The following is a 115,343-nucleotide window of genomic DNA, read 5'->3' as shown; positions in this document are numbered from 1 at the left end:
ATTTGCGTGAAAAAACACCTTTAAACCTGATATATGCCTATTTATCAGATATAAACTGAATTACCTAAAAAATTGATTATTTATCCTGTGAAACCTGACAGCGTGACTAATTGAGTAATACAATCGGTAACGAAATAATTAGTTTTTTAATAAGATACTTTATTTATTATAATTTTTGTATTAATTACTACAATTTTCTGATTGTAGAAAAGGGTTGAAAGATGTTTCAAAAAAGCAATTGTCTAACTAATATAGGATGATGTCGGTACAGAATTACGAATTCTGGTCATTATCCACTACCACTTTGTTTGTCTATGTTTCCTGGTTCTTTAGCTTTTTTTAAGGGGCGGAACCAGGCTTTTTACACTCTGCACCAGCATTATTTTATATTTAATATACAAAAACATAAACCATAATCATTTCAGTGCTTCATCGCCGCATGACCTTCATCACGTAATTGCAATATTTTCTTGCCTTCTGTCTTAGCCTGTGCCAATTTTCCAGCGTTAACTAGCTTACTGGTTTTATCGATTTCAGCAATTAATTTATCTATTTCCAACTGATACATCTTCAATTTAGGGTTATTTGACGCAACATTTGCCAGCGCGTTTGGTTTTTGTGCCCGAGCCGCTACTGCCGCAGTACGCATACTGGCTAAGGCCTTACGGGCATCGACTATCGTTTGCGCCGCATTAAAGCGCGCATAACTCATCGTAATCGCACCCATATACATATTTACCTCATTCGCCTGTACAGGCACACTGGAAAATGTCAGAGATATTAACAATATCCCTGTAGATAAAAAGCGTTTTGTTGTCATTTGATTTTCCTGTTATTGAACTAATCCTTACCAGTCGGTAATCAGACCAATTACATTTAGTAGTGCGAAACCAAGCTTTATTACAAGTGTTACAAACTTTGTGCTTCAATCAATCTGTGCAAAAAATGGTCACAGCGATTTAGCTGCTCCAGTTCGATATATTCATTGGCTTTGTGTGCCACAGTAATACTACCGGGACCACATACCACCGTGCTGATGCCACTATTCTGAAACAGACCTCCTTCAGTAGCATAGGCTACTTTAGCGCGCTGTTCAATATCCACCAGTTGGGCAATCAAAGCATGCAGCTGTTGATTATTCTTATCATTCAGGGCGGGTACTTGCACATTATGCGTCAGTTTAATTACTGCTTCTGGTGCAACAGCCTGCATGGCAGGTAAAAGCTCTGTTGTAATATAGTGTTGAATAGGCTTAATCAGTTCTTCCACTGTCATATGTGGCAGATTGCGATAATCAAACTCAAAGGCACAGTAATCAGGCACAATATTGATGGCTGTACCACCCCTAATCAGGCCGGTAGATACTGTAGTAAATGGTATATCAAAGGCATGATCCAAATCTGCCCGTTGCTGTAACTGTTGCGCCAACTGATTGATGAATACAATCAAGCGGGCAGCATATTCAATCGCATTTACACCATTGGGCGTAAGCGAAGAATGGGCATTCTTACCGTGTACCTCACAACAGAACGTATGGATACCTTTATGAGCCACTACCATCTGCATGGATGTAGGTTCACCCACAATACAGAATTGTGGCTGCAAACCTCGTTTCTCCAGTTCCGCCAGCATAACCGGCGCACCAAGACAGCCGATTTCTTCATCAAAAGATAAAGCGATATGTAATGGCATTTTCAGTTTGGCAGCCTGCATGGCAGGAACGGCGGCGAGCACACTGGCAATAAAACCCTTCATATCACTACTGCCTCGACCATATACACAACCATCACGCACATCGGCTACAAACGGATCAGACAACCAGTCTTGTCCATCTACCGGCACCACATCTGTATGACCAGAAAACACCACCCCACCTGTTGTACTGCCATCAGCCGCAGCAATCGTTACAAACAGGTTAGCTTTGTCTCCACTTACATTATGTATCAGCCATGGCGACAATTGCCGGCTTTCCAGATAATTAGCCACATGGTTAATCAGAGCCAGATTACTCTGGCGGCTAGTGGTATCAAAAGCAATAAGCTGGCGTAACCAATTAAGGGTGTCCACAACAATTCTCCGGTAAATTCTGCTTCAACCATAACATATTTTATGCTCCTAACGTAGCCACCGCAGCATACAATATTCTGCTTGACACAGATAATCGCTACAATAGCCATTTATTTAAGGGCACAACAGATGAAGCAGCAATTCGATTTAGCCGGACATCCTCATATTGCGTTATGTGATTTACTCAAATTGGCCGGACTGGCAGAAAGTGGGGGGCGTGCCAAGCAACTGATTGCCGAAGGCAAAGTACTGCGTAACCACCAGCCGGAAACCCGTAAAACAGCAAAAATTGTTGCTGGTGATCGTATCCAGCTGGCAGACTGTGAAATCTGCGTAATTAACAGTCAGGTATGAACATACCAGAATTATCAACTCGGCCAGTCCCTCCAGAAGACTGGGAGTGCTGCAACAGCGATTGTGGCGATGCCTGCGTCTGGCAGATTTATTACCGCGAACAAGCTGCATATGAAGCCCGACAAGCGCAACCGGCCACATCATCGCCGACAAATGAAATTAACTTATGAGTATTGACTTACACTGCCATTCTACTGTTTCCGATGGTGCCCTGACACCGGCAGAAATTGTACAACGTGCGCAAGCCAATGGCTGCACTCTGCTGGCACTGACAGACCACGACCACACAGGCGGTGTGGCTACGGCACGTTTGCAGGCAACACAAGCCGGAATAACTTTAATTAATGGTGTCGAAATCTCAGTAAGCTGGCGTGGACGCACCATACATATAGTTGGCTTGAATATTGCTCTGGACGACGAAGTATTACAAACCCTGCTCCAGCGCCTGCGCAGTGGTCGCCTGCTGCGCTTACAGGCCATTGCTGACAAATTGGCCAAAAAGGGCATAAGTGGAGCCTATGAAGGTACACTGGCACTGGCTACCAATATAGATATGGTGACACGGACACATATTGCTGATTTTCTGGTCAGTGCCGGTCATGTAAACAAAAAAGCAGATGCATTTCGTAAATATCTGGGCGATGGAAAACCCTGTAGCGTCAAACACCAGTGGGCTGAACTGGCTGAAGTTGTCGCGGCCATCCGGCATGCTGGTGGCATTGCGGTTATTGCGCATCCAATGCGTTATGAACTGTCGGCCACTGCACGCCGCAATCTGTTTAGTGATTTTAAGACCTGTGGTGGTACTGCCATAGAAGTACACAGCGGACGTTCTAGTCTGAACGACCGTCTGAATTATGCCTTGTTGGCACAACAATTCGGATTTCTGGCCAGTTGTGGCAGTGATTTTCATCGCGATGGTGATTTTGGAGGTGGGTTGCTTGGCTGCTGTCCGCCATTACCGCCCGTATGCCAGCCAGTGTGGTCTCATTTTACCTAATTATCACCGTGAATCAGAACATCTAAACTGATGACAAAAAAAAATTATCACTGCTTTTATTTTAAGCAAAAGGATTACCATATTGATTACAGTACTGATAAAAGTCCAAGCTATGCGAGCACACACATTGCTGTAACTCAGATTCATTGTTGAAGTTAATCATTTTCAATATTTAAACAGCAAATTCCAGTGCAGCCACCCAATTAGTCACGACTACATTACCTACCTGTTTGGTAACATAGTGATCTCTATTTTGACAATTTTGAAAATCACCGTATATGTACTGGTTGCTGTTTTCTTCTTTTTTCCTGAATCCACAAATTAACGTTATGCGCCTTCCCAATCGAAATATTCTTTAAAAATACAAAAACTGCCTAATTTATAATTTAGAATCTTTTTTACACAAAAAAAAATGAATGGGTATTACATATACAAATAAGGCTATATTGCCAAAATCACCATTCTCACCACCTTAAACCTGCACTATCTTCGCGCAATAGCAAATATAAGCAATAGCACGCTGCTGGTTATTTTCATTTATCCTTTCTCAATAGCACCCGATCATCAGCGTTTTCTACGACAACGCATTACTCTGTGCACAATAATCAGCAAATTACTGAAAGAATCAGAAAGCACTTAACGACTTTGGTCAAAAAATCATATTAAAACTGCATCAGCACTCTATTACATTAAATTCTGTAGAGCTGTTACAGGATGTACGATAATTGTCTACCTGCTATCATTTCACCTAAACCAATTATTTGCCAATAGGATAGAACATGAAATCTCGTGCTGCAGTTGCTTTCGCTCTGGGTGAAGCCTTGAAAGTTGTCGAAATAGATGTCGCACCACCCAGAGCAGGTGAAGTACTGGTGAAAATCACCCATACTGGTGTATGTCATACCGATGCATTCACTCTGTCTGGTGCTGACCCGGAAGGCGTATTTCCTGTCATCCTTGGTCATGAAGGTGCTGGTATTGTCGTAGAAGTCGGGGAGGGAGTCACTTCAGTCAAACCGGGTGATCACGTTATTCCCCTGTACACCGCCGAATGTGGCCAGTGCCTGTTCTGCTGTTCGGGCAAAACTAATCTGTGTACCGCAGTCCGTGCCACACAGGGCAAAGGACTGATGCCAGACGGTACCACACGCTTTTCCTACCAAGGACAACCAATTTATCACTACATGGGCTGCTCCACTTTCAGCGAATATACCGTAGTGGCAGAAGTATCTCTGGCCAAAATCAATCCTGAAGCCATGCATGAACAGGTATGTCTGCTTGGCTGCGGAGTAACAACCGGTATCGGTGCAGTACACAATACAGCCAAAGTGCAGGCTGGAGATACAGTCGCCGTATTCGGATTAGGCGGTATCGGACTAGCTGTGGTACAAGGAGCACGGCAGGCCGGTGCCAGTCGAATTATTGCGATTGATACCAATCCGGCCAAGTTTGCGCTGGCCAGACATTTTGGTGCTACGGAGTGCATCAATCCGCATGATCATCAGGAACCTATACAGCAGGTCATTATCCGCATGACAGAATGGGGCGTAGACCACAGCTTTGAATGTATCGGCAACGTCGACGTGATGCGTGCAGCACTGGAATGTGCGCACCGAGGCTGGGGACAAAGCATTATTATCGGAGTAGCTGGCGCCGGTCAGGAAATAGCCACACGACCTTTTCAACTGGTTACCGGACGGGTATGGAAAGGGTCTGCATTTGGTGGGGTTAAAGGCCGCTCGCAACTCCCAGATATAGTAGAAGAAGCAATGCAGGGCAAAATTGAGCTATCACCCTTTATCACCCATACTTTACCACTATCAGATATCAATCAGGCATTTGAGCTGATGCATGCAGGCGAATCAATCCGCACCGTTATTTATTACTAAGATCATATTTTTACATAATATTTCATCAACCCAATACGGATAAACCCATATGGCTGATATCACACAACTTGCCACCCACAAACTGTTTAACGGCGAACAACGGCGCTATCAGCATTACAGTCGCTACAACCAGTGCAACATGACTTTTTCCGTATACTTGCCATCACGCGCCTTACAGGGTTATCGATTACCCGTACTGTACTGTCTGAGTGGCTTAACCTGTACCGATGAAAATTTTTCCGCTAAAAGTGGCGCACAGCGTTTTGCGGCAGAATGGGGCATAGTACTGGTTATGCCAGACACCAGCCCACGTGGTACGGATGTAGCCGATGCAAATATCTACAGTCTGGGGCAAGGTGCCGGATTTTATGTTAATGCCACGCAACAACCATGGGCACAACATTATCAGATGTATGATTATGTGGTGACAGAACTGCCCGAACTTATCGAAAAGTATTTTCCAGTCAATGAGCAGCGCAGCCTATGCGGACACAGCATGGGTGGTCATGGTGCTTTGATGATTGCTTTAAAAAACCCTCATCGTTATCTTGCAGCATCAGCATTCGCCCCCATTGCCCATCCGAGTGCCGGAGTCTGGGGACAAGAAGCATTCACCGCCTATCTAGGAAGTAATCAGGCAGATTGGGCAGCATACGATAGTACCAAGCTGATCACTCAACATCCGCCTTTATTACCCATTCTTATTGATCAGGGCAGTGCAGATGAATATTATCCGGCACAATTACATCCACAAGATTTCATTCAAGCAGCCAAAATCAAAGGAGTCAATATCCGTTATCACCTCCGCGAAAACTACGATCACAGTTACTATTTTGTTCACACCTTTATCGAAAGCCACATTAACTTTCATGCCGAAGCATTTGGATTATAAACAAACAATTCAGCAGATTAACAACTAGGCTTCAACCACCGATTCGCGCGCAAACGTTTTTTCGCAATAATGACAGCGTAAACGTGTTTCTCCATGGCTGATCCGCACAGAAAAGCGACTCTGTACCGGTTCACCATGACTAGCACAATTGCTGTTAGGACAACGAAATACTTCTGTGATGTTTTCTGGCAAAATAAGTGTACGTTTGCGCACCACACGAAAATTTTCAATATCATTAACTGTAGCCTGTGGCGCAAACAGAGCCAGACGGTTGGCAGCCGCATCATCAAGAAACTGGCCGGATATTTTAATAATATCCTTGCTGCCGCCGGACTGACTGCTCAGATTAAAACCCACAGTGACCGCATTACCAGAATGCAGTAACCTGAACTGGCGCAAAATAGTCAGCCCCTGCCCTACCGGAATGTGATCAATCACTGTGCCGTCTTTTATGGCCTCAACACTCAGCTTGGTCTGATTCATCATTTATTTATCCTTTTGCACTGACTGCTTCAATATGTTCATTCAGAATTGCTGCCAGAATAGCCTGACGCGCATACATACCATTATTGGCCTGCTGAAAGTAATAGGCATGAGGACTATTATCGACATCTGCATGAATCTCATCCACTCGCGGCAAAGGATGCAGAATACGCATATTCGGTTTAGCCTGTTTCAGCATAGCAGCACACAGACTAAAGTGGCCACTGATTCTGGCAAATTCCTGCTCATCAAAACGTTCACGCTGAATACGGGTCATATACAGAACATCTGCCCATGCCAGCGCCTCTTCTAGACTATCGCAAGGTTGATAGACCACACCGTTATCATCCAGTTGTTCACAGATATAGGCAGGCATAGCCAACGTTGGCGGAGAAACAAAAGTAAATTCACAGCCCCAACGGCTGAGTGCCTGTGCCAGTGAATGTACCGTACGACCATATTTCAAATCGCCCACCAAAGCAATTTTTAAATTCTGCAAACACCCCTGAGTTTCACATATCGTAACCAAATCAAGCAACGTTTGCGAAGGATGCTGATTGGTTCCATCGCCCGCATTAATCACCGGTACATGAGCAAATTCACTCACCACACGTGCCGCACCATCCTTCGGATGGCGCATCACAATTGCATCTGCATAATTACTGATAATTCGTGCCGTATCAGCCAGCGTTTCCCCTTTTTTAGCACTGGTATTGGCGCCATCGGCAAAACCGATAACCTTACCACCTAACCGCTGGATAGCCGTTTCAAACGATAATCGGGTACGGGTTGATGGTTCGAAAAAGCACGACCCAATCAAACGCCCATTCAATAAATCAGCCTGTGGCTGCTGTTTTAACTGCAAAGCAAGCGCCAGCAAAAATTCCAGCTGTGCAGTAGATAAATCATTAATAGAAATAAAATGTTGGCGATACAGCGGATTAGCCATAATTTAACCTTCAGCATTTATCAATAGGCATAAAAAAACCCGTTCAGAAACGGGCATATATACGGTAATTAACTACTTTCATGCAACATCTTTCCTAGACAGTATATAAAGCCTGCTGCAAGCATCCACATCACATATTAATCCCGTATAAACTGGTACAAATTATCGCATAAACAGCGCAATGATAAAAGCCAGCCACTTTGAGTTACAATAAACAGTTCATAGTATTTTTATTTCAACATACATTGATTTATCATCAACTGGCACTAAACGTGCCCCTATACTCATTGCTTACCTACGCCCACCCTACAGCCTTGCCGGCAGGTACACGCGTGGCGGTGCGTTTTCGCAAGCGGCTGATGGCAGCAGTTGTATGGGAAAGCAATGTACAGCCAGAAATTGATATCAGTAAAATACTGCCAATTGAAACCGTATTCTCCGACGGCTGGCAATTACCCGCAGGCTGGCGTGCCTTACTCAGTTTTACTGCCCGCTATTATCATTATCCGCTTGGACAGGCAGTCATGGCAGCCCTACCCAAAGGTCTGCGCCAGCCGGCAGCGGTACCATTACCACGTCAGGAGATGATGTATACGCTCAGTACCAGTGGCCGCCTCCAACCACCACCACCGGCACGTTTTCACAAACAGCATGCTGTATGGCAATGTCTGCAATCAGCACCAGTCACACTGCAACAGCTCAAGACCAAACATACTCAGGCCGCGCATTACCTCAACCAGTGGCAGCAACAGGGCTGGATAGAGGCCAAACCTGTTCCGGCATGCGGTAGCATTCCAGCTAGTCAGCATCATCTTAATCAGCAACAACAGCACGCCAGCACATCAATACAGGCCAAATACAACCAGTTTGCACCATTCTTGCTATTTGGCATTACCGGCAGTGGTAAAACCGAAGTCTATTTCGACATCATGGCCAAAGTATTGCAGCAAGACAAACAAGTTCTGTTCCTGCTGCCGGAAATCAACCTCACACCGCAATTAATGCAACGCGTACGTCAGCGCTTTCCGCATACCGTCACTGCCGTATTACATAGCCAAACTGCTGCTGGTCAGCGTACCAGCAATTATCTTCAGGCTGCACTGGGACAGGCTGCGTTAGTGATTGGCACACGACTGGCCGTGTTTACCCCCATGCACAATCTCGGATTAATCGTTGTCGATGAAGAACATGACTACTCATTCAAGCAAGAAAGTGAGCTCCGCTATCAGGCACGTGATCTGGCTGTATGGCGCGCCCGGCAAACAAGTTGTCCGATTGTACTGGGCAGTGCCACCCCATCACTGGAAAGCTGGTACAAAACCCAACAGGGAGATTACCAATTACTCCAACTGAGTGAGCGTGCCCATGCCAGCGCCCAATTGCCACAGATTCATCTACTGGATATTCGCCGGCTACCACTGGATAACGGATTTAGCGATATCATCAAACAAAAGCTACAAACCAATTTTATTCATGGCGGCTTAAGCATGGTATACCTGAACCGGCGCGGCTTCGCTCCAGCATTATTTTGTGCAGCCTGTGGACATACATTTGGTTGTCCAAACTGTTCGGCTAAAATGGTTTTACATCAGCATGCCGGTCAGTTACGCTGCCATCACTGTGATTTCCACCAACGCATCCCCTACTGTTGTCCAGAATGTGGTAATCAGGATTTAAATGCTGTTGGCCAAGGAACACAACGGATTGAAGAAACTCTGCAACATTTACTGCCCGATGCTCGCATTTTGCGCGTAGATCGCGACAGTACCACACACCGGCAGGATTGGGCAGAAATCTATAGCAAAATCATGCAACGGCAAGTTGATGTATTGGTTGGTACCCAGATGCTGGCCAAAGGCCATGACTTTCCCCATCTGAATTTGGTAGTGGTATTAAATGCTGATAATAGCCTCTATAGTGCAGATTTCCGTGCACCTGAACGTTTATTTGCCGAGCTAATGCAAGTGAGTGGCCGTGCCGGCCGTGCGGATTGCAGTGGTGAAGTATGGGTACAAACGCGACAACCTGAACACAAAGTTTATCAGGCTCTGGCGGCACAAAATTATGTGACTTTCGCCACAGCCGAGCTAGCGGAAAGACAGGAAATGGGCATGCCACCGTTCAGCTATATGGCAGCCATTCGTGCCGATGCCAAAACCATGCGCGAGGCACAGGAACTATTGCGTCAGGCATTACAGGGCATTGAGCAGCAACAACCATTACCGGCTAGCGTTAGTGCTTTCGGGCCAGTACCGATGCTAATGGCACGACTGGCCGGTTACGAACGGGCACAGGTATTTCTGGAAAGTAAAAACCGGCGTGATCTGCACCACAGCATCTCCATCTGGCAAAGCTGGCTACAGCATCTGGAAAAAATCTATCCACGCACACGCTGGCTGATTGATGTTGATCCGCTAGAAATGTAGTCTTATTCTTCTGTATATATAAGAACTTTCTTCCAGCATTATTTATGCGTCTATACATTGTGACACCGGTTTATCCAACCAATGACATGTACACAACAATTATCATATCTCGGACAAAATAAAAATCTGGTCATCAACCATATCAGCCGACAACCAGATTTAATATTTAATTCAAAATTTATTTGCGACCACTCAGACCATGCCAGATACGCGAGAGCAAAGATTTTGGTTTTTTCTGGCGCGTAACCTCATTACCATCATAACCAACCTGCGATTCTTTAGGAAAAGTACCAAAAGGTTTAACAGCATAATTTTCCAGCTTATAGCCAGCATCCAAAGCTTCCTGATAATACTGGTCAAACAGCTCAACCAAATCCTTGCGCGGATGTGGCAGAATATCACTGTCAAACCAGTGTTTCTGTCCAGTGGCAGTCAAACGCGGAATTGAGTATTTATGACTGAACTGCGTACCCATATCTGAATAGTGCAGAATTTTCATCTGCTCAATCGGCATACCTTCGCCATCAACACAATTCCAAGCCGCAGTATAAGCCTGCACCCATTCCGGATGCTGCTTAAATTTAGCCATCATTTTCTTGTGTGAATCAGGGTCAGCACGCAAAGTAGCCTGTTCAGGCAATTTAGCTTGTGCCTTAGCACAATCCCAGACACAGGTACATAAACGGGTAAAACGTTTACCCTTAGCATGATCATGCACTTCCTTAGCCGCAACGATTGCTTCACCCTCAATAGGATGCTCCCATAACTCAGCCAAGTCAGCCAGAACAATCATATCTGCATCCATATAAATGGCACGTCCCTGATAATCACAGGCAGCAGGAATACCCCAGCGGAAGCCAGAAAACGGCGTCGCCCACTTTTCAGTATGCCAGCCTGCGCCAGATTTTGGATCTGAGTACCAAGGACTATCTGGATCATGACTCAATTGCATCCAGACAATTTCTACCGGCCGCGACGTATGCTTATGGATACTGTAATCCACCACCATCATCTGTTCCAGATCACAGTTATTGGGGTCACAGCCCACAAAAACCTTAATAACATCGTTGCTCATGCATAAACTCCCGATTTTGCTTACAAAATAAATATCATTGTAATACTAACGCAAAAGATACCGAGTTAAATGATAACATTAATCAAATATCACTTGATAAAAAACAAGTAATACATTTAACTTTATAAAAATCAGCCAAACTTAATTCATATATATATCAGTTATTTCTCCACATCATTCTGCTACATTACCCTTACCAACCATATCAGTCATAGCCTCAAAAATATGATAACTCTTGATTAATCTGTCTATATCTTAATATAGTTAACAATCATCATCCTATCTGGTTGTACACATACAGCATTCCTTCATAATTTATGATGCCCCACAGCCCACAAATTATGCCTATCAGTTATTGCACACCAGCTCCAATACCAATTACACTTGAATGATCGCATCTAACATGTTTTATCACCTATTACTACAGTTACCATATTTAAATAAAACATATACAATGATTTGGCTAACTATTCAGCCATCAGTATCTGAAACAGTATATCCTGTATAACCATAGCATTACCGATGTCTCGCTGTGATACCAGATTTAGTATGAAACAGGTATAACTAAAAATTCTCTGTATTAAAATACACAACAAAGCCGAACCAATCCGTTTTACACCTAAAAACAAATAAATTCCATTCCGATACAAAAGAACCGCTGTCAGAGTACACAACGGTTTCACAAATAGTCCTGATACAGATTTATTCGGGCAACAACTCAATTTTACTCGGATCCCTGCCTTGCTGCTTCAACGACACTACTGAAGTAAACAACATATCACTGGAAGAGTTCAAAACCGTCTCGGCAGAATCCTGAATTTCGCTGATTACAAACCCGATTGCCACCACCTGAGCAGCTATAGCTGGATCAATACCAAACATACTACATGCAACAGGAATTAACAGCAGCGAACCACCCGGTACACCAGAAGCACCAAGAGCACAAACTGTAGCCAGAATACTCAGCAATAATGTTTGAATAAAGCTGACATCCATACCTAAAGTATGCACAGTAGCCATTGTTAACGTCGTAATAGTGATTGCCGCCCCATTCATACTCATCGTCACTCCCAGCGGGATAGACAGCGAATAAATTTCTTCCGGCAATTGCATACGCTGAGCTAGACGGATATTTACTGGAATATTGGCTGCCGAACTACGGGTAAAGAACGCCGTAATCCCACTATAGCGCAAGCAGGTAAATACCAGCGGATAAGGATTTTTGCGAAAATTCAGGAACACAATCAGCGGATTGATCACCAGCGCCACAAATACCATCAAACCCAGTAATACTCCGATCAGCTCCAAATAATTTTTTAATTTGGCCAGACCATCACTGGTAAAGTGCGAAGCAACCAACCCCAACACACCATAAGGAGCAATAGCCACCACCAGACGAACTACCCAGATAGTCGCATCCGACCAGTTTTTGATAACTGATTTAGTTGCCTCACTACTCTGGCGTAAAGCAATACCCAGTGCTGTAGACCATGCCAGAATACTTAGGAAATTACCATTTGCCAACGCATCAACCGGATTATCCACAAACTTAAGGATAATATTCATAAGAATCTCTGCCACACCTTCCGGTGGTTTCTCTGATATTGGCGGTACATCCATTACCAGATGCAACGGATACAAATAACTTACAGTTGAAGCCAATACCGCAGAGATCAGAACAGTAACCGCATATAACCAAGCTACCGATTTAATACTGGAAACATTATCAAACTTATTATTAACAATAGAAGATATCACCAACACAAAAACCAGAATAGGTGCAGCCGCACGCAAAGCCTGAATAAATACCCTACCCAGAAACTCCAGTTTCACTCCATACTGCGGTAAAAAGGCTGCAATAAATGCACCAATAATCATACATACCAGCATGCGTACAATCAGATTACTCTTAAACAATACCCATAAAAGCTTCTTCATTCACAATCCTTGGTTATAACCGGATACAAACATATTCAAAAACAGATTTTAAAAATCACCCGGCCAAACACACAAATTCACCAGTAGTAAATCATGCCCCATAAAACCCGTTTCAATCCAACCTCACAGCGCCACTAAACCTTAACAGAAAACCATTTCAGCTTACCGGCAAGATAACAAGTTTAGCATTAAACCGGCCTAAAACAACGAATAATCAGCAAAACAGCTAGAAACAGTTAAAAAATATCAGATATTTATTAATATAAATTAAACAGCTCAAACAGCACAAAAATTTAAAATGCTATACTTCACCATCCAGAACCGCCCAGATACAATAAATAATGGACAAACCTGTACAAAATTACATCCTATGTATGAAATGGGGACAGAAATATGGCGCCGAATACGTTAATCGCCTCTATAGCATGGTAAAACGCCATCTGACGCTCCCATTTACCATGATTTGCCTGACCGATGATAGCAAAGGCATTGACCCAGCCATTCAGTGTTATCCACTGATACCTTTAGACTTGCCCAATGACCTACCTGAACGTGGCTGGAATAAACTCACCACATTCAGCGCCAACCTATATGGATTGCAGGGCACAGCTCTGTTTCTTGATATTGACATTGTTATTATTGATAACATTGACTGCTTCTTCACACATCCTGCCAATCAAGATGACGAAGTATGGATTATCCGTGACTGGAAAAAGCCATGGCGAAAGGTTGGCAACAGCTCAGTATATCGGTTTCAGATTGGTGCATTACCAGATTTAATGGATTATTTCCGTAAACATTTTCAACACATCCGGCAGCAATTTCGCCATGAGCAGGCATTCTTATCTTGGTATGTGCGTGAAAACCATCAACTTCGTTACTGGCCGAATAACTGGTGTCTGAGCTATAAATATAATGTATTAAAAAAAATGCCTTATGCCCTATGGAAACCACCAGAAAAACCGAATTACGGCAAAATAATCGTCTTTCATGGCGAAGTTAACCCACCAGATGCCATCAAAGGAGGCGGCGGAAAATGGTACCGTAAAATCCTACCGGCTCCATGGCTAAAAAGTTATTGGCAATAAAAAACACCTCCACCATGAAAACAGTACAACAACACAGTAAGTTCTTCATCATCGGTAATGCCGACGAACAGAACTCCATTGCACATCTGATTAATGAAGACGACATCGTAGTCCGCTTTAATAACCCCAATCCAAACTGCACACTCATGGCGGACTGGGTATTTATAGCCAATGGCTACACACAAATCCGGCATCTCACTATTAAACATCAATTCTTTAAGCCAGATACACATATATTCTTCCGCTATTCCAAAGAAGATATCTGGTCCAGCAGGTATCAGAATATTCCCCTACACAAGCGGATAAAATATCTCTGGCGGTTTCCCAAATGGGTAAAACATTCTCATCTGGATCAATATCAAATCAACACCATACCCACAGACACCTATCGGCACTGTGCTGATATATTAGGCTTTCGTCAGCCTAGCACAGGCCTGCTAGCCATTGATTATATCTGCCAGCATTACCCCAGAAATAAGATTTATATTCATAACTTTACCAGTGAGGGCTGGGTCGGACATAACTGGGATGACGAAAAGCAACTAATACATAAATGGATTACCACAGGTAATATAAGCGCGGTCTGAACAAAAACTGTTTTATTTATCAGAAAATCTGGCTAAACCTGATTTCAACATCAGTTTAGCCGCTTTGCTCCACATACCTGTACGTACCAATAACGAGACCGTAGCACAAGTCGACAAACTTTTTCGCGCATATAACTGCTTAGCCAAAAGCAAAATAGCCGCTCTTTCCTCGTCAGACAGATCCATTTTTGTCAGTTTACGGCACAACCGCAAATAATACAGGTGAGCCTTATATAATAAATAGGCACAACATTTTTTATCGCCCACCACAGAATCAGCATAGTTTGCCTGTGTCAAATAAGCCTCAATGCCATAAGCCTGTTTCAGGCTCATTTTTTGTACAATAGAATCCGGCCAGATACGATAATGCACCAAAATCTGCGGATAATAAAAATAGGTTTGACACTGATTCAGCACTGTCGGTGTATTCGCAATATCCTCATAGGCAGGAATAGTAAAATGACACATATCTGTCACCAGAGTACGCCGGAAAACCTTATTCCAGAAATAATGCTTACCATCCATAATAGCAAGGCGGTACAACTCCCCGTTTTTCTGATGCAGTAAAGTATTTGCAGGCGAAATAGACAAATGCTCTTGATATTTAACTTTTCCACTGCCATCAAAAAACACATCATAATCAAATAGCACCACATCAGGGTGATATTGATTCAGAATAGCTTGTATCTGTTGAACAGCCCGACGTTCAACCCTATCATCCGAATCAATAAACCAGATATATTCAGCATCGCTGGCCTGTAACAGACACTGGCGAACTCTGGTAATGCCTAGATTTTCCTGCCCACACAACACACGAATATTTACTTCTGGATAACTGCACTGATATTTTCGAATTACAGCAAGTGAATTATCCGGAGAAAAATCATCATAAAATATAACTTCAATCAAAGGAGGCAAATCTGGCAATAAGGTATCCAGTAATTCAGAAAGATAAGATTCAACATTAAATACAGGAATCAGAATACTTAAATCCATCCTACCTGCACCCGCACAACTATCCTTAATTCCCTCCACAAACCTATTCCTCAAAGTCACTTTTTATTATAGGTACCATCATACGTTGTGCACATCCCGACACTGACAGTTGTCGCCATCCCATACGAATTTGTGCAGCTAAACGGCGACATTTAAAGCGTACACTGCTATAAACATTATTCGCCCGTGGTTTCAAATTGTCCTGTGGTGTTATCGTCGAAACAAAAGAAACCGGTGGTCTCAAGCCATAATTAATACACTGATCTAACTGAATCGCAGCAGCCGGATAAACCTGCCAAGCATTTAACTCATATGAACGACACAAAAATGCATCTGCCAATGCTGGCGCTGAATGTTGGGCTCTGTTTAACAATTTCTGTGCACCAGAGGGAAATAGAATATATGCAGCCGCACCGGTACGATCCTGATATAACTGACGCAATTCATAGCCAGCAATAAGAGTATCGGCTTCTTTACTCAACCATTTACGCCGATGGCGTGTTTCCAGATTCACATAATCCACTTCAATTGTTCGGGAAAATAACGCCGCCAGAACATCAAAAGTGTTATGAGAAAGTAACGCATCATCCTCAAGAATCAGCCAAGGCTTGGCAGTATCCAACACATATTGCCATGCTACCTTATGACTCAAAAAACAAGCTACCTCAGCTGGGCGCATTTTACGTTCCCAGCCATTTGCCAGTTGTTCATATCTGTCAGACAGAATATCTGAACTGTTAACAGCAGCCAGACGCTGCATCGGTATCTGTAAATGAGCCAGCTGCTTACACTGAAACTCCAACCGCTCAGCAGAATGATCCAGATTAATTACCAAAGCAGAAATCATCTGTTTCCTTCACCACAGATATTACAAAGAAACATCAGAACTGTGCCGAAATAGAATATCCTCAATCTCGCGTATCCGATCCATGCGACGTTGTACTTTGCTTTTACGAATTGAAAATAACTTTCCCCTTGTTCTCAGATTTTCATGAACCATTCGTGCAGCCTGTAATTGTTCAATGTAAACTTGCTGTTTTGGCGCCCGTAAATTGTCTTCACGATCAAAAATCCAGCAAAAGCCAACCGGCAAGTGAACAACTTTATAACGAGGCTGAGCCGAAGCCTGATCAGCAGCGATGACAGACTGCAATACCTCCTGATCCCATATTTCAGGATGGGCTATACACTGCCGATTCCATTCAGCCAATAAATGCCTTACAGCATCCGTATCCTGCAAAAACAGAGTTGCAGAAACTAAATGACCATCACCCAAATCATAATAAACCGCCATATCACAATCTAGCCCAGCCAAATACTTTAACGGAGAAACATGGAAAACCGCATCAACATCTACATAAAGCATAGGACCATTGACCAAATCCCGTTCACGCAGCAAATAAGCCGACTTAAATGATGTATTGGCTTCCCAGCCCCCCTGATTCGGGATCGTTGTTGTTTTAACCCTGATATCCAAGCGCTCAGCTGAGGCACACATACGTTTAGCTTCATGAGTATAAAACTCATCATCAGTATGATACGCTACAACCGTTACACCATCATCTGCTGAAGCTTTCATGTCATCACTAACCACCTCAGCCAGTGGAACCACAACACGGCGATTCCTGGCGCGCCATGCATATTCCCTACTAAGTTTAACCATTATTACTATTCTCTCACATTACCAATGTATTCATTATAATCGCGTCCAGCCATACATACGTACAACATCGAATCGGCGCTGCCAATGTCGCCCCTTAACAAAAAATCTCTTGAATTTCTGCCATAAAGTCAATCTAAAACGCACACGGTGGGGAATATCTGAATCCAGTGACTGAGAGGCTAGTGGTTCAACCATAAATGCCTCTTTTAACCGGCCACCACTATAATGCCAAATCTTATCAATAGGATAAAAAAGATTTTTACTTGCCAAAAGCATACTTCTAGCCCCATGCAAAGATACAATATAACAACAGGCTAATGACGGCGCAATATCACATTCACAAGCAATCATCCCATTACTCAAAGTATGCAAACGAAAAATCTTCCACCTGACAATCGCTTTACTTTCCATGAAGCGCCACGACCTGCGCTTAAACAATTGCCAGAATTGAGGACGAATAAATTGCTGCTGGGTAACACAAAGATTAATATCTGTAGCATCAATATCATAAAAAGGTTTTTTTAAAGTCAGATTCAAAAAATCAAATGACTCATAATTCTTTTTATCAGCCAGCAAAGAAGCCAGCTCAGGTTTAAGCTGGACATCATCTTCCAAAATCAAAGCATAAGGTATATTTTCAGCTACAATTCGCTGCCATACTGCCAGATGAGATAAAGCACAGCCAATCTCTCCTTTTACTACCTTGCGCTTACATTCCAGTGCGAATCTTTTCTGATTAAAAAATGCTTTCTGCTCATCAGTTAAGCTACTACCATCAATTGCATTTACTCTTTCAAAGGCAATATCCAGATTTTCCAACTGTTGTTTAACAAACGTTAATCTATCTGGACGGCGATCCAGATTAATTAAAAAAGTTTTGAGCATTTATTCAGCACCATACACTTTAACCATATATCATTCATAAATTATAACTAAAAACAGCTTTACCATTAACTGATAAATCTTGCATTCAGACACAATTTAGTAACATATCCTGCTAAAATATCAGTATTCACACAATACGGCACCCTATTCTATTTTAATCACATAATTTTTTAAAACACTGAATCCCACGAAGTTAATTTAACAATGTCGCAACCTACTATTATTCTGGCTATGTCTAGCTACAGCGACTTTGCCAGCGCCATTAAAAGCCATTTAGAATATCACAATTTCAACGTTACTTTTATTGACAGCACCTCAGAAAAACTGAAAAAACAGATTGATGCCAATTTTCACTATCCCAGTCTGAAAACCCACCTGATCCACTCTGCTCGGAAAATTTTTCTGTCAGACTATTCCTACAAATCCCATCTGAAAGAACAGATATATAACCAGAAATTGCAGGAAAATATTCAGAGTACTCTTGGTAATAATCTTTATGACTATACTCTGGTTATTCGCCCCGATCTGTTTTCCCTACCGACTTTACAGTTACTGAAAAATCATACAAAATTAAAATTTGTGGGTTATCAATGGAATGGAATCAAAAGATTTCCTAAAACTCTTCCTACTGTAGATTTATTTGACCGTTTTTTTGTATTCGACCCTACAGATCTGAACAATCCAGAATATAGCCAGTACCATCTCAGTGGGATCAGTAATTTTTATTTTGACATGTACCAGCCGCAAGCAGTACCACATACCGGCCTCATTGCCTATTTTGTTGGATTACATGTAGACAGCCGTATTGCTGCTATCGAAACTTGTGCCAATGCACTTATACAAAATGGCGTTAATTTAAATTTCAATATCAAATTTCGCCCATCTGAAGCCAATAAAGCTGCTTTGTATTCATGCAGACAGATCCAATTTATTCCAGAAAATATTACTTTTGAAAACAACTTACAACATGTTAATACGGCAGATATACTCATTGATATCGTCAATCCCATACATAATGGTTTATCCTTCCGTATATTTGAAGCCTTATATTATCAAAAGAAATTAATCACTAATAATCCACAAATAAAACATTATGATTTTTACCATCCAAACAACATCTTTATCTGGAAGCAAGCAGAAGACTTAGAGCAAATCGCAAACTTTCTGAAAAAACCACTGGTAAACATAAAATCAGACATTGTGCAAAAATACAGTTTTGCAAGCTGGATTAAACATATACTGGATTAACCTACATTCCGATAGATATCCAGTCTAGATTCAGAATATTGCTTTCAAGCACAATTTTCTACGCTGATCATAACAATCATACAATACAGAGTGCTAATTTACAGTAGCAGTATATCTACTCATACAGAATCCTGCTACTGTAAATCCAACAGACTGATCAGAAAAATAAATTATTTTTTGAAAAAATAATTTAAAAAAATATATACAGTTATTCAACTACGATCTTACTACATAGTAATAACCTTAACAGTTTTTCCATTTAGATATGCTTCCAAACCATTAAAACATATATCCTTAACTCATCAAACGTTAGCTCAAAATTTTACATACCCCAAAATATCACAACTAATCTGATATGATTACTTCTATAAAGTATCTTCGGTTGAATTTCGGTTTTCGCCAAACTGCATACGATGTAAAAAAGCATAACGACCATTTTTTGCAAGCAAAGCCTCATGTTTGCCTTGCTCTACAATCCTACCCTGATGCATCACCACAATATTATCAGCATTTTCAATCGTCGAAAGCCGATGTGCAATCACAATCGTCGTCCGATTTTTCATCAAAGTTTCCAGTGCTGATTGTACTAATCGTTCAGATTCAGTATCTAGCGCACTAGTAGCCTCATCCAGAATCAGAATAGGTGCATCTTTTAACAAAGCTCGTGCAATAGCCAAACGCTGCCGCTGACCACCTGAAAGCTTCATTCCCTGATCACCCACTTCAGTCTTCAAACCTTGTGGCATACTGCAAATAAACGACCAGGCATTAGCTGCTTTAGCTGCCTGAATAATATCGGCTTCTGTTGCCTGCGGGGAACCATAAGCAATATTATTGGCAATCGTATCATTAAACAAAACCACATCCTGACTAACCAATGCCATCTGAGAGCGAAGGTTTTTCAGTTCAAAATCCTCTACATCAATTCCACCTATGCTCAGCCGTCCACTAGTTACATCATAAAACCGCGGAATCAAATTTACCGTAGAAGTTTTGCCACAACCCGATTCCCCTACCAGTGCTACGACACTGCCCTGTTTAATCGTTAGATTTAAATGATCAACTGCATTCTTATCTGACTGCTGATAACGCAAGCTCACATCCTGAAAAACAATGTCACCAATAGGTGAAGCCAATTGTTTTGTACCTTGATTTTTTTCTTCAGGTACATCCAGAAAACGGAATACACTGTCAGCAGCCATCAATCCAGTCTGTAAAACACTAGACATATTGGTAATCCGTTTTAACGGATCGAACATCATTAACATTGCCGATAGAAAAGACATAAAATCACCAGCAGTAAAACCTGCATGACTGGCTCTTTTAGCAGCAGCATATAGAATAATCGATAATGACGTAGCAATTAGCAACTGGGTTACCGCACTACCAATTGAAGTATACGACTGCCGTCGCACGGCCAGACTGCGTAATGCCCGATTTGTCTTTTCCAAGCGACTCTGTTCATAGTGTTGTCCGCCATAAATACGCACAACCCGTGTACCATCAATAGACTCAGACAAAATCTGCATAACCTGACCAAGATCATTCTGACTTCTTGCCACCAAACGCCGGATACGTTTATTAATAACCCTGACACACCAGGCAATCAACGGAATCGTAACAAAAGTAACCAGAGTTAATTGCCAGTCAAGATAAAACAACCAAATGAGAAGTCCCAGAACCGTAACACCATCTTTAGCAAAAACAGTAATCACATCAAAACCAGCCGCCGTTATACCTTTAGCATCATTGGTAATGCGCGACATCATACGACCACGGCTATTTTCCTGATAGTAATTAACCGGTAGCATCATCATCTTGGCAAACAAATCACGCTGAATTACCTGAACCATCTGATTAGAAATATAAGCACTGGTATATTCATTAATATAGTTGGCGATACCACGAAAGATAAATAAACCTACAATTTCAAATGGCACCCATTTCATAGCCTCAATATTTTTATCAACAAAACCATTATCAATAATCGGTTTCAGCAGATAAGCAAAAAGAGGGCCAGTTACGCCTACAACCACCATTGCCAATACGGAAATAAAGAAAAACTTTACCAGTCCGCGCATGTATGGAAACAGTCTTTTATACAGATTCTGCGGTGAATAAGCATTGGTTTCTTTACTTTTTTTCATTCGTTACCCAGAACAATCAAATATCTAAAAAAGTTCATATTAATTAAAATACGAAACATGATAAAAAAGCGTGCTTATCAAATTACTTAGCTATTTGCTCACATAAGCACAGTGCAAATCTATTGCATTAAGCAAATACCTAGACTAAAACCACATCTTGAATATAAAACCCTCAAGACTATACACTAGCCGTATTCTATCAAATCGAAAACAACCTGCATGAAATACTTAAAAGAAAATGATAACCTCGTGTAGCCATAACCAATATAAAGATAGCACGTCTGCATGCCGATTGACTACGGTTTAATATTTATTAAACACGTGTTTAAACTTTATATTCCCACAGCCAATGAGCTATAAACTGGGTTCAGTCTGAAAATTAATCTAAACAAACCAATATAAATTAACATATAAAATAGTCAATCAATATTGATTAAAACTTGCCTAAACATTTAGAATAAGTTGCTTTAATTTGTTGTTAATCTCTAATTTGTTTCATTGCATGACCCGTAAAACCATAATATTAGCCATGCCGCCAAGCAACGGCATAGTAGAATTAATTGAAAAAAATCTTCAATTTCATGGATATGAAGTAACTCGTATAGACAGTATCTTAAAATTCAAATACAACAACCTTTGGGAACGTATATACCAATTTTTTCATAAACATATTTCCAGAAATAACACATATAAAGCGAAACTGAAAGCAAAACAAAGTTTACATAAAGCACAAAAACTTCTTGCAAATAACTACTATGAATATACATTAGTCATTCGTCCAGATATTTATCCACAGAAAGTACTAGCATTATTAAAACGACACACCACAAACAAATTTATTGGCTATCAATGGGATGGATTAAATCGCTTTCCAGTAAAAGATATCATTCATCTATTTGATCAGTTTTTTATTTTCGATCATACCGATTTAACTAATCCTGACTACCAAAATTATCAACTGCGTAGCATTACCAATTTTTATTTTGATATGGTACAGCCATATCACGTTAAAAATAACAAACCTCTGGCTTACTACGTCGGAGACCATCAGGTCTGCCGCGTTGCCGCAATAGAATATTGCGCCCAAAAACTAGCTGAAAATGGAGTAGATATCAGATTTATTATACCTACAAGCAAGCCTAAGGATATTAAATGTTACAAATCAAAATACATTACCTTTGGGAAGCAAAACCGACTCTCCTACTATGATAATTTAAAGTATGTCAATTCAGCAGATATCCTGGTTGACTTTGTTATTGACGGGCACAACGGCTTGTCATTTCGACATTTTGAGGCACTCTATTATCAGAAAAAACTGATTACTACTAACACACACGTTCAATATTATGATTTCTACCACCCAAATAACATACTTATTTGGGATGAAAGAAATCTAGATGAAATACAGGAATTCCTTGCAAAACCATTTATCCAAATAGATACTCATATTATAGAAAAATATAGCTTCAAAAACTGGATAAAGAAAGTTTTATAATAACCTGTCTAAAATAATACAACTCTAAAGCAGACTATTCTCTCAATTAGCTCGCAAAGGATTCAAATATGAACAAAACGACTGAATACTAAGTCGTATCAATACTATGACAAGCCAAAGCTAGGGGTTTTGGTTCTAGTGGCTGTACCTAAATAGTGCATGGACAATTTAATTTTTATAGATGGCGAAAAGAATATTGTAATATAAAAAACTCAACTAAAAAACATTTGGATGGGTTAGAGATTAAAAATCTTAAGTTTAAACGGATGCTTGCCTAGTTAAGTGTAAAATTTCTTATTTATGTTAAAATTATAAAAAGGCTTAATAGTGCCGATGATGATACGTAAAGCTTCGGTATCGAACTACAAGCAAAGTGTAACTACTCCCTAAAATAGTACAGCCTCAACGTAGAAAATTCTCTTTATTAACCCACAGGGGATTTAAACATGAAAAAAATGTCTGAACATTAGATCATAGCTATTTTAAAAGAAGCTGAAGCCAATATCCCCGTCAAAGAACTTTGCCGTAAATATGGCATCGGCAATTCAACTTTCTATAAATGGCGTGATAAATACGATGGTATGGAAACCTCAGATATTAAACGCTTAAAAGAACTGGAAGCTGAAAATCGTAGGCTTAAGCAGATGTTTGCTGAACTGAGTTTAAAATCTCAGCTTCAGGAGGAAATCATAAAAAAGCTATAGAACCAACTCAAGCACGTAAAGTCTGGGCTGTGCAATTGCAAGAAAATCATTCTGTTACTATTGCCATGAGCTGCGCTATTGTTCGCTGTGCTTACTATTATCAACCTAAATTACCGGATGATTCGGTGATTGTATCGGTACTCAGTGTTATCACAGATAAGCATTTACGCTGGGGCTTTCCTAAGTGTTTTAATCGTATTAAAAAGCTAGGCTATAACTGGAATCATAAACGTATTTATCGAATATATTGCCAGTTAAAGCTTAATCTCAGGGTAAAGGTAAACAACGTATTCCTCCGCGAAGCCCAGAAAAACTATCAATACCGAATAAGCTAGATGAATGTTGATCAATGGATTTTATGAGTGACAGCAGTCGTAATCAACACAAGTTTAGAACTTCAATGTCATTGATGACTTTAATCGTGAGGCATTAGGTATTGATATTGCGGTCAGTTTACCGGCTGGCAGGGTTACCTGTTATCTGGATAAACTGGCCGAATATCATGGCTATCCACTCAAAATACGAGTAGATAACGGACCGGAATTTACCGGAAAATATTCATCGACTAGGCAAAATCATATGGTATAACCATAGATTATATTCAAGCAGGCAGCACATATCGAAACGGCTATATTGAACGATTTAATCGCACCTATCGCACAGAGGTACTGGATTTATATCTATTTAATAATCTGGAACAGGCAAGAAAGGTAACCGAAGAATGGCTAACCATTTATAACACAGAAAGACCTCATGAAGCATTAAATGATATCACGCAGAGTGAATATAAAACCCGAAAACAAGTAGCGTAATTTTCTAAGTAAATTAAGTACTAAATAAAGGGCATTTTTTACTAGCTCGAACTTAATCTGACATAAATTACCTACTCATCGGCCTTCGTTCTAACACAATCACTGTCTGATGAGTAAAATAAATTCTCTAACTGCTTTTCTTTAGCCAAGTTTGCCAAAGTAGCTTACCATAACAGCATTTCCCTGAATGTGCTCTTTCCCGATTGAAAAACTCTAGCCAAAGCTCAATATCTTGTTGTATCTCTGTCTGTTCTGTATATATTTTACGTCTAAACATAATTTCATAACATTCGGTCTTCATCGTCTTCTTATGGAACCTCTCACATATACCATTCGTTTGCGGACTGTAGGCTTTTGTTTTCTTATGCTCTATATCCTCCAAATTCAGATATAGATCGTAGACATGACGCTCTTTATGACCGTTATATTCACTTCCTCTATCCGTCAGAATTCGTAAAAGCACTACCTGCTCATTATCAAAAAATAGTATCACTTTATCATTGAGCATTTCCGCAGCAACTAAACTATTTTTCTCTGTATATACTTTAGCTAGCGCCAGTCTTGAATATGTATCAATAAACGTTTGTTGGTATATTTTCCCAATCCCTTTGATATGACCAACATAATATGTATCTTGTGCACATAAGTAACCAGGATGCCGGAGTTCAATTTCACCCTGTGCCTCTCGCGCTGTTTTCGCTTTCTCTAATGCCTGTAGCTGGCTTTCGGTTAACACCAGCCCTTCCTGAGCTACTTTTGCTTCCAGAGCGATCAGCCTTTTTTGAAGCTTTCTAAATCATGGCGTAACCAGATTGAACGTACACTATTACCAGAGACCATTATTCCTTGCAGACGTAGCTGATTAGCTACCCAATGTTACCCATAAACTGGAAATTCATAAGCCATATCAACTACAACCTGCTCAATATGAAGCTCTACGTGATTTTTCTCTATAGATTTTTGCAACTTATTTCCTGAAGAGCTAATTCTCCGCTCTGTTCATAGAGTTTTTTGAAGCGATAATAGCTATCGCGACTAATATCCCAGGACTTTACAGGCTTGCTGAACGTTACCTAACTGTTTAGTGAGTTCTAAAAGACCTAATTTTGGTTTGATTATTTTTGCAGATTGATTCATTACTGACACTCCATTGTTGGTTTAAAATATACTAAATGTCAGATTAAATAAAGATTACTACAGATTCGGTAATACCTTATTTATTCATTAAATTCAGTCAGAACAATCATAAAATTAAACTTAAAGAGGCAATTTTATTTTTTCGTATGGAGATAAGTCTAGAATATTCTTTATCCAGTTACCAAATCCATACTTTTTTACAATCTGATTATCTATTGGTTGATAGGGTTTAACTAAAAAACTCTGAATTTTTTGAGAAAGATCTTCTTTACGCCAAATAAGGATATTATCAGGATGATAAAAATCATACTGACAGATCGCCTCATTATTAGTAATTAATTTTTTCTGATAATACAAGGATTCAAAAACTCTAAAAGATAAACCATGGTGCATAGGATTAACAAAATCTACAATAATATCTATTTCATTCAATATTTTAATATTTTCCGAAAAATTAATTGAATTTTCCTCTCCAAAAGTAATTAAATGAGGATGCTGATATTGATTGATTTTTTTTCTATTACTTGTCGGAATAATAAATTTTAACTGAATACCATTTTTTACTAGTTCACCAGCACAATATTCAATATCAGCAACACGCTCAGGAACATGTGTACCAACGAAATAAGCTATTGTCCCAGTGTGCTTTACTGGCTCTGGCTGATACATATCAAAATAGAAATTAGTTATTCCTGTCAACTCATAATCCTGATAGTTCTTGTCAACTAAATCATAAGCATCAAAAATATAAAATTTATCAAATAAATTTATTGTCTCCTTAGTACATGGCATACGTCCTAAACCATCCCACTGATAAGCAATAAATCTTTTTCTGGTAAACTCTTTCAGCAACTGCAATAGTTTCACCGGATATAGATCAGGACGAATAATAATAGCATAATCGTATTTTTTTTCAGCTAGCAATGCTCGTGAGTTAGACAATAATAATTTTTCTTTTAACTCTTCTTTATATGAAAAATTTCCAAAAAATAACTTTTGCATCACAGTATATAAACGCTCTTTCAAATTTTGATATTTAAAATACTTGATATATTCCGGATAATTATCAATATATATTACCTCAAATCCATAGAATTCAAGATTTTTTTGAATCTGCTGGTAAATATTACGACTCTTAGGCATACCCAAAATAATTGTTTTTTTCATCAAATATACCTTGTCTGCCTAAATGAATTCATAAAGCGATTATATAATATAAATCTACATTTAAACTAGGCTAGATAACCAACACATTTATATAAAAGACGACCAATCAAGAATTGTAAATAATCAATTATTAACATAAAATAGAATAAAAATATAATTATTTTAACATTAATTTGCATATAAAAACAGACTATACTTTCTTATATTTCGTTTAAAAATTTTTATAAAAAAACAAATTTTATAATATAAAATACTATGTTTTCCAATTTCTGAATGCAATTTTATGAATATCCTTATTACTGGAGGAGCAGGATTTATTGGTTCTGCCGTTATCAGATATCTAATCAATGAAACTAAGCATAATATTCTAAATGTTGACAAATTAACCTATGCCGGTAATCTTGAGTCCTTAGCAGCTGTAGCAAATAATCCACGTTATCACTTTTGCCAAGCTGACATCTGCGATAAAAATCATTTAATACAGTTGTTTAATAACTTTCAGCCAGATGCAGTAATGCATCTGGCTGCGGAATCGCATGTTGATCGTTCAATTTCCAGCTCTGCCGAGTTTATCCAGACCAATATTGTGGGAACTTTTCAATTGCTGGAAGCTAGCCGTCATTACTGGAATAGCTTATCAAAAGAAAAACAGAGTTTATTTCGCTTCCATCATATTTCAACCGATGAAGTGTATGGCGACTTAAATAACTCAGCAACAGAATTATTTACTGAGGTCACACCATACGCACCAAGCTCTCCTTACTCAGCCAGTAAAGCAAGCTCTGATCATTTAGTTCGAGCTTGGTACCGAACTTATGGGCTACCTGTTATCATCACTAATTGTTCGAATAATTATGGACCTTATCATTTTCCAGAAAAATTAATCCCATTAACAATTCTTAATGCTATGCAAGGAAAAAAACTTCCGGTATACGGGAATGGAGAGCAAATCCGTGACTGGTTATACGTTGAAGATCATGCACGTGCTTTATATGTAGTAGTGACAAAAGCAAAAGCAGGAGAAACTTATAATATCGGGGGACACAATGAACAAAAAAACATTGATGTTGTGAAAGATATATGTAGCCTTTTAGATGAGCTAGTTCCCAATAAAACATTTGGGATAACGTCTTACAAAGAGTTAATCACATTTATTCCAGACCGGCCGGGACATGATGTCCGTTATGCTATTGATGCCACAAAAATCAAACGGGATTTAAACTGGGTACCACAAGAAAGTTTTCAATCAGGCTTACGCAAAACCGTTCTTTGGTATTTAAACAATCAGGAATGGGTAAATCGCATTTTGACTGGGGAATATCAGAAATGGATTCAAAAGCAATATCAATCATGATGAAAGATCATCATAGCAAACAGCAAAACAATCTAAAAGCTAATCTGAATAAAATTTATTGTAAGGAACAAATAGAATGACTAAACGAAAAGGCATTATTCTAGCAGGAGGTTCTGGAACTCGGCTTTATCCAATCACGATGGGAGTGTCTAAACAGCTTTTACCGATATATGATAAACCAATGATTTACTATCCTCTTTCTGTGCTTATGCTAGCAGGAATTAGAGAAATCATGATTATTTCTACACCGGAGGATTTACCTAATTTCAAAAAACTATTAGGTGATGGTAGCCATCTTGGGATTGAATTAGTCTACAAAATACAACCATCCCCAGATGGGTTGGCACAAGCTTTTATATTGGGAGAAGAATTTATTGGTCAGGATAATGTGACGCTTATTCTAGGTGATAATATTTTTTATGGGCAAAGTTTCGGCATACAATTACAACATGCAGCAAAACAAGAAAAAGGTGCTACAGTATTCGGATATTATGTTAACGATCCAGAACGTTTTGGCGTTGTTGAATTTGATACAACTGGAAAGGCATTATCTATAGAAGAAAAACCAGTTAAAGCAAAATCAAACTATGCTGTAACAGGACTCTACTTTTATGATAATGATGTCATTGAGATAGCAAAAAATATTTCTCCATCTGCAAGAGGAGAACTAGAAATTACTGATGTTAATAATGTCTACTTGAAAGAAAAACTGCTGGATGTTGAAATACTAGGACGTGGCTTTGCATGGCTGGATACTGGTACCCATGACTCCCTGATTGAAGCCAGCTCTTTTGTCCAAACAATTGAAAAAAGACAGGGGCTAAAAATAGCTTCACTTGAGGAAATTGCTTTTAATAATCGCTGGATCAACTTAGATCAATTATTTACACGAGGCAAACTTTTTCAAAAAACAAATTATGGCCAATACTTATTAAAAATATACAATGAGTTTTCCAAGAAAGCATAAATATGAATGTTATTGAGACGAAGATAAAAGACCTGCTTATTTTAGAACCGAAAATTTTTGCAGATAATCGTGGCTGGTTTATGGAAAGCTTTAACCAAAGAACATTTAATTCCATTCTTACCGCACATAATCAACCTGTTGTAAATTTTGTACAGGATAATCACTCAATTTCGCATCGTGGTGTAATCCGAGGATTACATTATCAGCTTAATCCATTTGCACAAGGTAAACTGGTACGTGTAGTTAGTGGTAGAGCCTGGGATGTTGCTGTAGATATACGAGCAGCTTCACCAACATTTGGTCAGTGGGTAGGAGTCGAATTGTCAGAAAAGAATCATCGACAGTTTTGGATTCCTGCAGGATTCGCACATGGGTTTATTGCTTTGGAAGATAATACTCAGTTTCTATATAAAACAACAAACTACTACTCCAAAGAATGTGAACGTAGTTTATTATGGAATGATCCAGATTTACTCATAGACTGGCCATTAGATGATAGTATAATTGTACATCAGACAGAAAAAGATAATCAGGCACCAAATTTTAAAGAATTCCAAAAAAACATTAATATTATTAACCATATATGCTAATTGCGTAATTAAGTTTCTAAATAATTAAATTATAACTTTTATTTGGGAATTTAGTTTTGCACACCCACATATTTCATAAAATGTACTAGCTCAAACTTAATCTGACATAAACTATCTACTCATCAGCATTCGTTCTAACACAATGACTGTCTGATGAGTAAAATAAATTCTCTAGCTACTTTTTCTTTAGCTAGCCCTTTTGTCTCTACTCAAGTTTGCCAAGGTGGCTTACCATAACAGCATTTCCCTGAATGTGCTCTTTCTCGATTGTAAAACTCTAGCCAAAACTCAATATCTTGTCGTATCTCTGTCTGTTCTGTATGTATTTTACGTCTAAACATAATTTCATAACATTCGGCCTTCATCGTCTTCTTATGGAACCGCTCATACCATTCGTTTGCGGACTGTAGGCTTTTGTTTTCTTATGCTCTATATCCTCCAAATTCAGATATAGATTGTAGACATGACGCTCTTTATGACCGTTATATTCACTTCCTCTATCCGTCAGAATTCGTAAAAACACTACCTGCTCATTATCAAAAAATAGTATCACTTTATCATTGAACATTTCCGCAGCAACTAAACTATTTTTCTCTGTATATACTTTAGTTAACGCCAGTCTTGAATATGTATCAATAAACGTTTGTTGGTATATTTTCCCAATCCCTTTGATATGACCAACATAATATGTATCTTGTGCACACTAGTAACCAGGATGCCGAGGCTCAATTTCACCTTGTGCCTCCTGCGCTGCTTTCGCTTTCTCTAAAGCCTAGAGCTAGCCATCTGTTAACACCAGCCCTTCCTGAACTACTTTTATTTCCAGAGCGATCAGCCTTTTTTGAAGCATTCTAAATCGTGGCGTAACCAGATTGAACGTATACCACTGTCAGAGACTATTATTCCTTGCAAGCGTAGCTGATTAGTTACCCGATGTTGCTCATAAGCAGGAAATTCATAAGCCATATTCACTACAGCCTACTCAATATGAGGCTCTACGCGATTTTTCTCTATAGATTTTTGCGACTTATTTTCTGAAGAGTTAATTCTCCACCCTGTTCCTAGAGTTTTTTAAAGCGATAATAGCTGTCGCGACTATACCCCAAGACTTTACAGGCTTGCTGAACATTACCTAACTGTTTAGCGAGTTGTAACAGCCCTAATTTTGGTTTAATTATTTTTGCAGATTGATTCATTACTGACACTACACTATTGGTTTAAAATACACTAAATGTCAGATTAAATAAAGACTACTACAAATAAAAGGATTAAAAATTTTAATCCTTTTATTAATCTAATGATTTTCCATAATTAAATCAGCTGACAAGACCTCTGCCACAATAATCATCATCCAGAATTAAATCTTCCAAAACTTTATTTTTTTTGGTTTGCAACGTTAAACTAAAATACTTATATAAAGAATCAGCAATCACCAAAGATGGGTTAAAATCAAAATACATATTTTTACGTATGCCAATTGCATCTTGCACAAACTCTATTGCTCCTTTTTGCAATAAATTACGTGTTGATTGAGATGCAAGTTCTCTGTCTGATAAACTCTTAAATATCTTATTTAATTTATTATTCTCATCAATTACATATTTAATAATTTGAGAGTCATTTGCACTTAATAATTTTTCTAACTCAAAACTATGAGAATAAATTTTCGAATCACAAAATAAATCATTGCCATTATTGACATAACAGCCTTTTATTTTCACATTGTTTGCTAAGCCTTCTATACTTGACACTATCGTTGCAAAATAATATCCATGAATTGGCTTTTTTAATAGTTTATTTAATGCTCTTTGTATAGTTCCTGAATATCCTATATCAACTACAGCACAGCTATTATTTGAAAGCAGACCAACTTCTTCCAAATATATCATTAATGCTTGTTTCTCTGTTTTGGCTTCACGCATTATGTCTGCTTGAAGAAATTCTAATAAAGGTAGTATTTTTTCAATATTTTTGTTTTTTATGGTTAATTTTTCATCCTTAACCCATAAATTTTTACGATAAATTTCTGCCCATTTTTCAGAATCTAAATTTAAGCCAAATCGCTCCGTAAAATAATTTTGAATATCATTTCCAAAGTAATTTTTTTCAGCAATAGCTCTAATATCTTCCGTTAAAGTGATATCTGGGACTGTTACACACCGACGAGACAGTTGCAAATAATTACTTTCAGGACTATCTGTTTGTATGGAACTCCATAAATCATATACTTGCTTGATAAATTTACCTTCTCTAGCTAAAAAATACAATTTATCTATTTTATCTACTTTAGCTTGTTCAATTAACCATTGGCAAAAAGCACTTACTACAGGGCCTACAAGATTGTAGCCTAACTTATAGGGATCTGAACTAAACAATTTCAATATTTCAGATTTATTTTTAAATGAAAAGACACTATTTAGATTTTTTCTTATTAAAAGTCCAGCTGTTAATTCGTTATTAATATCACTTTTTATCAGTTCATGGTCTAAAATCTTTGAATATTCAGGTAAATTATAAGCCAAATCACAAGCTCGAAGTAAATGAAGACATTTTATGCCAAAGTTATCTGCGGGCAATTGCAAATCTGAACGCTCGTTATCACCTACCATGATTACTTCTGTACCATTTGCATTTTCTTTATCCAGCATGTACTCATAAAGCTTTCCATTATCTTTACGTAGCCCGATTTCCGAAGACAAATATAGCTCATCCCATTTATTAATATCATTCTGGAAAAGCATTTTTTCAATAATAGGTCTTGATAAAAACATATCGCTAATTAAAATAACCTTTTTTCCAAGGTATTTAGCAAATTCCATCATTTCAACAACGTCATTTCTAGCAATTACTGAAGAGAATTCAGTTTTTTCTTCTATCTTTTGAATTTTTTTAATTTTATCTTCAGATAAAGATGATAAAATTCCAAATTGTTTATATATTTCATTTATTGATACATCTTTTCCCTTTTTATTTCTGGCCTGAACTTCTGCAATTGATCGATATTTTTTAAAAGCATGCTTACTCTCATCATCAAGAGACATAGTGACTATTTTTTTAGTATGCTCAGGATTCAATAAAGGTCTGACTAGTAATGTATCAAAAATATCAAAAGCGATAATTTTAATTTCTTTATTATCAAACATAGGTTTATAAAAATCTACTGTCCGATTAAGATATTGCTCATCAAAACGATATGTTGACCAAGATAAATGCTCTAAATCTTTAATAATAATTGATTTGTATCCAATTTGTAATGGTACTATCCCAAGTAATCTTTCAAGAGCGTGGGCTAAAGTTCCATCAGTTTGCCCTTGTTCTTCTGGAAAATCTTCATGTTTAAGATTCAAATCAAATAAAGGTTGTATGGCAGCAGTTTTTGCCCAAAACATTGAACCAGCTGGAAAATTAAAATATCCATCGATCATCGGCAATTTCATTCTGTCTAATAATTGTTGACCTTGTGATCTATTAGCTAACCATGTAAAAGCAGCAGATGGTAAACGATAAAACATTTGTGGGTAAATTATTCCTAATTTTTTATCTTCTGCAAATAAAGTAAATATTCGTTTAATATTTAATGATGATCCTAATAAAGTATTGAATAAATATTCTCTCCAACCATTTGTAGCCCCATTATTATACTTAGATTTTTTACTTTGAAAATGTGCAATGTAATCATATTTCCTTAGCTCATGTCCAAATTCTACAAACATAGGCGCAATATCACGCCCTCGATTTGACACAATCTTAATTACAGTCTGTTTAATATTTTTTATTTTTTTAAATTTTTGCTGACATTTTTTTAGTGTGTCTTCATTTGGTACTGATATAAATAAATCAAATTTAAAAGGTATTTTTGATAACTGAATAACAAATTCATTAATCAAATCACTATAAAATATGTGGCAATGTATTCCAATAGATCCAGGCTGTGATTTTAAATTACCACTCTGCTGGGTTATATCTAATAACAGGCAATTATTTTCATATGTCAAATAATTTTTATCTTGTTTATTCAATAAAACTCTTGGATGATTTTTAAACCAACTTGGGTGGACTTTAATTGCCCAATCCAGCAAAGCTGGTTGCCATCGTTTAGGAAATTGATAATAAAGCATCCTTAGTATGCCACGTATAGCCTTCTTAAATGGTTTTATTGCTTCTTTTTTGCGTCCTTTTAGCATTAAAGAAAAAAACCGTAATGGTTGAATATCCCATATTGAAGGACGTTCAACAAATTGCTTTAAAATTTGTTGTTGCATTTTTAGAAGATTTGAATGAATGATATCATTTTTTTCATCATTGTAATCAATACGTTCTGTTATTGTTTTAATCAGTTGTTTCTGTATATCTAGTTTTGACTCTATGATCTCATTTTTTTCAATAGCATAAGAAAGACGATCTGTTATCATTTTCACAAATTGATTATTATGATCAATGATTTCATTCTGCTTATTTTCAATAAATTTTTTAATACAATCAAATTCTTGATCAATATTTACATTTAATTTATTTTGTGAAAGATTATCATTACAATTTAATTCTGTTTTTAAGTATACTAATTCACCCAGACGAGCAAATAACCTTGCGACTAAAGCATCAGAATTTGCATTTTCAGTTTTTAATTTTTCAGTTAAAATTACCTTACTTGCATTACCAACAAATAATACACCTAATCCATGTGAATGTTTAAATTCATAATTTGGATATTGTGTACATAGTTCTTCCCATAATTTCCACACTCCAAAATTTCTTTCTCGAACATTAATATCATGAAATAATATAATGCCATTTTCAGACATTTTGGATAACCAGTTTTTAAAATCATGCTCGACAACATCGTAAGTATGAAAGCCATCAATATGTAATAAATCGATACTTTTCTCGCTAAAATATGTATTAGCCTCATCAAATGTCATGCGCATTAGATTAGAGAATCCTGCATAATGTTCATTATGATATTTAGCTAATTGATTAAATACTTCCTCATCATAATTACCTGCATGTTCATCTCCTTTCCATGTATCAACCGCATAGCATTTAGTACCAATACCATTTTCTGCAACAGCTTGACACATAGCCAAATATGAGTTTCCAGAGTGAGTTCCTAGTTCTACAATTACATTAGGTTGTTGTTCTTCAACAAGCCAACTCACAAATGGTATATGTCCACACCATCCATAAGGCCATGTTAGCTTACGTGGCTCAGTTAGCATAGAATTATTAATTTGAAACATTTTATATTACCTATTAACAATAAAGATTAAAATCTTACTAATTTTAGACTAGATCAAATTTTGATTATTATAATAAATATTTATCTTTTATTGTATAAAACAATACTTTTTTAATCAATTTAATTAGTTGAAACAAATTTATTTGGCGTCTAATTTTTAATAGTAAAATTATAAGTGTTAATTCAAATTTTAATTGAGTCATAAAATTATTTTTTGTTATTAATTCAAAGCTTTTACTTAGAGTGATTGCTTTGCAAAATTCATGCTATTATTGAGACTAGTTTCTTGTTTAAGATTTAAAACATTCATGACGACTATTTTTTGGTTAACCTTGATAATTTTAGTTATTGCTCTTGTTTGCATTTCTCATTTAATTTCACGTCAAAATTTATTACAGGAACGTCAGGCTGGGCACGTTCGTCTGTCGGAAGCAACAAATGAACTGGTTCGTATTCAAACAGAAGCAAATAATTTACAACAAATTAATCAAAATAATGAAGCTGAACTGAGCCACTGCCGTCAGGAATTACAGCTTGTTCACAAGCGTTTGAGTACTGCTGAGGCTGTTAATACTCAATTAGTCAATGTTCAGGAAACGTTACAACAGGAGCGGCAGCAATATCGTTTAGCTTCAGAACGATATCAAGTTATTTCTACTAAACTGGCTACGGCAGAACAACAGTTACAAAACTGGCAGTTGCGTGGTGAGGAATGGCGCTTGCGTGAAGAAGAATATACGCAGGTTCAGGAAGAATTAAATCATGCACGTGTGGAAAATAGTCGTCTGGCTACTCAGCTTCAGCATGAACGCGAGGCATATGAAGAAAAACTGGCGCTTTTAAATGAGGCTCGTACTAGTCTCAGTGATCAGTTTAAGTCACTCGCTAATGACATTTTGGAAGAGAAGAGTAAACGCTTTAGTGAGCAGAATCAGGCCAGTCTTAGCCAATTGCTGAATCCTTTGCACGAGCGCATGCAAGGTTTCAGTCAACTGGTGCAAAATACCTATGAAAAAGAGGCAAAAGAGCGTACTACTCTGGAAACTGAGCTAAAGCACTTACAGCAATTAAACGCTCAATTGCATAGTGATGCTAAAGCACTTACTGATGCTCTGTCTGGTACCCAGAATAAGAGTCAGGGCAACTGGGGTGAAATGATTCTGGAAAAGGTATTGGAAAATTCTGGTTTGCATAAGGGGCGAGAGTATGTTTTACAAGCTTCTTCTACTATTATTGATGAATTTGGCCACAAGCGCCGGTTACAACCAGATGTACTGATAAATCTACCAGAAAATAAGCAGATCGTTATTGATGCCAAAACATCGCTTACGGCTTATATTCGCTATACTCAGGCAACTGATGCTAGTAGTGCTGATAAGGCACTGGCGGCGCATATTCAGTCGGTACGTCAGCATATTAAAGAACTTTCAACCAAATGTTATGATGAAATTGATGGACTAAACACGCTGGACTTTGTGTTTATGTTTATTCCGGTTGAACCAGCGTATTTACTTGCTCTGCAACAGGATAATCACCTGTTTGATGATTGTTTTCAGAAGCGGATTATGCTGGTAGGCCCCAGTACTTTGCTGGCTACGCTGCGTACGATTGCTCATATCTGGCGTAGTGAACAACAAAATCAGAATGCTTTGACCATCGCAAAAGAAGGTGGCAAGTTGTATGACAAATTTGTCGGCTTTGTAAGTACTCTGGAAGGTGTGGGTAAAAATCTGGATCAGGCACAGGGACAATTTCAGAAAGCTATGGGGCAATTGGTAAATGGCCGTGGGAATCTGGTGAGTAAGGCAAATAAATTACGTAAATTAGGTGTGCAGAGCGGCAAAAGTTTACCAGAACACTATCAATGCTCAGAAGAGGACGAAGAAGAATTGCCGCTAGTTACTACGGATTCTCTCTAAAAGCGATGTAGATTCACGATTTATTTATCTTTTTTGTATTAATAATTTACATATTACCTGATATAAGCCAGGATATCAGGAGCTTTATGCTATTTCAAACTGGCGTACAATAGTAGTTTATTACCATTGCGTTGTCTTTTTTAATAAATTGCGCCAATTGCATAAATAATTTAGGTTTATTTAAAATTTTCAAGCATATGCAATTTGCTGTAGGATGATATTTGTATGGTTCAGAATAAGACTCAATTAACTACATCTTTATGGCATAGAATTTTTAGCCGTCATATGCTGATTTGTGTGTTTACGGGTTTTAGTTCTGGTTTACCGTTATATTTTCTGATTAACCTGATTCCGGCATGGCTGCGTAATGAAGGTGTAGATTTAGCTACTATTGGTCTGTTTTCAATCGTTGGTTTACCTTTTACCTGGAAATTCTTATGGTCGCCACTGATGGATGCGGTTCATTTTCCATGGTTGGGGAGACGACGAGGCTGGATGTTTGTCACACAGATTGCCCTATTATTGGCATTACTGGGTTATACAGGGCTTAATCCGCAACAAAATATGACTGCAATTAAGACTCTATCTCTGTTTGTGGCTTTTTTTGCTGCCAGTCAGGATATTGTACTGGATGCTTACCGGCGTGAAATACTACAGGATAATGAGCTAGGGCTAGGCAATGCGATCCATGTGAATGCTTATCGTATTGCGGCACTTGTGCCCGGTTCTTTGGCGCTCATACTAACTGGTTTATATTCGTGGCCAACGGTATTTGCCATTACAGCATTATTTATGTTGCCAGGCCTGTTTATGACGCTCTTTCTGGCACATGAACCACAGTTGCCAGCAACAACGCCAAAATCTTTTAAACAGACAGTTATTGAACCTTTTAAAGAGTTTTTTGTACGCAAGGGAGTTAAAAATGCCTTGCTGGTACTGTTTTTTATTTTCCTGTATAAACTTGGTGATAGTATGGCCACTGCGCTAGCTACACCCTTTTATTTGGATATGGGCTTTAGTAACGAAAATATTGGTCTGATTGCCAAAAATGCTGGTTTATGGCCAACAATTATTGCGGGTATTCTGGGCGGTATCTGGATGATTAAACTGGGTATTAACCGTGCTTTATGGTTATTCGGATTGGTGCAATTGTTTTCTATTCTGGGTTTCACTTGGCTGGCTAGTCAGGGGCCTTTTACAGTTATCGGTGCAAAACAGCTGGTGATACTGGCTGTTGTTATTGGATTTGAAGCTATTGGTGTAGGTTTGGGCACAGCTGCTTTTGTGGCTTATATGGCGCGGGAAACCACTCCTGCCTTTACAGCGACACAACTGGCACTTTTTACCAGTCTTGCTGCAATACCAAGAACCTTGATTAACGCGACAACAGGATATTTGATTAATTGGTTGGGCTATGTGAATTTTTTCTGGCTATGTTTTTTTCTGGCCTTGCCGGGTATGCTGTTGTTAGTAAAGGTTGCACCGTGGAATAAAAAGGTAACTAATGCCTAAATATTTATTACTCATGATTCAACACGCAAAAACGTTACCAGACATTTATCTAAAGCTGATTAATATATCAAGTTATTTAAATAGCAATTAAAATATTATTTTTAACAATGACAATTTTTAATTGCTATTTAAATTTGGATATCATGAGAATATGGTATGGTCTGATCAACGCAAAAATGGATTGTGTGCTTTTTCATGACCAATAGTAGTCATAAATCCATGCCCAGATAAAACACGTGTATCATCGGGGAGTGTAAACAATTTACTCTGGATTCCTTGAATTAAATCATGATGATTTCCACCCGGAAAATCAGTACGGCCAATAGATTCGCGAAATAAAACATCACCAGCAATCAATAGGCTATTTGCCTGACTGTAAAACACGACATGTCCAGGGGTATGCCCGGGTACGTGATAGACAATAAATGTATGTTCACCAACAGTTAACTCATCACCATCCTGTAACCAACGAGTAGGCGTTAATGCCTGACAAACAGGAAAACCATAATTAGCAGTCACTTCTGGTAATGCCTGCAACCAGTAATCATCTGCCTGATTAGGCCCCAATACTGGGACAGCTTGCCTAGCAATTAAATCTGCCACACCGCTAACATGGTCAAGATGGCCGTGTGTTAACCAGATGGCCTGTAGTTTAAGCTGATGCTTAGCTACTGCTCCCAACAAACGGTCAGCTTCACCACCGACATCAGTTAATACAGCGTCCTTATTAACATCATCCCATAGTAGTGCCGCATTCTGTTGAAATGGTGTCACGGGTATAATCTGCATTTGTAAAGCCATTTTTTTCCTTTACTCCACTATTTATTCATAGTGGCAGGGCTTTGCTTAAAAAATACATGCTCATGCATAAGAGCAAACATGCAAAGCTTTTTTTCAACATTACTGGTGAAAGCCAATGTGCTACTTTTGCTCCCTGCCTAGCTGTAATAAAGCTCATTACACTAATGCCAACAAAAGCATAAATATGGATATAACCAATAGTATGGGCTATATGAGTTTGTTCATGTGCACCAAAAAACATAAAGCCTAAAGCACCTGTAATTGCAACTGGTAAACCACAAGCAGCAGAGGAACCTACTGCTTGTGGCATTGCTAGCCCGCAACGGTTCAGATAGGGTACGGTTAAGCTGCCTCCGCCAATGCCAAATAGGGCAGATGCTATGCCGATAATAGCTCCGGCAAACCAATGCCAGTGTGAATTAATAGATTGTCTGTGCTGCACGCTGATTTTCGTCCGAGAGCTGCGGAACATGCTGATACCAACGAATAAGGTAAAAATACTAATAACCAGTTGTAGTTTCTGACCAGATAAAGCATCAGCAATAGCTGTGCCCCCGAATGAACCCAATATGAGTCCGGGAGTTAAACGTCCTACTACCGGCCAGAGCACTGCATGGTTTTTATTATGAGCCAGCATAGAGCTAATGGAGGTAATGATGATGGTGGCCAGTGATGTACCCAGAGCCAGATGCATGGTTACTGCTTCATCATAACCGGCGCGCATGAAGACAACATACAGAACAGGCACGACAATCAATCCACCGCCAACCCCAAACAGGCCGGCGGCAAAGCCTGCTACAGCACCTATCAATAAGTAAGTAAGCAGTTCCATAGACAGATTGATTAAACATTAATGCTGTTATGCGCTAATGGTTAAGCTAAAATTGCATTATTTCTGAAAGATAATAGCTTAATATTAATGGCGGAAATGACGCACGCCGGTTACTACCATTGCAATACCATGCTCATTGGCCGCAGCAATTACTTCCTCATCACGTACTGAACCACCAGGCTGAATAATGGCCTTAATACCTTGAGCAGCAATTACATCCACCCCATCTCTAAATGGGAAAAATGCATCTGAAGCAGCACAGGCACCAGCAAGTTCAAAGCCTGCATCCTCTGCTTTACGCGCGGCAATCCGAGTTGAATCAACCCGACTCATTTGTCCGGCCCCTATACCGTAGGTTTGCCCCCCCTTACCAAACACAATTGCATTTGATTTCACGCACTTAGCCACTTTCCACACAAATAGCAAATCTTGCATTTCTTGCTCAGTAGGTGCTCGCGTTGTGACTATCTGTAGTTCGTCCGTTTCTATCTGATGATTGTCTGGGGTCTGTACCAGTAATCCGCCGCCTACACGTTTTAGTTCAAACTGATTTGCTCCGGCAGATAAAGGAATTTCGAGTACACGCACATTCTTCTTAGCTGCTATGATGGCTTTTGCTTCGGCAGTAAATCCGGGAGCCATTAATACTTCAAGAAACTGTCCGGTAACGGCTTCTACTGTCGCTGCATCTACTTCGCGGTTAAAAGCAATAATGCCGCCAAAAGCACTGGTTTTATCGGTAGCAAATGCCAACCGGTATGCGTTTAGGGTATCAGTAGCCACTGCTACCCCACAAGGATTAGCATGTTTGACGATAACACAGGCAGGCTGGGTGAAAGATTTAACTGCTTCCCAAGCTGCGTCGGCGTCAGCAATATTGTTATATGATAGTTCTTTCCCCTGCAATTGCTGATAATTGGCCAGACTACCGGCTGCCGGGTGTAAATCACAATAAAAGGCAGCTTGCTGGTGCGGATTTTCGCCATAGCGTAAATCCTGTACTTTCAGCCAGCTTTGATTATATTGCTGGGGGAAAGTATGTAAATCTGGTTTTCCAGACAATTTTTCATCATCAACACGAGTCAAATAATTGGCAATCATGCCATCATATTGCGCTGTATGCGCAAAAGCTTTACGTGACAGATTAAAACGGGTCTGCTCTGACAGACAGCCCTGCTGCTGTATTTCTGCAATAATTGCCGCATAATCATTACTGTCTGTAACAATGGCTACGTTACGCCAGTTTTTAGCAGCGGAACGCACCATTGTCGGACCACCAATATCAATATTTTCGATGGCATCTTCCAGCGTACAATCTGGTTTCGCCACTGTTGCAGCAAACGGATACAAATTCACACATACTAGATCTATAGTGCCAATATCATGCGCTGCCATTTGTGCCATGTGTTCAGGACAATCACGCCGTCCCAAAATACCACCATGAATTTTGGGATGTAATGTCTTTACCCGCCCATCCAGCATTTCTGGAAAACCGGTATAGTCCGCTACCTCAGTCACCGCAATGCCCGCATTGGCCAATAAACTGGCTGTTCCCCCAGTTGAGAGCAATTCAACTCCTAGTTGCGTTAGCTGGTGTGCAAAATCTATCACACCGTTTTTGTCTGATACACTCAACAATGCCCGTTTGATTACAGCCATGACTTCTTCCTTAATATACAAATATTACTGATTCAATCCAGCAAATGATACTGCGTTAATTTTTTTCGTAGTGTATTACGATTTAAACCAAGAATCTGTGCGGCGCGAGTCTGATTGTGCTCACAAACCTCCATTACACAACGTAATAGCGGTAATTCCATCTGCTGCAACACCATATCATAAACAGCGCAAGGGGTTTCACCATCCAAATCTGCAAAATATTGCCGTACATTTGCCTCTATACATTGAGCGATACTAACTTTAGATGCTTCACTCATTTACATTTTCCTCATATGACAGGGCAAACTGCTTACTGGTTCCGATAGGCACACGGCCATGTAGCTAATTGTGCTACCTGCCTGTCTAAAAAGTTATTAACCAAATGCAACTGCATTTGCGCATCATCTACTGTATTAATTTGCCTGCGAAAATGCTCACCTCCCGGCAATGCAGCCACATACCAGCCAATATGCTTACGAGCAATACGTACACCCATAACTATGCCATAAAAATCATGCATAGCAGCGATATGACGAACTATAACCTGAGCATGCTCTGCTACGGTCAGAGAAGGTGGCAAACAACCACACTTATGGTAATGTATCAAGTCACGAAACAGCCACGGTTGTCCTTGAGCTGCGCGTCCAATCATTACACCGTCTGCACCAGTCTTGCACCAAACTCTTAATGCTTTTTGCGGGCTGGTAATATCACCATTAACCCACAATGGCAAGCTAACCTGCTGTCGTACCTGTGTAATCAACTCATAACTGGCTTCTCCACGATACATTTGTGTACGTGTACGGCCATGTATAGCAAGAGCAGCAATTCCTGCCCTTTCTGCCATATGCGCAATAGTCACAACATTACGATGCTCATCATCCCAGCCCAGACGGGTCTTCAGAGTTACTGGCACATCAACAGCACCAACAACTGCCTGCAAAATTGCCTCAACCAGCGATTCATTTTGTAATAAGGCACTACCTGCCAGCACATTACATACTTTTTTCGCCGGACAACCCATATTGATATCAATTACCGCTGCACCACGGGCTACATTATAGCGTGCAGCTTCTGCCAATTGCTGCGGGTTACTGCCAGCAATCTGTACTACTCTGATACCATCCTCACCCTCATAATTAGCGCGCTGTAAAGTCTTGCGTGTTTGCTGCAAATCTGGGTCACTGGTAATCATTTCACTCACTGCCCAGCCTGCACCAAATTCACGACATAACTGACGAAAAGGCTTATCAGTTATGCCTGCCATTGGTGCCAGCGCAAAAGGAGCAGTAAGCTGATAACGACCAATTTGCATAATCAGTAAATCAAATATGGGGAAATAGTATTCAGATATGGATTATTGTACAATTTTTAAGCAGCCGTTCCAAACACAAATACAATTATTTAATTAAAATATTGATTAAAATAATAAATAATTTTAGAAAATTGAAATGGTATCAGCCTACAATTGCGCCGCGTGACAACAATATTGCGGCGGTTAAGTAATTCGTATCAGAACAAGAACAATAAGGCTGAATAAACACACATTGAATAATCGATAAACCGCTAACAATTAACTGTAGATCACACTTACTTGTGAAATCTGCCAACTACCTGCTGGTATATAATTTAATATGTTGAAACAAATGGATTTATAATAAAAAATTAGCGGCAGATACAACGACAAAAGCATTGTGTGCAAGATAACAATTTATACAGTTCTCAATATTTATTAATTAATTGAACAAAGAGAAAAACTATACTTAAAGGCATATTAAAACTTCCGCTAAACCCAAAACTGTTCAGTTCTTTACCATTAGTAGGAGCTCTTTGAATAAAGCTGGATACAGTTACATAAATAAAATAAACAATATCATTAACATACAACAATTCAGCTAACAGCTACGCTATCCATTGAAGAATATGTTGTTGAATTTTTTCAGGACTTAATCCGATTTGATCAAGTAGTCGTGTTGTGTCACCATGTTCAGTAACTATATCAGGTATCCCCAATGTCAATACCGGTTTGTTCTGGTTATGCTGTGCCAGTACTTCAAGGACAGCACTTCCTGCACCACCAATCTTGCTGTTTTCTTCAAGCGTAACTAAATAGTCATGTTCTGCAGCTAGCTGTAGTAATAATTCTGTATCCAGTGGCTTGACAAAGCGCATGTCTGCTACAGTAGCATCAATTGCATTAGCTACAGTAAGGGCTGGTTGCACCATACTGCCAAATGCTATCAAAGCAATTTTACCTCCCTGACGACGCAGTACTCCCTTGCCAATTTTTACAGTGGCCAAATCAGTTCCCGCATCTACACCTGTACCTATACCACGAGGATAACGCACTGCCGCAGGTTGATTAAGCTGATAGCAGCTTGATAACAACAAACGGCACTCTCGCTCATCACTGGGCACTGCAATTACCAGATTAGGTACACAGCGCAGATAACTCAAATCATAAACACCTGCATGTGTTGGGCCATCTGCACCAACAATTCCGCCGCGGTCGATTGCAAACAAAACCGGCAAATTTTGTAAAGCCACATCATGAATCAACTGATCATAAGCTCGTTGCAGGAAAGTGGAGTAAATAGCTACCACCGGTTTCATCTGCTCACAAGCCAATCCAGCAGCAAAAGTTACTGCATGTTGCTCTGCAATGCCGACATCAAAATAACGTGTCGGATATCGCTGGGCAAATTCTACCAGACCACTACCCTCACGCATGGCGGGCGTAATCGCCAATAAATTTTGATCTACTGCTGCCTGATCTATTATCCATTGACCAAAGATCTGTGTGTAAGTAGGTTTAGTCGTTGTCGCAGGCGAACACAAACCCTGCTGCGGATCAAAAGCACTAACGGCATGAAAGGTAACCGGGTCATTTTCTGCCAGTTTATAACCATGACCTTTTTTAGTAATGATGTGCAACAATTGCGGCCCTTTACGGTTACGCATTTCCTGAAGCACGTCTACTAGTTGAATGACATCATGCCCATCAATCGGCCCTGAATAAGTAAAACCGAAATTATCGAATAATGACAGCGTTTCAGAACTGGTACTTTCTTCAATCAAACCTTTGATTTTATTTTCCACTCGCTGCGCCACATCTAGAGCACCCGGCACCAGACCTAATACCTTTTCTGATTTATGCTTAATTGATTTCACCAGCCCTTTAACATCATGCAAAGGGTTTTTTGCCAGATACTTAGGTAAAGCACCGACATTCGGAGAAATAGACATCTCATTGTCATTAAGAATAACCAGCAAATCAATATCCATATCACCGGCATTATTTAATGCTTCAAATGCCTGTCCCGCTGTCATTGCACCATCACCAATAATAGCAACATTACGGTTGGTTTTATGCTGTAATTTATCGGCCACTGCCATGCCTAGTGCAGCACCAATCGATGTAGAAGAATGACCAACACCAAACACATCATATTCCGACTCGCTACGTTTGGGAAAACCGGCCAGCCCACCACATTGCCGCATAGTGGCCATACGTCTTTTACGTCCGGTCAGGATTTTATGCGGATAACTCTGATGCCCTACGTCCCAGATCAGATGATCTTGCGGAGTGTGATATACATAGTGCAAGGCAACTGTTAACTCAACCGCACCCAGATTACTGGCAAAGTGCCCTCCCGTTTTGCTCACTGATTCCAGTAAATAAGCGCGTAACTCATTTACCAGCTGAGGTAACTGGTTCTTTTGCAAACGGCGCACATCCTGTGGTAAATCAATAGCATCAAGTAGAGGGGTAGGATTCATAATCAGACTTTACTTATTATTAATGTAGATAACAGGTCATATGCCTGCCAAACGAAGTGCAAAGTAATTATATACTAGCATACCCCTATACAGGGGTATTCTTTCTATGTCAAGAAATTATTTATATCCTGAACAATTAAAATAATTTGGATACATCATGGTTGTTAAGACATGCATTCAAATTATCTGTTTCTCATCAGGATTACTCACGATGATACGGATGATTATGTAAAATCGACTGAGCACGATAAAGCTGTTCAGTTAACAGTACACGTACCATCCCATGTGGTAAAGTCAGACTGGAAAGGCGTACTAACAGATTTGCCCGCTGTTTTAAACTCGCAGTCATCCCATCAGCACCACCAATAACAAAACACAGATTATCCCCCTGCTGCTGCCATTTTTTTAACCAGTCCGCCAGCTCCATGGACGTTGGTGCTTTCCCACGTTCATCCAGTACAATTAGATAACTATGTGGTGGAATTGCTGCAACAATACGTTCCTCTTCAGCTGCCATTGCCTGTGCCGCATTAACACCCGCACCGCGTTTTTCCGGTTTGATTTCCCTGAGCTGAAACTGAATCTCACGGCCAAACCTTTTACTATAATCGGCCACCGCATAATCCACCCATTGCGGCATTTTCGTTCCCACCGCCAGTACTGTAATATTCATTCAATTCCAATAAATGTAGCATCCAGCAAACATCAATCTGCTGCTTGCCATGGTTTAGCCGCACCTGCATGAAAAGAAGGCTTTTCTCCGCCCCATAAAGCTTCAATATCATAATAGTCACGCACCGCAGGCTGCATCACATGTACAACCAGATCACCAGCATCAACCAGTGCCCATTCACCACTATCAAGGCCTTCCGTGCTAATAATTTCGTAACCAGCCTCTTTTAAATCTACAGCAACATTATTTGCCAGCGCCTTTACCTGACGCGTACTGTCACCACTGGCAATAATCATCCGGGAGAACAGCGAAGTTTGTGCCGATGTATCCAATACAATAATGTCCTTACCTTTAACATCTTCAAGTGCATTAACGCTAATGGCTACCATATTGTCCCATTGAGCGATAAGATTTTCATCCATACAGTAAATATCCTATTGAGTTGAAAGCATTTCCTGCTCAGAAACACCTTATAATATGCAAATTATGCCTGATAAAGGTGTTCGCGGTCGATATATTCCGCCACACCAGCCGGCACGTCATCATGATTGCCCTTCGACCATTGCACACGAATATCAGTCGAACTTACCGGTAAAAAAGACGCCTGCAATAACACCGCGCGTCCGCCATCATTACCGTCCGGTGTAGTCAGATTTTTGGCTAATGCATCAGGCAACCATTGCTGTAATGCCACCGGCAAAGCAGCTAAGCCCTGCCCGCCACGTTGAGCAATAGCCAGATTAACACTTTGCAATAAAGCCCGATAACGATGCCAGTCTGGTAGTTGTAACAATGAATCCATTCCCAGTAACCACCATAACTGTGCCTGCGCAAATACCTGACGAAACAGAGATACAGTATCAATCGTATAAGTGGGTCCATTGCGAGCCACATCACAATCAGACACACTAAAGCGTTCATCTACGACTATCGTCTGCTCCACCATAGCCAGACGTTGTGCAGCTGTAGTACGGGTAGCAACCTGTTTATGGTATGGATCACCTGCTGGAATAAAAATAACACTATCCAGCTTTAATTCATCAGCAAAAGCCTGCGCGATATGAATATGGCCATTGTGTGGCGGATCAAAAGTACCACCAAACAAACCAATACGTTTCATATTTTATTTCCATTAACCACAATATTCAGCTTACCGGTAATAGGGTGAATGACCAGACCATGTACTTTAATCTCACCAGGCATCAGTGGGTGTTTTCGTATCATATTAACCGAATGCATAATCGCATCTTCCACACTATCAAAATCGGTGAGCCACTTATGAAAATCTACACCAGCATTTTCCAGAATTTCAAGACGCTCATCACTGACACCCCGGGCACGCATTCGATCAAGCATATCAGGAACATGTAACTCCTGCATACCACAATCATAATGCCCGATCACCATAATTTCATGTACATGCATCTCATATACAGCCACCAACAATGAGCGCATCACTGAACCCCACGGATGAGTAACCAAAGCACCCGCATTACGAATCACCTTGGCATCTCCATTTTTCAGCCCCAGAGCACGCGGTAACAAATCCAGAATTCGTGCATCCATACAGGAAACAATGGCCAGATTCTTTTCTGGATACTTGTCCGTAAAAAACTGCTCATACTCTTCAGCATCAACAAATTTCTGATTAAAGTCCATAATCTCATCAATTAAAGACATAATTTCTCCCTTTTCATTTATATAATAGTTGCATTCGGCTCAATATATTGGCACATCAGCCCACAATATATAGCTCCAAAGTATTCAGGCAGCCGCAACGGCTGCCTGTTACAAACCGGATTATCTTACGCCCCTAGCCAGAGCAATTTAAATGCCCACAATATAGCAATAATCCACACCATGTAAGATACTTCTTTAACCTTACCACAGAACAATTTGATCAGTGCGTAACTGATAAAGCCCATCGCAATACCATCTGCAATAGAATAGGCAAAAGGCATAAAAATCAGAGTAAAGAATGCCGGCGCAGCCTCAGTAACATCTTTCCAGTCAATTTCCGTCATACTGCGCATCATCAGCACCCCCACATATAACAATGCAGGAGCAGTAGCATACTCTGGAACACTAGCCGCCAGCTTAGAAAACCATAGACTTGCCAGCATCAAAATGCCAACTACTACTGCGGTCAAACCTGTGCGGCCACCGACAGCAGCTCCAGCTGCTGATTCCACATAGGCAGTTGTAGAAGAAGTACCGAGGCCGGCACCGACCACAATTGCCGTCGAATCAGCCAGCAACGCTTTTTTTACTCGTGGTAGCTTACCATCTACCAGTAAACCTGCACGACCAGAAACACCAATCAGAACACCGGTGCTGTCAAACAAATCCACAAAGAAAAATACAAAAATAACACTAACCAGACTCATGGTAAATAAATCATGAAAGTCTAGCTGTAAAAAAGTCGGAGCTAACGAAGGAACTGGAGCGAATACACCTTGAAACTGATTGATTCCCAGTACCGAAGCAATAGCAGTAATTACCAAAATCCCAATAATGATCCCGCCACGCACCCGAAAATGTTCCAGAGCAACAATCAGACAGAAACCAACAATTGCCAAAAGCACCTTAGGAGAATGGATATCGCCCAAACTAACCAGCGTAGCTGGATTAGATACCACGACACCAGCACTTTTTAGAGCCACCAAGGCAAGAAACAAACCAATGCCGCCGCCAATAGAATATTTGAGAGAATTCGGTAGCGAATTAACTATCGCCTCGCGCACTTTAAACAAACTTAGAATAATAAAAATGATACCGGAAACACAAACCGCTCCCAATGCTACCTGCCACGGAATACCCATCCCTTTTACCACAGCATAAGTGAAATAAGCATTCAATCCCATTCCGGGTGCCAGAGCAATCGGATAGTTTGCTATCAGCCCCATCATCATGCAAGCAAACGCAGCAGAAATACAGGTAGCCACAAAAACCGCACCGAAATCCATACCCGCTTCTTGGAGAATAGTGGGATTAACTACCAAAATATAACTCATTGCCAAAAAAGTGGTCAGGCCGGCTAACACCTCCGTGCGCACACTGCTGCCACTTTCTTTAATTTTAAAAAAACGATCCAAAAAAGAAGTACCCGCTGGGTTCATGCCAATTCCTTTTAATACCGAAAAAAGGCCAGATAAAACCGGTTATTGCAAAAAATCTTTACCAATAACCGGACAATAAAAATTCAAATAAATATTGCATCAAAATCCGACAACATGCACAGCCTTTATACCTGTATTAATATGTACATATTTCTGTATCCAGACAAATGGATTAATGCAGCGTTTTTCCTCTATTTTGCAGATTGGTAACTTACTCAGCTAAAACTATTTTTCCGCGCAACGAAAACGTATGCGCTTCAGTAATTTCCAGCTCTACCATTTGATTAATCAAACGTGGATGCCCTGTAAAGTTAACTACACGATTATTCGCAGTACGTGCTTGTAGTTGATCTGGATCCTTTTTTGATACACCCTCTACCAGACAACGCTGCACACTACCAAGCATAGATTGATTAATGCGTGCTGTTTCAGCCTCAATCACCGTATTCAAGGCTTCCAAACGACGTACTTTTTCAGCATGTGGCGTATCATCTGGTAAATTTGCTGCTGGCGTACCCGGACGCGGACTATAAATAAATACAAAGCTCAAATCAAAAGCCAAGTCCTGCACCAGCTTCAAAGTCTGCTCAAACTCACGTTCCGTTTCTCCAGGAAATCCTACAATGAAGTCAGAGCTTAAACACAAATCCGGCCGGATAGCACGCAATTTACGAATAATATGCTTATACTCTAATGCAGTATAACCCCGCTTCATCGCTGTTAAAACACGGTCAGAACCAGATTGAACCGGCAGGTGCAAATGCGATACCAATTTCGGCAAATCGCGATAGCATTCGATAATGGCATCAGAAAATTCACGTGGATGACTAGTGGTAAAGCGTAAGCGCTCAATGCCGGGGATCTCGTGAACTATGCGTAACAAAGTAGCAAAATCGCAGATTTCCCCATCACCCATATCCCCGCGATAGGCATTCACATTTTGCCCAAGAAGATTAATTTCCTTAACCCCTTGTTGCGCTAAACCAGCTATTTCAGTTAATACATCTTCCAGCGGACGTGAAAACTCTTCACCACGGGTATAAGGTACAACACAAAAACTGCAATACTTGGAGCAGCCTTCCATAATCGATACAAACGCTGCACCGCCTTCAACCCGTGCCGGCGGTAAATGATCAAATTTCTCAATTTCTGGAAAAGAGATGTCTACCTGTGACAGACCACTGGTTTCCTTATCCAGAATCATCTGAGGCAACCGGTGTAAAGTCTGTGGACCAAACACCACATCGACATAAGGTGCGCGCTGAATAATTGCCTCGCCTTCCTGTGAAGCAACACAGCCACCAACCCCGATAATCAGATCCGGATTTTTGGCTTTTAATGGCCTGATACGTCCTAAATCTGAGAATACTTTTTCCTGAGCTTTTTCCCGAACTGAGCAAGTATTGAATAGAATTATATCTGCATCTTCAGCTCGATCAGTGCGTTCAAGTGATTGTCCTTCAGCCAGTACAGACAGCATTTTTTCACTGTCATATTCATTCATCTGACAACCAAAGGTTCGTATAAATACTTTTTTCATAACACCTAACAATATTAATCAACCTGAGGATTATTCGGACGAATTAATGCATCCTGTTCCTCATCTGTCAATATCCAAATTTCTTGAATCTTATTAGTTCTATCAAACCGTACAGCTACTGGCACATTTCTAAATCGGTACAAATTGTTATAAGTAACAAAACGATTATAAGTATCATGCACCCGTACAGCCTTACTTAGCTGGAATGTTTTATTACCATTAACCAAGCCCAGACTCAAAGTACGTAACCAAGCTTTTTTGGCTGTTCCTAAAACTACCTGCTGGCCTTTAGCATTCTTCAATACAACAATATGAACATCGTTAGGCAAAATACGACCAGCCCATGCAAATGAAGAAGTCAAAAAAATCAGACTATATATAGCCAAACGCAAATATTTCATGCTTTCTCCTTTAATAACAATGGTCAACTTAACGACAACAATTATACGCAGAAGACAAACTACAAACAGCTTTCAAAACAAAAAATAGCCTTCTAAAAAGCTAAGAACTTGGATAAAAACACAATTTTGTTAATTCAAACAAAAATATCTTACAGAAAATCAAGAAAAAAATTCAATTCACGTCAAAAATCAGCTAATTTCCAACATCTGCAATTAATAACAACTAAATATGTGTTTTAAAAGTTACTGTAAAAGAGCATAAATATCAAAGACCAGCAGCCATACTATATAAATTACAAGCTTTGACTATCAAATGAAAATGTAATGCCTTAAATTCAATATAGAAAGCGTATACTACATATCAGTATGTAACAGAGTTAGTAAATTAACCTTATCAAATTAATCTTCAAATATATAAATTAAGAAAAAAATTATCAAAGCTATTAAGTAAACTGAAGGCAAAACATCAAAATGAAACAAGCCAGCCTAAAAGGCTGGCTTGTTCGTGAAGTCTGATTACTCAGCTACAACTTCTGTTTCAGGAGCTTTCTCAACTAACTCAACTAAGGCTAGTGGAGCATTATCACCTTTACGAAAACCATATTTCAAGATGCGCAGATAGCCACCATTACGATTAGCAAAGCGCGGGCCTAACTCATTAAATAATTTTACAACAACATCACGATCACGTGTACGATCAAAAGCTAAACGGTGATTAGCCAATGAAGGTTTTTTACCCAAAGTAATCAATGGTTCAGCTACGCGGCGTAACTCTTTTGCTTTAGGCAAAGTAGTTACGATTGCTTCGTGAGTCAACAAAGAATTGGCCATATTACGCAACATAGCAGCACGATGACTACTTGTGCGATTTAATTTGCGGTTACCATTACGATGACGCATGTCATTATCCTTTAATCATCAAACTTGTGGCTTTTCAAGGCTGGCCGGTGGCCAAGCTTCAAGCTTTGAACCCAACGTTAAACCCTTAGAAGCTAAAACTTCTTTGATTTCATTCAGAGATTTTCTACCCAGATTAGGGGTTTTCAATAATTCAGTCTCTGTGCGTTGAATCAAATCGCCAATATAGTAAATATCTTCAGCTTTCAAGCAGTTTGCTGAACGAACGGTCAACTCCAGATCATCAACTGGACGAAGCAAAATCGGATCAATTGGTGGTTCTTTTTCTTCCACCACCGCAACCGGCGTGCCCTGTAAATCTGCAAAAATTGACATCTGGTCAATTAAAATACAGGCCGCACTGCGAACCGCTTCCTCTGGATCGATAGCACCATTAGTTTCAATATCCAGAACCAGACGATCTAAATCAGTGCGTTGTTCCACGCGCGCAGGTTCTACTTCAAAGCTGACACGACTGATAGGCGAAAAGCTTGCATCTAGTTGAATAGCGCCGATACGTTTGTGGTCGTCTTTATTCCGACGTCCAGACACAGATTCATAACCTCGACCTTGTTCAACCTTAATTTCCATATTGATACTACCACCTTCAGAAAGATGGCAGATAACGTAATCAGGGTTAACAATTTCGACATCATGTGGTAACTCAATATCAGCAGCAGTAACAACACCAGCTCCTGATTTTTTCAGACTTAAAGTTACTTCTGTGCGACCATGCACCTTAAATACTACGCCTTTCAGATTAAGCAGGATATCAACCACATCCTCCTGCACACTGTCAAGCGTAGAGTACTCATGCAATACGCCTTCAATCGTTACTTCTGTCGACGCATAACCATTCATTGATGACAGTAAGATACGACGCAAAGCATTTCCCAACGTATGGCCGAAACCACGTTCAAAAGGCTCCATAGACACTTTGGCACGGGTAGCAGACAAGGTGTCCACGTCAATTTGACGCGGCTTCAAGAATTCGGATGTGTTTTGCATTTAACTGTCCTCACTTAACCAGCTTTATTTAGAGTAAAACTCTACCACCAGCTGTTCATTAATATCGCCACTCAATTCAGTGCGATCTGGCATGTTTTTGAAAACACCTTCCAGCTTGCCTTCTTCAACAGAAACCCAGCTTGGCAAGCCAATCTGACTAGCAAGACTGAATGCTTCCTGAATACGCACCTGTTTTTTGGCTTTTTCGCGAACAGCAACAACATCACCAGCTTTTACCTGAAAAGAAGGAATGTTCACAACTTGGCCGTTCACAGTAATGGCTTTGTGGGATACCAACTGACGAGCCTCGGCGCGTGTAGAACCGAAACCCATACGATATACCACATTATCTAAACGAGATTCCAACAACTGAAGCAACAATTCACCAGTCGAACCTTTACGACGGGCTGCTTCAGCAAAATAACGGCGAAACTGACGTTCTAAAACACCGTAGATACGGCGGATTTTCTGTTTTTCACGCAATTGCAAACCATAGCCAGATAACCGAGGCTTTTTCGCGCCATGCTGACCAGGAGCAGAGTCCAGTTTACATTTAGAATCCAGAGAGCGACGTGCACTCTTCAGAAACAGATCAGTGCCCTCACGACGGGCTAATTTACATTTCGGGCCGGTATAACGTGCCATACTCAAATACTCCTGTTAGATACGACGTTTTTTAGGTGGCCGACAACCATTGTGTGGCAATGGAGTAACGTCTGTAATACTGGTAATCTTAAAACCAAGAGCGTTAAGCGCACGTACAGAAGATTCGCGACCAGGACCCGGCCCCTTAATGCGAACTTCCAAATTTTTTACGCCATACTCTTGGGCAACTTTACCAGCTGCTTCTGCCGCAACCTGAGCGGCAAATGGTGTGCTCTTACGTGATCCTTTAAAACCAGCTCCGCCAGAGGTAGCCCAAGATAATGCATTGCCCTGACGATCAGTGATAGTAATGATGGTATTATTGAAAGATGCATGCACATGCACAATACCTTCACTTACGGATTTACGTACTTTCTTGCGCACACGAGCTGTGTTTGCTTTAGCCATTATTGTTCCTTATCAATTATTTCTTGCCTGCAATCGCCTTACGCGGACCTTTACGTGTACGCGCATTGGTACGAGTACGTTGACCACGACATGGTAAACCACGACGATGACGCAGACCACGATAACAGCCCATGTCCATCAAACGTTTGATGTTCATGGTCACTTCACGACGCAAATCACCTTCTACATGGTATTTGGTAATTTGTTCACGTAAAGCATCAAGTTGAGCCTCGTCCAAATCTTTAACTTTAGTGCTCGGCACAACGCCGGCAGCTTCGCAAACCAGTTTAGCGCGAGACGAACCAATACCATAAATAGCCTGAAGGCCAATTACGATATGGGCATTGTTAGGGATATTCACCCCTGCAATACGAGCCATATTTTTTCCTTAGGGCAAAAATTCTGTCACTATAACACAAAGACTTAAGGTTATCCAATTAGCCTTGGCGTTGTTTATGACGAGGGTCAGTACAAATCACTCGCACAACGCGGTTGCGACGAATGATTTTACAATTGCGGCAAATTTTCTTTACCGACGGCTGAACGCGCATATTATTTCCTTTCTACTCTTAGCGGGCGCGGAAAACGATGCGTGCACGAGTCAAATCGTACGGAGTCAATTCCACAGTCACTTTATCTCCTGGAGAAATGCGGATGTAATGCATACGCATTTTTCCAGAGATATGACCCAAAACGACGTGATCGTTTTCTAGTTTAACTTTAAAAGTTGCGTTGGGCAGGGTTTCAAGGATTTCACCCTGCATCTGTATGGTATCTTCTTTAGCCATAATACTTAACGACGTGATGATAATGATTTCATCGCAGAACGCTTCATCAGATGTTCGTACTGACTACTCATAACATATGAAGCAATTTGCGTTTTAAAATCCATGGTCACCACCACCAGAATAAGTAGTGAGGTGCCACCTAGGTAGAAAGGTACATTCATCGCAGAAGTCAGTACTTCTGGAATCAGGCACACGATAGCTATATAAATTGCGCCCCAAAAGGTCAAACGCAATACAACTTTCTCCAGATAACGGCTGGTCTGTTCACCAGGGCGAATACCCGGCACGAAAGCACCACTTTTCTTCAGATTTTCTGCCATTTCTCTTGGACTAAACACCAGAGCTGTATAGAAATAACAAAAGAAGATAATAGTAGCTGCAAATAGCAAAATATAAACAGGCTGACCATGTTGCAATAATGTGGCCAGTTTCTGTAGCCATCCATCCTGATTCGCTGAACCAAACCAGCTTAACAAGGTAGAGGGAAACAGAATAATGCTAGATGCAAAGATTGGCGGAATAACGCCGGCCATGTTCAGTTTAAAGGGTAAATGAGAATTTTGCGCCTGCATAATACGATTACCAACCTGCCGCTTAGCATATTGCACAGGTACTTTACGTTGTGCGCTTTCGATATAGACAACTGCATATATCAATGCTAATGCACCAATAATCAGCGCAACAGCCATTAGATAACTGATGGAACCCTGACTAGTTAATGTCAACAAGCGACCAATACCAGCAGGCAGACTAGCTGCAATACCGGCAGTAATAATCAGCGAAATACCATTACCAATACCACGTTCAGTAATTTGTTCACCCAACCACATTAAAAACATGGTTCCGGTAACCAAACACACCATGGTTGAAAGGTAAAACTCAAACTGACCGGAAACTACTACATTTTGTTGATAAACAAATGCAGCAGCACCAAAGCTTTGCAATGTAGCCAGCAAAACGGTGCCATAACGCGTATATTTAGTCAAAGTACGACGACCAGCTTCTCCCTCCTTTTTAAGAGCTTTCAAGGAGGGAATAATTTCGGAAGCCAGCTGTACAATAATTGACGCTGAAATATAAGGCATCACACCTATTGCAAAGATACTAAACCGTTGCAGTGAACCGCCGGAAAACATATTAAGCATGCTTAATATGCCTCCGCCGGCACTTTCATACAGTTTGGTCAAAGCAGCACCATCCACACCGGGCACTGGAATATGCGAACCGATGCGGAATACAACCAACGCACCAAGTAAAAACAACAGACGATTTTTTAAATCACCGAACTTTGAAAGTCCTGTTGCGGATTGCGGATTAGCCACTTGATTCCTTGCCTTATTCTGCTACTTTACCACCGGCAGCTTCAATGGCTTGCTGCGCACCTTTGGTGGCTTTAATACCATTTAAAGTTACCGCTTTATCGATACTGCCTGATGCAATGATTTTAACATTTAAGGCAGTAGCAGGCACGAGTCCGGCCTGTTTCAGTACTAAAACATCAATTTCGTTAACTGCAACTTTAGCCAGATCATCCAAACGCACTTCTGCATTAAAACCAGCAGTTAGAGATTTAAAGCCACGTTTCGGGAGACGACGCTGTAAAGGCATCTGACCACCTTCGAAACCAACTTTATGATAACCACCTTTACGGCTTTTCTGACCCTTGTGACCACGGCCACAAGTTTTGCCTAAACCGCTGCCAATGCCGCGACCCACGCGGCGAGCCGCATGTTTAGCACCTTCAGCTGGTTGAATGGTATTCAAAAGCATGTTACTTCTCCACTTTCAAAAGGTAGCTGATTTTGTTGATCATGCCACGATTTTCGGGGGTATCAAGCACTTCAACGGTATGTTCACGATGACGCAAACCTAAACCGCGAGCACAGGCGCGATGAGCGGCAATAGTACCAATCAAGCTTTTAACCAGTGTAATGCGTACGGTTTTTTGCTCACTCATGATCTGCTCCTAAAATTTCTTCTACGGTCAGGCCACGTTTAGCAGCAATTTCAGCCGGAGTATACAGTTTAGATAAACCATCCAATGTTGCACGAACAATATTGTACGGATTGGTTGAACCATGTACTTTAGCAGAGATATTATGAATACCCATTGCATCAAATACCAAACGCATTGGACCACCAGCTTTTACACCATTACCTTCTTTAGCTGGCTGCATGAATACGCGAGTAGCACCATGACGTCCAATTACTTCATGATGAATGGTACGGCCATTTAAAGGTACTTTAATCATGTTACGACGAGCATGATCCATAGCTTTCTGTACAGCTACAGGTACCTCTTTAGATTTACCTTTACCCATGCCGATGCGACCATCGCCATCACCAACTACGGTTAAAGCCGAGAAAGCCATAATGCGGCCACCTTTAACCACTTTGGTCACACGGTTTACGGCAACCATTTTTTCGATCAGGCCGTCACCGCGTTCTTCAGTTTCGTGTTTTGCCATATTTCTGGTCTCCAGTTTATTAGAAGCTCAAGCCGTTTTCACGAGCTGCCTCAGCCAAGGCTTTAACGCGACCATGGTATTGAAAACCTGAACGGTCAAATGCCACTGCATCGATGCCAGCTGCTTTAGCTTTTTCAGCAATGCGTTTACCAACCACTACAGCAGCATCAACATTGCTGCCATATTTGATGCTGGCTCGCACATCAGCTTCCAGAGTAGAAGCCTGAGCCAATACTCGATCACCTTCAGCGCTAATAACCTGGGCATAAATGTGATTATTGGTGCGGAAAACGCACAATCTCACTTTGTTCAGGGCTGCAATTTTGGCACGGGTTTTACGTGCGCGACGCAGTCTTGCTACATTTTTATCCATCAGTGAGCCTCAATTATTTTTTCTTGGTTTCTTTAATAACGACACGCTCATCAGCATAACGTACGCCTTTACCTTTATAAGGCTCTGGCGGACGGAATCCACGAATTTCAGCGGCCACTTGCCCTACTACCTGTTTATCAGCACCGGCAATGATTACTTCGGTAGCTGAAGGAGTAGTAGCAGTAATGCCTTCTGGTAGTTCGTAGTTAATCGGATGAGAGTAACCCAAAGAAAGATTCAATACTTTACCTTGAGCCTGAGCGCGATAACCTACACCAATCAATTGCAGTTTTTTCTCAAAACCATTGCTTACGCCTACGACCATGTTGTGCAATAACGCACGTACAGTACCAGACAAAGCATTTGCTTTTGTGCTGTTGTCATTGGCGGTAACAAGTAATTGTCCGTCATTCAGTGCTACATTAACTTCAGCATGCTGATGCAGGGATAATTCGCCGTTTTTACCTTTAACAATAATAGCCTCTGGAGAAAACTTAACGTCAACGCCAGCCGGAACCACTACCGGATGTTTTGCAATTCGAGACATGTTTTCCCCTTAGGCAACTACGCACAATAACTCACCACCAATACCATTGGCACGGGCTTTACGGTCAGTCATTACGCCTTTAGAAGTGCTTACAATCACAACGCCCAAACCGTTCATTACAGAAGGGATGTCGTTGAAACCCTTATATACACGCAGACCAGGGCGTGATACGCGTTGAATGCGTTCAATCACAGGCTGACCAGCATAGTATTTCAATTGTATTTCCAATGTCGCCTTGGTTTCAGAAGATACGACGAAATCTTCTACGTAACCCTCTTCTTTCAAAACTTTGGCAATAGCCACTTTCAGTTTAGAAGAAGGCATGCTTACAGAAGCTTTATTCGCACGCTGTGCATTGCGAATACGGGTCAACATATCGGAAATAGGATCATGCATACTCATATTTTATACTCCTATTACCAGCTGGCTTTGATTACGCCCGGAATTTCACCACGCATGGCGATTTCACGGATTTTGGTACGGGCCAAGCCGAATTTACGGAAATTACCACGCGGACGACCAGTCAAAGCGCAGCGACGACGTTGACGAATCGGAGCAGCATTTCGCGGAATTGCCTGCAATTTCAGACGTGCCTGAAAATGCTCTTCATCAGTCGCATTGGCATCGTTAATGATAGCGAAAATGGCTTCGCGTTTGGCAGCATATTTTTTTGCCAAAGCTGCACGCTTCAGCTCACGATTAATAAGTGCTTTCTTAGCCATAATTAACCCTTAAACGGAAATTTGAACAGAGACAGCAGTGCTTTGGCTTCTGCATCAGTTTTTGCAGTTGTGGTAATGGTGATATTCAAACCACGCAAAGCATCGATTTTATCGTATTCAATTTCCGGGAAAATAATTTGTTCACGCACACCCATGTTGTAGTTACCACGGCCATCAAATGATTTACCATTCACGCCACGAAAATCACGCACACGAGGCAGGGCAATAGCAATCAGACGATCCAGAAACTCATACATACGGTCACGGCGTAAAGTTACCTTACAACCGATCGGATAGTTATCACGGATTTTAAAGCCTGCAATTGATTTGCGTGCTACGGTTACAACTGGTTTCTGACCAGCAATTTTTTCCAGATCACCAACTGCATGTTCCATTACTTTTTTATCGGCAACCGCTTCACCAACCCCCATATTCAGGGTGATTTTTTCAATACGCGGTACTTCCATGATAGATTTGTAACCGAACTGTTTGGTCAATTCAGGAACAACAGTGGTGTTATAAAAGTCTTTTAAACGAGCCATTGATTACTCCTTAAGCTCCCACGGCGGCACCGGTAGATTTGTATACACGGGTACGTACTACTTTACCGTCTACTGTTTCTACCTTGATACCTACGCGGTCGGCTTTTTGGGTTTCCGGATTGAAAATCGCCACATTAGAAATAGCCAATGGCGCATCTTTAGTGATTACACCACCTTCAATCCCACGCATGGGGTTAGGTTTCTGGTGACGCTTTACACGGTTTATACCGTCAACAATCACTTTTTCACCTAAAACACGCACCACTTTACCCTGTTTGCCCTTATCTTTACCGGCAATGATGATCACCTGATCACCAGTTTTAATCTTTTTCATTGCAACCTCACTTACAGTACTTCAGGAGCCAATGAAACGATTTTCATGAATCGCTCAGTACGTAGCTCTCGGGTTACCGGGCCAAAAATACGGGTACCAATTGGTTCCAGTTTAGTATTCAACAGCACGGCTGCATTGTTATCAAATTTGATCAGTGCACCGTCATTACGACGTACACCTTTAGCTGTACGTACTACCACAGCATTATATACATCGCCCTTTTTAACGCGACCACGAGGAGCTGCGTCTTTAACGGCCACTTTGATAATGTCGCCCACAGATGCGTAGCGACGCTTAGATCCACCTAATACTTTGATACACATTACACGGCGTGCACCAGAGTTGTCAGCCACATCTAAGATGGTCTGCATTTGAATCATGTTTTTACCTTTTAAAATCCAACTTAATTTACCGCTTTCATTCAGCCAGTTACTTCTTTATGGCTGTTTGAAACCATTATCGGTTCTAGTAAACCAGTCTTGGGTCCCGAAGGGAGAGTTCCGGCGAACGCCGGAAACTTTCAAGAAACTGAAAGTTAAGGAACGAAGTTTACAGACAATATCTGATTGTCGCAAGACTTCGTTCCCTAATTGCAGCACATTGTTGTGTTAATTACACATTGCGTGCTTTTTCAATCAGCTCTGTTACAACCCAGCTTTTGGTTTTTGATAATGGGCGACTTTCAGAAATGACAACAACGTCACCAATACCAAATTGGTTCTGCTCATCGTGTGCATGGATTTTAGTAGAACGGCGAATCACTTTACCATATAGCGGATGTTTTACTTTACGCTCCACCAGTACGGTTACAGTTTTATCCATTTTGTCGCTCACGACTTTGCCCTGCAAAGTACGTACGTTTTTAGCTTCAGTCATCATTCACCATCCTTCTGGTGCAAAATGGTTTTTACACGAGCAATATTACGACGCACTTTTTTCAGCTCACTGTTTTTACCCAGCTGGCCGGTGGCATGCTGCATACGCAATCCAAATTGCGCTTTCAACAGACCAACCAGTTCTTCGTTTAACTGCTCAACAGATTTGTCTTTCAATTCACTGGTTTTCATTATTGACCTACCTGGCGTTTAACAAATACGGTCTGAATCGGCAATTTGGCCGCGGCGAGTTCGAAAGCCTGACGTGCCAAAGTTTCATCTACACCGTCCATTTCGTAGAGCATTTTGCCCGGTTGGATTTCGGCAATATAATATTCTACATTACCTTTACCACCACCCATACGTACTTGAATTGGTTTTTCAGTAATGGGTTTATCCGGGAAAACGCGAATCCAGATACGACCACCACGTTTAATGTGACGGGTCATTGCACGACGTGCGGCCTCAATCTGGCGAGCAGTTAAGCGACCACGACCTACAGCTTTCAGACCAAAATCACCAAAGCTAACCTTGTTGCCGCGAGTAGCAATACCGGTATTACGACCTTTTTGCTGCTTGCGGTATTTCATTCTAGTTGGCTGCAGCATTTCGACCACCTGCCTTTCTGCTGTGTTTCTTTTCCTGTTCCGGCTTAGCCTGGATTTCACCAGGGGTTAATTCACCCTTGTAAACCCAAACTTTGATACCGATAATGCCATATGTCGTCTTGGCTTCGCTAGTGGCATAATCTACGTTGGCACGCAGAGTATGCAAAGGAACTCGGCCTTCTCGATACCATTCAGTACGCGCAATTTCAATACCGTTTAAACGACCGGAAGACATGATTTTGATGCCTTTTGCGCCAACGCGCATAGCATTTTGCATTGCACGTTTCATGGCACGACGGAACATCACGCGTTTTTCCAGTTGTCCAGCGATATTGTCCGCAATGATTTGCGCATCAATTTCCGGCTTACGAATTTCTTCAATATTGACGTGTACTGGTACACCCATGATTTTTTGCAAATCACGTTTCAATACTTCAATATCTTCGCCTTTTTTACCAATTACAATACCTGGACGAGCACTGTAAATGGTGATGCGTGCAGATTTAGCCGGACGCTCAATTACAACGCGACCAACAGAAGCATTAGCCAGACGTTTACGCAAGAAATTACGTACGTCAATATCTTCTTTCAGCACTTTGGAAAAGTCGCCGCTTTTGGCAAACCATTTGGAAGACCAATCTTTATTCACTGCCAGGCGAAAGCCTGTAGGGTTAATTTTTTGTCCCATCGCTTTTCCTTAGTTGCCCACAATCACGTTGATGTGACAAGTTTGTTTTTCGATGCGATTACCACGACCTTTTGCACGTGCCTGAAAACGTTTCAGGCTTGGGCCTTTGTCGACATAAATAGTAACCACTTTCAGTTCGTCAATATCAGCACCTTCATTGTGCTCGGCATTTGCCACAGCAGATTCCAGTACTTTTTTGATCAGCTCAGCACCTTTTTTCGGGCTGAATGTCAGGATATTCAACGCTTGGGCAATATCTTTGCCACGCACCAGATCAGCAACCAGACGGGCTTTTTGCGCAGAAATGCGGGCATTTTTGTGTTGTGCACTAACTCTCATGTTTTATCCCTTATTTTTTAGCCTTCTTATCGGCCAAGTGGCCTTTGAAGGTACGGGTCAATGAGAACTCACCTAATTTATGACCTACCATATTATCGCTGATGAAAACCGGCACGTGAGTGCGGCCGTTGTGAACAGCAATGGTCAGACCGATAAAATCAGGCAAAATAGTAGAACGACGTGACCAGGTTTTAATCGGGCGCTTGTCATTAGTAGCACGAGCCGCATCGACTTTTTTCAGTAAATGCAGGTCGACATATGGGCCTTTTTTTAATGAACGAGCCATATCAGTTAACCTTTATTTGAGTAACGGCGGCGAACAATCATGTTGTTCGTGCGTTTATTACGACGAGTACGATAGCCTTTGGTCGGTGTACCCCATGGACTAACCGGTTCACGGGCTTCACCAGTACGGCCTTCACCACCACCATGTGGGTGATCTACCGGGTTCATTACCACACCGCGTACGGTTGGACGAATACCGCGCCAGCGTTTGGCACCGGCTTTACCCAGTTTTTGCAGGCTTTGTTCTTCGTTGCCTACTTCACCAATGGTGGCACGGCAGTCAACGTGGATTTTACGTACTTCACCAGAACGCAGACGCAACTGTGCGTATACACCTTCTTTAGCCAGCAGTACGGCAGATGCGCCAGCTGAGCGAGCAATCTGAGCGCCTTTACCCGGTTTCATTTCGATACAGTGAAGAGTTGTACCAACCGGGATATTGCGAATTGGCAGATTATTACCAGCCTTAATTGCAGCTTCAGAACCAGAAACCAGTGTAGCACCCACCTGTACATTGCGCGGAGCAATAATGTAACGGCGTTCTCCATCAGCGAAACACAATAAAGCAATATGTGCAGTACGGTTTGGATCGTACTCAATGCGTTCTACTTTTGCGGCAATACCGTCTTTATCGTTACGTTTGAAGTCTACAATACGATAGTGGTGTTTATGACCACCACCTTTATGACGAGTGGTAATACGGCCACCGTGGTTACGACCAGCAGTTGAAGACTGTTTTTCCAATAATGGTGCATAGGGAGCACCTTTGTGCAAGCCTTCTGTTACCACGCGTACCATGCCGCGACGGCCAGCAGAAGTCGGCTTCATTTTAACAATAGCCATAGTGCTTATTCCTTATCTGCAGAAGCGGTAGCAGATTCAATGTCTAGCTCCTGACCAGCCGCCAGGCTGACATAAGCTTTTTTCACATCGCTGCGCTTACCGATGGTACGGCCAAAACGTTTACTTTTGCCTTTAATGATTGTAGTGGCCACAGAGTCCACTTTCACACTAAATAATAATTCCACAGCAGCTTTGATTTCCTGCTTAGTGGCATTTGGCAATACCTTAAACGTCATTTGGTTGCGTTTTTCAGCCAGCATGTTGCTTTTTTCAGAAACAACAGGAGCCAAGAGCACTTGCATTAAACGTTGTTGATTCATACCCATTGCTCCTCAAGTTGTGCAACTGCTGCTTTGGTAAGCACTACTTTCTTAAAGCGTAACAGATTGTACGGATCAGTTTGCTGTGCTTCCAGAACCAATACATTTGGCAGATTGCGGCTAGACAAGTAAACGTTTTCATCCAGCTGTTTGGTAATGAACAATACTTGCTCCATACCCAGATTTTTCACCTGTTCGGCAAATGCTTTGGTTTTAGGTGTAGCTGCAGATAATTCATCAATAACAAACAATCGTTCGTCACGAACCAGTTGTGACAAGATAGCCGCCATACCTGCACGGTACATCTTGCGATTTACTTTCTGAGTAAAATTCTCATCAGGCTTATTCGGAAACGCACGACCACCACTACGCCACAGCGGAGAAGATGTCATACCGGAACGGGCACGGCCTGTTCCTTTTTGACGCCATGGTTTTTTAGTGGAGTGTTTCACTTCAGCACGAGTCAATTGTGAACGGTTACCAGAGCGCGCATTAGCCAAGAAGGCAGTAACCAACTGGTGAACCAAGTCTTCATTGTATTCACGTGCAAACAATGCATCAGAAGCAGCAACAGCACCTGCAACCTGACCTTGAGCATCAATTAATTTCAGTTCCATTACGCACCTACTTTCACGCTCGGACGCACGACAACGTCGCTGTTAACCGCACCGGGCACTGCACCTTTCACCAGCAACAGCTGACGTTCAGTATCTACACGTACGATTTCCAGGTTTTGAATGGTGGATTTAACGTTACCGTACTGACCAGCCATACGTTTACCCGGGAATACTCGGCCCGGATCCTGTGCCATACCGGTTGAACCAGGCACACGATGGGAACGGGAATTACCGTGAGAAGCACGCTGAGAACCAAAATTGTGACGTTTGATGGTGCCAGAAAAACCTTTACCCTTGCTGGTACCAGTGACATCAATTAGCTGGCCTGCTGCAAAAATGCCAACATTGATTTCAGCACCAACAGACAATTCAGCCAGTTTTTCTTCAGAAACAGCAAATTCAACCAAACCACGACCAGCTTCAACACCAGCTTTGGCAAAGTGACCTGCCTGCGCCTTGCTTACGCGATTGGCTTTTTTCTGACCGAAAGTTACCTGTACAGCAGTGTAGCCGTCGGTAGCTTCGGATTTGAGTTGAGTGACGCGGTTAGCAGACATATCCAGTACAGTTACCGGAACTGAAGCGCCGTTCTCATCGAACACGCGCGTCATGCCTACTTTGCGCCCAACCAGACCTAAAGTCATAGTTATTTCCTTTTATAAAGGGACCAATTACGATTGATTGGCCTCGCACAAATAAAGAATCTTGCCGACGTAAAATCGGCAAGATGGCGATATTATCATGTTTATTCCGCACGAATCAATTTTTATGCAAGTAAAGCACGGATTTTTAGATAAAAAAACAACGCTTATACTTTATATATGACTAATTGTGTGGTTTTTTTATTTTTTCCGCCATTACATGCAATCCCGAAATAATTCTGTTTTTTACTTCTAAAAAATTTTATTTGCTTAGTTCATCAGTGATATTTTGCAGAAACTGGAGCCGCTCAGGTTTTAATTTTCCATCAGCCACAGCTTGCTTGAGGGCACAGTCTGGTTCCTGACGATGGGTACAGTTATGAAAACGGCACTGTCCGATGTACTGGCGCATATCGGGAAAATAATGCACTAAGGCGCTTACCTGCAAATGATGCAGACCAAATGCCTGCAAACCAGGAGAATCAATAAGCTGACTGTCTGCATCCAGATCATATAGCTGCGCGTGGGTTGTGGTATGACGACCGGAATCCAGTGCTACAGAAATGGTACCGACCCGTGCCTGATCATTACCCAGCAATGCATTGGTTAATGTAGATTTACCCATACCAGACTGACCTAACAGGATTGCACATTCTCCCTGCAAATACTTACGCAGCACGATCACATCCCGCAAAGCACTAATATTTATAACCTTATAACCCAAGCTCTGATAAAACTCGAGTTTTTCCAGCCATTGCGCACTCTGAGGCAAATCTGCCTTGTTTAATACAATCAGCGGCGGTATGTTTGCTGCTTCTGCGGCCAGCAATGCACGCTGTAACAATAACTCACTCGGAGTAGGTACAGCAGCCAGTACGATCAGCATTAACGTAACATTAGCTGCAATGAGCTTGCTGCGCGTGGCATCCTGACGATAAAGCAGGCTGCGCCGCGGCAAGTAATCTTCAATGACAGCCTGCTGCTGATTGATGTGTTCTATATGAACTTGATCACCACAGGCAAAATCAATTCTTTTTCTGCGGGTAGTGGCTTCATAGATTTTTCCAGCGGGCGTGCGCACCATAAATCGGCGTCCAAAACTGGTAATAATCTGTGCTGTTAATAACTCATTTATTTGCTGCACCATACTTAATCTGCCTTTGTGGCTATCTGTAACGCAGCAATACGTTCACGCGCACCCGGGTGTGAGTCATAAAACCGCGAATACCAGATATCACTAACTAGACTGGCGGCATTGGTACGATAAAGTTTAGTTAAGGCGTGAATGAGATCACTGGCATCAGCATATTTTGCCGCAAACTGATCCGCTTCAAACTCATTCTTGCGTGATAATACACTCGCCAATGGTGAAAATGGGAAAGTAAAAACCGGCAACACCAGCATAAATAATAATAAAGCCATGGCATGACTGGATTCATGTACACCCAGACCAAGATAAAAGCCTGACTGTGGCAATAACCAGCCTAAAACAGCAAATATGACTAACGCCAGTATAAAAGTGACAATCATTTGTTTGAATACATGTTTATGTGCAAAATGTCCCAATTCATGTGCTAAAACTGCTTCAACTTCGCCAGCCTGCATATCTTTCAGCAAAGTATCAAAAAATACAATACGTTTATGATTTCCAAGACCCGTAAAATAAGCATTGCCATGTCCACTTCGTCTGGATCCATCCATGACGAAAATACCATCACTGTGAAAACCAGTGCGGTGCAACAGGTTTTCGATTCGGGCACGCAGAATATCGTCTTTCAATGGTTCAAATTTATTGAAAAGCGGAGCAATCCATTTCGGAAAGGCCCACATCAGCAACAAAGAAAAAATTACCCACACCAGCCATACAACCAACCACCAGGCACCACCAAACCAGTGTGTCGCGATCAAGATTCGCATCAGCAACAAAACAACATACAATAAGGGTAAACCAATAATTATGGCTAACAGACAGCCTTTACATTGATCAGCCATAAATGTAGCCAGTGTCATTTTATTGAAGCCAAATTTGGTTTCCAGACGAAAATTACGATACCATGCTATTGGCCAGCCCAGAATCATGTTCACCAGCGCAAACAGACCAATAAGTACGATTCCCTGAGCAATATCATGCTGTACCCATTTCTGATTTAAACGTGCCAGTAAATCCAGCCCTCCACCCAGAGTAAACAGCAATAATAATAGTGCCTGAAACAGAATTTCATAACGTGCCAGACGTTGTTTAGCTAAAGTATAATCTGCCGCTTTCTGATGTTCCGCCAGTGATACATTCTGCGTAAAGGCCGCAGGTACATGGTTACGATGCGCTAACACTGCCTTGCTCTGACGTACAGACAGATATAGCTGACCACATGTACTACATACAAAAAAGAGTAAAAACAGTATATAAACTGTTTGTGCAGAAAGTTCAAACGCCATAAAAACACACTATGCTTGAAAATAGTTATTGTATCGGAGTTTATCCACTACTGGTTAATTAAGCACCTAATAGTTGGTGGTCAGCCAAATATTACTGCGATTATCAGTATTAAAATGAGATGTATTCTGCTGGAACAGAATCCTGTGACTGTAGCAAACTAGTGGTTACATCAGGCTAATTAAATACTCAGTCTAGGATAATACACATCCGGTTTTGTCTATTGCAGTGTATCTTCTTTTAAAACAATTACAGCCACTCAACTGATGACACATTTGCAAGTAAAAAAATCAGGTTAAACTATCAGCCATAATAAAAAAAAGCTAAAATGATGTTTTATTATTAATCAAGATTAAGATATGCAAAACGCTAAAAATCTTGCTTGGCTCGATATGGAAATGACCGGATTAAATCCGGATACTGATCGGATTATAGAAGTAGCCATGATAATCACCGATAGTGATCTGAATATCTTGGCACAGTCTGAAGTGCTGGTTATTCATCAGCCTGACAGTATTATTGACCATATGGATAAATGGAATACTGCCACCCATACCCGTACTGGTCTGGTGGATAAGGTAAAAGCATCCTCACTGACCGAAGCCGAGGCCGAAGAAAAACTGCTTTCCTTCATTAGTGAATGGATACCGGAAAAAGTTTCGCCAATGTGTGGTAACACCATTCATCAGGATCGCCGCTTCATGGTGCGCTACATGCCACGCCTAGAAGCTTACTTCCACTATCGCAACCTAGATGTATCGACATTAAAAGAGTTGGCTAAACGCTGGAATCCTACGGTTGCTAAGGGTGTCAGCAAAAAAGGGGCACATCAGGCTCTGGATGATATTAAAGAAAGCATTGAAGAAATGGCCTATTATCGGCAACATTTCTTAACTATATCTGCCTGATTTTGTATACTGCGCCATTAATCTTTGCTGAAATCAACTCTAGTCATGATGAATCCATCCTGCCCTATTAATCAGACAGCCATTTGGGCGCAACTGCATCAACACCAGCGTAGTACCCGTTTTTTGCACATGCGCGATTTATTCCAGCAACAACCAGACCGTTTTGAGCAAATGCATGAACAATTAAATGGTCTGTTACTGGATTACAGTAAAAATCGTATTACTGAAGACACTCTGGCATTATTAATTGAGCTGGCAAACATTGCCGATGTGCGTGGCTGGACTGATAAAATGCGCCATGGCGACAAAATTAATGTTAGTGAGAATCGCGCAGTACTGCATACAGCCCTTAGACTACCACCATTTGCTGAAGTATATGTTGACGATCATAATATCGTACCCGATATTCATCGTGAACTTGAACACGCCTACAGTTTTGCCGAATCAGTGCGCAATGGTGAATATACAGGAGCTCATGGCGAGCGCATTACCGATATTATCAATATTGGCATTGGTGGTTCCCATCTTGGTCCAGAAATGGTCACTCTGGCATTACGTCCGTTTCAGCAGGCAGGATTAAATATCCATTATGTTGCCAATGTTGATGGTGCCAATTTAATGCAGGTACTGGATAATGTTAAGCCCGCCACTACCATTTTCATTATTGCCAGTAAATCTTTCACCACACCTGAAACTTTGCTTAATGCGCAAACCGCGCGCAACTGGTTTTTACAGCAAGGGATGAGCGAAGCGGATATCAGCCATCATTTTATTGCTATTACCAGTGCAGTTGACAAAGCACAGGCCTTTGGCATTACTTTGGAACATATATTTGCTATGTTCGACTGGGTAGGAGGCCGCTATTCCGTCTGGTCTACTATTGGTCTATCGGTAATTTGTGCTATTGGTAAAGAAAATTTCCAGAATTTTCTTGCTGGTGGACGGGCGATGGATGAACATTTTTTTCATGCGCCTCTACGACATAATATCCCGGTATTACTTGGCCTGATTGGTTTGTGGTATCACACTTTTTATACCACTACCAGCCATGCCATTATTCCTTATGATCATGGGCTACGCCGTCTGGCTGCACATTTGCAACAGCTGGATATGGAAAGCAATGGCAAACAGGTAAGCCGTTATGGGGAAAGACTGGATTTTGATACCGGCCCCATTATTTGGGGTGAAGAAGGCGTTAATTGCCAGCATGCTTTCTTCCAGCTACTTCATCAGGGACCACGATTGATTTCTGCTGATTTTATTGTTCCGGTTAACAGCTATTACCACGTCAGTACTCAACATAAAGTACTGGCAGCCAATGCTTTTGCTCAGACTGAAGCGTTAATGCGCGGTAAAACATTGGCAGAAGCATATGCAGAACTTATGCACCTAGACAATAAATGCCGCGATATTATGGCACCACAGAAAGTATTTCCCGGAAATCAGCCTTCCAATACACTACTATTGGATGAAATCAATCCATTTAATCTGGGTATGCTACTGGCAATGTATGAACATAAAGTATTTGTACAGGGAGTAATCTGGGGGATTAATTCGTTTGATCAGTGGGGTGTAGAATATGGCAAAGTTTTGGCCAAAAATATTGAACCTGAGTTGAGCACAGACGATCCGCTACGCCATGATGCTTCTACTAACGGCCTCATTGACTATTTTAGAAAACATCACCATGACACAAACCTTGCTTGACATCACTTCCAAATTGGATGCACTGGGACATACCGTAACCTGTGCTGAATCGTGCACCGGTGGCCTGCTGGCTGCAGAACTGACTCGCCTGCCGGGCAGTTCCAGCTGGTTTAATATGGGTTACGTAACTTACAGCAATCAGGCTAAGCAGCAACTGCTTAACGTTAATGATACAACTTTGCGCCATTATGGCGCTGTTAGTGAAGAATGTGTACGCGAAATGGCTTTGGGTGCACTGATTGATGCCAAAGCAGATTATGCCCTTTCTGTTTCCGGTATTGCAGGACCAACTGGCGGCAGCGCTGAAAAACCTGTTGGTACTGTATGGTTTGGACTGGCAACCAAACAACGCATCTGGGCAAAGCATCACCAGTTTAATGGTGACCGCGATATGATTCGAGCACAGGCAGTAAAATACGCATTGCGTTTTTTACATCAGTATCTACACCGCTAAGCTGAGGATATACTCAGGCAGATAAAATAAAAACTGGCCGGTTATGCAAAACCGGCCAGTTTTTATTTCAATTCAGCCGGCAAAATTAGCTATCTTTATTCAATACGCTCACCATGAATACTCACATCCATACCTTCGCGCTCAGCATCGTGATCAATACGCAAACCACGACAAGCAATTGCTACAATCTTAAGAATCAAATAAGTCATCACCACACTATACACGATTGTAATGGCTACATCCTTTATTTGTGCTAGCAACTGACTACCAACCGTAGCATCTCCCCCGAAGATAGTATTACTGAACAGCAGTCCGGTTAAAATTGAACCAACAATACCACCAAAGCCATGAATACCAAAAGCATCAAGCGAATCATCATAACCAAATCTGCGTTTTAAAAATACTGCTGCAAAATAAGCAGCAACGGCTGTTACCAGCCCAATCACCAGCGCAGCCTGTGGATCAACAAAACCAGCAGCGGGAGTAATTCCCACCAAACCGGATACGGCACCAGAAGCCATACCTAAAGCTGATGGCTTATGTCCGGCCAGTTTTTCACACAACATCCATGTCAATGCAGCAGCAGCGGCCGCAACCTGAGTAACGGCCATAGCCATCCCAGCAGATGCATCAGCAGCACCGGCAGAACCGGCATTAAAGCCAAACCAGCCCACCCATAACATAGCAGCACCGATTAAAGTTAACACCATATTATGTGGTGCCATCACATCTTTACCATAACCCAGACGTTTACCAATCACCAATGCTGCTACTAATCCGGCAACACCAGCATTTATATGCACAACTGTTCCTCCGGCAAAGTCCAAAACCGGCGTATGCGCATCAGCCATGAAGCCACCACCCCACACCCAATGACATACAGGAGCATAAACAAATGTTACCCAGAGACCAGAAAATAATAATAAAGCTGAAAATTTCAAACGTTCAGCAAAAGCACCGGTCACAATCGCAGTGGATATAATTGCAAAGGTCATTTGAAAAAACATAAATACCGACTCGGGAACAGTACCGTCTCCATTCACAATGGTAGTCATTTGTCTGGTTTGATCCAATCCCATACCACCAAGCATAAAACGGTCAAAACCACCAATAAATGCGTTACCCGGCGTAAAAGCAAACGAATAGCCTATTATCATCCACAGTACACTTACCAACGCAGCAACCACAAAACTGTGCATCATGGTGCCCAGCACATTTTTTTTACGTACCATACCGCCATAAAATAAGGCTAATCCAGGTACTGTCATTAATAATACCAGTACCGCAGAAGTCATTACCCATGCCGTGTTACCTGCGTTTATCTCCGACAGTGGCCGCCACCAACCAGACAAATCAGCAGCTAATAGTGGTAATGGCAATAACAGTACTGTGGCTATAACACAGTTTTTAATCCGATTCATTTTCCCTCCCTTATTGATTATCTGCTACTGTCTATACAGCTGCCGAGCCCGACTCACCGGTGCGGATTCGCACCACCTCATCTACAGGTGAAACAAAAATCTTGCCATCACCTACCTTACCCGTTCTGGCACTAGTAATAATGGCTTCAACAGCACGCTCTACCAGTTCATCCACCAACACAATTTCAATTTTAATCTTAGGTAAAAAATCCACTTCATATTCAGCGCCGCGATAGATTTCAGTATGGCCTTTTTGCCGACCAAAACCTTTTACTTCGGTTACTGTCATCCCCTGCACCCCTATTTCGGCCAAAGCTTCACGCACATCATCCAGTTTGAAAGGTTTAATCATCGCTGTGATTTTTTTCATATAACACCTCTTAATCGAAACCCACTACCTACAACCGAGCATTTCCAAACAACTTCATCTGGCTAAGTAGCTCTGTTTACGAGTAGCAAACACTAATTAATCAAACCATACATCTTTCCTTTAAATTTGCAAAGATGTATCAAAATTACTGGAGTATTGATTTTTATTTACCATTAATTTATTCATTAGTTTTTACTGTCACAACCCCAGTACAAACCATAGAACATAGTAAATACAACAAAGAATACAAAAAATTTAGAATATCTATTATGGATATTAATTTACAACAACGAATGATTATCCATACATTATTTCTTCTAATACCATATTTGGAACAAATTACATCTGCGGAAAAAAGTCGTAGAGATGTTATAAAACTACATTCTCAGAAATATATAATCTTCCTGACAAATGACACGCAAGTGGCATACATCAATCAGTTACTATCAGGTATAATTGCACACTAACAGTAAAATAAACACATACACATTATTCAGACTTTTGTTTCTATCAAGAGGCCAACATGCTAATTTGCAATCCATATGAAATTGTTATTCAGGGCATGACAAATAATAATAAACCTTTTCGCCCCAGTGACTGGGCTGAAAGACTATGCGGTGTTTTGTCTTCTTTTGATCAGGGGCACCGTCTGTCTTATCACCAATGGGTACGGCCGATTCTAGTAGACAATATCCGCTGTGTCGCCGTTGATCGCAAACTGGAGCAAATCAGTGCTACTGCTTTTAATTTCCTGATGGATTTTGCCCGTGATAATGATTTACGTATTCTGGATTGCAAGGCATTACTAGAAGAACAGGAACATAAACAGATTAGCTTAACAGACGCTGTAGCTCATGGAAATACCGATAAGAAACAAAAACAAGGAACGAATCCACATGCAGAAGCAGCAACAAAACCACACGCTCTGGTTAATCAATTACGCGAACTGACACCTGTAGAAACCACTTCTGCTTTTGCTGCATTACACCTATTACACTCTAATATTCGCGATATCACCCAATTTCAGGAATTAATACTGATTCAGCAAGCAGAAGGTTACCGATTGTTGGGAATATTTGAGGAGGGCAAGCAGAATGCCGTAACCGTTTGCGGTTTCCGTATTGTGACCAATTTTGTGGCCGGACGTCATTTACACATTGACGATCTGGCTAGCCATCATTCACCAATTGCTGATGAGCAGGTTAGTCAGATTTTTGAAGCGCTGAAATCAATTGCAGATAAAGAAAACTGTAATAGCATCCATGCTGATTCGAGTATTTCCTCAGACAACAATAATATGCATCATTTGTATTTGAAACATGGCTTTACTTTATGCAGCCATAAATTTAGCCTGAAACTTTCTTAAGCAAGCATATCAGAAGCATATGTATAAAAAGACAGAATATTCAATATTCTGTCTCTTCATTAACGAATATTAATCACCAAAACAGATTAATATGACATAATCTATAATTTCCGGCTATGCAATCTCAAATAAATAAAAATATTACAGATAGATTACATCAATCTTTTAATTCTCTAAAACCAATAAAAACCGGATTAAAGAACACTTTCAATCCGGTTAAATCTCAATAGACAATTCTTACTCTGCTTCTGACAGATAGCCACGTAACTTCTGCATTGCTTTCGCTTCAATCTGACGGATACGTTCAGCAGATACTCCATACTCACCAGCCAGATCATGCAGGGTTAACCCGCCATCATCTGCCAGCCAGCGACTTTCAACAATATGGCGACTGCGATCATCCAGTTTAGCCAGTGCTGTCTGCAAACCTTCTGTCTGCAATGTATAATTTGCCTGCTGCGCCAGCACTTGCGTTGGTTCGGTAGTGTTATCAGTTAACCAGTCTATCGGAGCAAAGTTATCTTCATCATCATTTTCTGCCAGTAACGACATGTCCTTACCGGTCATGCGTTGTTCCATTTCCAGAACTTCAGAAAGTTTTACGCCCAAATCATCCGCAATCGACTGCGCTTCTTTATTACTCAATGCGGCCATGGATTTACGCATACTACGTAAATTGAAAAACAGCTTACGCTGTGGTTTAGTGGTAGCCACACGCACTAAACGCCAGTTACGTAAAATAAATTCGTGAATCTCAGCCTTAATCCAGTGTACGGCAAATGAAAACAGACGGACGCCACGGCTTGGCTGAAAGCGTTTTACCGCCTTCATCAAACCAATATTGCCTTCCTGAATTAAATCTGCCTGATTCAAACCATAACCATCATAACCCCGTGCAATAGAAACCACTACACGCAAGTGAGACAAAATTAATTTTTTAGCGGCCTCTAAATCCCCTTCGGTCTGGCGTACCGCCAAATCCTGCTCTTCTTCAGGAGTGAGCATCGGAATATTGTTTACGGTATGAATGTATTGCTCCAAACTACCATGCCCGGTCGGCACGGGTAATGCAAAAGCGGTATTCATGCCTGTCCTTTCTATGTGTGCCCAATTATTTTAATTACTCCAGCCGCAACACGATAACACGTTGTTTGTTACAGCAAAACCAATCAATCAATAACTAAGCTGGTAATTTATCATTGTAATTAAAATAAGAATGTACTTCAATTACTATTTATGATTTGTTCATTATTGGTAAAGTAATGTATATCGAAAATTTCGATTGTATAAATTAATCATTATACACATCAAACTGGTTTACTCAATGGCGGCAGCGTCCATAAACATAGATAATGAATAGCAAAAACAAGCTGATAAAAGCCAAAGGCCAGCTACTACCTAGCCACATATATGGCGTACTACCTTGATAACCAGCTATCTCACCTTCCAATACAGCCGCTGTATCAGGCTTAAGGTATGCCACGACTTGCCCTTTGGGATTAATAATGGCTGTCATACCTGTATTGGTTGCACGTACCATATAGCGCCCAGTTTCTAATGCTCTTGCCTGTGATTGCTGCAAATGCTGCTCCATGGCATGTGAATGTCCATACCAAGCCATATTGCTTACATTTGCCAGCAGACTGGCCTGACTGGCCGCCGCGATTAATTCATCGCCAAAACCATCTTCATAGCAGATATTAAAAGCAACACGTTGATTAGCCAGTTCTAATGGTGCCTGAACAGAACCGCCTCTAGAGAAACCAGCCAGTGGCATATCCATCCAACGATACAGCCAGCCCAGAAATAGTGGCAATGGTATATATTCACCAAATGGAACCAGATGGTTTTTAGCATAGTAAGGTAACCTAGCTCCAGACGGAGAGGCAGTAAAATTAACTACTGCATTCAGGTAACCGGTTCCATCTTCAGTATATTGGGGTATACCTGCTGCCAATGCTGAACCATGTTTACGTGCAAGACGAGTAAATAGATCCAGTTGTTCTGGTGGCATATCCTGTCGCATTACCGGAATGGCTGTTTCAGGCAGAATCACAATACTTGCATGCGTACTGGCTATCTGATCAAGATAACGCTGTAGTGTCGGCTGTAACGAACGATCATCCCATTTAAGTGATTGTGGAATATTGCCTTGCGCCAGCGCGACTGTTGCATGAGTACCATCCGCCTGTGTAAAGTTGCACTGTGATAAAATTATTCCTAGCAGCCACACGCTTATCAAGCTGACGCCACAGCCAATCCTTATTTTGTTTCTTTTTGCCAGTAACAATTCAGCCAACCATGCTCCACTAGCAACAGTAGCCAGTGTCACCAGAAAAATGCCACCTACTGGCGCAAAGCCAGCTAGAGCTGAATCTGCTATCTGACTGTATCCCCAGATACCCCAGCCAAAACCGGTTAGTGCGCGTTCTCGCGCGAATTCAGCCAGTGTCCATAAGAGCGGTAATACTACAGTATGGCGGATTGTATTGGAACAACTGAATTTCCCCAGTAACCAGAATACCAGAGCAGGATAAATAGCCAGATAGGCTGGTAACAGCATGGTTAGTGGCCACGCTAAAAACTGTGGTAATCCGGCAATATCATGTAAGGCAATGTCTATCCAGTGCAGTAGTACTGTATATGCTGTTAACGCCCATAGATAGACAGAACGAACCCGCCATTGTGGTCGTGCAGTCTGTAAAATCAATAAGACTGCCAGCAAAACAGGTAATAGCCAGTAATGATAGTAGGGAGCAAAGGCAAATGGCACCAGAGTTGCTGACAATAATAACAGTGGCCAGTACACCCATGCTCTTGCTAGAACTGCATGATATTTCATACCAAAAGAGTGCTGCTCAGGCATATCCACTTGATTAGTCACATAAATCTCCAAAACATTTAGCCTGACAAATTAAATCTGCTTAAATTATTAAGCTAGTGTTAGCAAAGACTCGTATTTATCAGCCTGAGCAAATGAGCTTTTAAATGTATCTGCTATGGACTGCGCAGCTACTATTCAGCGATAGTATTATTTTGCTACCACTCTTAAAGCAGAATATTTCAGAAGCAGTTCCAAACCAATGGTATTTCAATACACAACTATATAAATCACATTAAATATTAATGAGTATTATTTTTTACAGTTACCATTAAGGTCTGTAAACGTCGTGCATCGGCTCTGGCTACAGTGAAATTCAATTTACCGATAATAATTTTTTCACCTCGTACTGGCATGTGACCTAATTGCTGAATCACTAAACCACCGATAGTATCTACTTCATCATCAGAATAATCTGTACCAAAAAATGCGTTGATGTCTTCTATTTCGGTAACAGCATTCACACGAAAACGCTCAGCGGATACTGCAAAGATATTATCGGCACTATCATCTTCATCAAATTCGTCCTCAATATCGCCGATAATAGGCTCAATTACATCTTCAAATGTCACCAGGCCTGATGTACCACCATATTCGTCGACAACAATAGCCATGTGATTACGTTGCTCACGAAATTCTTTTAGCAGTGTATTCAGAGATTTGCCTTCAGGCACAAACACGGCTGGACGCAGTACCTGTTCTAGCTGGAAATGTTCACCTCTACCCCAGTATTTAAGTAAATCTTTGGCGTGCAGGATACCTAGAATCTCATCTTTATCCTCACCAATCACTGGAAAGCGTGAATGGGCTGTATCAATAATATAAGCAATAATTTTATCTAACGGATCTTCTATTTTAATCACATCCATCTGGCTGCGCGTTATCATCGCATCACGCACTTCCAGATCAGCAAAATCCAGTACATTTTCCAGATATTGTAAGGTATCCGCATCAAAAACCTGCCGCTCATGTGCTTCCCGCAGTGTCTGTAATACTTCTTCTTCAGTATCTGGAGCCTCTCCAGATATACGATTTACCAGTCGTTCAAAAAATCCGGGTTTCGACGAACTTTCGTCCATAATTAATATTCATCCTGTGCATATGGATTCGTATATCCTAACTGATGCAGGATACGGATTTCAAGCGCTTCCATGATTTCGGCTTCATCATCATCAATATGATCATAACCCATCAGATGCAAAACCCCGTGAACAGTCAGATGGGCATAATGTGCTATTAATGGTTTATGTTGCGCCATCGCTTCTTTTTCTACTACCTGAGGACAAAAAACTAAATCGCCATTAAGTCCTTCGCTATCCGGTAAATACATGTCTTCACCTTCATTGAGGGCAAAGCTTAACACATTGGTTGCATAATCTTTGTGGCGGAAATCGTGATTGAATTGGCGGGCTTCTTCTTCATCACATAATAATATAGCAATGTTGGCACGCTTATAACTGTTTTTACATGTTTGCCATATCCATTGCCGCCACTGGCTAAGAACCGGAACTTGATCAATACTACTGCGATTATCAACATTTAGATTGAATATTTGATTCAAATGCTGTAAAACTGGCTTTTTCTTAGCTACTTTCATTTAAATTAGTTGTAATCCTGATGCTTATATTTTAGCAAGCGCAGCTGATAAATGCACTATTCTCGCCAACTCTGACCCTAAACACTGTCAAACTGTTTTAATCAAGTATGGTATTTAGTTCAAATTACAATCAATCTTTATGGAAAAACTATTGAAGCAAATCTATGCGCTTATAACAAAGTTTATTATAATTAATATATAAATAAATTTTTTACTGCTTAATCTATATTTCTCATTGGCATTTGTTTGGCTTGGATGCTTTATGCAACAACCAAATTTATTTTTATCTTACGATTAGGATATTTATTACATCAAATAATATGGTTGAATACATCAATACAAAAAATACATGTAGGAATATTACTGGCAAACAAACCTAATTAGCCTAATAATTGTGTAATTGTGAAAACAAATTCGCTAACAAAATAAAATCCATAAGTAAACTCAGTTTTTTATTTTAAAAACATAAATCTACTTATGGCAAAAGACATCTGGTAAATTGATTTTCCTTTAAAAGATTATGAGTTGCATTGCTGCTTTCTAGCAGCTATCAATTTACTTCTGAATATAACAAACTACTAACCCTGCCCAATTGCTAAAAACAGGGTTTTCATCATAAATAATCAGTTAGCGTAAGATATCTACGATGCTGCGTGCTGCGCGACGAGCATCCAGTAAAATCAGACCCAGCTTAGCACCTTCATTGGCAGTTACCGCCAATACGTTGGTATCCCCTGCCTGGATCAGCAGAATATAGCCATGCTTACCTTTAACCATAACCTGTTCCAGCTCATCACACTGTAATTCACGGGAAGTTCGGTTACCCAAAGCAAGCAGAGCTGCAGCCATTGCACCAACGCGGTCTGGATCAACACCATTCGGTAACAAGGTTGCTACCGGTAGACCATCGGAGGAAATTACAGCAGATGCGGTAATGTCAGCCGAAGAGCTGTTTAAGTCGCTTAATACCGAAACCAGTAATTGTTCTTGCATCTTGATGTCTTTCTATTGATGTTATTCATTTACCACATGAATGTCTTCACCAGCCAATACATACAGGCCGCGTACCATAGTGACGAAAGCTTCACTGTTAAGTAATGGCAATCCGGCTGTTACCAAAATATTTTTGGTATTCCCAATATATAGAGGGAAGAATGTTAATTCACTCTGACCGGCAGGATCACAGATCCCGATAGCGTTGTTGTAGATATTGAGGTTATTTTTAATCAGCAGACTGTGTTTTTCAGTCAGTCGTGTTGCCTCACTGGCCAGATTAGCCACTTCTTCGGCAGTTTCATGATTAAAACCGACATTAGCAAAGTAGAAGCCATCCTGATCAACCAGCAGTGCCTTATGGCTGTCAGACAGTTGACCCAGAATATCGTCAAATCCATCAGAAGTTACCTTAACCAACTGTGAGCTGGGTTTGGCTTCTCCATATAGGAATTCCAAGCGTTGCAAACGGTATAACAAATTCAATGCAGTATGAACATCATCTGTTTCAGCCCATTGCTTCAAACGCTCCTCTGTTAATTTAGCGTTAATATCTGCCTGCAGAATATTGGCCAGTAACATACGGCTGGCACTGTGACTTGGGCTGGAGACAGCATAAAATGCCCCCGCCGGCATCACTTTCGGATATAAATCATGATGTAACTGTAATGTAGAATCCATACTGACTACCCTTCCAAACCTGGATCAATAGAATACAGCATAGCAGTAACCAGTTGTTTCACATCGTCTTCATTACGGGCATCAACCTCAAATACAGGTACATTGAGATTGTGCTGTGCCAGATACTGCTGATAAACATCCACACCTGGCTGTGGATTTAAATCCATTTTAGTAACCCCAACGACAACCGGAGCATCCTCCAGTAAATCGTGAAAAGAAGTAAGAAAAAATTTCAGGTCTTTTAGTGGATTCTGACGAGTGTTATCTAGTAACAGAATCAAACCCATGCTACCTTTACTTAGAATGCTCCACATAAAATCGAAGCGTTCCTGACCAGGTGTGCCATATAAATGAACTTTAGTATTTTCATCCAACCGAATGACACCATAATCCATAGCGACAGTAGTATAACCTTTCCTGTCTTGTGTCATATCCGATGCACTGGCATCAGTCTGTACCGGAGGATCATCCGATAATGCAGCGATAGCAGTTGTTTTTCCCACCCCAACTGGGCCGGTAAAGATAATTTTATTTTCAACCATAATTACTCCCTGCTTAGGTATTAATTGCCACGCAAGCGACCCATCAAACGTGCCAGTAAACCTTTCGGCTTGTCTTCATCGCTTTCATTATGATCTGCCGTTTGTTCGCCACTAGCAGTTGGTTTTGCAACAGCCTGTGGTGCATTCCGGGTCAGAATCATTTCTTTTTCCTGTTGCGCAGGAGAATGTGTCAACGGCTGCTCAATACTCAGGGAACCGATTGAATAAGTAGCAGCTATATAGTTTAAGACATCTTCCAATGAAACTGGCAACAGCTTATATAAAGTGTTAAGTGCTACAGGTGTACGCACCAGAAAAGCTGACAGGCGCATAGATTCAGGCAGATAAGCCAAGCGGGTCATATTTGGCCAAGCTTTCAGCTTGATAATTGTATCAGGTGTAATAGGATCAATCAGGCGACCACGAGCCGTCCAAATTGACAACTGCCATATACAGGACTGTAAAGTCAGTTTAGCTTTATCATGCAACTGTGCGGTTGGCGCAGATGCAGGAACAGCCTTTGTTTGCCATTCAACATCTGATTGCATGCATAATTGTTGTAAGGCATCACTTTCTACGGCCAGTAATACTTTTTCAACACTTGGAAAAACAATCAATACAGGTTTGTTCTCAAACAAGATTGCAGTATCTTCAGTTTGCTGCGCCAGCTTTTGCACCATGCCCAGCAATGTTCCCTGTGTATGGAAGCGTACTACACTTACTGATTGCTGCGTATGATCCGCAGTATTTTGCTGCTGTTGTGCAGTATGTGCTACGGTTTGTTCACTTTGTTCACTGGCAGCTTCCTTCTGTGCCGCTGCTTTATCAGCTAGCCAGACACCATTGCCCTGCTGTAAATTACGCAAATGCTGAAACAGGGTATCAAATCTGATTGGTTTCATCAGATAAGGTGCTGTGAATGAAGGCGAATTGCGACCAAAAAAGACTACTACAGCATCAGGAAATTTCTTTTTTACTTTTTGCCATACCGCTTCACCATCGGCTGCATCACCATCTACCAGAATCAGTTCGGGCTGTACATTATCTTCAGGCTGAACCAGCTGGTAGTTCACGCTATTGTACATTTTGAATGCCATGCGCAACATGGCTGTCTGGCGATCATCCACATTGACGAGCAAAACATAGGCAGTTTTTACTTTGGGTATTGAATTGTTCATCATTGATTTTGCACACCACCGTGGTTAATACGTTTCAATAATTGACTCATAGCAAGTACAACTTCTTCAGGTGGCGTCTGAATTTCAGCACGGATTACCTGTAACATTTTTTCCAGACGTGTCCATTCTTCTGCACGTTCATATAAGTCAAATAAAGTAATGTAGAGCTGTGACTCCTGTGGATAAAGCAAGACTGATTTTTCCAGTAAATCCATTGCTTCATCAAACTGACCAAAGGTAAGCAGCGATTCTACATCACGCAATACACGCTCTGCCGGTGTTTCGGCTACATCACTATCCGAAGACGCCTTGTCAACCAGAGGCAGGCGTTTAGCCTTGAGTGCACTGCTGTTCATGGGCAGATAGCCCTGCGTTACACCAATATCACGCAGTACGGTTTCGTTTGGCTTGGTCTCAAGCTGCTCCAGCATCGGATGCTGCCCCAGACTATAGCCCCAGCCCAACATACGTTCTTTTACGACATTACCATACTGTCCCAAGGTATAATACAATCGCCACAGATGTTGGGCGAATACATTGATATTATTATGCCGGTAATCCAGCACCAATGCATCAATAATCAGCCCAGCAGGTTTTCTGGATGTTTTAATGGCTTTGTTCAAGCAACGGATAGCAGCATCATAAGGCAATTGCTCTTTCAGTAATGCATAACTATTTTCCGGTTTAGAGAAGCTCAATAAGACATCACGCTCGTCGCCACGAATTTTGAAGTTACCTAGATTACCTTCAACCAATAATTCATGTGGCTGTTCAGTAATATTTTGGGCATTACTGGCAGACTCAACTTCTGGTCTGGGATCTTCCGGTTTTTTGTCCTGATTGATACCAACTTCTTTTTCAGTTTCCTTAACATCCCATTGCAGCAGTTCTTCAGCCAGCACACGCAAACCCAGATGATTTTCATCCAGCGCAAGACCTTGACGTATTAAATTTTCCAGTTCAGGCCGTTGCAGATAATTTCGATACTGGTCAATTACTTCGGCAAGCTTGTCTGTATTTTTGGCATCTAGACACAGTCCAGCCAGCTCATTGACCAGAGTATTGGCCATTGCCGGACTCTGCTGGTCAGCATTCTGATCCAGATATGAAGCAAGTGAATCAGCTGCTTTCTGAAAGTAACCAAACTGTTTATAAACCTTATACTCTGTAAGGTGATCTACTGTAGCAACAGAAACTGTAGCTTTATCTGCTCCTGGCGCCTGCCAATCCCAGTCTTCATCTGCCAGAGGTTCTGCGGCTTCTTCGCCGGCAGACGCCGACTGAGCATCTGTAGCCTTGCCTCCAGTACTTTTATTACGTTTGGATGCAGATTGTTTTTTGCGGGCAGCACTTTTGCCTTTGGAACGTCCTCCCGCTTTCTGCCGTTTTTTGAGCACAATCAATACAACCAGCAAGATGACTAAAAGGGCAATTGGTAAATATAATTCCATAATTTACATCCCTTTTATTGTAGTTAACTGCCAGATGCATGAGCGCATGGTTAAATGCATGTTTTTCATTTAGGGTAACGCTTCACATACAATTGTCAATACTCAAAGTATTTTACCTTAACTTGCATTTATCCGCCAGATTTTTATTTAACTTGTGGCAGGATTCCATTAGGTAACAGTTGCCAAACGTAACCCGGATATTTCATTTTACCGGCCAGAATACCGGCTTCATCGCCATATCCCCAAAAATAATCCACTCTTACTGCACCGTTGATGGCACTGCCTGTATCCTGTGCCATTAATAGCCGGTTTAATCCATAGCCACTGGCCGGATGAGTTGTTGCCACAAATAATGGTGCGCCAAGGTTAACAAAATGGCTGTCCACAGCAGCAGAATAACCTTTAGTAAGCGGTACGCCTAATGCGCCTGTTGGTCCGCTGGCAGGTTCTGCTGATGTGCGAAAGAAGATGTAGCTTGGATTTTGTCCTAATACTTCAGCCAGTTGCTGCGGATGTTGCTGTAACCATGCTTTGATGCCCTGCATTGAGGTCTGTGCTAGAGGTAAGTAACCTTTGCTAGCCATGTATTTACCAATCGATGCATAAGGATAGTCATTTTTATCGGCAAAACTAAGACGCAACATCCGTCCATCTGGTGTCTTTAATTGCCCTGATCCCTGTACATGCAGAAAAAATAGCTCTACCGGATCATTGGCATAACCCAGAATGGGAGCTTTGCCGTTGAGTGCGCCGGCGTTGATTTGTGCGCGGGTGTGATACGGAACAAACTGATTACCGTTTATCCGACCTTTCAGTGCCCGTGTTTTTTCATTCAAGGGAAAGGAAGCCAGATTGGCTGTGTAATTCCCACTGGGCGTAATGACGCCACTGTTTGTTCCAGTCAGGCGGATATGTACGGTTCCATGACGTTGCCCTGAATTGAGCGGCACAACAATAAAATCGTTGGGAATACCATAAATAGGAAAGCGTGCTTGAGCTGTCTGTCTGGTATCGCCTAGCAACATAGGTTCGTAATAGCCGGTGACTGTGCCAGCCAATTGTCCGTTCTGACTGATTTGCCAGGGTGTGAAGTAAGTTTCAAAAAATGCTCTGGCCTGATGATTGTGTCTGGTTGTGCGTGCGGCCTGCTGGCACACAGTTTGCCAGGCTGGCTGCATCTGTAGCTTGCTGCAACTGGTTTTAAATGCTTCTAAGCTATCAATAAATGACTGGGCAGACCACTGTGGCAGTTCCTGATAAGAGACAACCCGATAGCTGACTCCGGCTTTACCCGGAGTATAAACATAATTTGGTGGGAGGGGCTCGCCAGCTGGCAGTGCACTACCACCACCAGAAAGAATACTGTTCACTGGTTTATGACTGAGGGTACAGGCTGCAAGAAATAACACATTGAACCACAGCACCCAACGGCGAATTGAGCAGAATTTCATTGATGGCATGATTTTGACATATTCTTAAATAGAAAGCGATACGGATACAAATTGTATTTTTTGTATCATTATGACAGCCATCCGCACTATTAAACAAGAATCACTGGTGGTCATATTTTTCATCAGGATATCCGCTTGTAAACAAACGGAAGCTGAACACTCTGTTACAATAGCTTTTTTAGTCAAATCTAATATCTTGCTACGCCATGAGTAAACCCACCCTGACACCGATGATGACGCAATATCTGTCTATTAAGGCTGACCATCAAGACAAACTGCTGTTTTACCGGATGGGTGATTTCTATGAGCTGTTTCTAGATGACGCTGTTGAAGCTGCCCGTTTGCTAGATATTACTCTGACTACTCGCGGACAAATTAATGGAGAGCCCATTAAGATGGCTGGTGTGCCCTACCATGCGGTGGAACAGTATCTGGCCAAGCTGGTAAAGCTGGGCAAAAGTGTGGCCATCTGTGAGCAGACAGGTGAAGTGGGAGCAAATAAAGGACCGGTTGAGAGGCAGGTAGTGCGTATTGTTACACCAGGCACGCTGACTGATACGGCCTTGCTGGAAGATAAGGAAACCAACCGTATTGTGGCCGTTTCTTTGTTGAAAAAGCAGCTTGGCGTAGCTTGGTTATCGTTACAGAATGGAGAATTCTGTTGCAAAATTATTTCGCCGGAAGCTCTGCCCCATGAACTTGCTCGCTTGCAGGCTGCGGAAATCCTGTTATCTGATCAGACACAGGACAAGCTGAATCTAGCCAGCCATGACCGGCAACTAACCCGTTTACATGCATGGCAATTTGCGGCTGATACAGGTGCCCGTATGATTCAGCGCTATTTTGGCAGCCAGGATTTACGTGCTTTCGGTTTGCGGTCAGGAGAACATGATGCAGCTATTGGGGCAGCAGGAGCTTTGCTGAATTATGTGCAACAGACACAAATGCAGCTACCCAAACACTTGGATAGCCTGACACTGGAGCAGGAATCCGCTTATATCGGCATGGATGCGGCCACACGGCGTAATCTGGAATTAACTCAGACGCTAAGCGGCCAGAAAGCGCCGACACTATTTTCGGTTCTAGATCAGTGTGCAACGCATATGGGTAGCCGTCTGCTGGCGCAGTGGCTGCACCAGCCGTTACGCCGGCATGAGCAAATTGTAGCTCGCCAGCAGGCGGTGGCTGCACTGGCACCACAGTGTGTGCAAGTCACTGCAATGTTAAATCAGGTGGCAGATATTGAGCGTATTGCTGCACGTATTGCTATTGGTAGTGCACGACCAAGGGATTTATCGGCTTTGCGTGATAGTCTGGCTGTTTTGTCAGCTTTTCGTTTGGAGGAGTCTGATCAAAGTAGTCTGGTACAGACTCTGCTGGAGCAATTTCCGCCGGCAGCACCTGTCGCCCAGCAATTAACTATGGCTATTATGCCTGAACCGGCAATATGGTTGCGTGATGGCGGGGTGATTAATGACGGCTTTGATGCTGAGCTGGATGAGCTGCGCCGCTTGCAAAATCATGCGGATGAATTTTTGCAGCAATTGGAAAGCCGGGAGCGTGAGCGCACGGGCTTATCTAGTCTGAAAGTTGAATTTAATCGTGTGCATGGTTTTTATATTGAGTTAAGCAAGGTACAGTCTGAACAGGCACCGGCAGACTATCAGCGACGCCAAACTCTGAAAAATGCTGAACGTTATATCACGCCTGAATTAAAGGCTTTTGAAGAGAAAGTATTGAGTGCGCAGCAAAATGCACTGGCCCGGGAAAAGCAGTTATATGATGCTCTGTTATTGCAATTACAGGCCGAGCTGTCGCTATTACAACGTTGTGCCCGCGCTGCCGCTACTCTGGATGTATTAACCACGTTAGCCAGTTATGCTGATACTGAACATTACTGTTTTCCAAAGCTGGTGAATTATCCATGTCTACAGATTAGTAATGGCCGCCATCCTGTTGTAGCGGCACAGGTTAAGCAGTTTACCGCTAATGATACCCAACTTGACGATAAACGCCGGCTGATGCTGTTAACTGGTCCAAATATGGGTGGTAAATCCACATATATGCGACAGGTGGCTTTAATTGTCTTATTGGCGCATATTGGTGCACCTGTGCCGGCAGACAGTTGTACTCTGGGAGAGTTTGATCAGATATTTACCCGCATTGGGGCTTCGGATGATCTGGCGGGCAATCGCTCTACCTTTATGGTGGAGATGTCGGAAACAGCCTATATTCTGCATCATGCTACTGACCGGTCGCTGGTATTAATGGATGAAGTTGGCCGTGGTACCTCTACTTTTGATGGTCTGGCTTTGGCTCAGGCCATTGCTGAACATCTGTTGCAAAAAAATCATAGCTATACTCTTTTTGCCACTCATTATTTTGAGTTAACACAATTACCGCAACAGTATGCCCATGCATTCAATATGCATCTGGCTGCACTGGAGCAGGGACAGGATATTGTTTTTCTACACCATATTGAATCTGGACCAGCCAGTAAAAGTTATGGGATAGCGGTGGCGAAACTGGCCGGCTTGCCTGCACGGGCATTAAATGCTGCTTATCGGTATTTACAGGCACTGGAACAGCATGCGGCCAATGAGCAACCTCAACTGGATATGTTTCAGGTTCAGTCTGAATCAGAAGATATGGCAGAGACTGAGCAGCCAAATACTGATGCTGATAATTCTTCTGTAAGTATGATTCCGGCGGATTTATGCGCGCAGCTAAATGCTCTGAATCCTGATGAGTTGACACCCAAAGCGGCACTGGCAGCAGTATATGATTTGGTACATTTCTGGCAAAATTATCAGAAAAATCAAAAATCATAGTAAAAATCCGCATGAAAAATCGGCTTTATGATTGACATTGCGCCGGTTATCCGTATAATGACTTTCTTACCAGACGCGGGGTGGAGCAGCATGGTAGCTCGTCGGGCTCATAACCCGAAGGTCGTAGGTTCGAATCCTGCCCCCGCAACCAGATTTTAAAATGCCCTGTTACAACAGGGCATTTTATTTTGCCTGTTTAATTTGAAGAATGACTTACTCAATTGCAATTATGGTGTAGGTAGGCAGATATTCATCCGGCTATATTATTTTGTTGCATGCCGTTTTATACGGTTTTATAACTAATGACTTTACAAAAATCTGCCAGGTACAAAACAGACCAGTAAAGTTTATGTAATGTTGCTAAATATTATTCTGAACAGAATTTAGTCCATTTTTCTGCCAATAATTACTAATATAATATCTCTATGATGTTTCTGGTTGTAATCAGGATTTCTGGTTAACCTGTAAATTAAAGATTCTTATCTAGAATGCAGCTAATTCATTTTTATGTCTGTTCTGCAATTAAGGTGATAATGAAATCTCATGTATTTATCAAGGTATTTTTCTGAGCATTGCTTCAAGCAAGTTATAAATCTAAAAATTGATTAGCAGTTATTTTTATTTATAACAAATCATTTTTGTGTTTGTTTCTCCATTGACTAATATGTCTAGAACGGGAATCAAAAGTTTTCCCATTCAAGCAATCCATATTCTCATTGTATGGATGTGATGCTTTAGCTTATTAAATCGCATGGCTGGTTTCCAGTGACCAGTAAAGAATGATTATTCTTCTGATTATAGCCAAGACCATTATCGATTAGTTTATCAGTATTGCGATGTTCGCTTTTATACTTTCCTTTTAAATAGTATATAACCTGCATTGGTATGGTTTAAGTTAAGAGCCATTTATATTAATGATGTTTTTACTTATGGATAGGCTAAAGTTAATTTAGCGATTTCTGCTGGTGTATTACAAGCAAATTACACTAAATCTAGCCACTACAAGGCTACGCTGACGGATATTTTAAAACCGTTTAAATTAACTATGAATATGTGCATGCCAATTATCAACCTGTATCTGTAGTGTCTGGGACAAATAATACACCTGAAGCAGATTAGACGATGGCATTGGATGAAATTAATGAGAGTGCCTAGAACTTTATTTGCTGGATTAGAAGATTACACATATTGATGTCATTCTGTTGCGGGATAAGTTGATCTGTTTGCTTAATCAAATAGCGGTAAACATATAAATATAAATTGTAGATATTAGCGATATAGACAGGAAGCATTAAGGATCGCGTTCATTTGCTCTGAATGAATTAACCTGTCTGGTCAAATTGTTGTTTATTCATCACTGGATTAATTTCATTGTTTGCTTTTTTCGTTCATGTATTTGTAACAATGCTGTTTACTGTTCGAGTTGGGATTAAGAATGCTGCATGTTATTTCAGCTGACTTTTTTGACATCTGGATAAACCCAGAGTTTCTGTTCATGCACTTCGGCCAGAAAGACTTCTTCCAGTTTCTGCCCCTGACGGTTGAGTTCTTTTTTCAGCCATTCTTCGTCATGTCCTAATGCTTCCAGACTGGGATAATTAATTACACCATTTTCTATCACTACTACGGCCATGGCTGGGTCACCTTTTTTGACGACTGTCATCTGTCCATTATATTCAAACCAAACATCACTGAGTACTTCCAGACTGGGATAGCCACGTTGATGCAATAACATGATGAAATCGCGGATAGACAGTTTGGCTTTGCGAAAGTTCTGTGATAGTACGATGCCATTTTCCATTAAGCGTACTGAGGTGCCATCGACAAAGTCTTTGGCGATATTGCGCTTGAATGTGACATAACGTACGAGTAATAACAGCCCTGCCCAGAAAATGGATGCACTCATCAGTAATGTTATGCTGATGGATGGGTTATATAAAGGGCCACCGATAATCGCTCCCAAAACCACATTACCTACTTGATCAATGGCAGAAATCGGTGCCAGAGACCCTTTACCGGATAAATTGATGTACACCAGCAATATGCAGAATGCAACTAACATTTTGAAGATGATATTGATATAGATGGGGTTCATTATGGCTTCCTTTGTCTGCATAACAGGCGTTTTATCTAGGCATGATTTGCATGGATTGTCTTTTACAACCGTAGCGTTTTGCCAGATATTGTGCTGATACTGTATCTGTTATGCCTGAAGCAGGCTATGGTAGCCAACTGTTTTTTATGATTTATTTACATTATTTTCCTCATGTATTTTGTTTTTTTCATAAAGGCAATTATTGTAATTGCGTGTTTAAGTGTAGCTGTTATGGCAATTTGCGGGCTGTGTCTGGCAGGCAACCATGAATATATCTGGTTGCCTGTAGACGACTATAAAGGTTTGAAATCAAGTTGGGTAAATATTCGCACCGGATTACCGCGTGCTATCTGATGATGGTGCTTGTGCTGCGCGGCTTTATGTTTTGCCTGTAACTGCTGCGCCTGTTGTGCCAGTTTATGCTGAAGCAGCAACACAGCGAGTTTTTTGTTGGCATGCTGGCTACGCTCAGTTTGCACTTTAACGCTGATACCACTGGCTACATGGGTGGCTCTGACTGCCGATTCGGTTTTGTTAATATGCTGACCACCGGCTCCAGATGCGCGCATGGTTTCAAAGACAATTTCATCTGGCTGCTGCTGAACAATCGGGTCAAAACAGCTTGCTCCGATAAACCAGTTTTTGCGTTTGTGCTTTGGGCGATAAGGGCTGGGGCAAATCCATTGAATGGTGCCCTGCCACCTATCAGACAATGCCTTGACCTGAGCACCTTCCAAGGTAACCAGTACTGAATGCAGCCCGTGTTTAGCTGGTTCCTGTTCCACAATTTCTACTTTAACCTGCATTTGTTTGGCTTCATATTGTAAGCGTGCCAACGCTTTTACCACTGCCAGACAGCATTCTGCCGGTCCGTAAGCGGCAGATAATTGCAAGAGTTGCATTATTTTTTCTCCGTTTGAACTTTATAGGTGATTACCGGTTTGAAGCGTGCTATTGGCCGGATTAAATCGGCCTGAACCATGGCAGCAATGACACTGTCGATTGATTTATAGGCTTGTGGTGCTTCTTCATACAGGAGCTCACGGTCGCAGCAGATTACTCGGCTGCCATGTACGGTACGGGTGAGCTGGTCAGCTGTATAGCGCCCGTCCAGTCTGCCTTTGCAGGCTGAGCGCTGCCATTTGCGTCCGGCACCGTGTGCCAGTGAATACAGTGCGGATGCTGTGTCCAGTGGCTGTACCAGATAGCTGAAGTCACCGCGTGAGCCCGGAATAATCACCAGTCCTTTCGTGGCTGTTGCGGCACCTTTGCGATGCAGCCAGCCGCATTCACTGTTAATGGTGACTGGCTCAATAAAGTTGTGGCTAATATCTACCAGCTTTTGTCCCTGTGCGCGCAGGTTGACCAGTATGCGCCGGCCAATCAGCTCCCGGTTTTGTTGTGCATAATCCAGAGCCTGATTGTGCTGCATCAGGTAAGTGCTGCCAGCAACGCTATCGGCAACTAAACCCTGATGGCCATACTGGCGGATGTGCTTATCCAGAATCACACCGCCCAGACCACGTGAACCGCTATGCACCATCAGTTGCAGATGTTGCCGGTTTAAGCCAATTTGCCGGACAGTTTCCGGCGCATAAATGGTTTCCAGCATTTGCAGTTCGGCAAAGTGATTGCCGCCGCCAATGGTACCGGAAGCATACGTGTGTTCTGCAAGTGGCCGGATATCTGGCCACAGGCTGATGCATTCTGCTTCAGACAGGGGCTGGTCGATATTGCCCAGACGTTTAATCAGTTTGGCCTGATTCATGGCATGGATTTTTACTGTGGTTTGCCATAATGACATACCGCAGCCGATATCACCGCCAATGAGTGCCGGATAAAGATATTGTGTAGTAAAAAAAGCAGCACCTACCGGATAACCGCGGCCGGGGTGTAAATCCGGCATACCGGCTACGTATTTAATGTTAGGAAGTGTTGCTGTTGTTTGCAGTTGCTGGATGGCTTCGCCCTCTAACCAGAGTTCTGGTGTTGCTATCAGGGTGATGTTGTCCGCCAGCGGCTGAATAGAATTGCCCATTCTGATCCGTTCCAAATTATTTTATTTTGGTAATAAGCAAGCAATAGTCAGCCATGTTCATTAGAAATGAACAGGATTAGCGTGCTGAAGAATAAATTGGCAGGCCGCAGCCAAGGATCAGGAGATGATTAACCCCGGATTGACCTGCAAGGGATAGGTAGTACAAACATAATTATTCCTTTCCATTGCAATGTTGATGATTTGATAGAGTGGCGTACTGTAAATTATGTTTTACAGGTAGTCAAAAATAATCAGCCGTTTTTATTCTGATAGGCTGATTATGATTAATGATGTGTGGCTATTTCACTACTGTTTGGCTATTTTGGGCACTTTTGTTATGAGTTTATTTTAAGCTTAAAAAAATAATAAACAAATTGATCAGCAATTTGATATCCCACCTGTATATATAGGGCTCTTGCCTTGTGATTGTCACTGGCGGTGCATAATGAAATGCCACTGTAGCCACCATCACGGGCAAATTTTTTGCGTATTGCATGAGATGAGCGGCGATGCCTTTTTGCCGGCAGCTTGCAGGGATATATAAGTCGTTGAATATTATAGTTGGCGATATTGGTAAGGAAGAAAAGGAAAAATATGGCTGTGCAAATTCGCAGGCTTGTTGCTGATAATAAGCACTGAAAATGGCTGAACTCTGCGTTTCTAGTCTATTCTGAATAGATTTTTATGCTTTCTATTTGGTTGTCTATCATGCTGTAAGCTGGCGATAGCAGGCAAACAGTAAAGCAGCATTATCAATGCTACCCTAATGCAAAAAATAATCACAAATGCATCAACAATTTATCGTACAAATATTGATTATGCGGATACATATTTTACGATGATAACCCGTGCTTTGGTTTCGACTGATATCAGTGTTTCCTGCATGATTTGCAGTGCCTGCTCCGAACTGAAGCCACCTGAACCGGCGCCAATCAATGGAAAAGCAACAGAAGCATAGTTCTGAGTATTAACAATATTCATGGCGGAAATAACTGATGTGCGAATTGAATAAGCACTGGCGCGCCAGAACATGTTGATGCCGGCTACATGAATAATGGCTCGATAGGGCAATTTACCGGCACTGGTAACGACTGCGGAACCTAATTTGAGCGCTCCTGCTCTGCCCAACTGGCGAAAGGGAGCGTAACCGGCTTTTCGCTTGATGGCACCGGATACACCCTGTGGCAACAGTAACCACCATGGAATGATGTTCCGGTTCCATGCGTTGACGATAACATCAACAGGTTGTTCCAATAAATTTCCATAGACGATTTCAGGCTGCATGGTGAATTTTTCCGCAAAATTTCTGTTTATACTAATGCCCACATCTAAGCATTTGTTGTATCTGTTACTGCCTGTAGCACTTCTTGATGGCTAGTCGGGCATATTATTGTCTGTCAGTGTGGCATGCTTATGTTTACAATAACTGATTGCAATTACAAATACAAGATAAGGAAATCATTTATGGCACAGTTTTTTGCTATCCATCCTACTGATCCGCAGGAACGACTGATTGCTCAGGCAGCGGATATTGTTCGTCATGGCGGTGTGATTGTTTATCCAACTGATTCCTGTTATGCACTGGGTTGCCAACTGGGTAATAAAGAGGCAATGGAACGGATTCTGCGTTTGCGTGGTATTGATCAGAAACACCATCTTACGCTGATGTGCCATGATCTGAGCCAACTGGGTGTTTATGCCAAAGTAGATAATAGTCAGTTTCGCTTGCTCAAAGCCACGACGCCCGGCAGTTATACTTTTATTTTACAGGCGACTAAAGAAGTACCTGCCCGTACGCTGCATCCAAAACGTAAAACCATTGGTTTACGTGTACCGGATAATCGGATTGCACTGGCGTTATTACAGAATCTGGGTGAGCCGATGTTATCGTGTACGCTGATGCTGCCACATGAAAGTGAACCTTTAACTGATCCGTATGAGATACGCGACCAGCTGGAACATACAGTTGATTTGGTGATAGATGGTGGCTGGTGCGGTACGGAACCGACAACGGTAATCGATATGACCGAGGGTATTTCGCTGATACGCGCAGGCAAAGGTGATACGGCCGTATTTGGTTTGTAAAGAACAAACTGGTACTATGTTGTGCTCAGAGTGGTAGTTTTTATTTATGTTTTAAGGATTTTACCTTGGAGAAAGTTGATCTAGCTTTTTTATTGCTGGCCATTTTGCCGATTTTACTGGCCATTACTCTTTCGGAAGCGGCCTGTGGCTATATGGCACGTTATTGTGGAGACCGTACGGCTGAGACGATGGGGCGGCTAAGCCTGAACCCGGCCAAATACATTGATATTATTGGAACGATTATTGTACCGATCTTTACACTAATTGTTTTACATGGTTTTTTTATGGTTGGCTGGGCAAAGCCGGTACCGATTGACCCGCGTAATTTCAAGGACCCGCGTAAAGGTGAACGTCTGGTAGCTATTGCCGGCCCTCTAGCCAATCTACTGATGTGTGTATGCTGGACAATTGTGGTGATTATCAGCAACTGGGTACCAGAATACTTTCAGGAACCGATGGCACTGATGGGGGAACTGGGTGTTCTGTTTAATGCAGTATTCTGCTTTTTCAGTTTACTGCCGATCCCACCGCAACCCGGTGCCCGTTTCGTTAACAGCTTTCTGTCGCCACGTGCTTCGATGCAGTACCTCAAGCTGGAACCTTATGGCTCATGGATTCTTATATTTATGATTATCAGCGGTTTAATGTCGCCTATTCTACGACCGTTTATCAATCTAATTATTTCGATGATGTCATTTTTAATTAATCTATTCTGAGTATTTCAAGTAATGACAAATAGTATCGGGCCGCAGACTGTATTTCTGCGGCCTGATGTTTTTATTTTGGATGAAAAAGTTAAGCTACGCGGCAAATCAGGGATGGATATTGCTTTGTCCCAGTGTCACTCTGTCCAGACCGGCCAAATCAGGCAGGGTGTGAATCTGGCTGAAACCATGTTGCGCCAGCATATCACGCACCGCTTTTCCCTGATCGAACCCATGCTCCAGTAACAGCCAGCCAGCCGGACGCAGAAAGGCTGCGGCACCGGCAATAATTGTTACCAATGCACTCAAACCATTATGATTATCTGTTAGTGCATGCTGCGGCTCAAAGCGTAAATCCCCTTGCTGCAAATGCTGGTCGTGTGCGGGGATATACGGTGGATTGGATACAATCACATCTACACTATGCAACGCTGGCTGTGGCTGCGCCTGATACCATGAACCCTGCCCGAAATGTACATTTGCCTGCAAGGCCGTGGCATTGCTACTTGCGACGGCCAGTGCTTCTGCACTGATGTCTGCTGCCCATACCTGCGCATCAGGACGTTCACAAGCAACGGTAACAGCGATAACGCCACTGCCTGTACCCAAATCCCACAGAGTGCCCTGTTCAGGCAAATGTGCCAGCGCAGCTTCTACCAGATGTTCGGTTTCCGGGCGGGGAATCAGTACTGCTGAGGAAACCTGAAAACGCCGGCTGTAAAATTCGCGCCAGCCAAGCAGATAGGCTAATGGTTCACCTGCCAGCCGTCGCTGTGCCAATTGATTCAGGCTGGCCTGTTCGCTAATGCTCAATGGCTGCTGGCCATGAGCAATGATGTAGGTATGGTTGATATCCAGCACCTGCTGGAGCAACATGCGCGCTTCCAGTCGTGGTAAGCCACTGTTGCGTAACCAGCCCTCAAGGGTAATGGGTAAATCCGTATTCATTATTTACTTAGCAAAGCCGGTTTATAACAGAAACAGTGTGGCCAGACCGAGAAAGATAAAAAAGCCGCCGGAATCTGTGACAGCGGTAATCAGCACACTGCTGCCCAGTGCCGGATCGCGGCCGGCTTTCTGCATGCACACAGGAATGAGCACGCCTACGGTAGCGGCCAGTAACAGATTCAGTGTCATGGCAGCCACCATCACCAAACCAATACCAACACTGTGATATAGGAAATAGGAAACTATGCCCATCACTGAGCCCCAGATAATGCCATTGACGAGAGCAACGCCCTCTTCCTTGCGCAGTAGACGCCACGCCTGACTATTGCTAATCTGGCCAGAAGTCATGGCACGTACAATCATGGTAATAGTCTGGTTACCGGAGTTACCACCAATACCGGCTACAATCGGCATCAGGGTAGCCAGTGCCACAATCTTTTCAATTGAGTTTTCAAACATGCCAATCACGCGACTGGCCACAAAAGCCGTACACAGATTGACAGCCAGCCAAATCCAGCGGTTTTTTACCGAATCCACTACCGGTGCAAACAAGTCTTCCTCTTCGCGCAAACCTGCCATGTTCAGCATATCGGTTTCAGATTCTTCACGAATCACGTCCACCATTTCATCTACAGTGATACGGCCGATTAATTTGCGGTTACTGTCTACTACCGGCGCCGTTACCAAGTCATAGCGTTCAAATGCTGCGGCCGCTTCTTCGGCATCGTCTTCAGGACGGAAAGTAACCACATCATCGGCCATGACGGCAGAAACCAGCAAATCAGGGTCGGCTACCAGCAGACTGCGGATAGGCAATACACCTTGCAATACATCGTAATTATCGACAACAAAGATTTTATCCGTATGGTCGGGCAGGCGTTCAAACCGACGCAGATAACGCAATACAACCTCACAGGTTACATCAGCACGGATACTGACCAGTTCAAAATCCATCAGCGCTCCGACCTGATTGTCTTCGAACGACATCGCTGCGGTAATTTGCGCCCGTTCTTCTTCATCACGGCTGCTTATTGCTTCATAGACAACTTCTTTGGGCAAATCCGGTGCCAGCTGGGCAAGCTCATCGGCATCCAGATTATCCACCGCGGCCAGCAGCTCCTGCTGTGCCATATTCTCAATCAGGGTTTCTCGTACTGGATCAGAAACTTCCAATAACACTTCACCATCTTCAGTGGGTGTAGCCAGCTTCCACACCAGCATACGTTCCTGCAATGGCAATGATTCCAGCAGGGTAGCCATATCGGCAGGATGCAGTTCATGCAGAGCGGTAATCAGTTCAGCCAGTGCCTGCTGCTGTTCTGATGTCTGTAAATAAGACTGAGTAGGCGAATGAATATGTTCGGCAACCGGTAAAATGGTAGCAACCAGCTTACAAATGTGATCGGTGTCCAAATGCAGACGTTCCTGCTCGCCGAAATTGCTATGGCTATCCATTATATCCTTGTCCTAATTGTTACACCGTAAAATCTGGGATATTACCGCCGTGAGTGCAGATGGCATATCCTGACGCAACAGTACTTGCCTGATATGATAAATTAAAGCCTGCTTCGGCAGGCTGTAGATATTATATTGTACACGGATTTTAGCGAAGTACTGTTACTTTATACTGTATAACCGCTTACTACGGATGTATTAATATATACATAGTGCAGACTGTGTGAGGGTTTGAAAACAAATACCAATGGCAAAAGGGTAATATAGGTTGAAACACGTACCATATTACCGGTCTGAATACACATTGACGGCAGTAATAACCCGACTACCTATCTGTACAAAGACAGTATTAAAGCTATCAGGCATGCAAACAGCCAACAGGACAATTGCCATGCTCAAAGAAAATTTTAATGAATTACAATGTTTTTTTGCAGTTGCCAAAGAGAAAAGTTTTACTAAAGCCGCAGGTAAGCTCGGCGTAACCCAGTCGGCCCTAAGCCACGCAGTCAAAACGCTGGAACAAAAGCTGCATACCCGCCTGCTGACCCGTACTACTCGTAGTGTTGCTGCTACAGAAATCGGTGAACAGATTATTGCCTGTTTGGAACCGCGTCTGGCAGAACTAAATCAGGATTTACAAACCCTGATCGACCATCATGGCCAGACTTGTGGCACTATCCGGCTATCAGTTGGCGAGCATGCTGCACGCTGTGTGCTGTGGCCGAAATTGCAATCTTTTCTTAAGACTTATCCACAGGTTAATTTGGAAGTGGTTATCGACAATCATTTTGTCGACATTGTCGAAAATGGTTTTGATGCTGGAGTACGTTTAGGTGAAAGTGTTGAAAAGGATATGGTAGCCATTAGAATTAGTGCTGATATGCGCATGGCTATTGTAGCCACATCAGCTTATTTTACTGCTCACGGTATACCAGCTTCACCGGCTGATTTACAGCAGCATCAATGTATCAATATGCGTTTACCCAGTACCGGCGGCCTGTATCAGTGGGAATTTGAGCAGGCAGGCAAACCCATCCGCGTTAAAGTTACCGGACAGCTAACTTTAAATCATTTAGGCGTACGCATGGATGCAGTTCTGGCCGGGCTTGGTATAGGCTGCATACCTGAGGACACGGTAAGTACACTGGTGGCTTCCGGCCAACTGATTCGGGTATTAGAAGAATGGTGTCCGGTTTTTCCCGGCTATTATCTGTATTATCCAAGCAGAAAGCAGCATACGCACGCTTTTGCGTTGCTGCTTGATGCATTACGTTTCCGGGCTTAACTGGTTTCAACGATAAAACACAGTTACTCTGCCTAGCGCCCTACTCGAGCCTGTAAGGCAGCAGGATAGCGCTCTCCCATAACCTGCACTTTATCCAGTGCCTGATTGATTTCAGCTATATCTGTTGCACTCAGCCGGATGGTGGCAGCAGCCAAATTTTCATGCAGGCGTTGTAGTTTGGTTGTACCCGGAATTGGTACAATCCACGGCTGTTGTGCCAGCAACCACGCCAATGCAATCTGCGCTGATGTAGCCTGATGTTTGCCCGCCAGTTGCTTCAGCAGCTCGGTCAGGCTCTGATTGGCCGCCAGTGCTTCGGGTGCAAAGCGTGGCACCTGCCGGCGAAAATCATTATCACTAAAGACAGTAGCAGTATTGATACTACCGGTAAGAAAGCCTTTGCCCAACGGACTGAATGCAACCAGTCCGATGCCCAGCTCCTGCAACACTGGCATAATTTTCTCTTCAGGTTCACGCCACCACATTGAATACTCACTTTGCAAAGCAGCCAGTGGCTGAACAGCATGTGCACGCCGGATGGTTTCTGCTCCTGCTTCCGACAGGCCAAAATAGCGCACTTTACCCGCTGTAATTAAATCCTTGACTGTACCGGCTACTTCTTCAATCGGCACTTCCGGGTCAACGCGATGCTGATATAATAAATCAATCACATCTGTTTGCAGACGGCGTAAGGAACCCTCTACTGCCAGCCGAATCTGTTCCGGTCGGCTATTTAAAATCAGCTGTTTCTTTTCATTGATGGCAATCCCGAATTTGGTGGCAATCACCACTTGCTGACGATAAGGCTTTAAGGCTTGCCCTACTACTTCCTCGTTCAGATAAGGACCATAAACTTCGGCAGTATCAAACAGAGTCACACCCTGAGCCACCGCAGCACGAATCAGTTCGATAGCCTGTGTAGTATCCGTAGCAGGACCATATCCGTAACTTAACCCCATACAACCCAGACCCAAAGCAGATACCGTCAGCCCACTTTTACCTAAATAACGCTGTTGCATATTTCTATTTCCTTTCAATCCATTACGCCAGATGACGTAATCAGATACACAGCATACTATTTGTACAGAACAGGATTAAGTCCCAATATTTTTCAGGGTTTATGAGTAGGATTCATCAATATGACTGCATAGCACAGCCGCCATTGCCTGTGGATAAAATAAAACCATCAGACATTGGAAGCTGATGGTTTCGGTATCTAAAGACTGTCTGCTTAAGCCCAGTATTTCTTCTTTGAGGTTTTGCCAATACCGGGATTAAAGCTATTGGTCGGGTCAAGCTGATGATAGAATTTTTTCAGTTCTGGCTTGGCATGGTACAAATGGCCGACATTATGTTCAGCAGGATACTGTGCACCCCGTTGATCCAGTAATACCAGCATTTCATCTTCAACCTTATTGCAGTCGGTACCTTTTTTGGCAATATAGTCCTGATGGAAAACATGGCAAAAGAAGTGACCATAATACATTTTATGGATAAAGTGTTGGTTGATGCTTTCCGGCAAGGTTTCAAACCATTCACTATCATTGCGCCGCAAAGCTACATCCAGCGCAACAATATTTTCTACCGTGTCACTATGCACATTGCGGTAGGTAGTAGCCGCGCCGGCTGCGGCAAAGCGATGCAGCATTGCGGCTTCGGCTTCTTTTTCATTACAGCGGAAATAACTACCGGTTTTTTGCTCAAAGAAAGTTTTCAGAAATTCCTCTGCTTCGGCAATACCATCATCAGCCATTTTCAAAATAAGATGATGCTCGTAACGGTCACGGTAATCACGGATTGACTGGGGTAAATGCTGAGGCAGGAATTTACACATGAATACCGCAAAATGGTCAGAAAAATTCTTCGGAAAAAACGGAATTTTCGCCAAGATACGGTCGACAAAATTCTTGAAGGCAAACAGGCGCGGCATGGCATCAGTACCGAACTTCTGAATGGCAACAAAAATATCCTTGCCATATACCGCAGCAATGTCAAAAGCTTCACGGTGCATGTATTCACCCGACACCGGTAAATTTTTAAATGTACTGAGAATATGACGGCGAATATCATCCAGCTCATGCGTATCATTGCTGCCGATATAGAAAACGGCAGAATTTTTTTCCAACGGGAAAGTATCCAGACGCACAGCAAATACCATCAGACGTCCGGCACTACCGGAAGCTTCATAGTGACGTACCGGATCGGCATTAAAACGTGCCGGCGTATCTGCATCAATTTCGCGCACATGGTTGCGGTACTCGTGGTCATGTCCCATGCCGGCATCACGCTTGATATCTTTGTCACTGTAATTACCATTTTGCAGATTCTGCAAAATGGTTTCCGGATCATCTCCCAGCTCAATACCAAGGTGATTAACCAGATGCAGCTTGCTATTTTCATCCAACTGAGCAAAAACGGCCATCTGGGTATAGGCTGGGCCGCGCTGAATAAGCGCGCCACCGGAGTTGTTACACACACCACCCATAACTGATGCACCGATACAGGATGAACCAATCACAGAATGCGGGCCACGCTGGTATTTTTTTAATTCTTTTTCCAGACGATACAAAGTGCTGCCCGGCAGGCAAACTACCTGTTCACCATTTTCAATTACCTGAATGCCATCCAGCCGGCGCGTGCTGACAATCACAATCGGCCGGTCATAATCATTACCATCCGGTGTAGAACCACCCGTCAGTCCAGTATTGGCAGACTGGGTGATAATAATCACATCCGCTTCCACACAGGCTTTTAATACACGCCACTGCTCTACCAGTGTACCCGGAAGCACAACAGCCAGAGCATCACCAACACCAAAACGGATACCCTGCCGGTAAGGCAGAGTATGTGTCGGGTCGGTGAGAATATGCTCTTGTCCGACAATCGCTTGTAACGTGTGAATAAGCTCTGTATTTGCCTTGATATCCATATTGATTCTCCTTTTAATATAATCACTTATTCCCAATCAATACAGATCATTTTAGAACAGTTATATGTTAACGAGAAGAACTTTAACATATAACTGTAACACATTATGCTTCAGGCAAAAAACCACCACTCTGCCGCTGCCACAGCATGGCATAAACCCCATTTTTGGCCAGCAGCTCACTGTGTGTGCCCTGCTCGACGATCTGCCCCTTATCCATCACAATCAGCCGATCCATGGCCGCAATCGTAGACAGACGGTGTGCAATAGCCACCACGGTTTTACCCTGCATTAAACGGGTAAGATTTTCCTGAATGGCCGCTTCCACTTCTGAATCCAGTGCACTGGTGGCTTCATCCAGCAGCAAAATGGGTGCATCTTTCAGAATCACCCGCGCAATAGCAATACGCTGACGCTGCCCGCCAGACAGTTTTACCCCGCGTTCACCGACATGGGCATCATAACCATGCCGAGCCTTGGCATCGCTCAATGCCGGAATAAAGCCATCAGCAGCAGCCTGATGTGCTGCCTCTATCATTGCCTCTTCCGATGCATCCGGGCGTCCATAGACAATATTGTCGCGCACAGAACGATGCAGCAGTGAGGTATCCTGCGTTACCAGTCCCAGTGCTGCACGCAGACTATCCTGCGTGACATCGCGAATATCCTGACCATCAATCAGAATGCGTCCGCCTTTTACATCATAAAAACGCAATAGCAGATTGGTCAGCGTGGTTTTACCGGCACCACTGCGCCCTACCAGACCCACCTTTTCACCGGCACGGATATGCAGATTAAAATCGCGCAACAGCGGCTTATCGTCACTATAGGCAAAATTCACATGCTCAAAATCAATTGCGCCCTGATTAACCTTTAACGGCAGAGCTTCAGGCTTATCCACAATAGTATGAGGGCGGGACAGGATTTTCATGCCATCTTCCACCGTGCCGATATTCTCAAACAGGCGCGCACTTTCCCACATCACCCAGTGTGACAAACCATTAATCCTTGATGCCATTGCCGTAGCGGTGGCAATCGCACCGACACCAACCTGTCCATTTATCCATAACCAGATACCCAGACCGGCAGAGCTGACCACCAGCATAATATTAATCGCGGTACTCAGACTATCAAGCAAAGTAGCCAGCCGCATCTGCGCATTGACCGTCACCAGAAATTCCTGCATGGATGCCTTGGCGTAGGCAGCTTCACGTGCACTATGGGAAAACAGCTTCACCGTAGCAATATTGGTATAGGCATCAGTAATGCGGCCAGTCATCAGGCTGCGTGCATCCGCCTGCTGCTGGGCAGTTTTGGATAACTTCGGAATCAGGAAGCGCAATACCAGCACAAACAGCACAATCCACAGAATAAATGGCAGCAATAACCAGCTATCCATGCCGGCCAGAATAATGCCGCTGGTAACAAAATACACCAGTACATACACCAGCATATTAGCGACTGACATCACTGTATCGCGTACCGCCAGCGCCGTTTGCATTACCTTAGCAGAAACCCGTCCGGCAAATTCGTCCTGATAAAAACCCATACTCTGCCCGAGCATCAGGCGGTGGAAATTCCAGCGCAAACGCATCGGAAAAGCGCCCTGTAGCGTTTGAAACTGCACATTAGAAGCCAGAAACGACCAGAAAATACTGAATATCATTACTGCCGCAATCAGAATCAGCTCATGTCCTTTTTCCGGCCACAATCTGTCTGGTGTATAAGCACCAAGCCAATCAATTACATTACCGAGAAACCGGAAAACCAAAGCTTCCAGAATGCCGGTACCAATGGTCATAATTACCATCACGAGCAGCCAGAGGCGTACACCCTCCAAACAGCTCCAGATAAACGGCAGCACACCTTTTTTCGACGGCTGCGGCAAAGTGTCAGGATAAGCATCAATGCGGTTTTCAAACCAGCTTAGTAATCGGTTCAATAACATACTGCGTGGGCTTTCTACATAATTGAGCCATGATGGCCGCACAAACTATTATTGCAGTCAGAAAATGATAAAAGAAATCATTATACATAATCTGAAATATAAATCAGCTTTCATTGGTTTGTGTTAAAATCTTGCTGGCACATCAGCATGCCAGACAGTCGCTGTGCACAATATACGTGCATAGAGGAAAGTCCGGGCTCCACAGAGCGGAATGCCGGCTAACAGCCGGGCGCCGTGAGGCGACGGAAAGTGGAACAGAAAGCATAACCGCCGATGGCTATGGTAAACCATAGCACAGGTAAGGGTGAAATGGTGCGGTAAGAGCGCACCGTGCCGTTGGTAACAACGTGTAGCAGGCCAAACCCCATTCGGAGCAAGACCAAACAGAATGCGCTGACGCTGCTCGCCGAGCATTCGGGTAGGTTGCTTGAGCGGCACAGTAATGTGTCGCCCAGATGAATGACTGTCCCAGACAGAACCCGGCTTATCGGTTGTCTGATGTGCCCCCTCAGCATTGCTGTTTATCCATCTGGCTACTTAAAATTCTGCCAGACTGTGCACAGCCAGTTTATTGCACAATCAGGTACAACAGATTACTCGGTGTATTCAGGCAATATGTGGGCTAGTGAATAATACCGGCACATCCGATGACAGCTACCCAGTATCAACCTTAAATCCCCTGTATATTATCTGCCCGGCATACCTGTCTGGCCGGTACAATGTTATGGGCTGCTGCAAAGTATGTTGAGATTTTACCGGCAGGATTAACTCGACAGCGTCATTAGTCTACACAAAATAAATTGTTTTTACTTATAAATTGACATCTTACAGCCTCTCTTCCTTTACATTGACAGCTGTTTTATGTCAGGCTTTGCTATTCTTATTTTATCGGTATCCGCATGCACACGCGCCAGTTTTTGTCCTTATATGGTTCCATTTTTTTTCTGTTTTCCGGTTATGGGCTGTTTCTGAATTCAGCTGGGGTTAAACTGTCCCAGATGGGGGTCAGCAATATCACCATCGGTATTCTGAATGCAGCCTTTTTTATTGGTGGCACCATTTCTGCCATTGTGTCACACCGCATTATTTCGCGCGTAGGACATATCCGCAGCTTCAGCGTGTTTGGAGCTCTGTTTGCCATTGCCGCCCTTGCCCATCTGATGGTGGAGCAATTATGGATGTGGGGCGTATTGCGTGCGGTACTGGGATTTTGTCATTACAGCTTATTAATGGTCGTGGAAAGCTGGTTTACTGCACGCAGTGTCCCACAGACCCGCGCCAAGATTCTGGCACTGTATGAAGTAGTGTATTACGTATCATCAGCAACCAGTGTATTGCTGCTGAGCCTGAATATGTCCAGTAACAATATCTTCACTCTGGCAGCTATTCTGGTTATCGCTGCTACATTACCGGTAGGACTAACGCGGATACAGCAGCCGGAGATTCCCAAACGCGAGCGCATCAGCCTGCCGCATGTCCTTTCCATTGTGCCTCTGGCATGGATAGCCTGTTTCATGGCTGGGATTTTTATTAATGGCTTTTTTACCATGGGCTCCGTATTTATACTGAAGCTGGGTTACAGCCTGCGTAATGTATCCATGTTTCTTGGTTCAGCAATGATTGGTGGTTTCACCATTCAACTATTTATCGCTTGGTTGTCGAATAAATTCGGCCGCCCACGCACCATTTTCGGCTGTGCCTGTGTGGCCGCTGTAGCCGCAATCAGTGGTATGCTGCTGTTATTAATTTTGCCGGGTAATATCTGGGCACAATGTGTGATTGCACTGGCTATCGGCTGTAGCGGCTTTCCGCTGTATGCGCTGGGGCTGGCGCGAGCCAACGATGTTTTACCAGCCAATATGAACACAGTGGAAGTAAATCGCAGCTTGCTGTTTGTGTATGGACTGGGTTCACTGGTAGCACCATTAATTCTCGGTACAGTGATGCAGTTGTTTAATCACTATGGCTTTTACAGTGTGTATGCCATTATTGCAACTGCGCTGGCGATATATGCCTTCATGCAGCCGGCTGTACCCATTTCGGAGCGCAGTGTTTATGTCCCCGTATCTGGCAATGTTGGACCGATGACAGCAGAGCTTGACCCGCGCAACGACACCGCCACGGACACCCCGTATGATGCTGACAGTGCTGAACAGCATGTTCAGGCTACTTTGCAGAATACCGAAAAGCAACAGCAAGCAGACAATTAACGATATTGAAAATACTGACAAATAGCGCATAAAGAAACTGCCCGGAATAATTGAACTATTCCGGGCAGATATCATTTGTAGTAGCCAAATTACTTGCGAAAACAGAACACTGCTATTTTCCGCAGAACTAAATCGCTGCCCACTGAAACACGACCAAATCAGCACAAAAACTTATTCTTTAAGCCACGGAGACTTGCGCCGACCTAAGGCTATAAAAGGCTTTTCTATATATTGATAAGTTAAGGTACAGATAACCAGTAAAACAAACATTACTGCGGTAGATACTAATGTGTACTGCGTACGGTTCAAAACCAGATTGTGCACCGCAATATATTTATTCATACCATACCAAGCAAGGCCATGCAGCAGATAAATACTATAACTGGCATCACCAAGCCGTACAAAGGCTTTCAGCCGGAGCAGTCCAAATATATCGCCGCCCAGCGCAATCAGGATAAACAGCAGGGCAAACAGGGGCAGGAAATTGATGTTGTAGCGGCCAGTGGTGATGCTGAAAATCAGCACCAATAACAGCACAATCACACTGTCACACAATATTTTTGGCAACTGAACTGAATCAGACAGCACTCTGGCCAGTGCACCCACAGCAAAACAGGCGATAAAGTAGGCTTTTTGCTGATTAAATGGTGCAACAAAATAAACTGCAATAAATATTACAGTAATCGCCAGTGGTAGCAGGCCGGTTTTCTGGCGCAGAAAGCACAATAAGGGCAGAGAAAAATACAAGGCCCATTCCCAGAATAATGTCCACGGTACACCTGCATTAATCAGCCGTGCATCCTGCATACCGAATAACGGCGGTTTGATACCGGTAATGCCGGCATCAAACCAATAATACAGGTTAAGCAGCATATCCTTGTATACCAGTGTATGCCGTTGCAGATACAGCGCCAGCAATACGCAACAACATGAAGACAAATAAAATACCGGCGCAATGCGCAAGAAGCGCTTTTGATAGAAATGTAGCCACGATACCGGATTGGAATAAGCAAACAGATAGCCTGAGAGCATGAAAAACAAAGTTACACCAAAAACACCCATGCGCAGATTGAGCAGATTATGGGCAAATACAGCTGGTGTCCATGACTGGCCATGCAGATAATAATAGCTGTAAACATAATGATGCATGACCACACTGAAGGCCAGCAGAAAACGCAAACCATCCAACCGCTCTACCCGCCGGCTACTGGAATTATCCATAAATGCAAACAGTCGCGAACCGAATACAGCCACACACAGCAATAACAATCCCAGCATCCAGCCAAACATCTTATATGAATAAAGCATAATCCCAGCAAACGGGTAAAAGTTGGTCACAACCTGATATTAATTGGTTGGTTCAGAGTTTGTGAATCGCATTTCCAAATTAATACATGGCAGTTAATATACATCACGCTGATAACGCTGCTGCTGCCGTAGTTCACTCAGGTATTCATCTGCATCTTCAAGGCTGAGCTGTCCTTGCGTGGCAACAATTTCTAGCAAGGCCTGTTCTACATCACGTGCCATTGTGCCGGCATCACCGCAAACATAAATATGTGCTCCGCGCTGTAGCCATGCCCAGATGTCGGCGGCCTGTTCACGCAACTTATGCTGCACATAGATTTTTTCATTGCTCTGCCGGCTCCATGCAAAGTCATAACGAGTCAATAACCTGCTTTTGCGGTATTGCAGCCATTCAGTCTGATAAAGAAAATCATCAGTAAATTTCTGATTACCGAAAACCAGCCAGTTTTCGCCCGCGTCACCATTGGCATCCCGCTGCTGCATAAATGCGCGAAAAGGAGCAATGCCCGTGCCGGCGCCAATCATAATAATGGGCGTATTGCCATCTTCGGGTAAACGGAAACGATGATTTTCTTCCACAAATACCCGTACTGCCCCACCCTCCTGCAAATGTTCACCAAGAAAACCAGAAGCACCGCCGGTATACTGCCGGCCACGATGGGTAAAGCGCACAACGCCCACGGTTAAATGCACTTCTTCTCCAACCTCGTCCTGACTGGAGGCTATGGAATACAGGCGCGGTGTCAGTGGGCGAAATAGGTCATGCAGTGTCTGGGCACTGAGTAACTGCGGATAGGTGGCCAGTATGCTTACTGGTGGTGTGGTGGCAATAAACTGTTTTAGGGCAGCAGTATCTGCAATGATGCCATCCAGTTCGGCAATATGTGCCTGCTGCGCATAGGCCTGTACCAGCGCGGGTGTAGTCTGGGTAATATCCAGCTCGTTTTGCAATGCCTGTTCGATAGTCACTTCGCGGCCATCGGCCAGACGCACTGCTGCATTCTTATCTACCTGCGTATGTTGCAGAATTTCGCTTACCAGCGCGGTGGCATTCTGATAGAACACCCCCAATGCATCACCGGGCTGATAGCGGATACCAGAACCGGTAAGATCGATTTCAATATGTTCAACGTCTTTGCTGGCGTTAGGCGTGGTAATTCGCTGTCGCACACTCAGGCTGGCCGTAAAAGGAACTTCTTTGGTAAATATCGCAGTTTGTGCAGCAACCACACTTTGCTGCACCTCATTACTCACGCCGGCATGACTGTTATTCAGCTGACTGATAAGCGCAACGATTTTATCCTGCCATGCTGCTGCCCTACTTTGATAATCAACATCACAATCTACCCGTTCAGTAAGGCGCTGTGCACCTAATAGTGCCAACTGGCTGTCAAAATCTTTACCACACTGACAAAATTGCGGATAACTGCTGTCGCCCAGCCCGAGTACGGCAAAGTGAAGCCGATTAAGAGCCGGCGCTTTTTTACCAAACAGATATTTATACAGTGGTAAGGCCTCTTCCGGAGGTTCACCTTCACCCTGAGTGGAAGTTACCAGCAGGAGAATATCTTCATTGGGAAGTTGTTTGCTTTTATAGTCGCCACTGGCACAAAGGCTAACATCTATGCCGGCTGCTTCAAATTTCAGTTGCAGGCTTTCTGCCACACGCCGAGCATTGCCGGTTTGCGAAGCTGATAAAATCAATACTTTACGTGCCGCAACTGATTCAACAGTACTGGCTACAGGAACGGCTACCGCAGCAGCAGCACTTCCCTGCTGGCTGTTTGCCCATGCATAACCGGATAGCCATGCCAACTGAGTGGGAGATAGCTGGGCGAGCGATTGCAGCAGTTCGGGGGATACAGGTGTGGTCATGGTTTGTGCTCGATAAAATTATGATTAATTTCATTTACAGGCTGCTAAAAACAATCCAGCCATACTAGCAAGCACAAAGATTTTTGAGAAAGAAATGGCGCTTATTTAGTTAGAAGCGGCGAGCATATGTAACAAAAGCAGCCTGCTGGCTGCTCTGAAACAGATAATCCGGCTTGCCTCCAGACTGTTGTGCTTAACGTTGTATACCGATTTCTGCAAAGGCATTGCGCATCACCTCATCCAGCTGGCTGGCTGAGGCATGCATTAGACCCTGCTCTTTTTCATTCAGCGGAATTTCAATTACCTGACGGACACCATGCCGGTTGAGCACAGCCGGAGTACCAATATACATATCCTGAACACCATACTGGCCGTTCAGATAGACGGAAACAGGCAAAATAGTATTTTCATCATCCAGCAGCGCACGACAGATACGCGCCAGAGCCGCACCAACACCATAATAAGTTGCGCCCTTGAGGCGGATAATATCGTAAGCAGCATTAACTACCCGTTTGGCAATAATATCCAGATCGGCTTCAGTATAGCGCGGGTCACCTTTAATCCACTCTTCCATAGTCAAGCCGCCTACACTCAGGTGTGACCAAGCCGGAAATTCAGTATCGCCATGTTCACCAAGAATATAACCACTGACAGTACGCGGGTCGACATTAAGCAGGTAGCCTACATATTTACATAAGCGGGCGGAATCCAGTGAAGTGCCGGAACCGATTACCCGCTCTGCCGGAAAGCCAGACAGTTTCCATGTGGCATAGGTAAGAATATCCACCGGATTGGATGCTACTAAGAAAATACCATTAAAGCCGGATTCAGTTACATGTGATACGATACTGTTAATGATTGATAAATTGCGGTTTACCAAATCCAGACGCGATTCGCCCGGTTTTTGTGCAGAACCGGCGGTAATGACCACGATATCGGCGTCGGCAGCATCGCTGTAATCGCCGGCATAAATGTTTTTCGGATAAGTAAACAGCAATGCATCAGCAATATCTTTAGCATCACCATGAGCCTTGTCACGGTCAACATCAACAATGACCAGCTCCTGACCGATACCTTGCAGAGTAGCAACATAAGCAAAAGTAGAACCAACAGTACCGGCACCTACCAGAACAATTTTCTGATGGTTTTTGGCATTAGTGGGCTGCAACATAATTCAACCTCGTTTCCATGGATAAATGCAAATCTATGCGAATTTATGCAGAAATTGTAGCAGACCTGAACATGACAATTGCTTAATTTATTAATATTCATCATTAATTACATATCTTGGTAATAAATACCTATCCATATAATTTTGTACAAATATTTTACTAATTTCTTTGTTTTGTATTGAATGCTGAATGCTTTTGCTGTACAAAAAACAGTGCCACAATCGGATTCATTTTTCTGGCTGTATCAAGCGCTGAAGCAGAGAATCAAAATAAATCACTCAGGAGTGCTGTTTACCAGCTAATTGAGCCATTAAAAACAGCAGGTAAATAAGCGCTATATCGTTTTCTAAACCTATGTTTTGCCAGATAGTAATTACGATAAAAAATAGTTTACGTTACCAGCAGTTTAAGTATGATGGTGAGTGGGAACATGTTACGCTACCAAACTGGGTTGTCTTTGTAAGAGAAATTCACGTTTATTCAGTTTACGCTGTATTTGGGTACAGATGTATTTTGAGGGTTTAATTCATGTGTGGCAACCAATGCATTTGCCACTGACGCGAAACCAAGAGCTAGCATGGTAGGTGAACAGCTAATCTGTAAAATTTATGCAAAAAAAAGCTCCTAAAAGAGGAGCTGTTATCTGATATAGGGTGTTTTAAGACTATAGTTTATAGCTTTTTTTTATAGATTAAATCAAATTCTGACTCATCAATATAATCATCAGCATTTTGTTCTTTTCCATACTTCTCATTTATTATTTCGTTTATTATTTCTGGAATTAGCAAATATAACTCGCGTAGTGCATTTTCGTTCCCAGTGATCTTTGTATAAAAACTTTGTCCATCTATTTGTCTAATATAGGGATCTGATTCTCTGTTTGTACGAGTTCGGTTATCCGAAGGTGTAAACTCTTGGTCATATGATTTACCATTCTTAGGTAAAATTTCAACATAGTAAGCAATTGTTCCTTTTTCTCTCTTAACAAGTTCACTCTTAAGATCATCATAAACAGCTACTTTATGATTACCTTTTGTTGTATTGTGCTTATTTTTTATTTCAGCAATAAATCCATCACCTTCTAAGTCAATAACTGAACCTGTTTCTAAATTAGTAACACCATCTAATGTACCTAATATCCGTTGATGAATCTCACCAATTTGATTTTGCAAAGTTTTTTGCATTTGACGCTGTTTTTCTTGTTCTTTCCATTCTTCAAGCGGTATTCCTCTTATTGCACTATCAATGGATGCAGAAAAAATATCCAATGTATTTTTTTTGCTAATATCAGACTCTGTTAGCTGTGCTTCATACGTTTTACTAACAATGGGTTCTAAAATTTTTTTAATTTTTTCTTTGTCAAAAGTTGACATACCTAATCCTTAAAAATAAATATGGACCTTTACTCTACGATACTGTAAACTATCGTCTTTAACTGAATAAAACACAGCATCATTATGAAAGGCATTGATAGAAAAGAATTTTTTTCTGCATCAGATGTAGCGGATATTCTATCCATATCTAAAAGAACTGTTTCTAACTGGGCCAAGAATGGCACACTCATACCAGAGCTAGAACCGGATATATATTCCCACCCTTACACAAAAAAACAATTATCAATTTTTCCTGAATTTTTATCAATGTTTGAAAGTGAATGGGAAGAACAGTTAGCAATAAAGCCAAACAAAAAATATACGCTGGTCGAGCTTTTTGCTGGGGCAGGAGGATTAGCTTTAGGTTTAGAACAAGCAGGATTTACATCTTTACTTCTTAATGAAATTAATAAACATGCATGCAATACACTGAGAAAAAACAGACCCCATTGGAACGTTGTTGAAGGAGATATCATAGAACAAAACTTTTCTCATTTGTCAGGAAAAGTTGATTTGTTGACAGGGGGATTTCCTTGTCAGCCTTTTTCTACAGCAGGGAAAAAGCTAGGTCTCGAAGATATCAGAGGAACTTTGGTTTTTGAAATGATTAGGGTAATGAAAGAAATACAACCAAAGGTTTTCTTAGCTGAAAATGTCAGCGGTTTAAAGAACAGCGATAATGGAAGAACAATAGAAATAATAAAAAACATAATTAATGATTCGGGTTATACAATAATAGAAGAGGATATTTATAAAGCTATTTTTTATAAAGTACCTCAAAAAAGAGAAAGATTAATAATAATTGCAGTCCGTAATGACTACAAAGATGTGTTAATTTATAAAAAACCATCACCTTATCACTCACTAATGACTGTAAAAGATGCCTTTAAAAAAGGTTCATTGTATAACACTGATGTCCCTGTATCAGAAGGACAATCTTACCCTAAAAGAAAGGCAGAAATATTATCTTATGTCCCTGAAGGCGGGTATTGGAAAGACTTGCCATTAGAACTCCAAAAAGAATACATGAAAGGTAGTTTTAGCCTAGGTGGGGGAAAAACAGGTATGGCAAGAAGGCTATCTTGGAGTGAACCTTCATTAACATTGACATGCTCACCAGCTCAAAAACAAACAGAACGTTGTCATCCAGAAGAAACTAGACCTTTAACAACTAGAGAATATGCAAGAATTCAAACATTTCCTGATGACTGGGTGTTTGAAGGTTCAATTAACGAGATTTACAAACAAATAGGTAATGCCGTTCCAGTAAATTTAGCAGCATGCTTAGGTCGAGCCATAATAAGAATGTTAAACAACTTAGGATCTTAGATATTTAGCCCTGATTATTCATATTCATTCCCCAAGATTGAATCATGAATATCGGGGAGTATATTTTAAATCTGTAACTATCCCCTAAAATAGTACAGCATAAAAGTAGAAAATTCTCTTTGTTAACCCACAGAGGATTTAAACATGAAAAAATGGCTGAATACCAGATCGTAGCTATTTTAAAAAAAGCTGAAGCCAGTATTCCCGTCAAAGAACTTTGTTGTAAATATGGTATGAGGAATTCAACTTTCTATAAATAGCGTGATAAATATTCTGGTATAGAAACCTAATATATCAAACGCTTAAAGCAACTGGAAGCTGAAAATCGTAAGCTTAAGCAGATGTTTGCTGAGCTGAGTTTAAAATCTCAGCTTCAGGAGGAAATCATAAAAAAGCTATAGTACCCATTCAAGCACGTAAAGCTTAGGCTGTACAACTGCAAGAAAATCATTCTGTCACTATTGCCATGAGCTGCACTATTATTGGCTTAAACCGCTGTGCTTACTATTATCAACCTAAGTTACCGGATGATTCAGTGATTGTGTCGGTACTAAGTGCTATCACGGATAGGCCTTTACGCTGGAACTTTCCTAAGTGTTTTAACCGCATCAGAAAGCTCGGCTATAACAGGAATCATAAATGTGTTTATCGAATATACTGCCAGTTAAAGCTTAATCTCAGGGTAAAGTATAAACAACGTATTCCTCCGCAAAGCTCAGACAAACTATCAGTACCGAATAAGCTAGGTGAATGTTGGTCAATGGATTTTATGAGTGACAGCAGTCGCAATTAACGCAGGTTCAGAGCCTTCAATGTCATCGATGACTTTAATCGTAAGGAGTTAGGCGTTGATATTGTAATCAGTTTACCGGCTGGCAGGATTACCCGTTATCTGGATAAACTGGCCGAATATCATGGCTATCCACTCAAAATACGAGTGGATAATGAACCGGAATTTATCGGAAAACATTCATAAACTGGGTAAAGTCACATGGTATAACCATGGATTATATTTAACCATATAGTCCATATCAAAACTGATATATTGAACGACTTAATCGCATCTATCGCACAGAGGTACTGGATTTATATCTATTTAATAATCAGAAACAAGCAAGAAGGTAACCGAAGAATGGCTAACCATTTATAACACGGAAAGACCTCATAAAGTATTAAATAATATGACGCCGAGTGAGTATAAAACCCTAAAACAAGCAGCCTAATTTTCTACCTGAATCTTGTACTAACTTTGGGGTATTTACAATATCATGCTCTGAGGCAGAGAATCAAAATAAATCACTCAGGAATGCTGTTTACCAGCTAATTGAGCCATTAAAAACAGCCGGTAAATAAGCGCTATTTATTAATTGCGCTTGTTTCGCTTTGACTATCTGCTTCATCTTTATCCTTACATCCTTGTTATAGTTAAAAAAATAGTGGATAAAATTTTCTGCCAAGCAGGCTATTTTTGCTTTTGACGTAGTTTCTCCCTGATTTTCTCATCAGTAATCTGATTTAATTCGGTGATAACTGTTGAAAGTTTATCTATATAGGCTATTTTTGCCTCTGGAGATATGTGTTTATGATTTAATATAAATAATACGGTCTCTTCATTATCGTTAATCGGGGCAATATCCGATGCGGTGATGGATAAAACTAATTCTTCAGGGTTACGCTGAAAATATGATTTAATAGGAACATCCTTATTCAATGCCAATAGGGTTTGAATCATATGGGTAGCAAAATTTTCGTGAGCATATAGGTTTTCTAATATATGCTGTACATTGGCTTGATTTAATTCATAGTGATTCCCTGTTTCAACCATTTTTAGCAATTGTGGTGTTGATTTAGCAATCTTTTTGAACTTAATATTTAACGCTTCAAAAGCTATGCTGATTTTGGCTATGTTATTTAACCAATAATTATTAAAATTTAAAATATTATGCCATTCATCTTTAATAAGTAAAAAATCAACTGAATCCTCAATACGTTCTTTAAGTGTTTGTTCTTCATTCATTTCACTTAATGTTGATAGATCATCTTCATAAATAAACAAAAGATAAAAATAAAGTTTTTGGTCAAAAAATGGCTCTTGAATCTTTTGCCATAGCCGAGGAAATCGTTGGTTGAGTTGTTGTATCAATAAACCAAGATATTCTGGTGGATATCGTGCCTCTTGCTTTGCTAGTACTGGTGTTTCTTGTGCTTGTATTAGTGCTTCTTTTGCTTGTATTAGTGCTTCTTTTGCTTGTGCTTCTTTTGCTTGTGCTTGTTTTCGTGCCTCTTGCGCTTGTTTTCGTGCCTCTTGCGCTTGTGCTCGTGCTTCTTGTGCTTGTGCTCGTGCTTCTTTTGCTTGTATTAGTACTTCTTTTGCTTGTGCTTGTTTTCGTGCCTCTTGCGCTTGTTTTCGTGCCTCTTGCGCTTGTGCTCGTGCTCCTTGCGCTTGTGCTCGTGCCTCTTGCGCTTGTGCTCGTGCTTCTTGCGCTCGTGCTCGTGCTTCTTTTGCTTGTGCTTCTTGTGCTTCTTGTGCTTGTGCTTCTAGTCCTTGTGCTTGTGCTTCTTTTGCTCGTGCTCGTGCTTCTAGTCCTTGTGCTAATGCTTCATGTGCTTCTTGTGCTTCTTGTGCGAATGCTTCATGTGCTTTTTGTGCTTCTTGTGCTTGTGCTTGTGCTTCTAGTCCTTGTGCTTGTGCTTCTTTTGCTCGTGCTCGTGCTTCTAGTCCTTGTGCTAATGCTTCATGTGCTTGTATTTGTGCTTCTAATCCTTGTGCTTGTGCTTCTTTTGCTCGTGCTTCTTGTGCCTGCGCTCGTGCTTCTAGTCCTTGTGTTAGTGCTTCTTGTACTTGTGCTTCTTGTGTTCGTGCGAATGCTTCTTGTGCTCGTGCTCGTGCTTCTTGTGCTCGTGCTCGTGCTCGTGCTTCTTGTACTTGTGCCTCTCGTGCTTGTGCTTCTCGTGTTCGTGCTTCTTGTGTTCGTGCGAATGCTTCTCGTTCTA

The 115,343-nt window shown here is 41.8% G+C and carries 112 protein-coding genes, 1 tRNA gene, 1 other RNA gene and 3 pseudogenes (1 of these 117 running past the window's edge); 33 read left to right on the top strand and 84 right to left on the bottom strand.

Going from position 1 to position 115,343, the window contains the following annotated elements:
* Positions 1–24, top strand: the 3' portion of a protein-coding gene (locus tag BHC51_RS12540; protein WP_143558846.1) for a hypothetical protein. 252 nt of this gene lie to the left of the window's left edge; 24 of the gene's 276 nt are visible here — the last part of the coding sequence; its start codon lies beyond the left edge, outside the window; it ends in the stop codon at positions 22–24.
* A gap of 397 nt (positions 25–421) precedes the next feature.
* Here BHC51_RS12540 and BHC51_RS11105 read toward each other — a convergent pair whose 3' ends face one another.
* Complete coding sequence (locus BHC51_RS11105) at positions 422–820, bottom strand: cytochrome b562 (RefSeq protein WP_100135822.1); 399 nt, start codon at positions 818–820, stop codon at positions 422–424.
* Positions 821–909: 89 nt separating this feature from the next.
* Entirely contained in the window at positions 910–2,067 is a 1,158-nt protein-coding gene (argE, locus tag BHC51_RS11100; protein ID WP_100154022.1) for an acetylornithine deacetylase, read from the bottom strand.
* Between the two features lie 129 nt (positions 2,068–2,196).
* Between argE and BHC51_RS11095 the strand changes: the two genes are divergently transcribed.
* The 5 genes from BHC51_RS11095 to fghA all read left to right on the top strand — a co-directional run bounded on the left by BHC51_RS11095 (position 2,197) and on the right by fghA (position 6,202).
* Positions 2,197–2,421: an RNA-binding S4 domain-containing protein gene (locus tag BHC51_RS11095; RefSeq protein WP_100100515.1), complete on the top strand. Its 225-nt coding sequence runs from the start codon at positions 2,197–2,199 to the stop codon at positions 2,419–2,421.
* On the top strand, positions 2,418–2,591 hold the full coding sequence (locus BHC51_RS11090; RefSeq protein ID WP_100100516.1) for an oxidoreductase-like domain-containing protein: 174 nt from the start codon (positions 2,418–2,420) through the stop codon (positions 2,589–2,591). The genes BHC51_RS11095 and BHC51_RS11090 overlap by 4 nt, the downstream gene beginning before the upstream one ends.
* Positions 2,588–3,421 carry a PHP domain-containing protein gene (locus tag BHC51_RS11085; RefSeq protein WP_100100517.1) on the top strand — a complete coding sequence of 278 codons (834 nt, stop codon included), beginning with the start codon at positions 2,588–2,590 and terminating at the stop codon, positions 3,419–3,421. Before BHC51_RS11090 ends, BHC51_RS11085 begins: the two co-directional genes overlap by 4 nt.
* A 779-nt stretch (positions 3,422–4,200) precedes the next feature.
* Positions 4,201–5,310 carry an S-(hydroxymethyl)glutathione dehydrogenase/class III alcohol dehydrogenase gene (locus BHC51_RS11080; protein WP_100154021.1) on the top strand — a complete coding sequence of 370 codons (1,110 nt, stop codon included), beginning with the start codon at positions 4,201–4,203 and terminating at the stop codon, positions 5,308–5,310.
* A 58-nt stretch (positions 5,311–5,368) separates the two neighbouring features.
* Positions 5,369–6,202 (top strand): S-formylglutathione hydrolase, encoded by an 834-nt coding sequence (gene fghA, locus BHC51_RS11075; protein WP_445081789.1) that lies wholly within the window; start codon positions 5,369–5,371, stop codon positions 6,200–6,202.
* 24 nt (positions 6,203–6,226) lie between these two features.
* Here the strand turns inward: fghA and pyrI are convergent, their stop codons facing one another.
* The gene (gene pyrI / locus BHC51_RS11070; protein WP_100100594.1) at positions 6,227–6,685 is read right to left on the bottom strand and encodes an aspartate carbamoyltransferase regulatory subunit; all 459 of its coding nucleotides are present in this window, start codon (positions 6,683–6,685) and stop codon (positions 6,227–6,229) included.
* A 7-nt stretch (positions 6,686–6,692) separates the two neighbouring features.
* Entirely contained in the window at positions 6,693–7,634 is a 942-nt protein-coding gene (pyrB, locus tag BHC51_RS11065) for an aspartate carbamoyltransferase (RefSeq protein WP_100123075.1), read from the bottom strand.
* 245 nt (positions 7,635–7,879) lie between these two features.
* Between pyrB and BHC51_RS11060 the strand changes: the two genes are divergently transcribed.
* A complete protein-coding gene (locus BHC51_RS11060; RefSeq protein ID WP_100154038.1) occupies positions 7,880–10,060 on the top strand; it encodes a primosomal protein N' in 2,181 nt (726 codons plus the stop codon).
* Between the two features lie 178 nt (positions 10,061–10,238).
* On the opposite strand, the gene BHC51_RS11055 is transcribed toward BHC51_RS11060, so the two are convergent.
* Together BHC51_RS11055 and sstT are read right to left on the bottom strand one after the other, a co-directional pair.
* The gene (locus BHC51_RS11055; RefSeq protein ID WP_100123076.1) at positions 10,239–11,135 is read right to left on the bottom strand and encodes a glycosyl transferase; all 897 of its coding nucleotides are present in this window, start codon (positions 11,133–11,135) and stop codon (positions 10,239–10,241) included.
* Between the two features lie 702 nt (positions 11,136–11,837).
* Positions 11,838–13,073 (bottom strand): serine/threonine transporter SstT, encoded by a 1,236-nt coding sequence (gene sstT / locus BHC51_RS11050; RefSeq protein WP_100100523.1) that lies wholly within the window; start codon positions 13,071–13,073, stop codon positions 11,838–11,840.
* A 341-nt stretch (positions 13,074–13,414) separates the two neighbouring features.
* Between sstT and BHC51_RS11045 the strand changes: the two genes are divergently transcribed.
* A complete protein-coding gene (locus BHC51_RS11045) occupies positions 13,415–14,161 on the top strand; it encodes a glycosyltransferase (RefSeq protein ID WP_100154019.1) in 747 nt (248 codons plus the stop codon).
* On the top strand, positions 14,137–14,748 hold the full coding sequence (locus BHC51_RS11040; protein ID WP_100154018.1) for a hypothetical protein: 612 nt from the start codon (positions 14,137–14,139) through the stop codon (positions 14,746–14,748). The genes BHC51_RS11045 and BHC51_RS11040 overlap by 25 nt, the downstream gene beginning before the upstream one ends.
* Positions 14,749–14,760: 12 nt before the next feature.
* Here the strand turns inward: BHC51_RS11040 and BHC51_RS11035 are convergent, their stop codons facing one another.
* Genes BHC51_RS11035 through BHC51_RS11020 form a run of 4 tightly spaced genes read right to left on the bottom strand, consistent with a single transcriptional unit; the run spans position 14,761 to position 18,292 of the window.
* Positions 14,761–15,783 (bottom strand): glycosyltransferase family 2 protein, encoded by a 1,023-nt coding sequence (locus BHC51_RS11035; protein WP_143558845.1) that lies wholly within the window; start codon positions 15,781–15,783, stop codon positions 14,761–14,763.
* Positions 15,784–15,787: 4 nt separating this feature from the next.
* Entirely contained in the window at positions 15,788–16,591 is an 804-nt protein-coding gene (locus BHC51_RS11030) for a glycosyltransferase family 25 protein (RefSeq protein WP_051608443.1), read from the bottom strand.
* A gap of 21 nt (positions 16,592–16,612) precedes the next feature.
* Positions 16,613–17,407, bottom strand: coding sequence for a putative nucleotide-diphospho-sugar transferase (locus BHC51_RS11025; protein ID WP_218966409.1), 795 nt, complete (start codon positions 17,405–17,407; stop codon positions 16,613–16,615).
* Positions 17,408–17,440: 33 nt separating this feature from the next.
* On the bottom strand, positions 17,441–18,292 hold the full coding sequence (locus BHC51_RS11020) for a glycosyltransferase family 25 protein (RefSeq protein ID WP_100154016.1): 852 nt from the start codon (positions 18,290–18,292) through the stop codon (positions 17,441–17,443).
* A 204-nt stretch (positions 18,293–18,496) separates the two neighbouring features.
* Between BHC51_RS11020 and BHC51_RS11015 the strand changes: the two genes are divergently transcribed.
* Complete coding sequence (locus tag BHC51_RS11015) at positions 18,497–19,540, top strand: hypothetical protein (protein ID WP_100100529.1); 1,044 nt, start codon at positions 18,497–18,499, stop codon at positions 19,538–19,540.
* Positions 19,541–19,905: 365 nt separating this feature from the next.
* Here the strand turns inward: BHC51_RS11015 and msbA are convergent, their stop codons facing one another.
* On the bottom strand, positions 19,906–21,687 hold the full coding sequence (gene msbA, locus BHC51_RS11010; RefSeq protein ID WP_100154015.1) for a lipid A export permease/ATP-binding protein MsbA: 1,782 nt from the start codon (positions 21,685–21,687) through the stop codon (positions 19,906–19,908).
* Between the two features lie 502 nt (positions 21,688–22,189).
* On the opposite strand from msbA, the gene BHC51_RS11005 reads away from it, so the two are divergent.
* From BHC51_RS11005 to BHC51_RS13415, 4 genes are all read left to right on the top strand, one after another.
* The gene (locus BHC51_RS11005; protein WP_100154014.1) at positions 22,190–23,182 is read left to right on the top strand and encodes a hypothetical protein; all 993 of its coding nucleotides are present in this window, start codon (positions 22,190–22,192) and stop codon (positions 23,180–23,182) included.
* A gap of 470 nt (positions 23,183–23,652) precedes the next feature.
* Positions 23,653–23,886: a transposase gene (locus BHC51_RS13420; protein ID WP_100154013.1), complete on the top strand. Its 234-nt coding sequence runs from the start codon at positions 23,653–23,655 to the stop codon at positions 23,884–23,886.
* Between the two features lie 35 nt (positions 23,887–23,921).
* Positions 23,922–24,221 carry a transposase gene (locus BHC51_RS12535; RefSeq protein ID WP_143558844.1) on the top strand — a complete coding sequence of 100 codons (300 nt, stop codon included), beginning with the start codon at positions 23,922–23,924 and terminating at the stop codon, positions 24,219–24,221.
* A gap of 249 nt (positions 24,222–24,470) precedes the next feature.
* Positions 24,471–24,698, top strand: coding sequence for an integrase core domain-containing protein (locus tag BHC51_RS13415; RefSeq protein WP_100154036.1), 228 nt, complete (start codon positions 24,471–24,473; stop codon positions 24,696–24,698).
* A 71-nt stretch (positions 24,699–24,769) separates the two neighbouring features.
* Here BHC51_RS13415 and BHC51_RS10990 read toward each other — a convergent pair.
* Together BHC51_RS10990 and BHC51_RS10985 are read right to left on the bottom strand one after the other, a co-directional pair.
* A pseudogene (locus BHC51_RS10990) lies at positions 24,770–25,835 on the bottom strand (IS481 family transposase).
* A gap of 120 nt (positions 25,836–25,955) precedes the next feature.
* Complete coding sequence (locus BHC51_RS10985) at positions 25,956–27,002, bottom strand: hypothetical protein (protein WP_100154012.1); 1,047 nt, start codon at positions 27,000–27,002, stop codon at positions 25,956–25,958.
* Between the two features lie 265 nt (positions 27,003–27,267).
* On the opposite strand from BHC51_RS10985, the gene rfbB reads away from it, so the two are divergent.
* The 3 genes from rfbB to rfbC all read left to right on the top strand — a co-directional run bounded on the left by rfbB (position 27,268) and on the right by rfbC (position 29,913).
* The gene (rfbB, locus tag BHC51_RS10980) at positions 27,268–28,356 is read left to right on the top strand and encodes a dTDP-glucose 4,6-dehydratase (RefSeq protein WP_373885694.1); all 1,089 of its coding nucleotides are present in this window, start codon (positions 27,268–27,270) and stop codon (positions 28,354–28,356) included.
* Between the two features lie 76 nt (positions 28,357–28,432).
* Positions 28,433–29,323 (top strand): glucose-1-phosphate thymidylyltransferase RfbA, encoded by an 891-nt coding sequence (rfbA, locus tag BHC51_RS10975; protein ID WP_100154010.1) that lies wholly within the window; start codon positions 28,433–28,435, stop codon positions 29,321–29,323.
* Positions 29,324–29,325: 2 nt separating this feature from the next.
* A complete protein-coding gene (gene rfbC / locus BHC51_RS10970) occupies positions 29,326–29,913 on the top strand; it encodes a dTDP-4-dehydrorhamnose 3,5-epimerase (RefSeq protein ID WP_100154009.1) in 588 nt (195 codons plus the stop codon).
* Positions 29,914–30,122: 209 nt separating this feature from the next.
* Here rfbC and BHC51_RS10965 read toward each other — a convergent pair.
* Both BHC51_RS10965 and BHC51_RS10960 read right to left on the bottom strand, forming a co-directional pair.
* Positions 30,123–31,109, bottom strand: a pseudogene (locus BHC51_RS10965) (helix-turn-helix domain-containing protein).
* A 120-nt stretch (positions 31,110–31,229) separates the two neighbouring features.
* Entirely contained in the window at positions 31,230–35,150 is a 3,921-nt protein-coding gene (locus BHC51_RS10960) for an HAD-IA family hydrolase (RefSeq protein ID WP_100154008.1), read from the bottom strand.
* Between the two features lie 481 nt (positions 35,151–35,631).
* Between BHC51_RS10960 and rmuC the strand changes: the two genes are divergently transcribed.
* Entirely contained in the window at positions 35,632–37,068 is a 1,437-nt protein-coding gene (gene rmuC / locus BHC51_RS10955; protein ID WP_445081788.1) for a DNA recombination protein RmuC, read from the top strand.
* A 225-nt stretch (positions 37,069–37,293) separates the two neighbouring features.
* Positions 37,294–38,580 (top strand): AmpG family muropeptide MFS transporter, encoded by a 1,287-nt coding sequence (locus tag BHC51_RS10950; protein ID WP_100154006.1) that lies wholly within the window; start codon positions 37,294–37,296, stop codon positions 38,578–38,580.
* Positions 38,581–38,745: 165 nt separating this feature from the next.
* Here the strand turns inward: BHC51_RS10950 and BHC51_RS10945 are convergent, their stop codons facing one another.
* The 43 genes from BHC51_RS10945 to BHC51_RS10735 all read right to left on the bottom strand — a co-directional run bounded on the left by BHC51_RS10945 (position 38,746) and on the right by BHC51_RS10735 (position 67,769).
* A complete protein-coding gene (locus BHC51_RS10945) occupies positions 38,746–39,381 on the bottom strand; it encodes an MBL fold metallo-hydrolase (protein ID WP_100100541.1) in 636 nt (211 codons plus the stop codon).
* Positions 39,382–39,406: 25 nt separating this feature from the next.
* Entirely contained in the window at positions 39,407–40,213 is an 807-nt protein-coding gene (locus tag BHC51_RS10940; protein WP_100154005.1) for a sulfite exporter TauE/SafE family protein, read from the bottom strand.
* Positions 40,214–40,297: 84 nt separating this feature from the next.
* The gene (purH, locus tag BHC51_RS10935) at positions 40,298–41,872 is read right to left on the bottom strand and encodes a bifunctional phosphoribosylaminoimidazolecarboxamide formyltransferase/IMP cyclohydrolase (protein ID WP_100154004.1); all 1,575 of its coding nucleotides are present in this window, start codon (positions 41,870–41,872) and stop codon (positions 40,298–40,300) included.
* 32 nt (positions 41,873–41,904) lie between these two features.
* Positions 41,905–42,150, bottom strand: a complete 246-nt coding sequence (locus BHC51_RS10930) for a helix-turn-helix domain-containing protein (RefSeq protein ID WP_100100544.1) — start codon at positions 42,148–42,150, stop codon at positions 41,905–41,907.
* A 32-nt stretch (positions 42,151–42,182) separates the two neighbouring features.
* Positions 42,183–43,187, bottom strand: a complete 1,005-nt coding sequence (gene dusB / locus BHC51_RS10925; protein ID WP_100154003.1) for a tRNA dihydrouridine synthase DusB — start codon at positions 43,185–43,187, stop codon at positions 42,183–42,185.
* Between the two features lie 587 nt (positions 43,188–43,774).
* Positions 43,775–45,652, bottom strand: coding sequence for a 1-deoxy-D-xylulose-5-phosphate synthase (gene dxs / locus BHC51_RS10920; protein WP_100154002.1), 1,878 nt, complete (start codon positions 45,650–45,652; stop codon positions 43,775–43,777).
* Positions 45,653–45,854: 202 nt separating this feature from the next.
* A complete protein-coding gene (gene rlmH, locus BHC51_RS10915) occupies positions 45,855–46,325 on the bottom strand; it encodes a 23S rRNA (pseudouridine(1915)-N(3))-methyltransferase RlmH (RefSeq protein WP_100124004.1) in 471 nt (156 codons plus the stop codon).
* A 32-nt stretch (positions 46,326–46,357) separates the two neighbouring features.
* Positions 46,358–46,747, bottom strand: coding sequence for a ribosome silencing factor (gene rsfS / locus BHC51_RS10910; protein WP_100100548.1), 390 nt, complete (start codon positions 46,745–46,747; stop codon positions 46,358–46,360).
* Positions 46,748–46,809: 62 nt separating this feature from the next.
* Positions 46,810–47,445 (bottom strand): nicotinate-nucleotide adenylyltransferase, encoded by a 636-nt coding sequence (nadD, locus tag BHC51_RS10905; protein WP_100135847.1) that lies wholly within the window; start codon positions 47,443–47,445, stop codon positions 46,810–46,812.
* Complete coding sequence (locus BHC51_RS10900) at positions 47,442–48,005, bottom strand: beta-class carbonic anhydrase (RefSeq protein WP_100135848.1); 564 nt, start codon at positions 48,003–48,005, stop codon at positions 47,442–47,444. The genes nadD and BHC51_RS10900 overlap by 4 nt, the downstream gene beginning before the upstream one ends.
* 125 nt (positions 48,006–48,130) lie before the next feature.
* Positions 48,131–49,444 (bottom strand): NCS2 family permease, encoded by a 1,314-nt coding sequence (locus BHC51_RS10895; RefSeq protein ID WP_100124006.1) that lies wholly within the window; start codon positions 49,442–49,444, stop codon positions 48,131–48,133.
* A gap of 211 nt (positions 49,445–49,655) precedes the next feature.
* Positions 49,656–50,984 carry a tRNA (N6-isopentenyl adenosine(37)-C2)-methylthiotransferase MiaB gene (gene miaB, locus BHC51_RS10890; RefSeq protein ID WP_100100552.1) on the bottom strand — a complete coding sequence of 443 codons (1,329 nt, stop codon included), beginning with the start codon at positions 50,982–50,984 and terminating at the stop codon, positions 49,656–49,658.
* A gap of 14 nt (positions 50,985–50,998) precedes the next feature.
* Positions 50,999–51,385: a hypothetical protein gene (locus tag BHC51_RS10885; protein ID WP_100124008.1), complete on the bottom strand. Its 387-nt coding sequence runs from the start codon at positions 51,383–51,385 to the stop codon at positions 50,999–51,001.
* 516 nt (positions 51,386–51,901) lie between these two features.
* On the bottom strand, positions 51,902–52,285 hold the full coding sequence (rplQ, locus tag BHC51_RS10880) for a 50S ribosomal protein L17 (RefSeq protein WP_100100554.1): 384 nt from the start codon (positions 52,283–52,285) through the stop codon (positions 51,902–51,904).
* Between the two features lie 18 nt (positions 52,286–52,303).
* Positions 52,304–53,290 carry a DNA-directed RNA polymerase subunit alpha gene (locus BHC51_RS10875; protein WP_093092405.1) on the bottom strand — a complete coding sequence of 329 codons (987 nt, stop codon included), beginning with the start codon at positions 53,288–53,290 and terminating at the stop codon, positions 52,304–52,306.
* A gap of 24 nt (positions 53,291–53,314) precedes the next feature.
* Positions 53,315–53,935 carry a 30S ribosomal protein S4 gene (gene rpsD / locus BHC51_RS10870; RefSeq protein ID WP_025331687.1) on the bottom strand — a complete coding sequence of 207 codons (621 nt, stop codon included), beginning with the start codon at positions 53,933–53,935 and terminating at the stop codon, positions 53,315–53,317.
* A 15-nt stretch (positions 53,936–53,950) separates the two neighbouring features.
* Positions 53,951–54,343 (bottom strand): 30S ribosomal protein S11, encoded by a 393-nt coding sequence (gene rpsK / locus BHC51_RS10865; protein ID WP_025331688.1) that lies wholly within the window; start codon positions 54,341–54,343, stop codon positions 53,951–53,953.
* 16 nt (positions 54,344–54,359) lie between these two features.
* A complete protein-coding gene (gene rpsM, locus BHC51_RS10860; protein WP_100154001.1) occupies positions 54,360–54,722 on the bottom strand; it encodes a 30S ribosomal protein S13 in 363 nt (120 codons plus the stop codon).
* A 58-nt stretch (positions 54,723–54,780) separates the two neighbouring features.
* Positions 54,781–54,894, bottom strand: coding sequence for a 50S ribosomal protein L36 (gene rpmJ, locus BHC51_RS10855; protein WP_003697674.1), 114 nt, complete (start codon positions 54,892–54,894; stop codon positions 54,781–54,783).
* A gap of 18 nt (positions 54,895–54,912) precedes the next feature.
* The gene (gene infA / locus BHC51_RS10850) at positions 54,913–55,131 is read right to left on the bottom strand and encodes a translation initiation factor IF-1 (protein WP_003684714.1); all 219 of its coding nucleotides are present in this window, start codon (positions 55,129–55,131) and stop codon (positions 54,913–54,915) included.
* A gap of 5 nt (positions 55,132–55,136) precedes the next feature.
* Entirely contained in the window at positions 55,137–56,453 is a 1,317-nt protein-coding gene (gene secY / locus BHC51_RS10845; protein WP_100154000.1) for a preprotein translocase subunit SecY, read from the bottom strand.
* A 13-nt stretch (positions 56,454–56,466) separates the two neighbouring features.
* Positions 56,467–56,901, bottom strand: a complete 435-nt coding sequence (gene rplO, locus BHC51_RS10840; protein ID WP_100100556.1) for a 50S ribosomal protein L15 — start codon at positions 56,899–56,901, stop codon at positions 56,467–56,469.
* Between the two features lies 1 nt (position 56,902).
* Positions 56,903–57,088 carry a 50S ribosomal protein L30 gene (gene rpmD / locus BHC51_RS10835; protein ID WP_100100557.1) on the bottom strand — a complete coding sequence of 62 codons (186 nt, stop codon included), beginning with the start codon at positions 57,086–57,088 and terminating at the stop codon, positions 56,903–56,905.
* On the bottom strand, positions 57,081–57,599 hold the full coding sequence (gene rpsE, locus BHC51_RS10830; protein ID WP_100100558.1) for a 30S ribosomal protein S5: 519 nt from the start codon (positions 57,597–57,599) through the stop codon (positions 57,081–57,083). Before rpsE ends, rpmD begins: the two co-directional genes overlap by 8 nt.
* A gap of 19 nt (positions 57,600–57,618) precedes the next feature.
* Positions 57,619–57,972 carry a 50S ribosomal protein L18 gene (gene rplR / locus BHC51_RS10825; RefSeq protein WP_025331694.1) on the bottom strand — a complete coding sequence of 118 codons (354 nt, stop codon included), beginning with the start codon at positions 57,970–57,972 and terminating at the stop codon, positions 57,619–57,621.
* Between the two features lie 13 nt (positions 57,973–57,985).
* Positions 57,986–58,519 (bottom strand): 50S ribosomal protein L6, encoded by a 534-nt coding sequence (rplF, locus tag BHC51_RS10820; RefSeq protein WP_100100559.1) that lies wholly within the window; start codon positions 58,517–58,519, stop codon positions 57,986–57,988.
* Positions 58,520–58,528: 9 nt separating this feature from the next.
* Positions 58,529–58,921: a 30S ribosomal protein S8 gene (gene rpsH, locus BHC51_RS10815; RefSeq protein WP_100100560.1), complete on the bottom strand. Its 393-nt coding sequence runs from the start codon at positions 58,919–58,921 to the stop codon at positions 58,529–58,531.
* Between the two features lie 14 nt (positions 58,922–58,935).
* A complete protein-coding gene (gene rpsN, locus BHC51_RS10810; RefSeq protein ID WP_100100561.1) occupies positions 58,936–59,241 on the bottom strand; it encodes a 30S ribosomal protein S14 in 306 nt (101 codons plus the stop codon).
* Between the two features lie 2 nt (positions 59,242–59,243).
* Entirely contained in the window at positions 59,244–59,783 is a 540-nt protein-coding gene (gene rplE, locus BHC51_RS10805; RefSeq protein WP_025331698.1) for a 50S ribosomal protein L5, read from the bottom strand.
* A 10-nt stretch (positions 59,784–59,793) separates the two neighbouring features.
* Positions 59,794–60,117 (bottom strand): 50S ribosomal protein L24, encoded by a 324-nt coding sequence (rplX, locus tag BHC51_RS10800; RefSeq protein WP_100100562.1) that lies wholly within the window; start codon positions 60,115–60,117, stop codon positions 59,794–59,796.
* An 11-nt stretch (positions 60,118–60,128) separates the two neighbouring features.
* Positions 60,129–60,497 carry a 50S ribosomal protein L14 gene (rplN, locus tag BHC51_RS10795; protein WP_025331700.1) on the bottom strand — a complete coding sequence of 123 codons (369 nt, stop codon included), beginning with the start codon at positions 60,495–60,497 and terminating at the stop codon, positions 60,129–60,131.
* 232 nt (positions 60,498–60,729) lie between these two features.
* Positions 60,730–60,993, bottom strand: coding sequence for a 30S ribosomal protein S17 (rpsQ, locus tag BHC51_RS10790; RefSeq protein WP_100100597.1), 264 nt, complete (start codon positions 60,991–60,993; stop codon positions 60,730–60,732).
* The gene (gene rpmC / locus BHC51_RS10785; RefSeq protein WP_025331702.1) at positions 60,993–61,184 is read right to left on the bottom strand and encodes a 50S ribosomal protein L29; all 192 of its coding nucleotides are present in this window, start codon (positions 61,182–61,184) and stop codon (positions 60,993–60,995) included. Before rpmC ends, rpsQ begins: the two co-directional genes overlap by 1 nt.
* Positions 61,184–61,600, bottom strand: coding sequence for a 50S ribosomal protein L16 (gene rplP, locus BHC51_RS10780; protein ID WP_037394618.1), 417 nt, complete (start codon positions 61,598–61,600; stop codon positions 61,184–61,186). Before rplP ends, rpmC begins: the two co-directional genes overlap by 1 nt.
* The gene (gene rpsC, locus BHC51_RS10775; protein WP_100100563.1) at positions 61,584–62,288 is read right to left on the bottom strand and encodes a 30S ribosomal protein S3; all 705 of its coding nucleotides are present in this window, start codon (positions 62,286–62,288) and stop codon (positions 61,584–61,586) included. Before rpsC ends, rplP begins: the two co-directional genes overlap by 17 nt.
* A 9-nt stretch (positions 62,289–62,297) precedes the next feature.
* Positions 62,298–62,627: a 50S ribosomal protein L22 gene (rplV, locus tag BHC51_RS10770; RefSeq protein ID WP_037406961.1), complete on the bottom strand. Its 330-nt coding sequence runs from the start codon at positions 62,625–62,627 to the stop codon at positions 62,298–62,300.
* A 10-nt stretch (positions 62,628–62,637) separates the two neighbouring features.
* Positions 62,638–62,913 carry a 30S ribosomal protein S19 gene (gene rpsS, locus BHC51_RS10765; protein WP_037406960.1) on the bottom strand — a complete coding sequence of 92 codons (276 nt, stop codon included), beginning with the start codon at positions 62,911–62,913 and terminating at the stop codon, positions 62,638–62,640.
* A gap of 5 nt (positions 62,914–62,918) precedes the next feature.
* Positions 62,919–63,755 carry a 50S ribosomal protein L2 gene (gene rplB / locus BHC51_RS10760; RefSeq protein ID WP_100100564.1) on the bottom strand — a complete coding sequence of 279 codons (837 nt, stop codon included), beginning with the start codon at positions 63,753–63,755 and terminating at the stop codon, positions 62,919–62,921.
* Between the two features lie 5 nt (positions 63,756–63,760).
* A complete protein-coding gene (gene rplW, locus BHC51_RS10755; protein ID WP_180296494.1) occupies positions 63,761–64,075 on the bottom strand; it encodes a 50S ribosomal protein L23 in 315 nt (104 codons plus the stop codon).
* The gene (rplD, locus tag BHC51_RS10750; RefSeq protein ID WP_025331819.1) at positions 64,072–64,692 is read right to left on the bottom strand and encodes a 50S ribosomal protein L4; all 621 of its coding nucleotides are present in this window, start codon (positions 64,690–64,692) and stop codon (positions 64,072–64,074) included. Before rplD ends, rplW begins: the two co-directional genes overlap by 4 nt.
* Complete coding sequence (gene rplC, locus BHC51_RS10745) at positions 64,692–65,336, bottom strand: 50S ribosomal protein L3 (RefSeq protein WP_037406952.1); 645 nt, start codon at positions 65,334–65,336, stop codon at positions 64,692–64,694. The genes rplD and rplC overlap by 1 nt, the downstream gene beginning before the upstream one ends.
* Before the next feature lie 259 nt (positions 65,337–65,595).
* Positions 65,596–66,480: a ribosome small subunit-dependent GTPase A gene (gene rsgA, locus BHC51_RS10740; RefSeq protein WP_100153999.1), complete on the bottom strand. Its 885-nt coding sequence runs from the start codon at positions 66,478–66,480 to the stop codon at positions 65,596–65,598.
* Positions 66,481–66,482: 2 nt separating this feature from the next.
* The gene (locus tag BHC51_RS10735; RefSeq protein WP_100124012.1) at positions 66,483–67,769 is read right to left on the bottom strand and encodes a M48 family metallopeptidase; all 1,287 of its coding nucleotides are present in this window, start codon (positions 67,767–67,769) and stop codon (positions 66,483–66,485) included.
* Positions 67,770–68,126: 357 nt separating this feature from the next.
* Here BHC51_RS10735 and orn point away from each other — a divergent pair, with 357 nt between their 5' ends.
* From orn to pncC, 3 genes are read left to right on the top strand one after another with little or no spacing between them, the layout of a single operon-like run.
* Positions 68,127–68,675, top strand: coding sequence for an oligoribonuclease (orn, locus tag BHC51_RS10730; RefSeq protein ID WP_100100568.1), 549 nt, complete (start codon positions 68,127–68,129; stop codon positions 68,673–68,675).
* Between the two features lie 48 nt (positions 68,676–68,723).
* On the top strand, positions 68,724–70,382 hold the full coding sequence (gene pgi, locus BHC51_RS10725; protein ID WP_100135854.1) for a glucose-6-phosphate isomerase: 1,659 nt from the start codon (positions 68,724–68,726) through the stop codon (positions 70,380–70,382).
* Entirely contained in the window at positions 70,363–70,836 is a 474-nt protein-coding gene (gene pncC, locus BHC51_RS10720; protein WP_100100569.1) for a nicotinamide-nucleotide amidase, read from the top strand. Before pgi ends, pncC begins: the two co-directional genes overlap by 20 nt.
* 95 nt (positions 70,837–70,931) lie before the next feature.
* Here pncC and BHC51_RS10715 read toward each other — a convergent pair whose 3' ends face one another.
* Together BHC51_RS10715 and BHC51_RS10710 are read right to left on the bottom strand one after the other, a co-directional pair.
* Positions 70,932–72,257, bottom strand: a complete 1,326-nt coding sequence (locus BHC51_RS10715; RefSeq protein ID WP_100124013.1) for an ammonium transporter — start codon at positions 72,255–72,257, stop codon at positions 70,932–70,934.
* Between the two features lie 31 nt (positions 72,258–72,288).
* A complete protein-coding gene (locus BHC51_RS10710) occupies positions 72,289–72,627 on the bottom strand; it encodes a P-II family nitrogen regulator (protein WP_100100571.1) in 339 nt (112 codons plus the stop codon).
* Between the two features lie 523 nt (positions 72,628–73,150).
* Between BHC51_RS10710 and BHC51_RS10700 the strand changes: the two genes are divergently transcribed.
* Positions 73,151–73,993, top strand: a complete 843-nt coding sequence (locus tag BHC51_RS10700) for a DUF3579 domain-containing protein (RefSeq protein ID WP_100153997.1) — start codon at positions 73,151–73,153, stop codon at positions 73,991–73,993.
* Positions 73,994–74,230: 237 nt separating this feature from the next.
* On the opposite strand, the gene rpoH is transcribed toward BHC51_RS10700, so the two are convergent.
* The 10 genes from rpoH to mltA all read right to left on the bottom strand — a co-directional run bounded on the left by rpoH (position 74,231) and on the right by mltA (position 84,776).
* Positions 74,231–75,079, bottom strand: a complete 849-nt coding sequence (gene rpoH / locus BHC51_RS10695) for an RNA polymerase sigma factor RpoH (RefSeq protein ID WP_100100573.1) — start codon at positions 75,077–75,079, stop codon at positions 74,231–74,233.
* Between the two features lie 235 nt (positions 75,080–75,314).
* Positions 75,315–76,835: an apolipoprotein N-acyltransferase gene (gene lnt, locus BHC51_RS10690; RefSeq protein ID WP_100154035.1), complete on the bottom strand. Its 1,521-nt coding sequence runs from the start codon at positions 76,833–76,835 to the stop codon at positions 75,315–75,317.
* Positions 76,836–77,116: 281 nt separating this feature from the next.
* Positions 77,117–77,953 carry an HlyC/CorC family transporter gene (locus BHC51_RS10685; protein ID WP_100100574.1) on the bottom strand — a complete coding sequence of 279 codons (837 nt, stop codon included), beginning with the start codon at positions 77,951–77,953 and terminating at the stop codon, positions 77,117–77,119.
* A gap of 2 nt (positions 77,954–77,955) precedes the next feature.
* The gene (ybeY, locus tag BHC51_RS10680; protein WP_100124019.1) at positions 77,956–78,471 is read right to left on the bottom strand and encodes an rRNA maturation RNase YbeY; all 516 of its coding nucleotides are present in this window, start codon (positions 78,469–78,471) and stop codon (positions 77,956–77,958) included.
* 627 nt (positions 78,472–79,098) lie between these two features.
* The gene (locus BHC51_RS10675) at positions 79,099–79,464 is read right to left on the bottom strand and encodes a roadblock/LC7 domain-containing protein (RefSeq protein WP_100091176.1); all 366 of its coding nucleotides are present in this window, start codon (positions 79,462–79,464) and stop codon (positions 79,099–79,101) included.
* 21 nt (positions 79,465–79,485) lie between these two features.
* A complete protein-coding gene (locus BHC51_RS10670; RefSeq protein WP_100100576.1) occupies positions 79,486–80,145 on the bottom strand; it encodes a peptidase M23 in 660 nt (219 codons plus the stop codon).
* A 5-nt stretch (positions 80,146–80,150) separates the two neighbouring features.
* Entirely contained in the window at positions 80,151–80,687 is a 537-nt protein-coding gene (locus BHC51_RS10665) for a GTP-binding protein (RefSeq protein WP_100100577.1), read from the bottom strand.
* A 20-nt stretch (positions 80,688–80,707) separates the two neighbouring features.
* Complete coding sequence (locus BHC51_RS10660) at positions 80,708–81,868, bottom strand: alpha-glucan phosphorylase (protein WP_100124020.1); 1,161 nt, start codon at positions 81,866–81,868, stop codon at positions 80,708–80,710.
* Positions 81,865–83,316, bottom strand: a complete 1,452-nt coding sequence (locus tag BHC51_RS10655) for a hypothetical protein (protein ID WP_100100579.1) — start codon at positions 83,314–83,316, stop codon at positions 81,865–81,867. The genes BHC51_RS10660 and BHC51_RS10655 overlap by 4 nt, the downstream gene beginning before the upstream one ends.
* Before the next feature lie 143 nt (positions 83,317–83,459).
* On the bottom strand, positions 83,460–84,776 hold the full coding sequence (gene mltA, locus BHC51_RS10650; protein WP_257384811.1) for a murein transglycosylase A: 1,317 nt from the start codon (positions 84,774–84,776) through the stop codon (positions 83,460–83,462).
* A gap of 197 nt (positions 84,777–84,973) precedes the next feature.
* Here mltA and mutS point away from each other — a divergent pair, with 197 nt between their 5' ends.
* Positions 84,974–87,598: a DNA mismatch repair protein MutS gene (gene mutS, locus BHC51_RS10645; RefSeq protein ID WP_100100581.1), complete on the top strand. Its 2,625-nt coding sequence runs from the start codon at positions 84,974–84,976 to the stop codon at positions 87,596–87,598.
* A gap of 74 nt (positions 87,599–87,672) precedes the next feature.
* Positions 87,673–87,749: transfer RNA gene (locus BHC51_RS10640), tRNA-Met, on the top strand.
* A 1,299-nt stretch (positions 87,750–89,048) separates the two neighbouring features.
* Here the strand turns inward: BHC51_RS10640 and BHC51_RS10635 are convergent.
* The 4 genes from BHC51_RS10635 to BHC51_RS10620 form a co-directional block, all read right to left on the bottom strand.
* A complete protein-coding gene (locus BHC51_RS10635) occupies positions 89,049–89,693 on the bottom strand; it encodes a DUF421 domain-containing protein (protein WP_180296493.1) in 645 nt (214 codons plus the stop codon).
* Between the two features lie 293 nt (positions 89,694–89,986).
* Positions 89,987–90,595 carry a peptide chain release factor H gene (gene prfH / locus BHC51_RS10630; protein WP_100100583.1) on the bottom strand — a complete coding sequence of 203 codons (609 nt, stop codon included), beginning with the start codon at positions 90,593–90,595 and terminating at the stop codon, positions 89,987–89,989.
* Entirely contained in the window at positions 90,595–91,731 is a 1,137-nt protein-coding gene (locus tag BHC51_RS10625) for an RNA ligase RtcB family protein (RefSeq protein WP_100100584.1), read from the bottom strand. The genes prfH and BHC51_RS10625 overlap by 1 nt, the downstream gene beginning before the upstream one ends.
* A gap of 816 nt (positions 91,732–92,547) precedes the next feature.
* Positions 92,548–93,015 (bottom strand): macro domain-containing protein, encoded by a 468-nt coding sequence (locus BHC51_RS10620; RefSeq protein WP_100100600.1) that lies wholly within the window; start codon positions 93,013–93,015, stop codon positions 92,548–92,550.
* A 180-nt stretch (positions 93,016–93,195) separates the two neighbouring features.
* On the opposite strand from BHC51_RS10620, the gene BHC51_RS10615 reads away from it, so the two are divergent.
* Together BHC51_RS10615 and BHC51_RS10610 are read left to right on the top strand one after the other, a co-directional pair.
* Positions 93,196–93,816 carry an L-threonylcarbamoyladenylate synthase gene (locus tag BHC51_RS10615; protein ID WP_100100585.1) on the top strand — a complete coding sequence of 207 codons (621 nt, stop codon included), beginning with the start codon at positions 93,196–93,198 and terminating at the stop codon, positions 93,814–93,816.
* 65 nt (positions 93,817–93,881) lie between these two features.
* Positions 93,882–94,532, top strand: a complete 651-nt coding sequence (locus BHC51_RS10610) for a site-2 protease family protein (protein ID WP_100100586.1) — start codon at positions 93,882–93,884, stop codon at positions 94,530–94,532.
* A gap of 96 nt (positions 94,533–94,628) precedes the next feature.
* Here the strand turns inward: BHC51_RS10610 and prmC are convergent, their stop codons facing one another.
* Positions 94,629–95,468, bottom strand: coding sequence for a peptide chain release factor N(5)-glutamine methyltransferase (prmC, locus tag BHC51_RS10605; RefSeq protein WP_100100587.1), 840 nt, complete (start codon positions 95,466–95,468; stop codon positions 94,629–94,631).
* A 21-nt stretch (positions 95,469–95,489) separates the two neighbouring features.
* Positions 95,490–96,923: a magnesium transporter gene (mgtE, locus tag BHC51_RS10600; RefSeq protein WP_100100588.1), complete on the bottom strand. Its 1,434-nt coding sequence runs from the start codon at positions 96,921–96,923 to the stop codon at positions 95,490–95,492.
* A 391-nt stretch (positions 96,924–97,314) separates the two neighbouring features.
* Here mgtE and BHC51_RS10595 point away from each other — a divergent pair, with 391 nt between their 5' ends.
* The gene (locus BHC51_RS10595; RefSeq protein ID WP_100154034.1) at positions 97,315–98,208 is read left to right on the top strand and encodes a LysR family transcriptional regulator; all 894 of its coding nucleotides are present in this window, start codon (positions 97,315–97,317) and stop codon (positions 98,206–98,208) included.
* A gap of 32 nt (positions 98,209–98,240) precedes the next feature.
* Here BHC51_RS10595 and BHC51_RS10590 read toward each other — a convergent pair whose 3' ends face one another.
* The 3 genes from BHC51_RS10590 to BHC51_RS10580 all read right to left on the bottom strand — a co-directional run bounded on the left by BHC51_RS10590 (position 98,241) and on the right by BHC51_RS10580 (position 103,082).
* A complete protein-coding gene (locus tag BHC51_RS10590) occupies positions 98,241–99,227 on the bottom strand; it encodes an aldo/keto reductase (protein ID WP_100153995.1) in 987 nt (328 codons plus the stop codon).
* 212 nt (positions 99,228–99,439) lie between these two features.
* Positions 99,440–101,137, bottom strand: a complete 1,698-nt coding sequence (gene dld / locus BHC51_RS10585; RefSeq protein ID WP_100153994.1) for a D-lactate dehydrogenase — start codon at positions 101,135–101,137, stop codon at positions 99,440–99,442.
* Positions 101,138–101,240: 103 nt separating this feature from the next.
* The gene (locus tag BHC51_RS10580) at positions 101,241–103,082 is read right to left on the bottom strand and encodes an ABC transporter ATP-binding protein (RefSeq protein WP_100154033.1); all 1,842 of its coding nucleotides are present in this window, start codon (positions 103,080–103,082) and stop codon (positions 101,241–101,243) included.
* A 142-nt stretch (positions 103,083–103,224) separates the two neighbouring features.
* Between BHC51_RS10580 and rnpB the strand changes: the two genes are divergently transcribed.
* Positions 103,225–103,585, top strand: an RNA gene (rnpB, locus tag BHC51_RS10575) — RNase P RNA component class A.
* 396 nt (positions 103,586–103,981) lie between these two features.
* Positions 103,982–105,292, top strand: a complete 1,311-nt coding sequence (locus BHC51_RS10570; protein ID WP_100153993.1) for an MFS transporter — start codon at positions 103,982–103,984, stop codon at positions 105,290–105,292.
* 171 nt (positions 105,293–105,463) lie between these two features.
* Here the strand turns inward: BHC51_RS10570 and BHC51_RS10565 are convergent, their stop codons facing one another.
* The 4 genes from BHC51_RS10565 to BHC51_RS10550 all read right to left on the bottom strand — a co-directional run bounded on the left by BHC51_RS10565 (position 105,464) and on the right by BHC51_RS10550 (position 111,020).
* Complete coding sequence (locus tag BHC51_RS10565) at positions 105,464–106,600, bottom strand: acyltransferase family protein (protein WP_100153992.1); 1,137 nt, start codon at positions 106,598–106,600, stop codon at positions 105,464–105,466.
* Positions 106,601–106,693: 93 nt separating this feature from the next.
* On the bottom strand, positions 106,694–108,475 hold the full coding sequence (locus BHC51_RS10560) for an assimilatory sulfite reductase (NADPH) flavoprotein subunit (RefSeq protein ID WP_100153991.1): 1,782 nt from the start codon (positions 108,473–108,475) through the stop codon (positions 106,694–106,696).
* A gap of 193 nt (positions 108,476–108,668) precedes the next feature.
* Positions 108,669–109,646, bottom strand: a complete 978-nt coding sequence (locus BHC51_RS10555; protein ID WP_180296492.1) for an L-lactate dehydrogenase — start codon at positions 109,644–109,646, stop codon at positions 108,669–108,671.
* A 672-nt stretch (positions 109,647–110,318) separates the two neighbouring features.
* On the bottom strand, positions 110,319–111,020 hold the full coding sequence (locus BHC51_RS10550; protein WP_100153990.1) for an Eco47II family restriction endonuclease: 702 nt from the start codon (positions 111,018–111,020) through the stop codon (positions 110,319–110,321).
* Between the two features lie 84 nt (positions 111,021–111,104).
* On the opposite strand from BHC51_RS10550, the gene BHC51_RS10545 reads away from it, so the two are divergent.
* From BHC51_RS10545 to BHC51_RS13410, 3 genes and pseudogenes are all read left to right on the top strand, one after another.
* On the top strand, positions 111,105–112,349 hold the full coding sequence (locus BHC51_RS10545; protein WP_100099197.1) for a DNA cytosine methyltransferase: 1,245 nt from the start codon (positions 111,105–111,107) through the stop codon (positions 112,347–112,349).
* A gap of 466 nt (positions 112,350–112,815) precedes the next feature.
* Positions 112,816–113,142, top strand: coding sequence for a hypothetical protein (locus tag BHC51_RS12530; RefSeq protein ID WP_143558843.1), 327 nt, complete (start codon positions 112,816–112,818; stop codon positions 113,140–113,142).
* 328 nt (positions 113,143–113,470) lie between these two features.
* Positions 113,471–113,572: pseudogene (locus BHC51_RS13410) on the top strand (integrase core domain-containing protein); the annotation flags it as partial.
* Positions 113,573–113,811: 239 nt separating this feature from the next.
* Here BHC51_RS13410 and BHC51_RS12855 read toward each other — a convergent pair.
* Positions 113,812–115,343: hypothetical protein (locus BHC51_RS12855; RefSeq protein ID WP_218966408.1), on the bottom strand; the 1,532-nt coding region annotated here is incomplete at its 5' end.

It is taken from the genome of Snodgrassella alvi (genome assembly GCF_002777745.1).
In the GTDB taxonomy this organism is placed as follows: domain Bacteria; phylum Pseudomonadota; class Gammaproteobacteria; order Burkholderiales; family Neisseriaceae; genus Snodgrassella; species Snodgrassella alvi_D.
The sequence above is the reverse complement of the archived record's forward strand: the minus strand, read 5'-3'. Positions and strand labels throughout refer to the sequence as shown.

Coding starts and splice junctions, on each gene's coding strand:
- pncC (WP_100100569.1), top strand. CDS start 70,363: ATGACACAAACCTTGCTTGACATCACTTCCAAATTGGATGCACTGGGA.
- rfbC (WP_100154009.1), top strand. CDS start 29,326: ATGAATGTTATTGAGACGAAGATAAAAGACCTGCTTATTTTAGAACCG.
- BHC51_RS10985 (WP_100154012.1), bottom strand. CDS start 27,002: ATGAAAAAAACAATTATTTTGGGTATGCCTAAGAGTCGTAATATTTAC.
- rlmH (WP_100124004.1), bottom strand. CDS start 46,325: ATGAATATTACAGTACTGGCGGTGGGAACGAAAATGCCGCAATGGGTG.
- BHC51_RS10665 (WP_100100577.1), bottom strand. CDS start 80,687: ATGGTTGAAAATAAAATTATCTTTACCGGCCCAGTTGGGGTGGGAAAA.
- BHC51_RS10545 (WP_100099197.1), top strand. CDS start 111,105: ATGAAAGGCATTGATAGAAAAGAATTTTTTTCTGCATCAGATGTAGCG.
- rplQ (WP_100100554.1), bottom strand. CDS start 52,285: ATGCGTCATCGTAATGGTAACCGCAAATTAAATCGCACAAGTAGTCAT.
- BHC51_RS11105 (WP_100135822.1), bottom strand. CDS start 820: ATGACAACAAAACGCTTTTTATCTACAGGGATATTGTTAATATCTCTG.
- BHC51_RS11095 (WP_100100515.1), top strand. CDS start 2,197: ATGAAGCAGCAATTCGATTTAGCCGGACATCCTCATATTGCGTTATGT.
- BHC51_RS10625 (WP_100100584.1), bottom strand. CDS start 91,731: ATGGGCAATTCTATTCAGCCGCTGGCGGACAACATCACCCTGATAGCA.
- BHC51_RS11025 (WP_218966409.1), bottom strand. CDS start 17,407: ATGGTTAAACTTAGTAGGGAATATGCATGGCGCGCCAGGAATCGCCGT.
- BHC51_RS10700 (WP_100153997.1), top strand. CDS start 73,151: ATGCTAATTTGCAATCCATATGAAATTGTTATTCAGGGCATGACAAAT.
- dusB (WP_100154003.1), bottom strand. CDS start 43,187: ATGCAAATTGGTCGTTATCAGCTTACTGCTCCTTTTGCGCTGGCACCA.
- rpsC (WP_100100563.1), bottom strand. CDS start 62,288: ATGGGACAAAAAATTAACCCTACAGGCTTTCGCCTGGCAGTGAATAAA.
- rpsS (WP_037406960.1), bottom strand. CDS start 62,913: ATGGCTCGTTCATTAAAAAAAGGCCCATATGTCGACCTGCATTTACTG.
- mutS (WP_100100581.1), top strand. CDS start 84,974: ATGAGTAAACCCACCCTGACACCGATGATGACGCAATATCTGTCTATT.
- BHC51_RS10570 (WP_100153993.1), top strand. CDS start 103,982: ATGCACACGCGCCAGTTTTTGTCCTTATATGGTTCCATTTTTTTTCTG.
- BHC51_RS10565 (WP_100153992.1), bottom strand. CDS start 106,600: ATGCTTTATTCATATAAGATGTTTGGCTGGATGCTGGGATTGTTATTG.
- rfbA (WP_100154010.1), top strand. CDS start 28,433: ATGACTAAACGAAAAGGCATTATTCTAGCAGGAGGTTCTGGAACTCGG.
- dxs (WP_100154002.1), bottom strand. CDS start 45,652: ATGAATCCTACCCCTCTACTTGATGCTATTGATTTACCACAGGATGTG.
- msbA (WP_100154015.1), bottom strand. CDS start 21,687: ATGAAAAAAAGTAAAGAAACCAATGCTTATTCACCGCAGAATCTGTAT.
- rpsK (WP_025331688.1), bottom strand. CDS start 54,343: ATGGCTAAAGCAAACACAGCTCGTGTGCGCAAGAAAGTACGTAAATCC.
- pyrB (WP_100123075.1), bottom strand. CDS start 7,634: ATGGCTAATCCGCTGTATCGCCAACATTTTATTTCTATTAATGATTTA.
- mltA (WP_257384811.1), bottom strand. CDS start 84,776: ATGCCATCAATGAAATTCTGCTCAATTCGCCGTTGGGTGCTGTGGTTC.
- BHC51_RS10590 (WP_100153995.1), bottom strand. CDS start 99,227: ATGCAACAGCGTTATTTAGGTAAAAGTGGGCTGACGGTATCTGCTTTG.
- rpmJ (WP_003697674.1), bottom strand. CDS start 54,894: ATGCGCGTTCAGCCGTCGGTAAAGAAAATTTGCCGCAATTGTAAAATC.
- BHC51_RS10685 (WP_100100574.1), bottom strand. CDS start 77,953: ATGGACGAAAGTTCGTCGAAACCCGGATTTTTTGAACGACTGGTAAAT.
- BHC51_RS10885 (WP_100124008.1), bottom strand. CDS start 51,385: ATGAAATATTTGCGTTTGGCTATATATAGTCTGATTTTTTTGACTTCT.
- BHC51_RS11015 (WP_100100529.1), top strand. CDS start 18,497: ATGTCGCAACCTACTATTATTCTGGCTATGTCTAGCTACAGCGACTTT.
- rsgA (WP_100153999.1), bottom strand. CDS start 66,480: ATGGTGCAGCAAATAAATGAGTTATTAACAGCACAGATTATTACCAGT.
- prfH (WP_100100583.1), bottom strand. CDS start 90,595: ATGCAACTCTTGCAATTATCTGCCGCTTACGGACCGGCAGAATGCTGT.
- BHC51_RS12530 (WP_143558843.1), top strand. CDS start 112,816: ATGAGCTGCACTATTATTGGCTTAAACCGCTGTGCTTACTATTATCAA.
- rpsM (WP_100154001.1), bottom strand. CDS start 54,722: ATGGCTCGTATTGCAGGGGTGAATATCCCTAACAATGCCCATATCGTA.
- pyrI (WP_100100594.1), bottom strand. CDS start 6,685: ATGAATCAGACCAAGCTGAGTGTTGAGGCCATAAAAGACGGCACAGTG.
- pgi (WP_100135854.1), top strand. CDS start 68,724: ATGAATCCATCCTGCCCTATTAATCAGACAGCCATTTGGGCGCAACTG.
- BHC51_RS11030 (WP_051608443.1), bottom strand. CDS start 16,591: ATGATTTCTGCTTTGGTAATTAATCTGGATCATTCTGCTGAGCGGTTG.
- BHC51_RS10895 (WP_100124006.1), bottom strand. CDS start 49,444: ATGAACCCAGCGGGTACTTCTTTTTTGGATCGTTTTTTTAAAATTAAA.
- rplW (WP_180296494.1), bottom strand. CDS start 64,075: ATGAATCAACAACGTTTAATGCAAGTGCTCTTGGCTCCTGTTGTTTCT.
- BHC51_RS10900 (WP_100135848.1), bottom strand. CDS start 48,005: ATGTCTTTAATTGATGAGATTATGGACTTTAATCAGAAATTTGTTGAT.
- BHC51_RS10655 (WP_100100579.1), bottom strand. CDS start 83,316: ATGGAATTATATTTACCAATTGCCCTTTTAGTCATCTTGCTGGTTGTA.
- BHC51_RS10960 (WP_100154008.1), bottom strand. CDS start 35,150: ATGTTTCAAATTAATAATTCTATGCTAACTGAGCCACGTAAGCTAACA.
- BHC51_RS10555 (WP_180296492.1), bottom strand. CDS start 109,646: ATGTTGCAGCCCACTAATGCCAAAAACCATCAGAAAATTGTTCTGGTA.
- BHC51_RS10580 (WP_100154033.1), bottom strand. CDS start 103,082: ATGTTATTGAACCGATTACTAAGCTGGTTTGAAAACCGCATTGATGCT.
- BHC51_RS11020 (WP_100154016.1), bottom strand. CDS start 18,292: ATGCTCAAAACTTTTTTAATTAATCTGGATCGCCGTCCAGATAGATTA.
- ybeY (WP_100124019.1), bottom strand. CDS start 78,471: ATGAAAGTAGCTAAGAAAAAGCCAGTTTTACAGCATTTGAATCAAATA.
- rpmD (WP_100100557.1), bottom strand. CDS start 57,088: ATGAGTGAGCAAAAAACCGTACGCATTACACTGGTTAAAAGCTTGATT.
- mgtE (WP_100100588.1), bottom strand. CDS start 96,923: ATGGATAGCCATAGCAATTTCGGCGAGCAGGAACGTCTGCATTTGGAC.
- BHC51_RS10595 (WP_100154034.1), top strand. CDS start 97,315: ATGCTCAAAGAAAATTTTAATGAATTACAATGTTTTTTTGCAGTTGCC.
- infA (WP_003684714.1), bottom strand. CDS start 55,131: ATGGCTAAAGAAGATACCATACAGATGCAGGGTGAAATCCTTGAAACC.
- rplN (WP_025331700.1), bottom strand. CDS start 60,497: ATGATTCAAATGCAGACCATCTTAGATGTGGCTGACAACTCTGGTGCA.
- rpsE (WP_100100558.1), bottom strand. CDS start 57,599: ATGGCAAAACACGAAACTGAAGAACGCGGTGACGGCCTGATCGAAAAA.
- rsfS (WP_100100548.1), bottom strand. CDS start 46,747: ATGGATGAAAATCTTATCGCTCAATGGGACAATATGGTAGCCATTAGC.
- rpoH (WP_100100573.1), bottom strand. CDS start 75,079: ATGAATACCGCTTTTGCATTACCCGTGCCGACCGGGCATGGTAGTTTG.
- BHC51_RS10660 (WP_100124020.1), bottom strand. CDS start 81,868: ATGATGAACAATTCAATACCCAAAGTAAAAACTGCCTATGTTTTGCTC.
- BHC51_RS10670 (WP_100100576.1), bottom strand. CDS start 80,145: ATGGATTCTACATTACAGTTACATCATGATTTATATCCGAAAGTGATG.
- BHC51_RS11040 (WP_100154018.1), top strand. CDS start 14,137: ATGGCTAAAAAGTTATTGGCAATAAAAAACACCTCCACCATGAAAACA.
- miaB (WP_100100552.1), bottom strand. CDS start 50,984: ATGAAAAAAGTATTTATACGAACCTTTGGTTGTCAGATGAATGAATAT.
- dld (WP_100153994.1), bottom strand. CDS start 101,137: ATGGATATCAAGGCAAATACAGAGCTTATTCACACGTTACAAGCGATT.
- rplP (WP_037394618.1), bottom strand. CDS start 61,600: ATGCTGCAGCCAACTAGAATGAAATACCGCAAGCAGCAAAAAGGTCGT.
- rplB (WP_100100564.1), bottom strand. CDS start 63,755: ATGGCTATTGTTAAAATGAAGCCGACTTCTGCTGGCCGTCGCGGCATG.
- rplF (WP_100100559.1), bottom strand. CDS start 58,519: ATGTCTCGAATTGCAAAACATCCGGTAGTGGTTCCGGCTGGCGTTGAC.
- BHC51_RS10560 (WP_100153991.1), bottom strand. CDS start 108,475: ATGACCACACCTGTATCCCCCGAACTGCTGCAATCGCTCGCCCAGCTA.
- BHC51_RS11005 (WP_100154014.1), top strand. CDS start 22,190: ATGACCCGTAAAACCATAATATTAGCCATGCCGCCAAGCAACGGCATA.
- BHC51_RS10675 (WP_100091176.1), bottom strand. CDS start 79,464: ATGCAAGAACAATTACTGGTTTCGGTATTAAGCGACTTAAACAGCTCT.
- BHC51_RS10930 (WP_100100544.1), bottom strand. CDS start 42,150: ATGAGTGAAGCATCTAAAGTTAGTATCGCTCAATGTATAGAGGCAAAT.
- BHC51_RS10940 (WP_100154005.1), bottom strand. CDS start 40,213: ATGGAACTGCTTACTTACTTATTGATAGGTGCTGTAGCAGGCTTTGCC.
- BHC51_RS10550 (WP_100153990.1), bottom strand. CDS start 111,020: ATGTCAACTTTTGACAAAGAAAAAATTAAAAAAATTTTAGAACCCATT.
- rplE (WP_025331698.1), bottom strand. CDS start 59,783: ATGGCTCGTTTAAAAGACTTTTATAACACCACTGTTGTTCCTGAATTG.
- BHC51_RS10710 (WP_100100571.1), bottom strand. CDS start 72,627: ATGAAAAAAATCACAGCGATGATTAAACCTTTCAAACTGGATGATGTG.
- rpsD (WP_025331687.1), bottom strand. CDS start 53,935: ATGGCACGTTATACCGGCCCGAAATGTAAATTAGCCCGTCGTGAGGGC.
- BHC51_RS10945 (WP_100100541.1), bottom strand. CDS start 39,381: ATGGCTTTACAAATGCAGATTATACCCGTGACACCATTTCAACAGAAT.
- BHC51_RS10615 (WP_100100585.1), top strand. CDS start 93,196: ATGGCACAGTTTTTTGCTATCCATCCTACTGATCCGCAGGAACGACTG.
- rplV (WP_037406961.1), bottom strand. CDS start 62,627: ATGAGAGTTAGTGCACAACACAAAAATGCCCGCATTTCTGCGCAAAAA.
- rplC (WP_037406952.1), bottom strand. CDS start 65,336: ATGACTTTAGGTCTGGTTGGGCGCAAAGTAGGCATGACGCGCGTGTTC.
- lnt (WP_100154035.1), bottom strand. CDS start 76,835: ATGAAATATCATGCAGTTCTAGCAAGAGCATGGGTGTACTGGCCACTG.
- BHC51_RS10950 (WP_100154006.1), top strand. CDS start 37,294: ATGGTTCAGAATAAGACTCAATTAACTACATCTTTATGGCATAGAATT.
- nadD (WP_100135847.1), bottom strand. CDS start 47,445: ATGAAACGTATTGGTTTGTTTGGTGGTACTTTTGATCCGCCACACAAT.
- purH (WP_100154004.1), bottom strand. CDS start 41,872: ATGGCTGTAATCAAACGGGCATTGTTGAGTGTATCAGACAAAAACGGT.
- BHC51_RS11090 (WP_100100516.1), top strand. CDS start 2,418: ATGAACATACCAGAATTATCAACTCGGCCAGTCCCTCCAGAAGACTGG.
- BHC51_RS10620 (WP_100100600.1), bottom strand. CDS start 93,015: ATGCAGCCTGAAATCGTCTATGGAAATTTATTGGAACAACCTGTTGAT.
- BHC51_RS10735 (WP_100124012.1), bottom strand. CDS start 67,769: ATGGCGTTTGAACTTTCTGCACAAACAGTTTATATACTGTTTTTACTC.
- BHC51_RS10875 (WP_093092405.1), bottom strand. CDS start 53,290: ATGCAAAACACATCCGAATTCTTGAAGCCGCGTCAAATTGACGTGGAC.
- rplR (WP_025331694.1), bottom strand. CDS start 57,972: ATGGATAAAAATGTAGCAAGACTGCGTCGCGCACGTAAAACCCGTGCC.
- rpsQ (WP_100100597.1), bottom strand. CDS start 60,993: ATGACTGAAGCTAAAAACGTACGTACTTTGCAGGGCAAAGTCGTGAGC.
- rplD (WP_025331819.1), bottom strand. CDS start 64,692: ATGGAACTGAAATTAATTGATGCTCAAGGTCAGGTTGCAGGTGCTGTT.
- orn (WP_100100568.1), top strand. CDS start 68,127: ATGCAAAACGCTAAAAATCTTGCTTGGCTCGATATGGAAATGACCGGA.
- rplO (WP_100100556.1), bottom strand. CDS start 56,901: ATGCTTTTGAATACCATTCAACCAGCTGAAGGTGCTAAACATGCGGCT.
- sstT (WP_100100523.1), bottom strand. CDS start 13,073: ATGAAGAAGCTTTTATGGGTATTGTTTAAGAGTAATCTGATTGTACGC.
- BHC51_RS11080 (WP_100154021.1), top strand. CDS start 4,201: ATGAAATCTCGTGCTGCAGTTGCTTTCGCTCTGGGTGAAGCCTTGAAA.
- BHC51_RS11085 (WP_100100517.1), top strand. CDS start 2,588: ATGAGTATTGACTTACACTGCCATTCTACTGTTTCCGATGGTGCCCTG.
- rpmC (WP_025331702.1), bottom strand. CDS start 61,184: ATGAAAACCAGTGAATTGAAAGACAAATCTGTTGAGCAGTTAAACGAA.
- rpsH (WP_100100560.1), bottom strand. CDS start 58,921: ATGAGTATGCATGATCCTATTTCCGATATGTTGACCCGTATTCGCAAT.
- rplX (WP_100100562.1), bottom strand. CDS start 60,117: ATGAAAAAGATTAAAACTGGTGATCAGGTGATCATCATTGCCGGTAAA.
- BHC51_RS11045 (WP_100154019.1), top strand. CDS start 13,415: ATGGACAAACCTGTACAAAATTACATCCTATGTATGAAATGGGGACAG.
- BHC51_RS11055 (WP_100123076.1), bottom strand. CDS start 11,135: ATGAGCAACGATGTTATTAAGGTTTTTGTGGGCTGTGACCCCAATAAC.
- rpsN (WP_100100561.1), bottom strand. CDS start 59,241: ATGGCTAAGAAAGCACTTATTAATCGTGAGCTGAAGCGTGCAGCTTTG.
- BHC51_RS10715 (WP_100124013.1), bottom strand. CDS start 72,257: ATGAATCGGATTAAAAACTGTGTTATAGCCACAGTACTGTTATTGCCA.
- BHC51_RS10635 (WP_180296493.1), bottom strand. CDS start 89,693: ATGAACCCCATCTATATCAATATCATCTTCAAAATGTTAGTTGCATTC.
- prmC (WP_100100587.1), bottom strand. CDS start 95,468: ATGAATACGGATTTACCCATTACCCTTGAGGGCTGGTTACGCAACAGT.